Below are 113,786 nucleotides of genomic sequence, written 5' to 3'. Positions count from 1 at the left end.
GCCGCGAAGAATGGGACGCTGCGACCATCAAGCACCCACAAGGTGGCGAACCGGCACAGACGGTGACTCTCGATGAGGCACTCGACGAGCTCGGCGGGGAGGTCGTCATGGTTCCCGAGATCAAGCCCGGGGCCACTTCGGCGGAGGTCGATCAGGTTCTCGACGTCTTCGACGAACGCGGACTGGCCGACTCACTCATCGTCCAGTCCTTCGACTTCGAGGCGGCGAAGACCATCGCCGAACGCGGCTACACTTCCCTCTACCTCTCGGGAGCAACCCTGCCGCAGGAATCCTTCGATGAGATCGCCGCTGCTGGCATCGAATGGGTCGGCCCCAGCAAGAATCTGCCCACCAGGGACCTGCGCAAACTCGACAAGGCAGGCTTCCACGTCGCTCCCTATACTCTCGGGACGGCGAAGGACGGGCACCGTCTGCCCGGCTGGATCGACGGCTACTTCACGGACGATGCCTGGACGAACTAGCGGGCAATGCCGCCAGCCTCAGAGACGAAATGTGACTCCTGCCTGATGCCCAGCGGTGACGAGCCGATAGAATCGGCTCGTCACCTTTCTCTCGAGAAGTTGCAGTGACGTCCGACGCAGCGATGCCGCACACGCGACCATGACGGGCCTCAACAAGGAAGTGGATTCCTCGTCATGCCGCACCGGCATCCTCCTCACTGACGTGGCGTTGATGGAGTGTTCACCGACGAACACCGCCGTTGCGCACGAGAGGACAGCCTGCATCGCCTGCGGTAAACTCCCACCACAATTAAGGAGCACAATCTATGAACGCCCCTATCAAAGTCGCCGTCACCGGTGCGGCCGGTCAGATCGGCTACAGTCTCCTCTTCCGCATCGCCAGCGGCGCACTCTTCGGCCCCCACACTCCAGTTCAGCTGCGCTTGCTGGAGATCACACCCGCACTGACCGCACTCGAAGGCGTAGTCATGGAACTCGAGGACTGTGCCTTCCCCACCCTCGACTCGGTTGAAATCGGCGATTCGGCCGAGCACATCTTCGACGGCGTCAACCTCGCCCTGCTCGTGGGCGCTCGGCCCCGGTCTCAGGGCATGGAGCGCAGTGACCTCCTCGAAGCCAATGGTGCGATCTTCACCGCCCAGGGCAAGGCACTCAATGCAGTCGCCGCCGACGATGTCCGCATCGGCGTCACCGGGAATCCGGCCAACACCAATGCGCTGATCGCAATGCGCAATGCGCCCGACATCCCCGCCGAACGTTTCAGCGCGCTGACCCGCTTGGACCACAACCGCGCCCTGGCGCAACTGGCCAAAAAGGCCGCGGTAACGGTGGCCGACATATCCAAGATGACGATCTGGGGCAACCACTCAGCCACACAGTATCCCGACATCTACCACGCGGAAATCGGCGGAGTGAATGCAGCCGAGGTCATCGGCGACCAATCCTGGATCGAAAACGATCTCATCCCCACGGTTTCCGGGCGCGGTGCCGCAATCATCGAGGCGCGCGGGTCGTCCTCAGCGGCCTCTGCTGCCGCGGCGACGATCGACGCCGCCCGCGATTGGCTGCACGGCACACCCGAGGGCGACTGGGCCTCGATGGCTGTGGTCTCCGATGGCTCCTATGGGGTGCCTGAGGGACTGATCTCCTCCTATCCCGTGACAACTTCGGACGGGAACTGGGAGATCGTGCAGGGGCTGGAGATCAACGACTTCAGCCGCAGGATGATCGACGCCACCGTGGCTGAGCTGGCCGAGGAGCGTGAGTCCGTGACCGGTCTCGGACTGATCTGAGGTCGCGGGGTTGAGCGGATCTGCTGATATTCTCAAGATCTTATTGCCCCGTTGAGCGAAGGTTCCCGTGAGCGCTGAGAATGACGTGCCGACTATGGCTGATCCGAGTGTGGAGTACATGGGTGCCCTCATTCGCCGCCTGCGGGAATCGGCCGGGATGACTCTGGCTGACCTCGGCCGCGTGGCCGGGGTCAGTCAGGGACTGCTGAGCCAGATCGAACGTGGCCTGGGCAATCCCGCGTATCTCACGCTGCTCAAGATTGCCAAGGCCCTTGATGTACCCGTCGGACGTTTCTTCGACACTGATGAGGAGCCTACCGACAACCGTGTGGTCCGCGCCGATGGCCGCAGGCAGCTGCAGGTCACCGATCGTGGGCTCGTCTACGAACTGCTGACGCCGACCATGAACGGTCAGCTGTTGGTGCTCAAGGTGCGTGTCCCGGCGGGTTACTCCAACGAGTCGGTGCCCTTCGGCCATCATCGTGCCGAGGAATGCCTATTCGTCCTCGAAGGGGCCTGCTATTTCCAGATCGGCGAGGACGGCTACACCCTCGAGGCGGGTGACAGCATCACCTACCAGGGCGACCAGCCGCACTGGTTCCGTGTCATCGGAGACGCCGAGGCGGTCATCATCGCCACGATGACTCCCCCAGTGTTCTGAGGCCCGGTATTCGGAAGGCTCAGGCCTCGGTCAGACTTCAGGCGTTCTTCTTCGTCTGCTTATTGCTTTCACGCTCGAGGGCCTCGACGAGTTCGTTCTTGTTCATCGTCGAACGTCCCGGGATCTTCAGCGAAGTTGCCAGCTGGTACAGGTGATCCTTCGTAGCATTGGCGTCCACCCCGCCAGCGGTCGGGCGATCGGTGTTCTTCCCGCCCTTGGCCTGTGAGTCGGATGGCCCCGGCGAGGATTTCGGTTCCCACTTGTCACCGACCTTCTCGTGGGTGTGCTTCAACGCATCGTAGGCCACCTGGTGAGCACGCTCTTCGTCGTCGTATTCCTCCATTGCGGAGTCATAGGTCTTCGCGAAAGTGCGCTGGGCCTTGGCATCCGAATGTCGCAAGGTCGCTGGAAGCTCTGACTTCTTCGGCACTCCTGAGCTGCTCATCTTCGGCATGGTGACCACTTCTCCTCACGTACGCGGGTGTCACGGTTATTCCGACCGTAACGCAGATCACCTTCACATGTCAGGAGCCGTGCCGCACAGCCTCGGCGTCGATATCGCCTCGCCCCTCTATCGCGGGTGTGCTGGGAAGATGGCCAGTACTGCGCCGATTTCGACGAACATCCACTTCGTCCGCGGAGGTCTCCTATCGGGTGCGTGCGGCGGAGATGCCGTGGCCGAGTTGGATTCCGGTGGCGTGGCGCCGGGCCGACAACGGTGTTGGCCGAGAACGTTCTGTCACGGCGTGGGCTGGCCCCCATTGACGTTGAAGGTCTCACCCAGGACGTAACTCGACTCCGCCGAGGTGAGGAACACATAAGCTGGCGCGAGTTCCGTCGGCTGGCCGGCTCGGCCCAAGGGAGTGTTCTTCCCGAAATGGGGCAGTGCTTCCTTCGGCTGGCCGTCAGAGACCTGGAGTGGTGTCCAGATCGGGCCGGGTGCGACCGCGTTGACCCGGATGCCGCGTGGAGCCAGCTGAGTGGCCAGTCCTTTGGTGAAGTTGTTGATCGCAGCCTTAGTCGACGCGTAGTCCAGCAGGTGGGTCGACGGTGAATACGCTTGAACGGACGTTGAGTTCACAATCGTTGCGCCGGCGGGCAGATAACCCACTGCTGTCTTCGTCACGCGGAACATGGCCCGAATGTTGGTCTCGAAGGTAGTGCCCCACTGCTCATCGGAGAGATCTTCGATCTCTTCGACTGCAATCTGTCGCCCCGCGTTATTCACCAGGGCATCGAGTCCGCCCAGCCCGTCTGCCGCATCGTGGACGACCTGCTGGCAGTAGTCCGGGTCGGCGAGGTCACCAGGCAGCGGCACCGCTGTGCCGCCGGCCTCGCGGATGATGTCACAGACATGGCGTGCGTCGTCCTCCTCAGCAGGAAGGTACGACAGGGCGACATCTGCTCCTTCGCGAGCGAACGCGATAGCAACTGCCGAGCCGATGCCGGAATCGGCACCGGTGATCAGCGCCTTGCGCCCCTTGAGCCGACCGGTGCCGCGATAGCTCTGTTCGCCACGGTCAGTGCCTGGAATCAGTTCGACGTCGAGGCCAGGCTCAGGCTGGTCCTGTTTGGGCGGAGAGATGTCCGGAAATCGTTTCACCGGATCCTGGAAAGTCAGTTGGTCGCTCATGAGCTGTGGCCCCTTTCAACTGGTGGTCGATTCGCTTCGGCTGGCCAGGGTCTGTTGAGAGATAAACCGCCTGTTGAGAGATGAGCTGGTCAGTAATGCGCTGGCGGATCGCTTGCGGGAAAAGACTCGTCTTCCCACTCATCAACCAACTCATCATCATGTTCTTTGGTGGAGTGATCTGTTCCGGGCGTTTCAGCAACATCGTACGGCGCTTCATCGGGAACAGTGTTGAGGGCCTTCTCCATGCTCTCGGTTTCTCGATCATTCGTCATTGTCGCCTCTTCTCACTGATGCCGCATCCGCGATCATCAGACTCATTGCGATCTTGGTCAGCACGGTGCTCTCTGAAGCTTCCGTACTGTTCCGGTGCCGTCACGTTAACAGTCTCCTAGGAGTCTCGTAACCCCCGTTGTGACCGCGGTGGCCTGCGGGGAGAACATGCTCGACCCCTCCTGGTTCACGCGGTGACCTCCTCCGGGTCGATGTCGCCCCGGAGTCCGCGCCATACGGGATGACGCAGACGACCAGCCTCGGTGATACCTCCGTATCGGACCTCACCGACGAGGCTGGGCCGCACCCAGTTCGCGTCACGTGACTCGGCGGCAGGAACATCCAGAGAAGGTGTCTTCCGGCTCAGGCGATCGAGCTGTGCCCGCAGAGCCTGCAGCTGGTGGTCGTCGAAGCCGGTGCCCACTCGACCCAGATAGACCAGACCGTCCTTTTCGTGGGCTGCCAGCAGCAGCGAAGAGAAGGTCTCGGAACGCTCCCCTTTGCCGGTGCGCCACCCGACGATGATCACGTCGCGAGTGGAGGAGTGTTTGAGTTTGGCCCAGGTGTGGGTTCGTCTGCCCGGCAGATAGGTACTGTCGGTCTGCTTCGCCATGACTCCTTCGAGGTGGAGTTCACGACTGGCCTCCATCGCCTTGTCGACGGTTCCTTCGAAGGCCGCCGGCACATGGATGTGCTCACCCTCGGTGACTATGTCGAAGAGACGTTCGCGTCGTTCGAGATACGGGGTCTTCAGCAAGGAAGCACCAGCATCGTTTAACACATCGAAGACCATGAGATAAACCGGTGTGCGCTCACGTTCACGTTCGATGTCATTCTCACGCGTCAGCCCCATCCTGCGTTGCAGCCGCCCGAAGTCGGGGCGATTGCCCGGGCCCAGCGCAACGATCTCTGCGTCAAGGATGCAATCAGCGTCTACGCAGTCGGCGAGCTCGATGAGTTCGGGGTAGGCCTTCGTCATATCGTGACCATTGCGGCTGGTCAGCGCGATCGACCCGGACGAATCATCGGTGCCGGCGCGCACGGCGGCGAGCGCACGGATGCCGTCCCACTTCATTTCGAATGCCCAGTCCTCGGCCTGTCGGCGAACGGAGTGAAGGCTTCCGATACTGGCTAGCATCGGTGCCATGTCAGCGGGCTGCGCATCAGTGGAACCGGTGCGCTCGGGGCCCGTGGGTCCGTTTCGCTTGGAATCGGTGTGCTCAGTCGAAGGTTTGCCCCGCCTCGGCGAGTTCTTAGATGAGTTCGTGGATGAGTCTTTGGTCAGGTGGATCATCCAGTTCTTCTCGGGTTCCTTGTTCGGCCCGTGCTCGCCGGTGTTGAACAGTGCGAATCGTCGTTCTCCCCCTAGCCCGCCGTCTTCGGCCCCGTGGAGGACAGCGATGATCTCGCGACCCTCCTTCCACTTCTCGAGTTCGTAGGTCCCGGAGTCCCAGATCGTGACCTCGCCCGCACCGTACTGTCCCTTCTCGATCGTGCCTTCGAAGCTTCCGTATTCGAGCGGGTGGTCCTCGGTCTGGATGGCCAGATGGTTGTGCTTCGGATCGGTGGGCGGTCCTTTCGGCAGTGCCCACGAGACCAGCACGCCGTCGTGTTCGAGTCGGAAGTCCCAGTGCAGGGTGCTGGCGTGATGTTCCTGGATGACGAAGGAGAGCTCGTCCTCGCTGGTTCCGTGGCTGTCGGGCACCGGTTCGCTGGTGTGCTTCGGGTCACGCTTGGACCGGTAGATGTCCAGGCGGTCGCGCGGGGCCTTCGATGAACTCGACGTTCCTTTCGTCGAAGCGGGTGCGGCTCCCGCCGAGGTGGGGGCCGGATTTGCTGAATCGCCGGCAGTCTTCGCCAACGGTTCGAGCAGATCGCCGTGGTCGTCGATCCGCTCAAGGACCTCCTCGAAGCGCAGCTGCTCGACAGCGGGCGGGTCGTCGAGTTCGTCCCAGGTCCGCGGTGTCGCCACTGTGGGGGTGAACCGACCGCGCAGAGAATAGGGGGCCACTGTCGTCTTCGCCGCTGAATTCTGGGACCAGTCGATGAGCACCTTGTTCTCTCGCAGCGTCTTCTTCATGGCTGAGACGACGAGGTCTTTGTGATCGGATTCGAGGCTGCGCGCCAGCTCGTGGGCGACGTCGGAGATCTGTTGGCTTGAGGCTGATCCATCGAGCGGCGCATAGAGATGGATCCCCTTGGAGCCGCTGGTCACCGGGTAGGCGTCGAGACCCATCCCGGTCAGCAGCTCCCTGACCAGCTGTGCGACCTCGATACAGTCGGCCAGTTCGCGTCCTGGCCCAGGGCCGAGGTCGAAGACCATGCGGTCAGGATGCCGTGTCGTCGACTCGATGGTGCCGGGGTCAGATGCCCCCTTCGCGACCTGCCATTGCGGGATGTGGATTTCGAGTGAAGCCATCTGCGCTAGGTAGGTCAATGTCGCACGGTCCTGGACCAGCGGGTACCTTTTGGATCCGGTGGAATGACGGATGGAACGGGAAGTGATCCACGATGGTGCGGAGTCGGGGAGGTTCTTCTCAAAGAACTCGTCTCCTGGTTTCTGCGGTGTGCCGACACCGTCGACCCAACGTTTGCGGGTGGCAATGCGGTCATGGGCGTGCCGGATCAGGTGCTCGTGAATGCGAGCGTAGTAGTCGAGCACCTCGCTCTTGGTTGTGCCTGTCTCCGGATAGAAGACCTTGTCGAGATTGGTCAGCGTCAACCGATGCCCGTCGACGGTGACCTTCTGCTCCTGGCGTGGCATAGACACCTCCTGTGTTCTGTACGCTACCCGCTTGCACCGGCGGTAACGAGGGCCACGGAGGAACAGCCTCGGCGGTGGGGACCTACGGGGGTAGCCAAGGTGCTGAGACTGAGTTTCAATGGAGGGATGAGAGCCATTTGGACCGGACCGATTGCGTTTGGTCTCGTCAACGTTCCGGTGAAGCTGTATTCGGCCACCGAGAGCCACGACGTCAATATGCACCAGGTGCATGAGAAGGACGGCGGGCGCATCCGCAATCAGCACCGTTGTCAGGAGTGTGGGAAAGTCGTTGAGTTCGACGACATGGTCAAGGCCTACGACGACGGCGACAACCGCGTGATTCTCACGAAAGACGATTTCGAGGCCCTGCCCGCCGATGAGAATGACGATCTCGAGGTCCTCCAATTCGTGCCCAACGATCAGATCGATCCGATCATGTTGGAGAAATCGTACTTTCTGGAGCCGACGTCGAAGACTCCGAAGGCTTATCTGCTTCTGCGCCAGACCCTTGAGGACACCGACCGGACGGCCATTGTGAAGCTCACCCTGCGCACCCGCACCCGACTGGCGATCCTGCGAGTCAGTGGAAAGGTGCTCATGATCCAGACGCTGCGGTGGGCCGATGAGATCCGCGACGTCGACTTCAAGGGAGTGAACTCCCAGGCGAAGATCTCCAAAAAGGAATTGGAGATGTCAGCCAAACTCGTCGAATCGTATTCGGAAGACTTCACACCGGAGGAGTTCAACGACGACTACCAGGATGAACTGCGCAAGCTCATCGACGCGAAGATCGACAAGGGAGAGACCCTCGACCTGGAGAAGGCCTTCCCCGACGAGGAAGAGGATGAAGAGCCCGGTGGCGACGTGATCGACCTGATGGAGGCTCTGCAGAAGTCCGTGGACAGTTCACGTTCGAAGAAGAAAGGCTCAAATGGATCCGGAACGAAGAAGTCCGGATAACACGAAGCCACACGGGGGAACGCCCTGCGAAGCCTCTTTCTTCAGCTCGTTCAGCTCCCGCCACTGTCCCGCCAGGTCACTGCCCAGCCAGATCTCCCTGCGGTTCGTCGGCTTCGGCCAGTGCCGTGAGAAACCGGATAACGACCTCGCGCTCGTCGCTGCTCATGTTGGCTGCGGCGGCAAAGCGACGCGCATGTTGGCGGCCGACGGTCTCACGTGCCGCCTGCGCAGTCTGTGGTGTCACATCGATGCAGAGCGTCCGCTGATCCTTGGGATGCGGGGCACGAGTCAGGTGGCCTGCCGCGACGAGGCGGTCGATGAGCTTTGTCGTCGACGCACTGGAGATCCCCACTTCATGGGCAATGTCCCTGGGAGTGATGATCTGGCCCTGCTTCTGCGCTTGCATGAGCATCCGAATGGCGCGCATGTCACTCTCATTGAGGCGCATATACCGCCTGGATGCCTCCGCCAGCGCCCGATCGGCTTCCCGCCAGTGGCGCAGCGCCTCCATGACGGACATGCACTGCGTGATTTCGGGCTGCGTCAGCTGAGAACGATCGAAGAATTCGGGCTCGTTCGAAAAGTACTGCAATTCTGAATCCGGGTGGATTCTTCGCTCTACGCTCGACACGATGACAGCATACCGTTGCTACACTGGATTAAATCTCTCGCCTGGCTAACGAAAGTGGGTTTGAACAGTGGAAATGGTTGTTCTCGTCGACCGCACCGGAGATCCCATCGGTGTGCAGGACAAGGCCGAAGTCCATGGCCTGTCCACTCCACGACATCTGGCCTTCTCATGCCATGTCGTCGACGCGGATGGACGTCTGCTCGTCACGCGGCGCGCGCTCGGAAAGAGAACGTGGCCAGGAGTCTGGACGAATTCCTTCTGCGGCCACCCCGCACCCGGTGAGACGTTTGAGGATGCGATTCGCCGTCGTTCCGCCTTCGAGCTCGGCTTGGTCGTCGATCGCATCGGCTGCGCCATCCCCGATTTCGCCTACCACGCGCGTGATGCCTCTGGAATCGAAGAGAACGAACTCTGCCCCGTCTTCATCGCCCAGGCTGCATCGACACTGACACCGAACCCCGACGAGGTGGCCGAGACTCAGTGGACGACACCCGCAGAACTTGCAGCGGCGATCGGTGCGGCGCCCTGGGCATTCAGCCCGTGGCTGGTCGATCACTTTCCTGCGCTTGTGGACCCTATCGCCGTTCACATCGCCGAAGCGGGCGGCGATGACTGACTCCATCACTCCCATCGATGACATCGCCTACTCGTTCGACGACAGACTCACGCAGGTGCTTGCGGACGGAGGGCAACGTTCTCAGCGTTTCTCGGCACAGTACGGTCAGCTCTGGCAATCACTGACGCACATGGCAACGGGAGGAAAGATGATCCGACCGCGGCTGCTCATTGACGCCCACCATGCGCTGGGTGGCCGTGACACTGCGGCGGCCGTCGACGCGGCATGTGCCATGCAGCTATTGCACATCGCACTCGTCATCCACGACGATGTCATCGACAACGACACCGTCCGTCGTGGAGAGGCGAACATCTCCGGAGAGTTCACCTCCGCCGCGATGCACCGCGGCGCTGGCCCGCGTGAGGCTCAAGTCTGGGGAGACGCAACAGCACTGCTGGGCGGTGACCTCATGCTCACCCTCGCCCACTCTCTGCTGGCTCGGCTCGATGTCGACGACGCCAGACGCCGGGCCATCCTCGACATCTTCGATGACACGCTGTTCCAGAGTGCCGCTGGCGAACACTCAGATGTGTGGTTGAGCCTGCAGCTGGAAGAAGCGCAGGCCCAGGAGGTCCTCGAGATGGCCGGGCAGAAGACGGCCGTGTACTCGTTTCAGGCTCCCCTGCTGATCGCGGCTGTTCTGGCCGGGGCAAGCAGCACCCAGACCGCCGAACTGGCCACCATCGCTGCACAGATCGGTGTGGTCTACCAGCTGCGCGACGACGTCCTCGGACTGTTCGGCGATGAACGGAAGACCGGGAAATCCAATGTCAGTGACCTCCGTGAAGGCAAGGAGACCCTCTTGATCACGTTCGCTCGCTCCGACCCGTCCTGGCCCGAGGTGCGTCCCCTCTTCGGGGAGAGGATGCTGAGCACTGCCGATGGTCATCGGCTGCGGAACGTCATCGAGGAATCAGGAGCTCTCGTGTTCGTCGAATCCATCATCACTCAGCGCTGCGAGGACCTGTATCGACTCATCTCCGATGCAGCCCTGCCACCGACATTGAGCCGCCAGCTGATCCAGCTGACCTCCGACTGCAGCTCGCGCATCGCATGAACTCGGTGGGCATGCGAAAAGCAGTGGGAGCACGCGATGAGACCGAACCTCGCGTCGAACACGATGGAACCATGTGGAGGATCCGCTCCTACGAGGCAGCCACAACCGTGCTGCATGCGCGTCATCGGACCACTCAGGCAGGATTCACCGCAGAGAAGATCCCGCGCGGGTACTTTCGGAAACACCCCATACTGATCTCCGATGGTGACGATCACGATTCTCAGCGCAAAGAGGTCGCTCGCTATTTCGCCCCCGCGGTGGTGTCTGCGAAGTACGGAGAATTCATCAACGAGCGTGCTCAAGCCCTCGTCGACTGCGCCGTCGCAAACGGCGGTCTTCGCCTCGACGAGGCGGCTCTGAACTATTCGGTCGAAGTCACCGCCGAGATCGTGGGACTGACCGAGTCCTCCACCGATGCGATGGCCAAGCGTCTCGTCGGGTTCTTCCGACAGCCGCCTGTCGACCTCGCCGCTCCTGCGATGGGCCGAACCCGTCGCCAGTGGGCCCAGGCGGCCGTCAACGGCCTCTTGCCCATCGGACGGTTCTACGTTCACGATGTGCAACCGGCGATTCGCTCCCGGCGCATCCGACGCCGCGACGATGTGCTCTCGCATCTGCTCTCCGCCGGCTACAGCACCTCCGACATCCTCGTCGAGTGCGTAACCTACGGCACAGCCGGCATGGTGACGACTCGCGAATTCATCACCATGGCCTGTTGGCATCTGCTGACGGACGAAGAGCTGGGCCGTCGCTACACCGAATCCTCACAGCCCACCCGTCTGAAGATCCTCGAGGAGATCATCCGCCTCGACCCTGTCGTCGGCCACCTCTACCGCCGAGCGCAAGCCGATATCGAGGTCTCGGACAACGGATGCCCCCACACCATCTCCGCAGGCGACCTGATCGACGTGTGTGTAAGACAGACCAACACCGACCCCCACGCGATGGGGACCGCACCGGAGACGATCAACCCCGGGCGCGATCTCGGACGGGGGAAGGCCGCGACGGGGCTGAGCTTCAGCGACGGAGCCCACGCGTGCCCCGGCCAGCCACTGGCTCTCTACGAAACCGATGCCCTTGTCCACAAGCTCCTGGCCATCGGCCCACGCCTCCTCCGGAAGCCCGAAATCAGCTGGGACAACGTCATCGAGGGGTACCGCCTGCGCGGCATGGACCTGAGCCTGATGGAAAGGTCACGTCCAGCAGCAACTGTTCGGTCCGCCCCTCAGCACGAACGCGGCGGATCGCAGCCGCCGGCTTCGCCCCACACCGCTGCGAGAATGACCCTATGAGCGCCTACGAGTACCTGCTGCTGATGGGAGCCTGCCTGCTGATCACGCTTCCCCTCGAGCTGCTGTTCTCCGCCCGGGTCTATCGCCGCTGGAAGCTCCTCCTCGGGTCTCTCATCCCGGTCATCCTCGTCTTCTCCCTCTGGGACATCATCGCGATCGCTCGGGACCATTGGACGTACAACCAGCAGTTCGTCACCGGCCTCCACCTCGGCAACCTGCCGCTGGAGGAACTCGTCTTCTTCATCGTCATCCCCATCTGTGCCCTGCTCAGCTACGAGGCAGCGGGCACCGTGCTCAACTTCTTCACGAAGAGGGCCACCAGCCGGAAGGGTGGAGGCGATGATGCCTGAATACACGGTAATGACGGCGATCGGCATCGTTGTCGTCATCGGGCTCGAAGCCTTCGTCTTTCGCAGCGGGATCTTCCGACGGGCGAAGTACTGGGCCGCGCTCGCCATCTGTCTGGGATTCCAATGCCTGGTCGACGGCTGGCTGACCAAATTGAGCGATCCCATCGTCATCTACACCCCGTCACACCTCCTGAATGTGCGCTTCCCCTGGGACATTCCAATCGAAGACTTCGGATTCGGATTCGCCATGATCACCTCTGTGCTCATGGTGTGGCAATGGCAGCTCAATCGTTCGCAGAAAGGCACCGAATGACACCTGGACCACGGCCGAGAGACCGATGTGCGCAGAACATCCCGGCACCGCAGGGACGTTCGCGGCCGCTCAGGCCCAAACGGGTCACCGTCATCGGAGCCGGCATCGCTGGACTGGCAGCGGCTGCGATCCTCGCCGAACACGGTGCCAAGGTCACGGTGATCGAGAAGAACGACCACCTCGGCGGGCGTGTGAGTGCATGGCCGGTAGAGGACGATCGGACCATGAGCCGAGGATTCCACGCATTTTTTCGGCAGTACTACAACCTTCGCGATCTGCTCAGTCGGGCGGATCCCGAGCTTCAACGCCTGCAGCCCGTCGACGACTACCCCCTCCTCCATCGCCGAGGCTCCACGGACACCTTCGCCTCGATCCCGCGGACTCCACCGTTCAATCTCCTCGGGTTCGTCTGGCAGAGTCCGACGTTTCCTCTCCGCCGGCTCCTCGATGTCGACATCCCGGCTGCGGTTGAACTCATCGACGTCGAGTTTCCCGCCACCTATCGACGTTACGACGGTGAGTCCGCGGCCGACTTCCTCGACCGGCTGCGCTTCCCCGACGAAGCCCGACATCTGGCTCTTGAGGTGTTCGCACGCTCCTTCTTCGCCGATCCGCAAGATTTCTCCGCCGGTGAGCTCATCGCCATGTTCCACACCTACTTCGCCGGATCGGCAGAGGGCCTGCTCTTCGACGTCCCCGTCGATGACTACGACACCGCTCTCTGGGCCCCACTGGCCGAATATCTCACCGGAATCGGTGTGCAGATCCGCACCGGGGAGATGGTGACCTCGCTTGAATCCACCTCGTCGGGTTGGATGGTGTCGACCGACGGCCAGGAGGTCCACGGCGATGCAGTTGTCCTCGCGGCCGATCCCGCGCGAGCTCGTGAGCTGCTGAGGGTCAGCCGCGACTCGATCGTGCGCACCGCTCCAGCCGCGCTGGGCTGGCTGGAGAACATCGACTCGCTGACCAACGCACCCGCTTTCGCTGTGCTGCGTCTCTGGCTCGGTGCACCCGTGGCTGAGCATCGGCCGGAGTTTTTGGGCACCAGCGGTTATGACGTCCTCGACAATGTCTCGGTGCTCGAACGCTTCGAGGAAGGGGCCAAGCAGTGGGCGCAGTCCCACAACGGTTCGGTTCTGGAACTTCACGCCTACGCGCTCGACATCGACGCTGATCCTTCTGAGCGGGACAGGGCGAGCATCGTGGCCCGTCTGCTCTCTGACCTGCATCAGGTCTACCCCGAAACTGCGCATCTGCCCATCGTGGACCAAGAGCTGCTCATCGAAGCGGACTGCGCGTTGACGGACACCCGCCCCTGGGATGAGCGGCCCGAGGCTGCCACCCCGATTCCTGGATTGGTCGTCGCCGGTGACTATGTGCGCTGCGACTTACCTGTGGCACTTATGGAACGCGCCACGACGACCGGTTACATGGCGGCCAATCACCTCCTCGCCTCGTGGAGGGTCGAAGGAACCCCGCTGTGGTCACCACCGACTCGCGGACTGCTGAGACGCGGGGCCCTGGGACTGCTGAGACGTGGCGCACAAAGCCTCTCGAGGAGACACCGATGACCGCCTATTTCTCACGAACATCACTGCGAACCACAGAGAGGATCTCATGACCGCCGATTGGAAACGCTTCATCATTCCGTCCGCGGTGTGCGCGGGAGCGGCGACGCTTGGAGCACTCGGGACGAAAGTCGACTCCGCCTGGTACACGAATCTGAAGAAGCCCGCCTGGCAACCACCGGGCAAGGTCTTCGGACCCGCGTGGACAACTCTGTACTCATTGACAGCATTCGCCTCGGGGCGAGCGCTGAACCGCCTGCCGAACAGTCGCGACCGGCGGGCATATCTGGGTGAGTTGGGTGTCAACATGGCAGTCAATGTGGCATGGAGTTGGCTGTTCTTCTCCGCCCGTCGCCCGGACGCCTCTCTCCTTGCGTCGGCCGTGTTGGAAGCGTCGACGCTGAGGCTGCTGAAGAAGGCTGCCACGGTCGATCGGGTGTCGGCCGTCGCGCTCGCACCATACGCGGCCTGGGTAGGATTCGCGACTGTCCTCAACGCGGAGATCCTCCGTCTCAATCCGGGCGAGACGAACCGGTGCCTGGCACTCACCCGAACGAAGAGCGCCTGATGGCCGCTGCCGACGAGAGCCTCACCTTGGTGTGGTTTCGTGATGATCTGCGCGTGCGCGATCACGCCGCGCTGACGGCCGCGCGTGCCGATGGCCGCGTCATCGCCGTGTGGATCCGTGAGGCCCGCGATGATGAGGGCCTGGGGCCCAGACCGCTGGGCGGGGCAAGCCGGTGGTGGGCACACGAGTCACTGGCCGTCCTCCACCAGGAGCTCTCTGAGCTGAGCATTCCTCTGCTCTTCGCCGCGGGAGAGGCGGCTGGGATCATTCCGCAGCTGGCCAGTCGCCTCGGCGTAGATGCGGTTCGCTGGTCGCGTCGTTATGCTCCTGCGTCCCGAGCGCTCGACAGCCAGATCAAGACTGCGTTGAGCAATCAGGGCATCGCGGTCCATTCCCACATCGGGTCCCTCCTCGTCGAGCCTTGGACGGCCGCCCCTCAGGGTGGTGACCATTACAAAGTCTTCACCCCGTTCTGGAAGGCCGTGTCAGGACGCGAAGTCGGTGACGTGCTGCCGACGCCGGAACCACAAACACAACTAGACCCGGCTCTGCTGGAATCGGCACGAGCCTGCTCAGCCGTGACCGACCTCGACGGCCTGGGACTCCTCGACGGCACCGGGTCCGGTTCAGGAGATTTCGCTGCGGCCGGGGGCCCACGGTGGTGGCAGAACACCGTCGCCCGCCACTGGTCGCCGGGCCTCCGGGCCGCTGCCAGCCAGCTTGAGGATCTGGGCGCGGGCATCGATGGCTACAGCACCACCAGGGATGTGCCCTCGGACGCGACGAGCACATCTCGACTCTCGCCGAGGCTGCGGTTCGGAGAACTGTCACCGCGGCAACTTCTCCACGCCGCCCAGACGACAACATCCGTTTCCGCAGATGATCGCGCAGCCTGGATCCGTCAGCTCTATTGGCGCGAATTCTCCTGGCATCTGACCTACCACTACCCCGACATCGACTACACACCGATCAGAGACGAGTTCCGACACTTCCCCTACGAAGACGACGATGAGGCGCTGGCCCGCTGGAGGTCCGGAACCACCGGCTACCCACTCATCGATGCAGGAATGGCACAGCTGTGGGAGACCGGGTGGATGCACAACCGGGTCCGCATGGTCACAGCGAGCTTCCTCACCAAGAACCTCCTCCAACACTGGTGGTCCGGCGAGCAATGGTTCTGGGACACCCTCGTCGACGCCGATGAAGCCAACAACCCTGTCTCCTGGCAGTGGGTCGCCGGCAGCGGTGCCGACGCCGCTCCCTATTTCCGTGTCTTCAATCCCGAACGACAACGCGAACGTTTCGACCCTGACGGCGCCTATATCGACGACTGGCTCCCTTATTCGACTGACGCATCGCCGACTCACATCGTTGACCTTGCAGATTCACGTCACGCCGCGCTGGGTGCCTACGATCGGATGAAGAACATGTCTGCAGGAGCCGAGCCCGCAGGGCCAGAGTCTGCAGGGCCAGAGTCTGCAGGGCCAGAGCCCGCGGGGCAAAAGTCCGCAGAAGACTAAGACGCGAAGGCGGTTGAGAACATGAGGGTGCTTCTAGCAGGATGCGGTGACCTGGGAACCCGCTTGGGCCTGAGGCTCGTGGACAGCGGCCAGGAGGTCATCGGCTTGCGCCGACACCCAGAAGAGCTTCCCGACTCGTTCGAAAAGTTGTACGTCGACCTTGGCAACCCCGGCACCATCACCATCGAAGGCGTTGATGCAGTGGTGATCACGCTGACTCCCGATGACTATTCCGATGCAAGCTATGAGCAGACGTATCGCCGCGGAGTCGAAGGTCTGATCAGCATCCTGGGCTCTCGCCCCAAGCGGGTAATTCTCGTGTCCTCGACTCGGGTTCTCGGCGCCGCAGCACCCGGGGAGACCACGGATGAGGAGACCGTGCCCAAACCCGAGTCGGGCCCTGCCCGCACTCTCTGGGACACCGAAGAGCTCATTCGTGCCACATACCCATCCGCTGCGATCGTTCGGGCCGCCGGGATCTATGGTCGCGAGGATTCGCCGCTCATCAAGGGAGTTCGGTCGGGCCGAGCAGTCAACTACCGCCGATGGACGAATCGCGTTCACTACCGCGATCTCATCCGAGGCATGGAAGCCCTCCTGTTCACCCCAGACCCGCCGCAGCTGTTGCATGCTGCGGACTCGTGTCCGGTCCAGCTGGGTGAGGTCGTCGGATTTCTGGCCTCCGCTCTGGACATCTCGGCTCCACCGGATCTGGAGGACGAGCCTGAAGCAGGGCGGCGAATCAAGAACACTCGGTTCCAAGACCTCCTCGGATCGCTGGAGTTCCCCACGTTTCGCGAGGGATACTCGCATGAGCTGCGTTCCACGAAGTGAACGGACAAAGCTGATCTGGAGAACCGGCTCCACCGGTTAAGTCAGCTGGAGATCAGTGATGCAGGTTGCGCCCTCATCGGTTGTGGAGAAGTCGGCAGAACCGGACTTGCCGTCGTAGCCGACCTCGATGGTTCCCTTGATATCGCTTGGCACCCAGAACCCGACGAAACCGTTGTCGAAGGTCGTGGCTGTTTCATCGACCACGATGTCGCCGGCGGCCTTGTCGGCGATCTGGACATCGATCTTCTTTTTGTTGAGCTCTCCCAGGCAGGTGGTCAGGCTGTGATAGAAGCAGTCGTGAGTGGTGTTCACAAACGGGGCAATCGACACATACGTCTTATCTGCCGGTAAGTCGAGGGTCACTTCCTGCGCCTCTCCAGCCAATACGAGTTCATCAGGATAGACCGAGGCCATCAGATCGCCTGGTCGATCGGCTACGTCCAGCTGATCGAGATGATCGATTGCTTCAACAGCATCCATTCCTGACAGCCCATGGTCAGAGAGGAATTCCTCCGACGAGACCTGCTCGACATCGGGTCCCGAATCTGAGCCTCCGGTTGTACAGCCAGCCAACAGCAGCGTGAGGGCCGCGATGGCAATTCCACGTCGTTTCATTCCATCTCCTCGCATCGCATTCGTGTTGCCCACCACAAACAGCGGACAGGCTTGATTGCCATTGACAACTATACCCCCTATGGGTATATGCTCGGCGCCAGATACCTACCCCCGGTATTCAATTGTGGAGGAGCAACATGAGTGAGAACTGCGAGCCAAACGACGCCACCGCCGCTCAGACAAATGAAGCTGGCGCGGATCCCTCTTGCCCTGCTGCTGGTCACGAGCACGGATACATCCGTGACAAAGGCCGATATCAACGACGGCTGGCACGCATCGAGGGTCAGGTTCGGGGAATCGAGCGGATGGTCGATGAAGAGCAGTATTGCATCGACATCCTCACCCAGGTCTCAGCAATCCAATCAGCGCTGCGCAACGTAGCTCGAGGACTTCTCGACGACCACATGCGCAGCTGCGTCGTCGACGCAGTCAAGGACGGCGGAGCCGACGCCGATTCCAAGCTCGACGAAGTCTCTGAAGCCATCAGCCGACTGATGCGCAGCTAACCCACAGACAAGAAGCAGGAGGACATCATGAGCAGCCCACATCCCCATGTGTCGGACGAGCACCACGACCACAACTCGCTCAGCACCCAGGACCACGACTCACACAGCCAGCACAGCGGTCATGGCGACCACAACGGCCACAGCGGCCATGGCGGACACAGTGATCATGCCGGCCACGGCGGCCACGGTGATCACGCGGCCATGTTCAAGAACAAGTTCTGGCTGAGCCTGGCACTGTCGATCCCGGTCGTGTTCTTCAGCTCCATGTTTGCCAGCCTGCTCGGGTACACGACACCGGAGTTCCCGGGAGCCGACTGGATTGCCCCAATATTGGGCACCGTCATCTATTTCTATGGCGGCATGCCATTCCTCACCGGCGGATGGTCGGAACTGAAGTCGCGCCAACCGGGCATGATGCTGCTCATCGCCATGGCCATCACCGTCGCGTTCGTGGCTTCATGGATCACCAGCCTAGGTATCGGCGGGTTCATGCTCGATTTCTGGTGGGAACTGGGCCTGCTCGTTGTCATCATGCTGTTGGGCCATTGGATGGAGATGCGTGCCTTGGGCGCGGCATCTGGTGCACTCGATGCTCTTGCCGATCTGATCCCAGACGAGGCAGACAAGGTCACCGACGACGGAACCGTGACCGTGCCGATCAGTGAGCTCACGACCGGAGACATCGTTCTCGTGCGGTCCGGGGCACGAGTACCGGCCGATGGCAGCATCGTCGACGGTACGGCAGAGTTCGACGAATCCATGATCACCGGCGAATCGAAGACCGTCACCCGTGCAAGCGGGGATCATGTGGTCGCTGGCACCGTCGCAACAGACAACTCCGTGCAAGTCTCGGTCGAAGCCATCGGCGAGGACACCGCACTGGCCGGCATCCAACGCCTGGTCGCCGAAGCCCAGCAATCCTCATCCCGGGCACAAGCACTGGCTGACCGGGCCGCGGCCTGGCTGTTCTGGTTCGCGCTGGGCGCAGGCATCATCACCTTCCTTGTCTGGTTCCTCATCGGCCAGCCCGATGATGCAGTGATCCGTACTGTGACTGTCCTCGTCATCGCCTGCCCACATGCATTGGGCCTGGCAATTCCTCTCGTCATCGCGATCTCCACTGAGCGAGCCGCAAAGGCCGGAGTACTGATCAAGAACCGCATTGCTCTGGAGCGGATGCGCACGGTCAACGTCGTCCTCTTCGACAAGACAGGCACCCTCACCGAGGGCGCTCACGCAGTCACCGACATCGCAACCGCAGCGGACATCACAGACGGGAAGCTGCTGGCCATCGCCGCCGCGGCCGAAGCTGATAGTGAACACCCCGTGGCACGGGCAATCGTGACGGCTGCCAGTGAGCACGAGGAAGCTTCGGCGATGGCCTTGGTCGGCTCTGAGTTCAGGTCTGCCACCGGACGAGGGGTGCGCGCAGTCGTCGACGGTGCAGAGATCACTGTCGGAGGACCCAATATGCTGCGTGAGCTCAACCTCGACCCACCAGCTGATATTGCCGCCAGGACTCAGGAATGGGTCGATCGCGGAGCCAGCATCCTGCATGTGGTCTCCGACGGACAGATCATCGGGGCCCTGGCTCTGGAAGATCGGGTTCGGCCGGAATCACAGGCAGCAGTGGAGGCCCTGCACAGTCGAGGTGTAGCTGTTGCCATGATCACCGGCGACGCTCGTCAAGTCGCTGACGCAGTGGCCGCGGATCTGGGGATCGACGAGGTCTTTGCCGACGTCCTCCCGCAGGACAAGGACACCAAGGTCGCTGAGCTTCAGAGTCGTGGACAGGCTGTGGCTATGGTCGGAGATGGCGTCAATGATGCCCCGGCCCTGGCACGAGCTGAGGTCGGCATCGCCATCGGTGCCGGCACGGATGTGGCGATGGAATCAGCGGGAGTTGTCCTCGCTGGAAATGACCCCCGTGCCGTGCTGTCGATGATCGACCTCTCGCGGGCCAGCTATCGCAAGATGCTGCAGAACCTGGCCTGGGCTACCGGCTACAACGTTCTCGCCGTTCCTCTCGCAGCTGGTGTCCTCGCACCGATCGGGTTCGTCTTGTCCCCTGCAGTCGGGGCAATCCTGATGTCGCTGTCGACGATCGTCGTCGCACTCAACGCCCAGCTGCTGCGCCGAGTCGATCTCGACCCAGCCACACTCGCAGCCCTGCCCGTGGAAGATGCAACTGTCTGAAAGGTCGGCGGGATCGTCGCCCCATAAATCACCGATCCGAACGTCGGTGCACCGTAGGGCCTGTGGGTCCGGAAAAGAAGGAGAAACATGAAGAAGACCACACCGTTGACGACAATCGCTGCGATCGCAGCCGCGACAGCCCTGGCATTGTCCGGGTGTGCCAGTTCCGGAGAAGACGAAGCGGGTCAACCTTCTCAGGACCAGTCCGAGTCGTCATCCGGTGAGGGGCATGGCGACAGCCATGAGCACGCCGCTGATGGCGGCGATCCGCCAGCGGGCATCAAGAAGGCGTCCGATCCGAAGTACGCCGTCGGTGATGAGGTCAAACTCACGGCCGACCATATGCCAGGGATGAAGAGTGCAGAGGCGACGATTTCAGGCGCCTTCGACACCACGACCTATTCGGTCAGCTACACCCCAACCGATGGCGGCGACCCGGTGAAGGATCACAAGTGGGTTGTTCATGAGGAACTCGACAACCCCGGGAAAGCACCCCTGAAGGACGGCTCTGAGGTGAAGCTCGAAGCCGACCATATGCCAGGAATGAAGGGCGCAGAGGCAACGATCGCAAGCTCGACCGATGAAACTGTCTACATGGTCGATGTCGACACGGACGAGATGACGATGACAAACCATAAGTGGGTTGTCGAAGACGAAATCAAGCCAGCCGAGTAGACCCGTTGCCGACGGGCAGCGGCCCCGGACTCGAGTCACCTCGGATGCGTTTGAGCACCAGTTCGGCGCTGATCAGACACATCGGCACACCGACACCGGGAGCGGTCGTCGCACCTGCATAGTAGAGCCCCTCCACGTTTTTGGAGACATTCTGCTGGCGGAACATCGCACTCTGTCGCAGCGTATGGGCTGGCCCGAGCATCCCCCCGAGCCACGAATTGAAGTTGCTGGAGAAGTCCGTCGGCCCCTGAGTCTGTCGAAATCTGATCCGATCTCTCAAATCAGGGATATCGGCCCAACGGGCAATCTGCTCAATGGCTCGATCCGCTGCACGTTCGATGCGTGGATCTCCCTGCCCGTCGCGGCCCCCGGCGCCCATTCCGGCATCAGCCGGCACAGGGATGAGGATGAAGAGATTCTCGTGATCAGGTGGTGCCACACTGGGATCGGTGTGGCTGGGTTTGCACACATAGGCCGATGCCGGGGAGGAGATCTTCGGTCGAGGGCCGAAGATGTCGTCGAAGTTAGTCGACCAGTCGTCGGTGAAGAAGAGTGAGTGATGCGGAAGCTGCGGGACCTCACCCTCGATTCCGAGAAAGACCAGAATGGCGCCCGGCCCACTCGTCACCCTCTCCCACCAGCTTTCAGGGAAGCTCCGATCGACAGAGTCCAGGAGCTGAGTCTCCGTATGGTGAAGATCAGCGGCTGAGACGACGGTGTCACAACGGTGTTCGTGATTCCGGCCCTCGTGATCCGTCCAGACGAGGCCGGTGGCTTTTCGGCGTCCGCTGCCTTGTGGTGCGGCAGAGATGTGTGTGACGGTCGCATCGGTGTGCACGCGGACTCCGGATCTTTCGACGATGCGGGTCAATGCATCGGCGATGGTCCTGAATCCTCCCATCGGGTACTGGACCCCGTCGCACAGGTCCAAGGCACTCATCAGGTGGTAGATCGCCGGTGCCCTCCGTGGGTCTGTGCCGAGGAAGATCGCCGGGTATTGGAGGATCTGCCTCAGCACAGGATGCTTCACCGAGGTGGAGGAGAAGCGCTCAAGAGATGTGCCGAGCAGACGAACCAGAGTCGGAAGCGCGGTCATGACCTCTGGCCGAAGCATCGACATCGGTGAGGTGAAGAGATTATAGAGAAAGTAGTCGATCGCCATCTTCCTGGTGCGGTTGGCCGATGCCAGATATCGGCTCAGAGAACGACCGCTGCCCCGCTCGGTGCGCTCGAAGACCTCGAGGACCTGGGCTTTGCCCTGCGGAATCGTGATCGTCTGCGCTTGTGAGGATGTCGTGGCGGGGCTGAATACGGTGTAGGCCGGGTCGAGGGGGCGCAGATCCAGTTCGGCGCTCGCAGAGGTCCCGACAAGATTGAAGAAATGTTCGTAGACCTCCGGCATCAGGTACCAGGACGGTCCGGTGTCGAACCGATAACCGTCCCGCTCGATCGAACCGATACGGCCGCCGAGAGTCGAATTCTGCTCGAAGAGGTCGACCGTGTGCCCCTCACGGGCCAACAGTGCCGCAGTGGCCAATCCCGCTGCCCCTCCGCCGATGACGCCGATGCGCTGTGTCATGGTCGCCTCTCCCTCGCCGTGACGACGATGGCCTTCGAAGCCAGCCTTGCTTTCACCACGTTGGGGATGCGCACTCGTTCTTGATACAGACGTTCGACGGGAGTGACAGCAATCCTCTCGTTCAGAGCGGAGAAGAGGGCTGCGGCGCTTCTCACCGCTGTTCTGGCATCTTTCGGCAGAAGCGAGAAAGTGGCCTGAGCATGTGCGAGCTGTCGTCGAATCCTGATCACCCACACGGTTTTGTCGGCGTCCGTGAGTCGACTGTCGGCGGTGAGATAGCTGCGGCGCAGTCTCAGACTGTCGTCGGCGAGGTCGCGGAGGAAATTCACGTTCTGAAACGCCGCTCCGAGTTGTCGCGCACCGAATTCCAGCTGCTCGGTTTCAGCGGGCGTGCGATTCTGAGCACAGAGGAAGACTTTGAGGCACATGAGGCCCACCACCTCTGCGGAGCCGTAGACGTAGTCCCGATGTTCGTCCGGGCCGAAGCTGCGCACGGATGAGGGGGGTTCGCTGAGCGTACTCACATCTGCTCGCATCGAAGCGAAGAACGGTTCGATGAGATCACCAGCGATTCCGGTCGTCCTGGCGGTCTGAGCGAATGCGTGGATGATCAGGTTGTCGCTGATGCCGAATCTCAGGGCGCTGCGGGTTGCGTTCGCGAAGCCATCGAGCAGTTCGTACTGCTCTTTCGTTTCGAGTCCGGCGTCGGAGGCAAGCCCATCGACGATCTCATCGGCGATTCTGACGAGAGCGTAGATGTTGCGAATGTGGTGACGGTGGTTGGAACCGAGAAGTCTGGTGGCCAGTGCGAAAGACGTCGAATAGTTCGAGATGACGGCGTTGGCTGCCTGCTGAGCCGTCCGACTGAACACCTCGTGCGTCTGTGAGAACATATTCGTTAGCTTAGCTAACGATTATGTGGTTGGCCTCGCTTTCACCGAGATTTTTCCGCCGCTCCGGCGATATTCTTCGCCATGGCAGGAAAGATGAGCCGATGGAAAGGCGAGACGAACCCCCAATAGAGTCGCCCTCGGATGCCTTTCGGAATGAAGACCGCTCGCTGCCTGAAATCGCAGCCACGACCAGCCTCGGTGGTGGTGAATTCGAGCCATGCACTGCCTGACACCTGCATTTCGGCACGAAGGAGCAGACGATGCTCGGGGTCCAGCTCCTCGACCCGCCACCAATCGACAGGGTCACCGACACGCAGACGGTCCGGCAGGCGTCGCCCACGATTGAGTCCAACGCCACCGACGAGCTTGTCCCACACACCTCGCACCTTCCATGCGAGTGGCCATGAATACCAGCCATTTCGTCCGCCGATGCCTTCGATGACTGGCCACAGCTGCTCAGGCGTCAGCCCTGGAAAGCGCAGTGTCCGGTCATCGGTGAATACTCGCTCTCCTGCCCATTCGGGATCGTTGGGCAGAGGTTTCGCTGCCTGGGCAAGCTCCCCCGCATCGGCATCCCAATTAGTATCGACGGCCCCTTCAGCCTCGCGCTGCAGCGCTAAGCGCACGGACTGCTCATAGTTGAGCAGACCGTCCGGTGGTGGCGATATGACAGAGTCGACATCGCGGTCTTTGGTGACAGCATCCTCTTGCAGTGACTGGACGAGCGGCAGGGTCAGCGTGAACGGCAGCGGGGTAACGAGGCCAACCCAGATCCCGGACAGTGTGGGTGCGGGCAGAGGTAACGTGAGGACGTGCCGGGGCTTGAGTCCGGCGATCGCGGCGAACGTCTTCATGATCTCGGCATACTTGAGAACATCATGGGACCCGATGTCGAAGGCACGGTTGACGTCACCGTCGATGTCGACGGCCCTGAGGAGGTAGTAGAGCACATCACGGACCGCCAGTGGTTCAACGTGATTGGTGACCCACCTCGGCGCCGGCATCAACCGCAAAGTCAGGGCGAGGTGACGAACCATCTCGAAGGAGGCCGATCCAGATCCGATGATGATGCCTGCCTGGAACGCGACAGTGGGCACAGACGAGTCGATGAGAATCCGGCCGACCTCTGCTCGCGAGCGCATGTGCATGGACAGGTCCGCCTTGTCGGGGTGGAGTCCTCCGAGGTAGACGATGCGTCGGACGCCTGCGGCTTCTGCTGTTTCGGCTACCCGTCTGGCGGTTGCGGCTTCCCTGTCTTCGAAGTCGTGCCCCGATCCCATCGAGTGGACGAGGTGGTGGATGATCTCGGCTCCGGTGGCAGCCTCGACGAGGCCGTCCCCATCGTCGAGGTCGACGCGATGGATGTCGACGTCATCGGCCCAAGGCACCTGTTCGAGTTTGTGCGGTGATCTCACGGCGACGCGAACACGGTGGCCGGCCTGCAATAGGCGAGGGACGAGGCGTCCCCCGATGTAACCGGTGGCTCCGAGCACCAGGACCGTGCGGGGGTGGCGTGATGGCTCGATGGCTTCAGGGTGAGATTGTTCCACGCTGTCACCATAAGTATAATTCGCTAGCTTGGCTAGTGATCGACGAGACTCAGATAAACAGTCCGGATGCCACCCGCCATGCCTCATATATTTTTACCCGCGAAAGGGTGGACCCTCGGACACCATGGGGAGTGACCGGTCGATGGCGACTCGAACAGAGCCCACCACGAAATACGCCAGGCAGTACAAGAAAGCCTCGAAGAAGAACAAGAGCGCTGTTCTCAACGAGGTCATCGCGACAGGTCGCCAAACGCGACCGGAAGCCTCGTGCCAGTTAAATACACCGACGAGCTCAAGACTCGTGCCGTCGAACTCGTGATCCATGCTCAAGCCGACCCCGACACCGCGAACGGGCAACCGCCCGCGTCGCGAACGAGCTCGGACTGAGCAAAGAAACTCTCCGCGTCCGGCTTCTAGCTGTGGCGCATCGGGCAGGGGTTCTGGTTGCATCGGATGCTCCTGTGGCGAGTCCGAGGACGAGGAACAGACTGGCGAGGACCGTGGTGAGAGTACGCATTACTTGTCGCCTTCTTCCTGAGCTGCTTCTTCTTCTGGGTCGAGTGAGTAGATGATGGAGTTCGAGGCGACGATGATCCGGTTCTCCGGGGCCGCCCATGGAAGTGCCGTGTTGGTGACGAGTGGTTTGGTCTCGCCCGCGAGTGTGACGATGTCGCGGCCGCAATCGCCATAGGCAGTCTGGGCGGGAATTGCGAGGGGACTGAAATCGGGGGCTTCCTCGACTGGCTTGTCGTCTGCACCGAATCGGAAGATCAGTCGACCGAACCCGATCGCGTGGGGGTGAGGCGACGATGTCGGCGCCGGCCTTGATCTTGGCACCATCAATAGACTTCATGGCGAGGACAGAACCGTCGTTACCGTCATGGACAGCGACGACGTTCTTGCAGACATCGCGAGGCAGATACCAAACTGAGGCACCCCAGCATTGCTGGCGTAGGCATCGGCTGGGCCAGCGTGACTCTCAGCGCCTGGGTAACCGGCAACCGAGGAAAACGACGAGGGGACTGATGCAGGGTGTTGGGCAGTCAGATTCCAGCTATGAGCCCAGAAGCGCCAGAGGAACTACAGCTACTCCGTCCTGTCTGCGATAGGCGAATTTTCCGGATGTCACAATGATTTTGTCGACGAGCTCATCACCAATCTTCTGGTGCAGCCAGTTGAGGTGGCGAACGTCGGAATCATCGATTTCTGAGGCGAGCTTGATTTCTATTGCAACCACACGACCATCCGGCTTTTCAACAATCAAGTCGATTTCGTGGTCTCCGGAGTGCGTTCTCAGGTGACCTACCTGATGGCCGAATGCTGGGATATAACACCGAATGCATAAGGTGACGAGAGACTCGAAGAGGGATCCGAGGAGTGGGCCATTCTTCAAGCTCCGATAGTTGCGGCTGGTGTCGGCCCGTGTTCGGTTTCCGAGAAGCGACTCCGGCGTCGCGCGGAGGAGCCGAGCAGCAAGAGCTGGATCTGCGAGCTGATGTTTCGGCTTATTTCCCAGCTTGTTCAGTTCCCCTCCCTCAGGTATCCAAGCGGGTATTTCATCAAGCAGCCACAATTGGCTGAGCGCTTCTCTGAAATCTCCTATAGTCGCGCGGCTTGGGCGGCTCTCCTTTGAAACCGCTGCAGCGATGGATTCGAAACTTGCAGTCGTCGAGGTCGCTGCAGCGTATGCACGAAGCCATGCAAGCAGAGCCTGCGGCCGTCTGAATTGTGAACCGAGTGCAGGAACCTCTCTCTGTAACGCATAAGTGAGATAGGCATCCAGCTCGTCCGCAATTGTTGACGAGGAGCCGTTGCGGAGGGCAGGGAAGCCTGAAGACACGATCTCGCGCACGTACGAGTCGAGCGACACGCTAGTTGTTCCCTCGATATCGTCGCCGGTGTCAGCGAGGATGCGGCGGAGGCTGACTGATGGTTCGTCTAGGAGACGTTCCTCTAGAGACATCGGGTACATACGGAGCCGAACGATACGGCCCGCACCGGTATGGATCTGTGTTTCATTGGTATTCGCGCTGCCGGTCAACAGAAAGCGCCCCGGAGCACGGTCATGATCGACTTCTCGACGGACGTGGTCCCAAATCGGCGGGTCGTACTGCCACTCGTCTAAGAGAACTGGACGAGCAGCTGAGCTGGCTCGACCACGGTCAGCGCGAAGGATTGATAGTTCTTCCGGATTATCTAGCCTGAATACAGATCCGGCCAGCCGTGATGCGGTCGCAGATTTCCCCACAGCCTTCGGACCGTCCACAGCTATGGCAGGGAACCTCTTCAGAGCGTCTGAAATGACACCGTCAAGGATTCGTGGTTGATACTCCATGGACCAAGATTACAGTTTCGCCGTCACTTATTGAACAGTTTCGCCGAACTGAAGTGCACAGTTTCGCTGTCACTTATTGAACAGTTTCGCCGAACTGTCAAATCCGTCAAAGGACGGTTGATCAGATTTGCGCAAAGGGAAGCAGCGGACTCAGGGGATGGGAGTCGTCACTCGGGGATGGGCAACCGCATTTTCCGAGGGAGTCCCTCCAACAGCGGCAGCCACAGTTCCAAGGCCGCCGGTAAGCTCGGAACCGCATGCCGCAGAACATGAACAGGTACCTCGACGATCGCCACCGTCGCCGGGTGGATCAGTTCTGCGGCCTCCGGGCCGCCGAAGGCGGCTCCGAGGAGCCGGCCGGTACGAGCGTCGACGACACTCTGTGCGTTTCCCTCGGCATCATCGCGCAGCAATGAAGTGCTGGCGCTGCAGGTGAAGGGCAGTTGAGAGACCGCAACCTCGCAGCCGTCCTTGCGGGCCTCAGCTTCAGTCAGTCCCACCGAGGCGACTGCGGATCGCTGTAGACGACCTGGGGGCCGGCACATACTCCTGGATCTCCTCGGCTTCTTCGCCGAGAGCTCGGGCCCTGATCTGTGCGCCGAGGACGCGGGCACGATATTGGCCCCAGTGGGTCAGCGGCGCCTCTACGCTGGCATCCCCGACGGCACACAGCCAATCAGGTAAGCGTCCCGCTGCGATATCCTCGCTGGTCAGCCCAAGGCTCTCCAGTCCGAGACCGTCGAGGCGTGGTTGTCGCCCTGTCGCCACGAGGATCTCGTCAGCCTCGAACATGGATGCCCCGTCCGGACTGTTGGTCCGGATCGTGATTTCACCGCCATGGATACGACCGAGGCCAGTGTCTGCGGCCCGTTTCCGGCTGCGGTCGGTGACCTCGGCTCTCAGATCGACTCTGACCCCTGCTCTTTCAAGCGCCTCGGTGACATGCTGGCCCGCGAACGGTTCGTGACCGGCCAGAAGGCCACCACCGCGAACGAGCATTCGCACTCGTGCACCCAGTGCGGCCATCCAGGTCGCGGCCTCAACTGCGACGACTGTGTGTGATCAGCTTTAAGTAGGCCGTTCCAGGTCCGGAACTCATCCATTTCAGTGTCTGGATTCCAGCCGAAAGAGCACGAAAAATCTACGTGTTTCCCCTGCAGAACCTGATGAGCCGTCAGCGGTGTGAGTTCTGCGCGTCCCGCCCTGGATTCGCTGACAGTGATTGCGGCTACCGGAGCACAGAACGTGTTCGTGGGTCTTGGCGAGATGCCTTGATTGAGCGAAAACGATGTACTCGGCAACCGGCCCAAGCTGGGAGGCGTCTCTACGTCACCCCATCACCAGGGATTCGCCAGCTGCCACTGTTCGAACCAATACCGGTCGCCCTGGTAGTGCGATTTGGCGGGCCTGGATCCCTTGAGGTCCGAATGCGCGTCCAGCCAAGCGCGGACAAGGCCGGGCACGTGATCCATTCGATCGCGCCAATCGTCGAGTACCAGCAGAAGCACGGCGCCGTCCTCGGCAGTGAGCCGGCATGAGTAGTTCGGCAGCCCGTCTGTGTTCTGCGAATGCGTATAGCTGATCTGCTCGCAGCCAGTGGTGAGATAGAAGCGGATGTACTCCCCCGACACGTCGGAGCACAGCGACTTGAAGTCCTGATACCTGCTGAGCCACTCCGGCATCCTATATTCGGTCATACGTTCTATTATGCGCCCACCGTGAGTGATTGTGAACCGGATGGGCTCCTGCGCCCAATTGCCTCAGCCTCACTTCCAAAATAGTTCCCCCTCGAGCAATCCAGTCGCGACAGCCCTCCGAATCAGACGTGATTGCCCGTTGCAGACGACTTCTGCTTCCACCGCCAGGAAAGGAACACGAATGACGACCATGAAGCGCACACGCACCCGGACCATCATCGGTGCCACAATCGCTGCCCTGACCGTGACCGTCGGACTCTTCACCGCTCCGGGTGCAGCCTCGGCGGCTGAGAATCCACAGGTGACCTCGACCGAGACCTCCAGCTCACTGATCGAGGGACCACTCGTCGATCTGGGAGATCTGATGAACCTCATCGGCTCCATCAACATCGGACAGTTCCAGTAACGGCCAACGCAGTGCTGCGCACCCTTGAAGCACTGCCCGCCACCTTCGTCCCTGCAGCACTCCCCCACCCGATGTGAAAGACCTGATGACTGACGACTCTTCTCGAATCGAACTCACCTCCGCCCAACGAGGCATCTGGTACGCCCAGAAGATCGAGCCCGACAATCCGACATTCCAAATCGGGCTGTACGTCGACATTCGCGGACCGCTCGATGTCAACGTGATGCGCCGTGCCGTCGGCACCACCGTCTCAGAGGCCGATTCGCTCAACGTCGTGTTCCGTGAAGACGAACAGGGTGCCTACCAGCAGCACGGTCCCGCACGCAGTCATCTCCATGTCCACGATCTGCGCGGAGAGCCCGAGGGCGATCCAGCCGCGACTGCTCGCGCCATGATGGACGACGATCTCAGCACCGTCCACGATCTCGAAGACGGGGAACTGCTCAGGTCCGAACTGTTCCACCTCGACACCGACCACTGGATCTTCTACCAGCGCGCCCATCACCTCATCGTCGACGGGTACTCCGCGATACTCGTCCTGCGGCGTGAATCCCAGCTCTACAGTCAGCTGATCGGCCCGGCGACCGGGATTTCGGAGTCGCCCTTCGGCAGCCTGGAGGACTTGGTGGCGGAGGAAGCCGAGTACCGTTCATCCGATCGTTTCCACACCGACGCCGACTTCTGGACGCAGACGCTCTTGGAATCGGAGCCAGCCACCGGTCTGGCCGGGCACCCACCGGCAGCGGCGAAACAGCTGGTCACGGTCAATGCCGAAATACCCCAAGAACTGGCCCGACAACTGGCACGAACTCGTTCGGCTCCGACGATCATGCTCAGCGCCGCAGCAGCCTACCTGCACCGAATGACCGGCCGGCAGGCCATCTCTGTGGGGCTTCCGGTCACGGCCCGGCGCAGCGCCCTGGCCAAATCGGTCCCGTCGATGATGTCCAAGATTCTGCCTGTGCAGCTGATCACCACACCCGAGACCACGGTCGACGAACTCATCGAGAATGCGGGCTCCGCGCTCCGCCGGACCCTCATCCACCAACGCTTCCAATATCAGGAACTCGACACCGACACCGACTACATCGGGCCTTCGGTCAACATCTTCCCAATGGTCGACGACATCGACTTCGGTGCAGCATCTGCGTCTCTTCATCTCCTGTCAACGGGACCGGTCGATGACCTGTCGATCATCATCCACGGCTTGGGAGCGGACACGCCCTCCTCCAGCGGGAATGACCAAGCCGCTATCATCCGCTTCGAGGCGAACGCCGCGCTCTACAGTCACCAGAGCCTCACCGAGCACCTGCGGCAGTTCATCTCCGTGCTCTCCCAATTCAATCCTGCGCAAGCACAGCCCTTGGCCGAACTGTCGCTGATCGACGATACGGAATCTGCCGAGCTGATCGCCGGCGGGCAGGGCCGAACTCAGGATGTTCCCGGCCATACCGTGGTCGAGGAGTTCACCACGCATGCCCGAAAGTCTCCTCTCGCCACCGCTGTCGTGGCCGTAGACGGTCAGATGAGCTTCGCCGAACTCGATCGCCGTTCGACTCAGCTGGCCTGCCACCTCCGGGAGCTCGGTGCCCGTCCGGGCGCGCGCATCGCTGCGCGCCTGGGCCGGACGACGGCTCTGCCCGTCGCCGTGCTCGGGATTCTCAAGGCGGGTGCGGCATTCGTGCCGCTCGATCCCGACTACCCTGCGGCCCGGATAGAAGCGATGGTCGCTGACGCCGGTCCGGTTCTCGTGCTGAATTCCTCATCGGTGACCGGCCCCGGCGGAGAGACCACGGTGACCACCGGTGCTCCTGTGATCGATCTGGATTCCGACCAGCTCTGGGAGAGTCTGTCAGTCGATTCATCCCCGACATCGACTGGGAGCGTTCCTGCTGCAGACGACCTCGCCTATGTGATCTTCACCTCCGGGTCGACCGGTCGGCCCAAGGGCATCGGCGTCGAGCACCAGTCCCTCCTCAACCTCTTCCACAGTCACGTGGAGTCCATCTTCACCCCCGCGGTCGAGAGACTCGGGCGCGGATTGCGCGTCGCCCACACCGCGGGGATCTCGTTCGATGCTTCGTGGGATCCCCTGCTGTGGCTGTTCGCCGGTCATGAACTCCACCTCATCGACTCACTCACCCGCCGCGATCCGGAAGCACTGACCGAGTACTTCTCGACTCACCGCATCGACTCCATCGAGACGACGCCCTCGTTCGTCAAGGCCCTCCTGGCACACGGCACCTTCAGCGGCGACGAGCATCCCAGCGTCGTGGCGCTGGGTGGAGAAGCCGTCGAAGCCGCCTTGTGGCGTGAACTCGCCGCGTTGGACGATGTGACCTTCTACAATCTCTACGGTCCCGCAGAGACCACCGTCGACAGCCTCACCGCCCCCATCGTCTCCGGCTCTGTCCCGGTGCTGGGCCACTCCGTGGCGAACACCAGACACTACGTCCTCGATTCTCGGCTGAGTCCCGTGCCCGCGCAGGCACAGGGAGAGCTCTACATCGCCGGACTCAACCTGGCACGCGGCTACGTCGATCGTCCTGGAACAACGTCCGAACGATTCATCGCCGACCCCTTCGCCGACGACGGATCCAGGATGTATCGCACCGGAGACATCGTCCGCAGACCCCTGACCGGTGGCATCGAGTTCCTGGGGCGAGGCGATGAGCAGATCAAACTTCGTGGGTACCGCGTCGAGACCTCAGAGGTCGAGCTGGCTCTCCAGGCTGATGAGAGGATCCGTTCCGCGGCCGTCGTCCTGGGACAGAATCAGGCTGGCTACGATCAGCTTCTCGGGTACGTCACCGCGAACAGCGACATCGACATCGCCGAGGTGCGCCGGAGCATGAAGACCCGTGTGCCGGACTACATGGTGCCGTCGTTCATCATGCGCATCGAGCGCATTCCGCTCACGGTCAACGGCAAACTGGACCGACGGGCACTTCCAGAGCCCGAATCGTCGCAGGCCGAATCCGAGGCGCCAAGGGACGCAACAGAGCAAGCCGTCGCCGCGGCCTTCAGCCAGGTGCTGGGAGTGGACTCCATCGGCATCGATGACGACTTCTTCGAACTCGGAGGACACTCGTTGCTGGCGACTCAGCTCGTCGCCTCCCTGCGGACGAGCTTCGCGGCGGCTCCGGCACTCCATGAGGTGTTCCAGCACCCCACTGTCCGCGAACTCAGCGCCACCCTCGACCCGAACGCTGACTCGGCCGACCCCGGCCGTGAACTCGTCGCCGCGGACCGACCTTCCTCGGTCCCACTCTCATACGCCCAGTCCCGCCTCTGGTTTCTCAACCAGTTCGACACCGCTTCCGCTGCGTACAACATTCCGCTCACCCTGCGCATCCGAGGAGACCTGAACTCCACCGCTCTGCATGCCGCCATCAACGACCTCGTCGCACGGCATGAGAGCCTGCGCACCGTCTTCCCCTGGACGGCGGGACAACCCGAACAGGTCATCCTCACCACCGCCGAGGCGCAGATCGCCATGCCCATCATCGAAATCAGCGAAGAGCTCGTCGACCACACCGTGAATGCGGAAGCCACACGGGGATTCGACGTCTCGACCCAGCTTCCGATCAGAGCTCTCCTGATCAGACAGGGCGCCGAGGACCATCTCCTGCTCCTGACACTGCACCACATCGCCGCGGACGGCTGGTCACTGCGCCCCTTGGCCAACGACCTCTCGACGGCATACCGCGACCGTGACCGCGGACACGACCCTGTCTTCACGCAGCTGCCGGTCCAGTACGCCGACTACGCTCTCTGGCAGCGCGAAACACTGGGTGCCGAGGACGACCCGGACAGTGCGATCGCCGATCAGTTGGCCTTCTGGAAGAACACGCTCACCGGTGCACCTCTGGAACTCAGGCTTCCGGTCGATCGTCCCCGCAGCACACGCACGACCGGTCACGTCTCCCGTGCGATTCCGATCGAGATCAGTCCTGCGAGCCATGCCGGTCTGCGCCGACTCTCGGCGGACCGCAACGCCAGCTTGTTCATGGTGCTGCAGGCAGCATTCGCCGTCCTGCTGGACAAGCTCGGTGCCGGCAGCGACATCCCCATCGGCACACCCGTGGCCGGGCGAACTGAGACGAAACTCGACGAACTCATCGGCTTCTTCGTCAACACGCTGGTGCTGCGCACAGACACTTCGGGCAATCCGAGCCCCGTCGACGTCATCGATCGGGTGCGCGCATTCAACCTCCCTGCCTACGCCAATCAGGATGCGCCCTTCGAACGCGTCGTCGATGAGATCAGCCCACCTCGGTCGGAGAGCCTCCACCCCCTGTTCCAGGTGATGCTGACCCTGCAGAACACCGCGCCCGTCGATATCGACATGGGTCGCCTCGACGTCGAAGCCGCACCCGGCCCGGAAGTGTCTGCGGCGAAGTTCGACCTCCTCCTCGATCTGGCCGAACTCGATCCCCAAGACGGGGCGCGCAGTAACTCTGCGCACCGCGACGGCGAGGCCCCCGGCATCGTCGGTTCCCTGGAATTCGACTCCGCACTCTTCGATGAATCCACCTCCCAGGACATCGCTGCACGGTTCCTGCGCGTCATCGAGGCGTTCGTCACCGGCCCGCACCGTCTCCTCTCAGACCTCGACGTGCTCAGTCCGAGGGAGCGCGAGTCCCTCCGCAACGAGAGCCGCGGACCCGATCGAGACCCTGTCGAGTCGACGATCATCGACGCGTTCGAATCGACGATCAAGCGCCATCCTGACCGTCAGGCGCTGGTCTCCGACTGCACCGAACTGACCTTCTCAGAACTCGGCTCTCTCGTGAGAGGTCTCGGCCGCGGACTCGCCCGCCATGGGATCGCGCGGGGGGATACTGTCGCGATCGCGCTGCCCCGGTCCGCCGATGCCATCGCAGTGCCCCTGGCGGTGCTGCGCATCGGCGCAATCGCCGTACCCATCGACCTCAGCTATCCGCAGGAGCGAATCCGACTGATCCTCGACGAGAGCGACGCCGACGCCGTCATCGTCGACCCCTCCGATGTCTCTCTGCGTCCCGAGAACGCCATCAGCATCACCGACCTCTGTGACGGCCACGTCGATGCCCAAGGCGGCGAGACCCTGACGGGCCGACTCGACACGGCCCTCGACCACGGTCGTCCGGATCCTGACGACCGGGCCTACGAGATGTACACATCGGGTTCCACCGGCACTCCCAAGGGCGTTGCCGTGGCCCACCGGTCACTGATGAACCTCTTCGCTCACCATCGGGCCACGATTTTCGCCGAGGCCGGACTCGACGATGCACCGGTGAAGGCCGCGCACACCGCCGGGCTGGGCTTCGACGCCGCTTGGGACCCGATTCTCTGGCTCGTGGCCGGGGCGAACCTGCACATCGTCGGCGACGAAGTGCGCAGAGACGCCGAAGCACTGGTCCAGTACTGCCGCGCGCACCGAATCACAGTGCTCGAAACCACCCCGTCCTTTCTGCGACAGCTCATCACCTCGGGGCTCTTCGACGCAGAGGCCGACAGCGACACCACTCCGCTGTCGATTGCTCTCGGCGGAGAGGCTGTCCCCGACGAACTCTGGCGCGAACTGGCCGACACTGCTGCCGTCAATGCCTACAACTTCTACGGGCCCACCGAATTCACCATCGACTCCCTCACGGCACCAATCGAGGGAGCCCACAGCACGATCGGCCACCCGATCAGAAACGTTCAGGCCATGGTGCTCGACCGCCATCTGCGCGAAGTCCCTCACGGAGTCGTCGGCGACCTCTATCTCGCCGGTGACGGAATCACCTTGGGATATGTGAACCGGGCGAAGGAGACCGCGCAGCGGTTCCTCGCCAATCCGAACGCCTGCGGCGAGCGCATGTACCGGACCGGTGACCTGGTTCGTCGGACCGCGGGCGGAGGCCTCGACTTCATCGGCCGCGACGACGATCAGATCAAGCTGCGCGGGTACAGGATCGAACTCGGCGAGGTGGAGAATGCATTGGCGGGGGCCCTAGGTGTCGAGCAGGCGGCGGCTATCGTCGACAATCCTCACGACCCGCAATCTGCCCGACTCATCGGCTACTACACCGGAGACGCCGATGAGAGCACCATCCACGACCATCTGGTCGCCCGGCTCCCGACCCCGATGGTTCCACGACTGCTCATCGGCGTCGACACCATCCCCCTGACCGCCCACGGCAAACTCGACCGCGGCCGGCTGCCCGCACCCACCATGTCGGGGCAGCAGGAGTCTCGCCGCGCTGCCAGGACACCGGAGGAACGCACCATGTGCCGGCAGTTCTCTACAGTGCTCGGAGCAGAGGAGGTCGGACTCGATGACGACTTCTTCGAACTCGGCGGACACTCGCTGCTGGCGGTGTCGCTCATCGGTCGCATCCGTGAGGCCTTCGACACCGATCTGCCGCTGCGAGCCATCTTCGATGCACCCACTCCCGCGGCTCTGCTCCGCCGTCTCGACGCTCCCGAGCACACACCTCAGTTGTCCCTCGCCGAGGCGGCAGCCGCTCCCGCCCGTCCCGACGATGGCGCAGCATCAATGAGCCTCACCGAGTGGAGACGGTCCTCGCTCAGCACTCGACCGCACCTGATCCCACTGTCCTACGGGCAGGCGCGCATGCGCTTCCTCAACCAGCTCGACACCGGGGCCTCCGACTACAACATCTCGCTGGCGGTTCGCTTCGCTGGGGATCTGGACCCCGAAGCCCTCGGCCAAGCTCTGACGAACGTGATCGCACGACACGAGATCCTGCGCACCGTCTACCCGACGGTCGATGAGACACCGGTCCAGCACATTCTGCCGCCGACAGCGGGACAGAACATCATGGACCGCTTCGTCACGGACTCGCCTGCCGCAACCGCAGAGACCTTGGCAGAACAGGCGGCACTCGGCTTCGACCTGAGCACGGACCTGCCACTGCGCGCGTCCCTCTTCGACGAGGGCGAGGAATGGGTCCTCCACCTCGTCATGCACCACATCGCCACCGATGGGGCCTCGCTGCGACCGCTGACGCAGGACCTGTCCACCGCCTACGCCGCACTGCGGGGCTCCGCCCATCCCATGCAGCGCACACTCGACGTCCAATACTCCGACTTCGCTCTGTGGCAGCGCCACGTGCTCGAGGAGCAGCAGAACCCAAGTGAGCAGGACGGTCGGCAGGAAGGTGAACAGAACTCACTGCTGGAGCGCAAACTCCAGCTCTGGTGTGACCACCTCGCCGGAATACCGACCGAACTCCCCCTGCCCTCGGATCGGCCACGCCCACACGGTGCTCGCCAGCCCGGGCACCACCATCGCTTCAGCCTCGGCGACCGCACGACGCAGCGTTTGGCTGCGCTCGCCGCGGACAACGGCGCCAGCCTGTTCATGGCACTGCACTCCATGCTCGCCGGCTTCCTCGGCAGGCTCAGCGGCAGCGAGGATGTCGTCATCGGCACTCCCAGCGCCGGTCGTTCGGATCCCGAACTCGAAGACATCGTCGGGCTCTTCGTCAACACCGTTCCGATTCGCAGCGATATCTCTGCCCAGCCCGATCTGCGCACGCTTCTGGCACGCACCCGGACCGCGGTGATCGAGGCATTGGAACTCGACGACGTGCCGTTCGAACGCCTCGTCGAAGCCCTCAATCCGCCCCGCGAGCTGGGACGTCATCCGCTGTTCCAGACCATGTTGTCCCTGGAGAACTCGGCGACGCCGAACCTCGATCTCCCGGGAGTCGACACGAGCATCGAGCCGGAGGTCGAGACCGGAGATGCCAAGTTCGATCTCTCGTTCACCTTCCACCAGAGCGCCCCGGGCGCCGGTCTGGACGCCGTGCTCGACTTCAACTCCTCGATGTTCGACACCGAGACCATCGCCGAGCTGTGCGAGCGGTTCACCCGGTTCGTCGACGAGGCGGTGAGCGCTCCGGATCGCCCGATCCACGACATCTCCCTCCTGGGTACCGCCGAGGTGGAGCAGGCCATCGATGAACTCACCGGTCCCGTCCCCACCACCTCGGCGCCCCTGATCCTTGACGTCTTCGCAAGCACAGTGCGCAGGATGCCCGATGCCATTGCAGCCCAGGACGCCCAAGTCTCGCTGTCGTTCCGCGAAATCGACGAGGCCTCCGAGCTGCTGGCACACGAACTCATCGGCTGCGGTGCGGGACCTGGTGCCGTGATCTCGGTTCGCCTGGGCCGCGGGGTGGGTATCATCGTCGCCACCCTGGCCGTGCTCAAATCCGGGGCCGCCTTCAATCCGATCGACATCGACTATCCGGTCGGGCGCACCACTGCAATCCTGTCCGATGCGCAACCGGTCATCGTCGTGGCCGCAACCGGGACCGCTGAGGCTCTTGCCCCTGTTCTCGTCGATGCCGGGATCACTCCGACAGTCATCGAGGTCTCACCGGCCACCGGTGCGGTGAACACCGCTGCCCCGGCAACCGCAGCGCAGGTGGAGCACTCGCCTCGGACATCACAGTCCGACCCGACTGCCTATGTCACCTTCACCTCCGGTTCGACCGGTCGGCCGAAGGGCGTCCAAGTCGGCCATCGGGCCCTCGCGAACCTGCTCGCCTCCCATCGCGGAACGTATCTGCCGACTCCGAGGTCCGAAGACGAGCAGATCGCTGTGGCCCACACGACCGGAATCGGGTTCGATGCCGCGTGGGATCCCCTGCTGTGGATGGTCGTGGGACATCATATCCACATCGCTTCCGAGCAGGTCCAACGTGATCCACAGCAGCTCGCGCACGATCTGCTGCACCTGAGCATCCGATTCTGGGAGACGACTCCCAGCTACCTGCGCCAGCTCACGACCGAACCGGAATTCCTTCGCCTGCTCGAGAAGGCTGCAGCTGCCGGCACCACCGTCACTGTCGCCCTCGGGGGCGAGGCTATCGACGGGGGCCTCTGGGAGTGGCTGCGCGATCAGCCCGGCATCACCGCACACAATCTCTACGGCCCCACCGAGACCACGGTCGACGTCTTCGCCGGCCCGGTCTCCTCCTCGCCGACACCGGTGCTCGGCTCACCGCTCCCGAAGATGCGCGGGTATGTGCTCGATGAGCGACTGCACCATGTGCCCGCCGGAACGACCGGAGAGCTCTATCTCGCGGGGCCCCAGCTGGCTCACGGATACCGTGGTCGTCCGGGGTTGAGCGCCGAACGTTTCGTCGCCGACCCGTTCGGCTCCGCCGGCGAGCGCATGTACCGCACCGGAGACCTCGTCGTGCGTGAGCGGGGCGGGCAGCTGAGTTTCCTCGGTCGCAGCGACAGCCAGATCCAGCTGCGCGGATTCCGAGTCGAACTCGGGGAGGTCGAGCGCGCACTGCGCTCCACCACGGGCGTCAAAGACGCACTCGTTCGCCCTGTCGGCGATGATCCCGCGAGCATGCAGCTCATCGGCTACATCGTCGCCGACCGGGTCGAGACGACTGAAACGGTCGAGACCACTGACCCGACAGTGTCGACGGCAGAGCCTCAGGAGGTCCTCGCCGACGAGACTCGACGTCACGCGCGTTCGACCCTGCCCACCTATATGGTTCCGACGCGCATCGTCGTCATCGACGAGGTGCCTCTGACGACCCACGGCAAGGTCGACGAGGCGGCACTCCCCGACCCATCAGCGGCGGCGGTCGGCTCCCGGCTGGAACCCCGAACACCCCAGGAGGAGACCGTGGCGATGGTCTTCGCCCGGGTCCTGGCGCTGCCACGTGTCGGGGTCGACGAATCGTTCTTCGAACTCGGCGGGCATTCATTCCTCGCCCGGCCCCTCATCGCGGCTGTCAATGATGCCCTCGGTGCCGAGCTGTCGGTTCAGTCCCTCTTCCGCTCCCCGACCGTCGAACAGTTGGTGGTCGAAGCAGCCCAGGGCACCGCGAACTCCATCGACGACAGTCTGCAGCGTCTGCTTCCGCTGCGCACCTCGGGTTCGAAGTCGCCTCTGTTCGCTGTGCACCCGGCCACCGGCATCAGCTGGGGCTTCGCTTCGATGCTCCACGGTCTCGATGCGCAGCGCCCGCTGATCGGACTGCAGATGCCGGGGCTGGCCCCGGACGATCCAGACGAGATCACTGCGAGCACACTGACCGAGCTCGCCGATGACTACATCATCCAGATGCAGTCGGTGCAGCCGGCCGGCCCCTACCACCTGATCGGCTGGTCCTTCGGCGGCGTCCTGGCTCACCGTCTGGCCACCCGACTGCAGGAGAAGGGTGAGGACGTGGCATTCCTCGGCGTTCTCGACGCCTTCCCCATGGGGCAGGACACCAACGCCGATGTGGGCGAAGGGGCAGCGCTGTGGGCGAACTATCTCCAGACCCACTACCCGGGCACTCCCGAAGAGACCGAGGGCCTCGATGACGCCCAGGCACTGGAGTTCCTGCGCCGGCACGGTGATCCTCTCGGCAATGTGTCGCCGGGAACCATCTCCTCGATGACCCGAGGCTTCCTCACTGTGGCGCAGCTGATCCGAGAAACACCGCTTGAACGGTTCGACGGCGACCTCAGCCTCTTCGTTGCGACCGACGAGGTGCCACACGGAACCCCGGCACCGGAATCATGGGGCCCCTTCGTCACCGGCGACATCCACGTCACCGATGTCGCGGCCCGACACTCGGACATGCTGACCACAGCAGCGCTTGCAGAAATTCTTCCCGTGATGGCAATCCACTTGGATGAGGGCGCCGAATCACAGACGAGACCAATCAACTCCAAAAACAGAAGAACCCCGCCCCGGAAACACCAGTAGGAGCTGAAGACACATGAACAACCCCTTCGACGACACCACGGCAACCTTTCGCGTGCTCGTCAACGAGCTCCAGCAGCATTCACTATGGCCCTCGTTCGCCGATGTGCCCGCGGGCTGGGTCGTCGCCTGCGGGCCGGCCGACCGAGAGGAATGCCTCGACTTCGTCGAACAGAACTGGACGGACATCACCCCGCGTCGGCTCGCCGAGATCGCCTCCTAGTGATCAGCATTGACCAGCTGAGCAAGAACTACGGCACATTCAGAGCACTCGACAAAATCAACCTACAGGTCGACCAGGGACAGATCTTCGGCCTCCTCGGCCCCAACGGCGCCGGTAAGACCACGACCGTCAAAATCCTGTCCACGCTGGTGCGCCCCGACTCCGGAGAGGCCGTCATCGCGGGGAACTCGGTGACGGCCGATCCCACCGCCGTTCGCGCCAGCATCGGCCTGTCGGGACAGTACGCGGCGGTTGACGAGAAGCTCACCGGCCACGAGAACCTCGTCATGGTCGGCCGTCTCTACGGGATGAGCCGGCAGGAGTCACGAGCCAGGGCCCGTGAATTGCTGCACGAGTTCGCAATCGTCGACGTCAAAGATAAGCGTGCGGGAGCCTATTCGGGAGGTATGCGACGCCGTCTCGACCTGGCCTCGGCCTTGGTCTTTCGACCACCAGTGGTCATTCTCGACGAACCCACCACGGGACTCGACCCGCGCGGGCGACTCGACACCTGGGACGTCATCTCCACTTTGGTCGGAGAAGGAACGACGGTGCTGCTGACAACCCAATACCTGGAAGAGGCCGACCAGCTGGCAGATAGAATCGCCGTCATCGACTCCGGCAAGGTCATCGCTGAAGGGACCTCTGATGAACTCAAGGTCAGCCTCGGCGCCGAACGCATCACACTCACCCTTGCCCGCAGGGACTCGCTCGACGAGACCCTGCGGATTCTCGAACGGATCATCGGAGTCTCGAACCGCGCGCAGACCGACTCGACGGGAATGCGTCTCACTGTGCCGGCGCCACTCGGCCAGAAGACACTGCTGCAGGTTCTCGATGCTCTGAACAGCGGCGGAATCCTCGTCACCGAGGCGGCCCTGAGCCGACCGACACTCGACGACGTGTTCTTGGACCTGACGGGAAAACCCGCCTCACCGGAGACCTCGCCATCACAGTCTGCGGATGCCGAGGTGGACGTATGAGCACACTGACCTCCGCGGCACGTGACAGTTCCGTCATCGCCTGGCGCAACCTGCTCACTGTGCGTCGCACTCCCGGAGCTCTGGTCACCGGCATCGTGCAGCCGGTGATCTTCGTGTTCCTCCTCGCGTTCGTCTTCGGCGGCAGCCTGGGTGGGGCGCCCTATCGGGAGTTCCTCATCGGCGGGATCCTGGCCCAGACCCTGACATTCAATTCCTCATTCACCGCCGTCTACCTCGCCAAGGACCTCCAGCTCGGACTCATCGACCGGTTCCGATCACTGCCGATGTCACGCGTGGCCGTCATCCTGGGGAGGACGACGTCCGACTTGGCCACCGGCTCGATCTCGATCGTCGTGACCATGGTCTGCGGACTCATCATCGGCTGGCGCATCACCGAAGGTTTCGGTTCAGCACTTCTGGCTATCCTTCTGCTGCTGCTCTTCGGCTTCGCCATGTCGTGGATCGGGGCGTTCATCGCGCTGACCGCCCGAAGCGTCGAGGTGGCCCAGAGTCTCGGTCTGATCTGGCTCTTCCCCGTCACTTTCCTCTCCGGCGCCTTCGTCTCGGTCGACTCACTGCCCGGACCACTGCAGGCGATCGCCTCATGGAATCCGGTCACTGCGGTGGCCACCAGCGTCCGAGAACTCTTCGGCAATGTCTCTCCCGCTGGCTACACCTCGGGCACGGGCTGGGCGGCAGACAACCCGATTCTCTACGCGGTGATCAGCTGCGTGGCAGTCATTGCCCTCTTCTCCACCGTTGCCGTGTCCCAGTACCGGAGAATCAGCAGGAGATGACTCGGCAGCAGAGGATCGAGACCAGTATCGAGTATCTGATATGCGATGTCGGCACACTGAGCCAGGCTCGTGAGGACCATCGTTGGCTGGACTCTCTGTTGTCGCCCGCCGAAGCCGCCCACTCGAATCGGCTTCGACAAGCCGCAGACAGGGCTGCCTATCGGAGCGGACATCTCCTGTTTCGCCTCATGGCCGCTCGGCGTCTGGGCATCGAACCACGAGACGCTGGAGAGCTGACGTTCACTCGCACATGTCGCACCTGCGGCGGTCCCCACGGAAAGCCGCAGATCATGGGTGCAGAACTCAGCCTGTCCCGTTCGGGTGACATGGTGGCGGTCACCTCGGCGCCTTCGTCATCTCCCATCGGCATCGATATCGAACACATTCCGAACGAGGTCTTCTCGGGTTTCGACGAATACGTGCTGACATCGGGCGAATCCCTGTCCCCCGGCGCGAACACCACCCGCAGACGCATCGAGCTCTGGGTGGCCAAGGAAGCTGCGCTGAAGACAACCGGTGACGGGCTGAATGTGGAACCCAACGGTCTCGAGGTCGTTGGAACCGACCGTGAGGCGCCACTCGTTCCCGGGTCCGTGCACTGGGCGGCCTCGATCAGAGCTCCCGAGCATCCGGAGCTCAACCGGCTGAGCCTGGCGACCGTCCCCTGTCCTCCGTCTCATGCAGCCGCATTGAGTTGTGCCGACCGACTGCCTGTCACCTCAACGAGCCTGTCGGACGTTCTCATCGGCTGACGACGGTTTGCGCCATCAGCGGGCCGAGTATCCGGTGGCAACGAGCCAAGCGGGAAGGTCGAGGGTCTTCGGCGCGATGCTGCGCACTCCGTCCAGGTCGGCTTGGTATGCCGGGGTTTCGGCGAACCACCGGAACATCGCCTGCATGTCCGCGTCCCCTTCGAGTGCTTCGATCGGAAGTTCCTCGTATCGAGCGGAGAGTCCCGTGTGCTCACCGAAAGCGCGTGCGATCTCAGTACCGGTGCGTTCATCACCGGCGATCTCGATTGCGCCTCCACGAATGTCGGCAGTGCCCAGCAGTGCGGACGCGGCCACAATGCCGATATCGCGAACAGCGATCATCTGCAGTTTGATCCCGTCGGGCAGGGGCAGTCTGAGGACGAGTTCGCCCTTGTCGAGCTGGGGCCCCATCGCGGCGAGGTTGTCCATGAAGAACACCGGTCGGATCAGAGTCACCGCCATATCGAGGTCTTCCAAGTACGCCTCGACGCGACGCTTGGATTCGAAGTGCGGGACGCCCGAATTCCGCTCGGCCCCACCGACGGAGTTGAAGACGATGTGCGGCACACCTGCTGCTGCCGCAGCTTGGGCCAGGGCCAGACCCTGTTGCGTCTCGCCTTCGGTGTCTCCGCTGCCCATACCCCCGGGCGGGAGTGTCATGAAGAAGAATGCTGTGGCTCCCTCCAGAGCGGCAGCCAGGGATGTCGGTTCATCGGCATCGGCATACGCCAGCTCAACCCCGCGATCGGCGAGGGATCGAGCCCGTTCAGATTCGGGGCTGCGCACCAGCGCCCGAACGTGCGCCCCCTGATCCACCAGTGCATCGACGACGGCGCCACCCTGCTTTCCGGTTGCACCGAAAACTGCGATGGGTCCTTGTGTTTCTGCTGCCATGATTCACTCCTCACATTGTGCCTGCGTCTGTGTCATTGTCTGTGACGGCGTTCAATATGGAGTCCCGCTGAGCATACCGGCGACTAGGCCGAGCACCGCGATGACGGCCAGAACAATGACGAGTACACGTTTGCGCATACTCCCGATTCTACGGGGGACGTCTGGGCTGTGTCTTGGCCTCGGATCACCGGTCGGTCGACTCCAACTTGCCGCGACGATTGCGTTTGATGTGCCCCAATCGGATGGCTTCGCGCACCGCCGAGCGGAAACGTCCGGGCCCCCAGTGACGGGCACCGATAGCGCGGTGGAGCTCCGTCTCCGAGACCGGCTGCATGTCGCGAACGTAGTCGATGATGCCCTGCACCTCATTGGCCGAGACTTCGGGAGGGACATCACGGGAGGAGACTGACGGCCACGGGGCATATGCCCCGGCCGAACCCGGCCCCGGACGCAGCCGGTCGCGTTTCCTCATCTCCTGGCGCCCTGCCCCTGTCGTCGGCTCCACGGTGCCGTCAGCATCCGAGCCTTGGCCGGCACCCGCCTCTGCGGCCATCTTCTCCTCGACCTTCCCCTTGGCCCCATCGGCATCTTCGGCGGTGAGCGGGCGGGCGATATCCTCGAGGTTCGCCCCCTCGGCCTTGACTCCGAGGAAGATCTCCGCGATGCCACCCAATGCCATGACTCCGGCGCCGATGCAGAAGGCCATGGCAACCAGGGACCGGTTGCCGGATTCGATCATCCCGCCGAAGAGCAGCAGTCCGGCGATGCCGCCGGCGGCTGTGCCGATGGCGTAGAAGAATGCGATCGCCAGTGCCCGGGTCTCCATCGGGAAGATCTCGCTGACCGTGAGATATGCCGCGCTGGCACCGGACGAGGCGAGGAAGAAGCAGACGGCGAGGATGATGAGGAAGAACCAGGCATTGCCGATGTTCGCGTTGAAGACGAATGCCAGAATCACCGCTACGACTGCTGAGCCCAGATAGCTGAACGAGATCATCTGCTTGCGGCCGATCGTGTCGAAGAGCCTGCCGAGGACGACGGGGCCCGCGAAGTTGCTCAGCGACCACAGGATGATGAAGATCGGAACGGTCCCCGCAGCCACGCCGTAGAACCCGTGGAAAATCGTCCCGAGGTTGAAGGTGATTCCGTTGTAGAGAAACGCCTGCCCGACAAAGAGGACAAGGCAGAGGACAGCACGCTTCGGATAGAGCTTGAAGGCGACCTTCGCGAGCTCGGCGAAGGAGATCGTCTTGCGTTGGCGGATCGTAATAGTACGGTCTGGCTCGGGCAGACTCTGCTGCGTCGCCTCCTCGATGCCGGACTCGATGCCTTCGACGATCTTCTCGGCTTCGTCCTCCTGACCGTGGATGAAGAGCCACCGCGGACTTTCGGGCACATTCTTGCGGACGACAAAGACGAAGATCGACAGCAGCGCGCCGACGGCGAAGGCGAGTCGCCAGCCGATCATCTGCGGCAGGATGTCGGTGTTGAGGAAGAACAGGGTTGTTGCGGCACCGCCGGCAGCGCCGAGCCAGTAGGAGCCGTTGATGATGAGGTCGATGCGCCCGCGCACTCGGGCGGGGATGAGTTCATCGATGGCGGAGTTCACGGCCGCGTATTCGCCGCCGATCCCGGCTCCGGTGAGGAAGCGGACGAGGAAGAAGTACCAGGGTGAGAAGGAGAACGCGGTGGCGACGGTTGCCACCAGGTAGAGGATGAGGGTGATGAGGAAGAGTCTGCGGCGGCCGAACCTGTCGGTGAGCTGGCCGAAGACAATGGCGCCGACGCACGCTCCCAGCACGTAGATCGCACCCGCGGTGCCGATCTGCCCGGCGGTCATCGAGATGCCGCTGCCGTCCTCTGTCATTCGGGCGGCGACATTGCCGACCATGGTGACTTCGAGTCCATCGAGGATCCACACGCTGCCCAGACCGACGACAACCATCCAATGGAACCTGGCCCATGGGAGTCGGTCCATGCGGGCCGGCACATCGGTTGTGATGGTTCCGAGTTCAACATCCTTGCTCATCAGACACCTCGCTGCATCAGTTCGCACCGGCCAACTTTTCGCGCTATCTACCGGGGAGTCTAAGCAGACTCCCCGGCGCCGACAAGGGCTGGTTTTACGATCGTACGAGGAGTACTCTGCGCTGTTGATCGGAAGACGTGCTGAAGTTTATTCGCTTCGCCGAGCCGCACGGATGAGCACCACAGCGAGCACTGCACAGAGCAGGTAGATCACTCCGACGACCGCCCAGCCCAGCGAGAACCCAGCGGGCGAGCTCACCAACAACCCCATGGCCACCGGGCCGAGGGCGAAGCCGGTGAACATGCCGGCCGTGACCATCCCACTGGCCGAAGCCATCGACGTCGCTGGGATCGAGCGCATGAGAGCACTCATGAGAACCACAGAGACTCCGAGCGCCGAGGTGCCGTGCAGTGCCGCCGCAACCCACAGCATCCACGCCCAGCCGGATACCCCTGCACCGTAGAACATCACTGCGCCACCGACGGCGATGAAGGCAAGAAGCAGGAGCAGGCGGGGCCCCGATGCACCACGGGCCATCTGCCTGGCCCAACCCACGCGGGCGGCCACGCCGATCGCCCCGGCCACCGCCGCAGTGATACCGCCGAGGACGAGTGAGAATCCCAGTTCGCGCACTGAGAACAGCGGCATGTAGACATTGGTGGCCTGAACCCCTACCCCGTTGAGCAGGCCGAAAGCGGCGAGGGCCCACACCATGCCGGGGTAGCGCGACGGGGTGACGGGAACTGACTCGGCCGCCTCGGCGGTGGAGGTCTTGGGTTCGTCAGCCTCGGATTCGGCGGTGGAAGTGGTGGTGTCAACGGACCGCGAGGCTGCATCCGTGAGCAGCGGTGTCTTGCGCAGCGATCGCCACGACAGCACCATCAGAAAGAGAGGGACGAGTGCGATGAGCAGTGCCGCACCCCGCCATCCTGCAACCGCGGCCAACAGCGGAAAGGCCAGACTCGCCGTCAACTGGCTGACCTGGACTCCGGACTGTTTGATTCCCACCCAGCCGATGCGTTTGGACGTCGGGACGCGTTGGAGAAGGATCCGGTTGGTGACCCCGTTGGGGAAGGACTGGGCAATGCCCGAGGCGGCTGCGGCGATCAACAGCATCCAAAACCCCGCCGGGATCGCGACCAACATCAGTGCAGCTGCGGCGAGCACGAAGACCACGGTCATCAGAGAGTTGTCCGAGTGCTTGTCCGCAACTCGGCCCAAGGTCGCGTTGCCGATGGCCGCGCACGCGAAGCAGGCTGTGGCCAGCAGACCGAATTGGGCTTCCGAGATCCCGAGGTCGACGATGATCGAGTCGCTGACGGCGCTGAGCCCGTAGAGCATCAACGGCCCGGCACCGACGGCGCCCAAGAGCACCGTCAGCAGGCCCCGACTCGGCACTCGCTGCTCGTGTCTATCCACTCATCACTCCCCTCGTACCCTCATCCAGCATGGTAGGCGCCCGCGTGATTGGGGTGGCTTGAGTCCGAGTGGTGGCCACTTCACCGAGGTCGGTCAGGGCATGACGCAGCCGGCGACCAGCACCGTGGCGTAGGAGTAGAACACTGAGGAGAAGACGGTGACGAAGGCGGCGAGCACACTCACCAGAGCCACCACCGGCAGTACCCCGGATGTCATTTTGGCCGGTGAGACCAACTGCCGAATGCGGTCGGGTCCAGCGATATTGAGAGCATGGAGGCCGCCGAGGTGGTCGCTGAGGTTCGTGGGCTGCCCGATCTTGAGCAGCGCACTGGCCAGAGCCGGTGTGCCGGCGACCTGCTGTGCCCGGTCATCGGCAGCGATCTCGAGGTAGAGCGGGATGGAGGCGGCCACCTCGGCGAACAGGGGAATGAACGACAGCGGTCGCACGAAGGTGTCGACGATTGCCATGATCCGATGATGCCCACCCTCGACGTGGGCCTTTTCGTGCTCGAGCACGGCGGTGAGCTCGTTCTTCTCCAAGCTCGCGCACAGGGCTTCGGAGACGATTACGCCGCCGTATTTCTGCGGCAGGGAGAACGCGAAGGGGGTCCGGACGTCGAGGATGTTGAGTGAATGTCCGTTGATATCGGCGACCGCCGAGTCCCGGTGCAGACGCTGGGCGGCAGCCGAGTTCGCCTGCCTGCGACGAGTCCGCCGATGCAGCGCCCATACTACGGAGACAAGTGAGAGCACAAGCGGGAAGATGAGGAAGAGGACCACCGGAACCAAAGTGTCGACCTGCGCGAGCCCGGGGAACGGGCTGGCCGCGATGAGGCACCGCTGGCACACATCGGCGAGGGGAACGGGCAGAACATCCGGACCCTTGAACAGCGAGGCCGCCATGAGGCTCATCGCGGCCACGACCGCCCACCACATGAGGGGCACCAACAGGAGCCCGAGCACTGCCAGTCGCGGGACCCGCATGAGAACCGGCGCTGCAGCTCTCACCAGAAAGGGCCCGATCCAGGAGATGAGGGCGAACAGAGTGAGCGCGCCGACCCCGCTGAGCAGCAGACTCATCCGCGTTCATCCTTGGAGTTGAGGTAGCCGCGGAGAAGCTCGACATCCTCGGCACCGATGCCTTGAACGAAGTGCAGGATCGAGGCCGCCCGGTCTCCCCCGTTGACCAGCGCCTTCTGCATGAGCGTCGCCGCATGCTCTTCGCGGCTGATGATCGGAAGGTGCTGCACCGATCGGCCCTGTCGCTCACGCCGCACGAGGCTCTTGCGTTCCAGATTCGTCAGCACGGTCGCGATCGTCGTGTAGGCGGGAACATTGTCCAAGTCCTCGATGATCTGCCGGACTGTCAATGGGCCCTCATCCCACAGCAGGTCCATGACCTGCTGTTCGAGCGCACCGAGGCGGATCGGCGATGAATTTTCGGTCGAATCCGACACTGATGTCATGCCTGAGCGCTCCTTTCACGAATGGGTACTGGGCAGGAGAACTGCCCCTTGAGGCGGACGACCACCGCGACGAGCAACAGGATGATCGACAACACCGCCAGCACAGGCTGCAGCGGAGCAAAGTATGTGAGAGCCCCAGTGTAACCGAGCACCAGGAGCGCAATCTTGTTGCACACAGGGCAGCCGACGGCGAACCACCCGAGCATGCCGCCCACGGTGCCGAAGGTGCCCCCACCGGAGTCCGGAGCGGAAGTCCCGGGCTCGCGGACGTAGGTGGCGGTGAGCAGACCGATGAGGACCGAGGTGAGAATCCACATCGGATAGTCCCACCACACGGCCGGAATATCTCTGGCGAAGAACGAATTGGGGATGAGCACGGTGGACACACCGATGACGAACACAGAGACGACGGCCACCGCAATAGCCACGAGGATGCGGCGAGCGCCCCACATTCGAAGCGCCTGGGCCGCGTCGGAGAGATACGAGAACAGCACGAAGGTCCCTTCGTTGCGCAGTGCCGGACAATCTGATTACTATGGAAGCTAGTTTACTATGTACGGTAGTAAAGTTCCATGTCTGCCATGTCGCGGCGACTCGAATGCTCGCCGACCCGACTCTCCCGACCTTCCGACTCTTCCGCTTCGACTTCCTCAGGAGGATCCCATGATCCGATCCGCTCGCGGTCCCATGGTGTGGCTCGTCCCCTTGGCCGTAATCGTCCTCGCCGCGGTCCTCATCGGCGTGGTCATCGTCAATCAGGGCCCTTCCGAAGACGGCGCCAATGCCCAAGGTTCAGATTCGCAGAGCGAATCGGGATCCAGCGGAGACTCCGATTCCAGCGGCGAGTCCGGCCCGGGTGACGATATCGACCTGTCCTTCGTCGAGCACAGAGTCGAAGGCGATGACAGTGCAGCCGGCGACGTCGATGCGCCGGTGACCCTCGTCATGTTCTCCGACTACCAGTGCCACTACTGCGCCACCTGGAACGAGGAGACGTTGCCGACCATGATGGAATACGTCGAAAAGGGTGATCTGCGCATCGAGATGCGCGACCTCGCAGTCTTCGGCGGGGAGTCTGAGAGAGCCGCCCGCGCAGCCTATGCCGCCGGCCTCCAGGACAAATACTGGGAGTTCCACAACGCCATGTTCAAAGGCGGCAAACATCCCGCGAAATCCGAGCTCGATGATGACTCGCTGGTGTCCACAGCCAAGGATCTGGGTCTGGACCCGACCAAGTTCAAGGGAGACATGAACTCGGTGGAGGCCCACGACGAGTTCGATGCCGTCGCTCAGGAGGGCTCTTCCCTGGGAGTGGCCAGCACCCCGTCGTTCATCATCGGCGGCAAACCCCTCGTGGGGGCTCAGCCGACCAAGGAGTTCGTGAGCGCTGTCGATGATGCCCTCGCCGAGGCGGAAGGGTAAGGAAGCGTGCGACCACGGCCCATCGCCTCGGCGATTCTGCCACTCGCCCTCGCTGCTCTCCTCCCCCTCAGCGCCTGCTCTGCACTCGGCCAGGAGACCCAGTCCTCCGAGCCGAAGGCAGCTGGCTCACAGGCTCCGAGCTTCGAACCTTCGGGATCCGGAGCCGGCGCCGATACCGGGGCCGGCTCCGCTGCGCAGGGTGCAGGGAACGAGTCCGCAGCGGCGGCCACCGTCGACCCCGGCTGGGACGCCCCGGCCCAGGAAGCAGGAGGCACGTTCCTCTCCATGCATGAAAACGATGACAGCCTGGAATACCGCGCCGTTGACTCCAGCGGCGAGATCCTATGGACGGCGCAGCGTTCCCGCGCCTGCTCCGCCCACCTCGTCACCACCACCGCCGACGGCCCTATCGCAGTCCTCATGGACCAAGGCCCGACGACAGAAGACTCACTCACATCGACCGCGAGCGGCTATGACCTTCAGACCGGTCAGAAACGGTGGGGGCCGGTGGAAACGCCCGGCGCAATGCTGGGCAATGGCCTCGTCTTCGCGAGCGCACCGAAGGACTTCATCGGAACCGGCGGACCCCGTACCGCGCTCAATCCAGCCACCGGCGCTGTGGCCGCGGCTGAGGACGAGGACGAGGACGAAGTTCCGGGTGAGGGCGGGACTGAGAGTCCGGGTGAGAGTGACGACTCCAGGCCGCGGGTCATCGCTATGTTCGGTGAGCACCTGGTGCGCTCTCAGGGCAGCGACCTCGTCGGGGAGGACCTCGACGGGGACAGGCTCTGGACTCGGGCGGCCGTGGATTTCGGCATGTCCGCCGCCGAGGCTCGAGAGATTCCCTGGGAGCCGATCGGTACGTCTCATGCACTGCTGGGTGACGCCGGCAGCGAGGAACGAACCCTCGTCGATTTGGACTCGGGAGCAAGCGTCGATTCCGATATCTCCGGGGCCTGGTTCGACTCAGCGAGCAACACCCTGGTCACAGCAGGCTCTGATCTGCAGGGATTCAACAGTGACGGGACCGAACGGTGGAAGTCGCCCCTGCCCGAGAACATCGAGGTCGCCGGCGTGGGTGCTGGCCTCATCGTCTTCGACTCAGCGGGCGATGGCGCCACGGCCAGATCGGCTCGGGACGGAAGCCAGGCCGACAGCGACGCTCCCCTGCTCAGGACGATCAAGACTCTCGGGGCACCCCACCACATTGCCGAATCCGGGGCCGCGCTCGTCGGTGATCCGCAGACACCGCTGCTCATCACGAGTCGGAGCTGAACTTTGGGATCGCTGAACTGCCATGTTCTACAATTTACTAAGCGGAATAGTAATTCAGGAGTGCTGATATGCCGAGACACGAAGCAGCCAGGCCCCGATACCGGTGGTGGATACCCCTCACGGTCATCACCGCGGCACTGGTTCTCGTGCTCATGATCCTCTTCATGGATCGAGAGCAGGGTGTCGATTCTGCCCAGAGGGCCGCCGGCGAGCAGAAGGAGCCGGATGTCGTCGTCACCGAGGTCGAGGACCCTCAGCAGAAGGATGTCAGCGACTTCGACACCGACGCTGATGACCCCTTGGCCGAGGGCCCGGCGGATGCCCCGGTCACGCTCGTCGTCTTCTCCGACTACCAGTGCCCCTACTGTGCGGCCTGGTCCCAGGACACCCTGCCGACAATGCTCGACTACGTCGACTCCGGTGATCTGCGTATCGAATGGCGCGAGGTCAATGTCTTCGGCGCCGCATCCGAGCAGGCAGCCAAGGCAGCCTACGCCGCCGCGCTGCAGGACAAGCACTGGGAGTTCCACGACAAGCTCTTCGCCGGAGGCAAACCACGGCCACCAGCGCAGCTCTCCCCCGAGGCGCTGACATCCGTGGCCTCCGACATCGGCCTCGACATGGACCGGTTCACCAAGGACATGAATTCGGATGAGACGGCCAAGGCCGTGGACAAGAACGCCAAGATGGGCACCGAACTCGGTGCATTCTCTACGCCGACGTTCATCCTCGACGACGAGCCCTATGTCGGCGCCCAGCCCACCAGCGTCTTCGTCGACGCCATCGAAGCGAAACTGGAAGGAGCGAACTGATGGACATCGGATTGCTCAGTGCCTTCATCGGCGGCGTGCTCGCGCTGCTCAGCCCGTGTGCGGCCCTGCTGCTGCCGGCCTTCTTCGGCTCCACAGTCGGCGTCGGCTCACGACTCGTGCTCCACGCGGCCATCTTCTACGTGGGCATGCTGCTCGTCCTCATCCCGCTGGGGATGGGGGCCGGAACACTTGGTGCCCTCTTCACCGCATATCGCGGCCCCATCGTCCTCGTCGCCTCGGTGATCCTCATCATCCTCGGCATCGTCCAGTTCTTCGGATTCGGCTTCGACCCCGCCAAGGCACTGCCCGGCGCCGACGCCATGAGGTCCAAGTCCGCGACGGCGACCGGAGCGACGAAGACGTTCCTCCTCGGTGCCACGAGCGGGATCGCCGGTGTCTGCTCCGGGCCCATTCTCGGCGCGGTCCTCACCCTGGCGGCCACACGAGGCAGCGTGTTCCTGGGCGGTGTGATGCTCGCGATCTACGGTGCCGGCATGGTGGTCCCGCTGTTCATCATCGCGGCACTGTGGTCACGGATCGGCCCGCGAACCCGGTCGGTCATGCGCGGAGGCTCGGTCAATTTCTTCGGCCGGCGCCTGCCCGTCATCTCGATGATCACCGGAGCACTGATGATCGTCATCGGCATCGTCTTCTGGATGACGAACGGCCTGGTCTCGGCGCCGTCCCTGGTCTCGACATCCAGCCTCGCTCATGCTCAGGAATGGGCGAGCAGCTGGACATCGACGACGGTCGACATCATCGTCGTGTGCCTGCTGGCGGTCATGGCCATCGTCCTGTGGTTCCGTCATGAACGCCGTCGTGCTAAGGAAATTCGCGACAGGGGCGAGCAAGGCAGGGCCACTGACGCCGAGATCAACGAGAGCAGCGAGAGCCCTGCCAGAGACGAGCGTCCGGTCAGAGACGAGCCGAGGCACTGATGGCCCGACGAAGATTCTTCGCCCTGGGGGCCAGTCTGCCCCTGGCACTGGCACTTTTCGGCTGCACACCTGTCGAGGAACCAACTGAGCTCGATCGCGAACCGAAGCAGGTCGACAAGAAGCTCGAGGCGGTCGACGCCTCTGACCTGCAGCTGCCGCTGATAGTCGAACCGCTCGAACTCGTGGAGCCGGGCTGGGATCTCGACGTCAAACACCTCGGCGATGTATTCCTGTCTGCAAGCAGCGGTGATGACCGTCTGGACTTCAGCGCCGTCGACAGCAACGGCACCACCCTGTGGCAGGCCCAGCGGCCCACGGGCTGCACCGGATTCAGTGTCACCGCCGACAGTGAGGGGACTCCGCTGGCGGTGCTCACAGATTCGTCGTCCGATGAAACCTGCGACACCGAGGTGACGGCGAGCGCCTACGACCTGGAAACGGGCGAACAGAAGTGGGGACCAACCGAGGTCCCCGGTCCGATGCAGGGACCTGGCGCCGTCTTCTCCTCCGATGATGACTCGGAAACCGTGGCCCTTGAGCCTGACACCGGTGAAGTCGCAGGCCAGGCTTCGTCGGGAGCACGTGTCCTCGGCGAGTATCAGGGGACGATCCTCAGCGTCGACGAGGACACACTCACCGCCACAACCGGAGGAGATGTCGACTGGGAGGTACCGCTGACAGAACATGACTGGAACGCCGACAACCTCACCGCGTTCCCCGACCAGGTCGAGAGTCTCATACACCTTGATGCGAAGGACGGATCCGGGCCGGTCATCGATGCTGAATCGGGAGACGTTCTTGATGACTCCGCCAGCGAGATCGCCCACGATGCGAACTCGAAGATGACCATCACGCGGGATTCTCAAGGCCTGACTGTCATTGACGCGACTGGGGAGAACGAACTGCCTGTGTCTCTGCCGAAATCCGTGGTCTTGGAGGCCGCTGTGGGCGGTCTCATCTACCTGCGCGATGGCGAGAGCCTGCGGGTTCACAATGCAGCCACAGGCAGCATCGCCCGAGGGTACCCAGCCAAGGATTCGGGCATCGTGGCGGTTCCCGACGTCTTCACGTCGGAGGGCCTGGGGACCCTGCGGGCCGGCGACCGGACGCTGCTGGCCACGGACAGAGTGGTCGAGGAGTCCACGGAAGGTTAGCGTTGCAACACAGCCGCGGAAGGTCAGCCCCGCAGCTCAGCCTCCACCTCGGCGGCATTGGGGGTTGAGATGAGCGGTTCGTCGAATCCCCCGCTCTCCGGGATATCGGCCAAGCGGTTGCGCAGCACCGGTTCCCCGGCCTTCATCGCCACGAGTCGACGTGTTCCGTTCGGGTGCCGGTAGGTGCCGAGTCTCCGACGGCCGGGGATATTGAGACCGGTTCGCAGGCCGAGGAATTCCGAAGGCCACTCGGTGACCTCGGAGGCCACTCGGTGACCTCGGAGGCGCGAATCGCAGTGAGGGGAACAGAATGGAAACGGCGTCGTGCCATCATTCGCTACCTCTCGGGAGGGATTCTGGCCCAGCTGGCCACAGACAGGATGGTCAAGGAGTCAACAGAGGTCAGCGTTGCCGCAAAAGACGAAGGATTCGGGCAGACTGGTGCCATGGCATCATCTGGGCACATCGATTCGACCGGCAGCAACACCGGAGGCAGCAACAACTCTGGCCACCGAACGCTGTGGGCCAAAGTCAAAGCGGACCTTGAACAAAGGATCAAGCGGGGAGAGTTCGACAACACCTTCCCGGGAGAACTCGAACTCACAAAGCATTATGACGTGAGCCGCTCGACGATCCGTGCAGCGCTGACACCACTGCGCCAAGAAGGACTTGTCACGGCTCAGCCTGGGCGCCCCTCTGAGGTCGTCCATGTTGCCAGGGAACGTCGGTTCGGTCCGGTCTACAGCCTCTTCGCCGCGGTCCAGAAATCAGGGATGACACAACGCAGCACCATCGACGTTGCTGAATTGCGCAAGGATCCCGAGGTCGCGAAACGCCTCGGCGTCGGACCGGATGCTGATCTGGTCTACCTCGCGAGGATGAGGTATGCCGACGATGAGCCCCTGGCCATTGATCGCGTGTGGCTGACCCACGAAGCGCGCGGGGTACTCGAACTGGATCTGACCCACACCGCTCTCTACGATGCCCTGCAGCGGTGCTGCAATCTCACCCTGACTGCAGGTCAGGAGACCGTGCATTCGATCAACCTCACCGCTGAGCAGGCAAGTCGTCTCCACTCTGAGCCCGGCTCGGCGGCCTTCTTCATCGAACGCCTGGGCAAAATCGACGATCGGGCACTGGAATGGCGAGAAACTCTCATCCGCGGTGATCGCTTCACCGTCACAACCACCTACCCCTGAGTCCTGCTGCTCTCCTTCCCCTTCATGCGACACACCTGACGCTGCAAGTCCTGCCCCGTCGGACCTGACCTGCAGTCCTGCCCTGCCAGGCTTTGACGAGCCCTGCCTGGACGATCCCTGCCGACGCCCGGCGCCTCCGGACAGAATCTCCCCCGTCGACCCTACTGTGATCACATCAATGCTCCCCAGGGCTTCCCCTCAGCGATAAATGTACGTACATTAGATATGTACGAACATTTGAACGGACCATCTGCAGAAATTGCCTCTGTGCCGTCGGCCAACCGCGGCGGGCGCCAATTGGCCAAGGAGGGATCGACAGTGAGCATGCATCATAGGATCGTCGTCATCGGTGGAGGGAATGCGGGCCTCAGCGTGGCCGCACGTCTGCGCAACGCCGGCCAGGGCGATGTCGCCATCATCGAACCACGCACCGAGCACTACTATCAGCCGCTGTGGACACTCGTCGGCGGAGGCAGAGCCCCGCGCAGCGACAGTGTCCGCCCCCAAACACAGGTCATGCCGCAGGGAGTTGCCTGGGTCAAGGACTCAGTGTCTGAGATCGAGCCGGATGAACGCACCGTGAAACTCGCTTCCGGTGGCGAAGTCGGCTATGACTACCTTGTCGTCTCCCCCGGCCTGCAGATCGACTGGGACCGCGTGCCCGGCATGACCGAAGCTATCGCAGGGCCACAGGCATCGAGCAACTACGACTTCGAGCTGGCACCGAAGACGTGGAAGCTCATCAAGGGCATGAAACGGGGAACCGCCGTGTTCACCATGCCTTCCGGGCCGATCAAATGCGCCGGAGCTCCACAGAAGATCGCCTATCTGGCAGCCGATTACTGGAGGCAGCAGGGGGTACTGGACGACATCCGAGTGGTTCTCGTCCTTCCCACTCCCGGCATGTTCGGGGTCGAGGTCTTCGCCAAGGAGCTCGACAAGGTAGTGGAACGCTTCGGTATCGAGGTCCGTTTCAACAGCGAGGTCACCGATATCGATCCGACAGCTCAGTCCGTGACCATCACAGACAATTCGGCTCAGAACAGCGAACAGCTCGACTACGACATGCTCCACGTAGTCCCACCGCAGTCCGCGCCGGATTGGATCAAACAGAGTCCAGTAGCTAAGCCCGGCGACCCGAACGGCTACGTCGACATCGATGCCAACACTCTGCAGCACGTGCGCTGGCCCGAGATATTCTCCCTCGGCGACGCGGGCTCGTCACCGAATTCCAAAACCGGCGCTGCCATCAGGAAACAGGCTCCGGTGGTGGTGGAGAATCTGTTGGCGACAATGGAGCACCGCCCCATGAACGGCCGCTACGAGGGCTATGCCTCCTGCCCGCTGACAACATCGCGAACCACCATGCTCTTGGCCGAGTTCGACTACAGCATGCAGCCGGCTCCGAGCATCCCGGTCATCGACACCACGCACGAACGTCGCGACATGTGGTATCTCAAGCGCTATGGCCTGCCGGCCATGTACTGGAACCTCATCCTCAAGGGGCGTGCCTGACTTCTTAGCCCAGCACTGCGACACACGCAGCAGTGCCCCATCCATTGCACATCGCGAACAATTGCACATCACGAACATCGGAGAACCATCATGCTTCTCGAACGCATCTACGACGAAGACCTCTCGCAGGCCAGCTATTTCATCGGCTGCCAGCAGACGAATGAAGCCATCGTCATCGACCCTCAGCGGGACGTCTCCGTCTATCTTGACCTGGCGCGGTCCAAGGGCATACGCATCATGCATGTCACAGAGACCCACATCCATGCCGACTACCTCTCCGGAACACGCGAACTCGCCGAGGCCACCGACGCGACCATCTGGGTCTCGGGCGAAGGCGGAAAAGACTGGCAATACGGCTTCGCAGGTCAGCGCCTCCACGACGGCGACACCATCACCGTCGGCAACCTCGCCCTCACCGCAGATCACACGCCCGGGCACACTCCTGAGCACCTCTCCTTTCGGCTGACCGATGGGGCCGCGGCCGACAAGCCCGGCTACTTCTTCACCGGCGACTTCGTCTTCGTCGGTGACTTGGGCCGTCCCGATCTGCTCGACGAGGCCGCAGGCGGCGTCGACACTCGGTTCGAAGGCGCCAAACAGCTCTTCCACAGTCTGCGCGAGAAGCTGCTGACGCTGCCCGATTACGTTCAAATCTTCCCTGCCCACGGCTCAGGCAGCGCCTGCGGCAGGGCTCTCGGCGCAGTTCCTACGACCACGGTCGGATACGAACGCAACTTCTCCTGGTGGGGTCGCCACCTCGCAGCCGATGACGAACAGGGCTTCATCGACGAGCTCCTCGAGGGACAGCCCGATGCGCCCGCTTACTTCTCACGGATGAAGCGACAGAATCGTGACGGACCACAGATCCTCGGTCACCGGGACCCCCTTCCGGAGCTTGATCCCGAGGTGGTGAAGAAGGGCGTGGAGGAGGCCACAATCACCTTCGTCGACACTCGCAGCCAACGCGAGGTCCATCGGGGCACCGTCCCCGGCTCGATCAACGTCCCGGTCAGTGGCAAACCTGCCGCTCATGCTGGCTGGGCATTTGACCCTGAGGCCGATTCCCGACCACTCGTCTTACTCGCGCGGGATCAGAACCTTGCGCAGCTGATGTGGGATCACTTGATTCGAGTCGGCATCGACGACGTCACAGGGTATGTGAGCAGCCTCGAGGAGCTGCCTGTGGTGATACCCGAAATGGTCTCACCCTCCGATCTCAGCACCACCGATTACGATCTGCTCCTCGATGTCCGCAACGCCTCGGAATACGCGGCAGGGTCGATCCCTGGGGCCAAGCAGCTCAGTGCGGGTCGTGTCCTTTGGCACCAGGACGAGCTGCCGGAGAACGCGACGATCGTGACATTCTGTCAGAGCGGAGTACGCAACTCCGTGGCCTCCAGCGCTCTGCGCAGAGCCGGTCATCGTGTCGTTGAGCTCGAGGGCAGTTACCTCGGCTGGCAGGCCGCCCAGGAGTAGGACCGAGTGCATTCGCATCCGGTATGGACTTATCACTCGCTCTCACCTTCTCCCTCGCCCTGGTCATCGGACTCACCCTTGGGCTGCTTGGCGGCGGCGGTGCAATTCTCGCCGTCCCGATGCTCACATACATCACGGGCTTGGATCCCGTCCAGGCAATTCCGACTTCACTGTTCATCGTCGGTGTCACATCGCTGGTCAGCCTGACCCTGCATGCACTGAAGAAGCGTGTGGTGTGGCGAACCGGGTTCATCTTCGGGATAGCAGCGATGGTGGGGGCATTCGTCGGTGGCCGAGTCGGAGCCTACGTTCTGGCTCCGGTGCTGATGTTCTCCTTCGCTGCGGTGATGACGGCCGCTGCCATCGCGATGATCCGCGGACGCCGTCAGGCCGGTGACCAGGATGAGAGGCCACAAGAGCTGCCGATCGGCAAGGCCCTTGCCATCGGCGCAGTGGTCGGACTTGTCTCCGGCTTCGTCGGTGCTGGCGGGGGATTCCTCATCGTTCCCGCGCTGGTGCTCTTATCGCGGCTTCCGATGCCGCGCGCCGTGGCGACGTCCCTGCTCATCATCACCATGCAGTCGGCGTCCGGATTAGCTGGCTACACGGTCTCGACCTCACTGGATTGGTCGCTGGCCACAGTCATCGCAGGCTTGGCTGTCGCCGGATCCTTCATTGGTTTCTGGCTCAGCAACAGACTGCCCAGTCAGGGTCTGCGCAAAGGATTCGGATTCTTCGTGCTGGCCATTGCGGCAGTCGTCTTCATCAAGGAGACGCTACAGCTCATCGGGTGAGAGCTGGGCTCCGCTCATGTCAGTCCGCGCAGCGCCTCAACTGCTGCAGTGACATCGTCTGCGTCGTTGTAGATGTGGAAGCCGAAACGTGCCCGTCCGTCGGTCATGGAGAATCGGATCCCCGCCTCATCAAGTCGCGAGGGTGCCGCATCGGCGACCCCGATCGACACGATCGCAGAGTTTGACGCTTCCATGCCCACCCCCGCACGGAAGGTATTGGCCAAGGCCACATCGTGTGCATGGATCTGGTCGACGCCGACCTCGAGCAGAAGCTCGAGCGCCGGTGCCATCCCCACCCAGCTGTGCCAGGCCGGGGAGATATCGAAGGCGCGGGCGTTGTCTGCCAGACGCATCGGCATGCCGAAGCTGGCTCCGCTCCCGCCTGCGAACCATCCAGCGGAAAGCGGCTTCAATCGATCCGCGAATTCGACCTGCGCCCGAGTGCGCGTCTCATCCGCGCCACGTCTTGCCGGAGGGTGCATCGTGAGGAAGGCAGCACCGCGCGGGGCGCAGAGCCATTTGTAGGCGGCGACAGCGAGGAAGTCGACCTCGGCGGCATTCAGCGGCAGCCACCCGGCAGCCTGCGTGCCATCGAGGACGGTCAGTGCTCCCACCTCGCGCGCCCGTGCCGTGATCGCCGAGATATCGGCCACCTCCCCTGTTGCCGACTGTGCTGCCGAGAACGACACGAGCGCTGTTGACTCATCGATCGCCTCGGCGAGGGAGCGCAGCGGTGCGGTGCGAACGCGCACACCGCGGTCCGCGTGGACGGCGAACGGGTAGACCCCGGAGGTGAATTCGATGTCGGGGACGAGGACTTCAGCACCATCGGGAAGGGCCGCGGCGATCGGGGCGAGCAGCTGGGAGACGGCGGCACCGGTGGTCACCCAGTCCGCATCCGCACCGACCATCCGGGCAAAGAGTTCTCGCGACGTCTGGACGGATTCCGCCCAGGTCTGCCAGGGACGAGACCCGCGCCGCCATTGCTCAAGCGATGCCTGCATCGCGTCCCACCCGCGCCGAGGTGGTGGCCCGTACGAGCATGAGTCGAGGAAGGTTCGTTCGACATCCCATTCCGCTTGCGCCTCGGCGAGTGAGAGGGCGGACGTGTGCGCGCTGCGATCATCATTGATTCCCATCCCACCGAATCTAGCACCGAGGTAGGACCGCGGGGGCAGTACGTTCAGGCGATGCGCTCCGGATAGGAATACGCGTTGAAGCGGCCTCGGCGGTTGAAGCCGATGACGGAGACACCCACGCTCTTGCCGTGATCGACGGCCAGCGCGGAGGGTGCGCTCACGGCCGACATCATCGGGATGCCTGCCATCGCGGATTTCTGGACGAGCTCGAATGAGGCACGTGCTGAGACCTGGAGGACGGTGCGGCTCAGCGGCAGACCGGGTCCATGGTGTGACATCGCCCAGCCGATGACCTTGTCGACAGCATTGTGACGGCCCACATCCTCGCGTCCGATGAGGAGCTTCGGTTCAGCATTGGGGTCATCACCGACAGCGAAGAGTGCTGCGGCGTGGACTCCCCCGGTCTTGTCGAAGACGTCCTGCTGTGTGCGCAGCCGGTCGGGCAGCTCACCGATCCGTGCCGCCGAGAGCAGGGGCGGGAACCGGTACTCTTCATCGTCATCCTCGTCGAGGTGGAAGGAAGCCGGGATCAGAGGGTAGGCGGAGGTCTTCGTCACCGCGTCGATGGCCGCTGTTCCACAGATCCCACACGAGGACGAAGTGTAGACGGAGCGGGCGGGGGCCGCCTCGGCGCTCCAGATTCCGGGCCGCAGCCGCACTGCCGCGACGTTGTGGTTCCGGGTGCCGTCAGGGGCGAGCCCGGTGGAGAAGTCGATCTCCTCGATGTCGGCCATAGTCGCGATGACCGCCTCGGAGAGGAGGTAGCCAGCCACGAGGTCGATGTCGTTGCCGGGGGTGCGCATCGTGACGGAGAACTGCTCGCCGTTGAGCCGGATCTCCAGCGGCTCTTCCCCTGCTAGGGAATCGGGTCCCGCGGAGATCTCTCCGGAGGCGTCGAATTTGTGGACTCGGGCCCGAACGGCCCTGCGCTGTGCCATATGATCAGACCCTTGGTCCGTGGTCGGTGGTGTCCTCGACCGAGGTTTGGATGTGTTCGAGCAGGTCGTCGATGACGGTGATGCCGTCCTTGACGCCGCCCTTCGAGCCGGGGAAGTTGATGACGAAGCTGCGGCCGCGCACGCCGGCGACTCCGCGACTCATCACCGCCGAGGTGGTCGTCTCCAGTCCCTTGCGCCACATCGCGTACACGAGACCTGGGGACTGTCGTTCCAGAAGCTCGGCGGTGAATTCCGGGGTCCGGTCATCCGGTGCCAGTCCCGTACCGCCGCTGGTGACGATGATGCGCGGGCGATCGTCTTCCGGGGTATCGACGAGGAGTGTGCGCAGCGCTTGGCCGACGGGTTCGCCGTCACGGACGACAATGGCATCGGGTGTCTCGTAGCCGCGGGTGCGCAGCCAGTCGACGAGGATGGGGCCGGTGGTATCGGCCGCTTCGCCCCTGGCCGCCGAGGTGGAGGCGATGATGACGGCGGCAGTTCGTCCCGCACCGAGGCGGTCCTCGGTTTGGCGTTCTGCCTTGGCTTCGGTTGCTGCGTTCGTTGCGCTACTCACCATGCCATCGTACGTCGGGCGGGAGCGTAGAGGTCGACGACCAACATTTTCAGCAGCTCGCTTTGCTCTGGAGCCTTCTACGCGCTCAATCACGATGCGTTGGATGTCAGCATGTATCTTGGCTTCTACAATTCGGCAACCGGATCGGATAAGCCCGAAGAGTTCATTGGCCGAAGCCCGACGCCGACCACAGTATCTCCTGACGAAGAGATGCCGTGACAATAATGCGCACCTAGGTGAATGACTCTCTCTTTCAACTCTCTTCTGATTATTGGTTCCGAGCCAGCCAGACAGCTCCGCAGCTCAGGAAAACCAATATTGGATCTGTGTCCGCAACCATCTGGCAGACCGCATGCCCAATACGAGGGCATGCGCATGAATGCCGATTCTCTTGAAGACGCGATTGTTAGTGACTAACATTACATGTATGAAGCGATGGGACAGGACGCACGAGACGCTGAAGCAGTCGGCGTTGAAACTGTTCGTCGAATTCGGGTACGAAGCAACCGCAACGGCCCAAATCGCGGAGCGCGCAGGGGTAAGTGAAATGACGCTGTTCCGTCACTTCCCGACGAAGGAGGCATTGCTTCTCGCCGATCCCTTCGATCCGCTCATGGCTGATGCGGTGCGGACGCGCCCTGAGCACGAATCTGCGATGCAGGCACTCGTCGAAGGCATCCGGCAGGCGTGGAAGCAGATCGATTCCGAGAGCACACGGGCGCTGCGTGACCTGTTACGGATCGTCGCGCAGACGCCGACCCTGGACGGAGCTATCGAGCGCAATAGTCAGGAGACCGTCGTCGCCCTTGCGGGTGCGCTCACGGATCGCGGCGTGCATGCGACCCAGGCCCGCGTCGCCGCGACCGCAGCGATCGCCGGACTGGGTGCTGCCCTCCTTGACTGGGCGCAATCCGAGCAGACCCCACTCGGTGCCGTCCTCGCTTCCGCCTTCGACGTCCTGAGCGGTGAATGACGTGCTCACCTTCGATGCTGTTACCCGCGAGTTCCGTAGCGGTGCTTGCGTGACCGAACTGACATTTACCGTCGAGCCCGGCGAGATCGTCGCCCTGATCGGTTTGAACGGCGCAGGTAAGACCACACTGATGCGTCTCGCGCTCGGGATGCTCCGCCCACAACAGGGAACAATCCGCGCTCTCGGACAACCTTTGGATGCGCTGCCTGCAGACTCGTGGGCGCATGTGGGCGCGCTGATCGAGGTGCCCTTGGCCTACCCGGAACTGACTGTGCGGAAGAACCTGCACATCGCATGCTGTCTTCACCAAGCTGACCCTGAGTGTGTGCAGGATTCCATCGAGATGTGGCGGCTGGATCCGGTTGCTCATCGCCGGTTCCGTCACCTCTCATTGGGGAATCGGCAACGGGTCGGCCTCGCGGCCGCGCTGCAGCACGATCCTCGGCTTGTCGTGCTGGACGAGCCCAGCAATGGGCTCGACCCCGCTTCGGTGATCCTGCTGCGCGAACAGCTGATCCGGCGCGCGCGGGCAGGTGCAGCGGTGCTGATCAGCAGTCACCACCTCGACGAGGTGGTGCGCATCGCGGATCGTGTGCTTCTGATGAATGCGGGCCGACTGATCGGCGAACTCGATGCCGCCGGATACGATCTCGAGCGTGTGTTCTTCGAGCGCATCCGGCGCGACGATGAAAAGCGAGATGGCACTGAGGCTGTCCAATGAATGGCGCAATACGAGTCGAAGCCCTGAAGCTGACTCATTCTCTGGTCGGGGCGATCGCCACCGTCGCCGTGGTCGCCGGACTGCTCGCCCTCCTCGGCGGTATCACTGCCGGCGTGGCCGGCGGGAACCCGGACTTGATTGCAAAAGCCGGTCCTGCTGGCGTTATCGGCTGGGACGGTCTGCTCGCGGGGGCCACTCAAATCGCCTCTGTCGCATGCGTTCTCGGCTTCGGGTTCGTGTTGTCCTGGATGTTCGGCCGCGAGTTCGCCGAGGGCACCATCACCGGCCTGTTCGCATTGCCGATCAGCCGCAGTCGGATCGCGTTCGCGAAGCTCACCGTCTACGCACTCTGGGCGGTGCTGGTCTGCATCGCCCTCGTGATCGGCGTCGTGGTCCTGGGACTCGCGTTCGGCTATGGGTCTCCGGACCCCGGAACCTGGGCATCACTCGGACGACTTTTCCTTCTCGCGACGCTCTCTGCAGGTATCGCTATCCCGGTCGCCTGGGTCGCAACCGCGGCCCGCTCTCTGCTTGCCGCAGTCGGCGCCGTGATCGCACTCGTCGTCATTGCGCAGATCGGAGCCCTGGCAGGAGCTGGTGGCTGGTTGCCACTGGCGGCACCCGCACTGTGGGCTATGTCGAATGGTGCCGCAGTAGCTCCGGCACAGCTTGGCCTCACGCTCGCGGTTCCCCTCGTGTTCGCTGCCCTCACCTGTGGGGCCTGGTCGCGTCTTCAACTCGATCGCTGACTCCGAAACCGAAGGAAGGGCCCACAATGCCTCGCAGAACATCAGTGGCTACGATTCGCCTGCTCCATGGGCTCGCCCTGCTCAGCAGCGGTCTCGTGTTCGGCCTGACCCTCAGCCATGTGCTACAGGCTCCCGGAAGCCGGCGTCTCGACGGTGCCGAGTGGCTCAACGTCATGCACACTTTCTATGGCGGCTTCGCCGTTGTCGGCGGGATCGCAGAGGTGCTCGGTCTCATCGCCGCTGTTGCTTTGACAGTGGTGATGCTCGTGCAGCGCAAGACAGTGTCTGCGATCGCCACCATGGTCGCTGCGCTCAGCATGCTGGGAACCCTCGCCGCATACTGGTTCGGCAACCGTCCCGTGAACGCGTTGGTGACGAACTGGACCAGCACAACGCTACCTTCGGACTGGAGCGCTTTTCGCGATGTATGGGAAACCGCTCATGCTGTGTCTGCTGGGCTGAGCGCAGTTGCCTTCATCGCAATTTCTCTCGTGCTGCTCGCAACCGTGTATCCGACGAAGCATGAAGTGTAGGTCTCGTGACCGGATTGCAAGTCGCTCGATCATCACAGATGTCGGCCGGCTCTCCTCTGACCGCCGAGGTGGAGGCAATAGTGACTGCTGCAGTTCAGGAACCGAACCAGAACACCAGCGCTTCCTCGACTCCATGGTCGGAGCCCTGACCGACCCATGCCACGTAACCGTCCGGACGGATGAGCACGGCGGTGGGAGCCGACACCTCACCGATCACCGGCAGTTCCCAGACACCGTAGTAGCGGGCATCGACACGTTTGACTCGGTCCGTCCACGCGCTGGTGTCGATATCACTGGGATCGCCGAGGTTGAGCAGCACCGGATCGCCCCCGTGGAGAAGGGTGTATGTTCGAAGCGCTCCCTCTGCGGTGTGGAGGTCCAAGTCGGGTACGCGTCGTCCAACCAGTGGGTGTGCGTCGTCACTGGCGACATCGGCTCGAGCCTCGTATCGGATGTCGAGTCCGGACAGCGCCCCGGCGAGTGTTCTGCGCGGTTCGTCCATATGCAGCCACTCGTCGACGACTTCGGTCAGAGCCTGGATGCGATCCTCCATCCGCATCAGTGCCGTCTGTGCCAGGTTGTGGTGGATGACTCGCGCGCCGACTGCATGGCGCTCGGAATGATAGGTGTTGAGAAGGGCCTCAGGCGAGACTCCCCTGACGACCTGGGCGAGCTTCCACCCCAGGTTCACGGCATCCTGGACGCCGGTGTTGAGGCCCTGGCCACCGACCGGGGAATGCACATGCGCCGCGTCACCGGCCAGGAGCACCCGGGACGAACGGTAGGCTGAGACCTGGCGGGCCATGTCGGTGAAGCGAGTGATCGTGCTGGGATTGTGAGCCCCGAAGTCAGTGCCCCAGGCATCGTTCAGTGCAGAGCGCAGGTCCTCGAGGGTGGGCTCTGAGTTCTCCTGCGGCTCTCTCTCCGAGACCACGAGGCTGGCACGGCCGGACGTGAGCTGGCTGAACGCCTGCGTACCGTACGCGTGATGGTGGACACCCCATTCCGGTTCCGTGGAAAGTTCGACTTCAGCGATAAGACTGCTCATGGTCGGTTCCCACCCGGGAAAATCGATCCCGGCCATCTTCCGGATGACGCTGCGTCCGCCGTCGCAGCCGACGAGGTATTCGGCGCGCAGCTCGCGGCCGTCGGAGAGCCTGGCGTCGACTCCTTTGAGGTCCTGATCGAATCCGGTGACTTCGACGCCATAGTCGATTCTCACCCCGAGCTCGCTGACCCACTGCGCCAATAAGCGTTCGGTGTGCTGCTGCTGCAGCCCCAATCCGTAGGGATGCCGAGACGGAAAATCGATGATGCTCAGACGTGTGGTCCCGAAACCCAGAACCTGCGCGACTTGGCCCTCGGCGAGAAAACGATCAGCGATGCCACGCTGATCGAGCATTTCGATGGTCCGCGCCTGCAGGCCGAGCGCACGTGTTCCGATCAGCTCCTGATTCGGACGTCGTTCCAGCAGCGCAATGTCGACACCGGCCAGGGCCAGCTCCGCCGCCAGCATCAGCCCGGTGGGCCCTGCTCCTACGATGATCACTTCAGTCATGGCCGTTCCGTTCCTTCGAGGCAGAATATCATTGTGCGCAGCACATGGGGCCTTGCCGAAAGCCCCCATGTGCACTATAAGGTAAGGAGCGGCAGGGAGCATTCGAGGCGCTCGGCCCGAGATCGCAGGAGGCGCATTGGAAGATCTGTCGCTGGCCACGTTGATCTGGCTGCGCATGGCCCGCTTCGTCCAGAACAGCAATCAGCTCTCCAACGACCACCTGCGACAATTCGGTCTCACTGTTGCCCAGTTCGAGGCATTGGCACATATCCGCAATTTTCAGCCGATCACGCAGACCGACCTGGCTCGGGGACTGACCGTCACCGGCGGCGGCATCTCCAGGATGCTCTCCCGCCTCGAGTCCGAGGGGCTCATCGCCCGAACTCAGGACTGGAAGACCAAACACATCACCCTGACCGATAAGGGAGCCGAACTCCTCGAACGGGCTTTCCCCTCACAGCTTCAGCAGCAGTCCTCACTCTTCGACGAGGCCCTCGACGAGGAGGAGAAGACGCAACTGCATGCACTGATGAAGAAGCTCTACGACAACAGCCGCCGGCGGCAGGACGGCGAAGATCGGGCCTAGGGAATATCTCGTAGCCATTGTCAGTTGACGTGGCAAACGAGAAGTTTCTGAGGAGATAGATTTGAGCGAACCCGCCAACCAAACCGAGCCCACCGATCCGACTGCGTCCACCGACCAGACGAAGCCTACGAACATGATGGACCACCTGGGATTCGCCTCCGGTCAGGGACTGCAGTTCGGGATGTACAGCCTCGGCGATCATCTTCCCGACCCGGCCGACGGTTCTCGGGTGGGTGCTGGCGAGCGCATCCGCGAGTTCATCGGCTACGCACAGGCGGCCGAGGACGCGGGCTTCGATTTCTTCAGCGTCGGTGAGAGCCATCAGGAGTATTTCGCATCTCAAGCCCATGCCGTCATCCTCGGTGCGATCGCCCAGGCGACGAGCACGATTCGCATCGGCAGCACCTCGACGATTCTGAGCACCTCGGATCCGGTGCGTGTGTTCGAGAACTTCTCCACGATCGATCACATCTCCGGCGGTCGCGCCGAACTCGTCGCCGGCCGCGCCTCGCGGATCGGACTCTTCGAACTCCTGGGCTATGATCTGCGCGACTACGAGGAACTCTTCGAGGAGAAGTTCGATCTTCTCAATCGGATCAATCGGGAGGAGTCGGTCACCTGGAGCGGGCAATTCCGTGCACCTTTGAACAACGCCGAGGTGCTCCCCCGCCCCGAGCAGGACCCGCTGCCGATCTGGCGGGCTGTGGGCGGTGCCCCGACGAGTGCGATCAAGGCCGGGCTGGCCGGAGTGCCCATGGTCATGGCCCACCTCGGCGGGACCACCTCGTCGTTCATGCAGACGGTCGACTCCTACCGTGAGGCAGCTCGTCACCGGGGATTCGACCCTGCCACCTTGCCGATTGCGACCGCCGGGTTCCTCCACGTTGCCGAAACGTCACAGGATGCGCTGCGCGGGCTCTACCCTCATATCAACGAGGGAATGAAGCGCACGAATGGCCAGGGCATGCCCAAGCAGCTCTTCGCCCAGGCCGTTGATCCGCACAGCATCGTCAACCTCGGCAGCCCGCAGCAAATTGTGGAGAAGATCCTCCATCAGCACGAGGTCTTCGGTCATCAGCGCTATCTCGGTCAGATCGACTTCGGCGGAATGCCCTACGAGAAGGTGATGAAGCAGATCGAGACCCTCGGCTCGGAAGTCATCCCCGCAGTGAAGAAGTACACGGCCACGAACGAGAACTCGAATCAGCCCAGCGCCTCGACCCAGCACAGCGTCTCGGCCCAGCAGACCACAGAGGAGGTTTCCCGATGAAGCTCGTCGCCATCTCCGGCTCGAATGTCGGCACGAAGACACGCACCGTCATGGAACACGTCACCCAGACGGTGATGGCCCAAGACCCAGATGTCGAGGCCACCCTCATCGACCTCGCCGAGGTCGACATGGTCTTCAGCGACGGCCGCAACTACACCGAATACACCGGTGACACCGCTCGCGTCACCCAGGCACTCATGGGTGCCGATGCGATCATCATCGGCACCCCGATCTTCCAGGCTTCAATTCCGGCAACGCTGAAGAACATCTTCGACCTGCTGCCGACGGGCGCCTTCCGGGACAAGGTCGTGGCCATGGTCGCGACAGCAGGCTCGGCCAGGCACTACCTCGTCCCCCAACAGCAGCTGCAGCCGATTCTGACGTACATGAAGGCTCAGGTCGTCCACCCGTATGTGTTCGTCGAGGGCAAGGACCTGCTGCGCAATCAGATCGTCAACGACGAGGTCATCGCCCGCCTCGACAGGCTCGTCGAAGACACCCTCGTCCTCACGCAGACCTACGCTTCGATCCGAGAAGCCAAGGACGCCGCCTACGGGTTCTGAGCTGCGGACTGCCAGATCCCCCGCATCGGCTGCTGGCCGCGATGGCAGACAGCGCAGTCTGGGCGACGGCGAAGCCAATAGGCAAGTGTGGCCCCTGCGAGTGCAAAGCCCCACACGATCCACAGATTCATCGGCGACAGCAGCAGGTGAGCGAGTCCGCCTGCTGTCTCGCTGCCGGCTTCGATCGTCTTCTGCACATTGACTCGCACGAACATCAACGATGATCCTGGCCACAGCAGGGAGATGAAGCCAGCGGGAATGATCGCCACCAGCGGATTGATCGCTCGGCCCCGCAGCAACGGCACCAAGAACGGCCATCGTTCACCCCACCGCTGGACCAGCCCCAGAGTCAGAACTGCACCGAGGAGGCCGAAGGTGGACAGTCCGGCACCGAAGATCCAGATTCCGGGCGCATCGATGTTGCCCTGCTGGATCTGAGCCCGACTGATCCCATCGGCTGGGACACCGAAGAGCAGCAGATACCTGGTCACCGCGTACGGCAACGGGCAGATCACTGCGATGATCGTCGCGATGAGGCCCCACCGTCTCGCGCCCCTGCGAGTCGTCCACCACGACAATTCCGGCGACCGACCGCAGACCGGGCATCCGCCGCGGACCCGCCGCCAGAATTCGCCGAGGGCCATCAGCGCGAGCAGGATTCCGCCGAGCTGCCAGAACCCATGAATCGCGGGGATGCTGAACATGGCTGTCAAGAACTCACCGAATCCCACCTGGCCTTCAGCGGAGTGAAAGAAGATACGCGAGACCACGAACACCGGGACTCTCGCGACCACCATCAGCGGCCTGTAGTCTCCGACGAGCACGAGTCCGAAGCAATAGCTGAGAATCACGCCGGTGGCGACCCTTGCCGGCGCCGCACCTCGCGCGGAGTTCAACAGCCACAGTAGAGCAAGCAGGACCAGGGTCGTCGCACCGATGATGATTGAGAGACCCGTCGGTGCCGATACGGCGTCGAGCAGCGAGACCGGAACCGGACTCGAATCCCAATGACGGCCATAGGGATAGAGCGGCGCCCCTGCCGCCCAGGCGATTCCGAGACTCAAGTAGATCACCGACCAGCCCAGGGCCAGCACTGCCCACCTACGACCCGCCGGATCACGTCTGTGCGGATCCCCCCTACTTGGGGGCGGGCGGCTACCCGCGTTGAGTTTGACCATTTCTGTGTCTTCCAATCTTCTATGCGCCAGCGTATAGTTACACCAACAAAAGAAATATACGCACCCGTATATTTTGGTGTCAAGAGTATTCCCGACTGAACGGAGGAACCATGGCGAGAGCACGCACGCCAAGAGCGAGCTGGATCGACACCGGGCTGCAGGCACTTGCCACAGGTGGCCCTGAGGCGGTCCGAATCGAGGTCTTGGCCAAAGATCTCGGAGTCACCAAGGGCGGCTTCTATGGTTTCTTCGCCGACCGCAATGACCTTCTGCACGCCATGCTCGACACGTGGGAACAGCGCGCCGCCGCTGACGTTTTGGCCCAGCTGGAGTACGAAGCCGGAGATCCGATCTCACGAGCACTGCGCGCGCGAGACCTCACCTTCGCCAGCGATCTCTTTCCGATTGAACTGGCCATCCGCGAGTGGAGCCGCCGCGACCCGGACGTCGCCCAACGACTTCACCGCGTGGACCGTCAGCGGATCGACCTTCTGCGCGAGGCGATCGGAACCGTCTGCACGGATCCCATCGACGTTGAAGCCCGCAGCAGTCTCGCGTTCTACGCGGCAATCGGCGCACACTTCGCCACCGTTGATCACGGGCAGCTCAATTCGGCTCAGGTCGATGCTGCCTCCACTGCACTGCTCTTCGGCGGCGACGATGTCTCCTGATCTGAGCAGAGAGCGGGCCATTCTCATTCGCGGGGCCCAGGTGATCGGGGATGATGACTCTGGGCATGTCACCGATGTTCTCGTCGAAGGAGGACGAATCACCTCGACGATCACCGATCATGACGTGACCACCAATCCTCATGCCCCCTCCGAGGCGCAGGTTATCGACGCTGCAGGCAAGACTCTGATTCCCGGACTCATCGATGCTCATCTCCACATCGACTACCTCGGAGTCCGCAGCAACCTCGGCGCATATCTGCGTTCGCGCCGTCACACGCAGACGCTGCGGGATCTGCTGCACAACGGAGTGACCTCGGTGCGGATGATGGCCGATCCTCTGCCGCAGATCGCACGATTGCGGAAACGCAGCGGCAGCGCCAAGCGGCCCGGTCCGCGTATGGTCATCGCCGGCCCTGCACTGACGGCCCCCGGTGGACATCCAGAGGTCACGGTCTGCCGCGATAACCCGTGGCTGCAGAAGCACATGGTTCGCGGCGTCGACAATGCAGACCAAGCCAGATCGGCGGTCCGCTCTCTCCACGCCCAGGATGTCGACCTTATCAAGATCGTTGTCCAGGGTGGGGGCTATGCGGAATTCGGCGACCGCCTGAACAGGCTCAGCGACGAGGCCACCCGGGCTGTGCTCGATGAAGCCCACTCCCTGGGCCTGAAGATCAGTGCGCACACTCACTACCAGGACGATGTCGCCGCACTGCTGGCCCTGGGCATCGACAGCATCGAACACGGGGTCATCGAGGAGGACATCAGGGACGATGAGTTCCTTCGCCGCTGGGCTGAGTCCGGTGTGCCGTTGGTATCAACGCTGGTCATTGAGGATCTGGTCCGCAATGAGACCGGGGACGCGTACCTGGCCACCGCCAATGCCAATCTGCGGCGGGCCTACGAAGCTGGGGTCCAGGTCGTGGCTGGCACCGACAGCATGGCCGGAGCCATGTCGCCGGGTGCCCTGCATGAGGAGCTGCGACTCCTCGTCGATGCGGGCCTCCCACCCGCAGCAGCGATCCGTGCGGCCACACGTAACGGTGCGGACCTGCTCGGGCTCGACGACCGAGGACGCATCGACGTCGGAGCGGTCGCGGACCTTGTCCTACTCAATGCCGATCCGCTGGACAACATCGACGCGAGCACGGATATCGCCCTCGTCATTCAGAACGGACGGATCGTGCACAGTCCCGCAGGCAGACAACGCATCGAACTCTCCGAATTCGTCGTGCCGGCCCACCCTGCTACCCGTTTCCTCGACACCTCCGGAAGTGCCTTCGACGAGACGGTCGTCATCGAGGTCGATGCCACGACTTTCGCCACCGACGGCACACGCACCATCACCTACACCGACCCAGTATCGAGTGCCGTGCGGCGCGTCGAAACACTTCGCTCGGAACCAACGCTGTCCACCCTGGAGTGGACGTGCCAAATCCCCGAACAAGGCACGGACCTGATCGCACGTCGCTCCGGAGGCCAAATCGAACTCACAGGGAATTTTGACGGCTCCGAGGTCGCCCATACCTACCCACTGCGCGGCAGTCATTGGCTGCAAGGGATGTTCTTCGATCTGGCGACATCCATGTCCGCGGACGGCCAATCCCTGAATTTCATCGCCATCGGCACGACCGGTCGGGGCGCACTCAAAGCCAGCGAATTCGAGGTGACCAAGGCCGACCAAGCAGGTTCGGCCACGATGGTAATGCCACGGTGGCGGCGTTGGTGGTCGGCCCAGCTCAACTCGGACCTCGGCGATGGATCACTGATTGCGGCTCACCTCGACGAAGGCACAACGATCACTAGAATGTACAACTCCCCTCCCCCGCCCCAGGAAACGGAAGGAACTGGATCATGAGCACACGAGTTGGTCGGGGGCCACGAGTTGGTCGGGGGCCACGAGCTGGTCGGGGGCCACGTGTTGGTCGAATCCCCCGCGAGGAACATTTCGATCGCGATTGGCGGGTCCACGCGATCGCCCCCGATTTCCATGTCGAGGACGTTTGGGCTCTCCCCTTCACGGGCACAGCAGATGATTTCGACACTCTGATGTCATACGTCGGCGGATCCCACCATGGGAAAGACCACCCGTTGATGGTGCGCTTTCTGTGGACGGTTCGGCATAGGCTCGGCCGTGCCTTGGGCTGGGATACCGAGGACAGTGGGAGCGCTGATTGGACGGAGTCGCTGCGTGAGCGACTGCCTGGGGACCTGCGTGATGGGCCTCGCGGGCCGGTTTTTCCTCACGCCCCGTTCTCGCCGCTGTACCTCCTCGACAATGAGTTCGCAGCCGAGATAGCCAATCGGACCATGCACGGAGTCATGCATCTGAGCTGGGTCCGCGATGGCGAGGGATATCGCGGTCAGATGGCCGTTCTCGTCAAACCGAACGGGTGGCTAGGAACGGCCTATATGTCCGCCATCAAACCGTTTCGTCATCTGCTCGTCTATCCCGCAATGCTGCGACAGTGGAAGCACCGGCAATAGATCCGCTTCGCCCAGGGCTTTGCCAGTGGCCTCGTCCACGTCGACTCGCGATTGTCCCATGCGGCAAGTGAGGCTGTTGCCAGCTCCCTGCCAAACGCAGCGAATATTATGTAGTTGCACTTTCAATCAACTTTGGAGATCGCTGTGTACGCCACGACTGGATTCCCGACCTTCGCCCGCGACATCATCACCGTCATCGCCAGGATCGCCCTCGGCGTCATCTTCATCGCCCACGGTTGGCAGAAGTTCAATGAGTGGACCGTTGCCGGAACCACGCAGTCCTTCGCTCAGATGGGTGTGCCGCTGCCGGACATCGCTGCACCGTTCGCGACGTTCGTCGAACTCATCGGCGGAGCGCTGCTCATCCTCGGCGCTCTGACGCCGATCGTCGGGATCCTGCTGGCGGCCAACCTCATCGGAGCGCTGGTCCTCGTGCACCTGGTGCCCGTGCCATTCGTCGACCAGGGCGGCTGGGAACTCGTGGCAGCCCTGGCAGCAGGCGCCCTTCTGCTGGCCGCTATGGGACCGGGACGCCTCAGCGTCGACCGGTTCCTGCTCAAGCGGAAGAAGGGGTCGAAGGCCAAGGAGTCGACGGCCAGAGGGAAGCGCAATGCCGTGCCTCAGAGTTCGGCTACCGCGAATTCCGCCGACTAACGCGAATCCCGTCGACTGACTGGGAGTCGGGTCACCCGGCAAGGTCGCAGAGTCCTTCACACAGATCAAGAGAGCCGCTCGTCTACTAGGTCAGAGCCTGCAGAATTTGTGTGCACAGAACTTCGTGAGTGGTGATTGTGGGGTGGATCCCGTCCTCGCCGAAAGCATTCGGCGCAGCTTCGGATGCAGCCGCAGAGCCGTTGACGACCACATCACTGCCTGTCGGCAACCTCTTGGTCAGGTCGTCAAGGTCAGCGTTCGTCCAGGTGATCCCGGCAGCCGCGAAGTGAGGAAAGGACGCGATGCGAGATTCGTCGACGAGCGTCGGCGTGACCCACACCCACGTTCCTTTGCCATCAGGCAGTGACAGTCGGCGAATCTCTGCAAGATTGCGCAGGGTCTCACCCTGGCTCACCAGCATGGTCCCGGCAGGTCCCCCGAGGCGCTGAGAGTCGTTGGTACCGAGCTTGCAGAAGACCCAATCGGGTGCCTGCCGCTGAACCGCAGGCAAGGCAGAGAGAGCCTCTGTGGTGGTGGCACCGGGGACGGCAAAGTTCGTGAAACGCAATTGCAGATCGGGGCGATGCGCCTCGAGAAGGGAGCGGAGAATCTCGAACCAGGAGAGCCGATCCGCGGTGCTGCTTTCGCCGATCGCTGCCAGGTGGGCACCAGGCTGGAACGGAAGGGCGCCGAGGAGCGGAACCAGCAGCGGTTCGAGTCGCTGAACAGCTGCATTTCGCTGGCGATCGAGTTCCTCGCGGGCCCGGCGGTAGTCTCCTTCGTCGGTTCCGAAGATCGCTGCCACCGTTCTCGCACTCAGATCTCTGGCGTAGGGCAGCACTTTCTCTGGTTGCTGGAAGCGGACAAGTTTCTCAAGCAGTGCAGAGTTTGTCATGGTGTGTCCTTTCGTGCCACGGAATTGCGTTTGCTTGGCAGCTGGAAGGCTGTGATCACAAGCCAAGCCAGGGTCGGCAAGCGGACGATGGGCAATAGAATCGACAGCGCCGGGAATGCAATGGCAAGAAGCGCGATCATTGCCAGTCCGGCTATCACCAGGCCTGCCCAAGCCAACCAACGAGGGAGCAGGCCGGCGATCAGACCAGGTACGGCGATCCCCGCGATGAGGAGGCCACTGGGGACGATGAAACCGGGACCGCCGGTGATGAAAGCGAGGTCGTGGAGGACCCGGATGAGTTCTGCATGCTCAAGGATTTCGGGTCGAGTCAGAGTCCAGGTGAGCAAGGCCGACATTTGCAGCAAGGCGGCGGAAAGGATCCCACCCACGAGGCCGATGGTGGGTCCGGGCACGCGGACGCCAAGGTGATTGAGCCGTACCGATGCTGTGGCGGTGAAGATGACCAGCGGGATCGAAGCAGCGAATTGGAGTAGGGCCGTGATGAGAACAGGGGTTGGGTTGTTCTGGAAGTAGCCAACAACGATGTCGGCGTCACCGTACGGCGAGGGGAATGTAGCTCCCTTGGCGAGAACTGTCGGGAGGATCAGTGAGGCCATGAAGAGTGCGACCGTGGCGATCGCAATTGGAGGTAGCGGCGGGCCAACCTTCGGTCGCCGCCCACTTTCTGTCGCGGTGAGCATGATTTTCTCCTGTCAGATTCGAACCGTACCGGCGATCTCCAGCGATTGGTCGCTGCTCCGGTGGCGAGAACAGAGCGTCCAGATACACATTGCATCTTTGCCATGAACCATTCATAGCACAGAATGATTCATGTGCGCTAGTATTATTGCGTGACCAATGACTCGAAACAACCTCAGCAGCGTGACGCCTCACAGCGCGTCGCATTCCTCCTATCCCAGGTGGGCATCTATTCCGCCAACCGTTTCGCACTTCGGCTAGAGGAACTGGAGCTGCAGCCTGGAGACGTCGGAATTCTTCGCGTCATCGCCGCCGAAGAAGGATTGAGCCAGCAAGCTCTCGCCGACATACTCGGGGTGGTTCCCAGCCGGGTGGTCGTCCTGATCGATGACCTCCAAAAAAAGGAACTGGTCAGTCGCGAGCGCAGCGCACGTGACCGCCGCACCTATGAGCTTCGGCTTACCACTGAGGGAAAAAAGGTCATGCGCAGGATGCGAACGATCGGCGCAGCCCACGAGGCAGAGATCACGAGCGCACTGACCAACGCAGAACGGGAGCACCTGGCCGCCCTGCTTGGCAAGATCGCTAAAAGTCACGAGCTCACCCCCGACGTCCTTCCCGGGTATCGCCAATCGCATCGGTAGCAGCCCCGACAGACTCAATCGCGGAATCGGCTGCGCCTAAGTAGTCGCAGGTCGGGCCTCGAAGCGACGTCGATACTCCGTAGGAGTGGTCTGAAACGCCGCGGCAAAGTTCTGCCGCAAAGTCACCACACTGCCGAACCCACAGTTCACGGCGATCTGATCGATCGACAGACTCGTGGTCTCCAGTGCCCTTCTGGCCTCGTCGAGGCGGCGCATTCGCACCCACGATGCAGGCGTGGCACCCGTCGAGGACCGAAAGCTTCGGATGAATGTCCGCACACTCATGTGCGCGACCGCGGCGAGGCACTCAACAGACAGTGATTCGTCGAGGTGGTTCACGGCCCAGTCGAGAACCGCAGAGATCGGATCATCGTCGGGCTGTTCCGGCAGCGGCCGTTGGATGTACTGTGCCTGGCCCCCATCTCGGTGGGGCGCGATCACCAGACTGCGCGCCACCTGGTTGGCTGCCGCGGCCCCCAGACGTGTGCGCACCATATGAAGGCAGGCATCCAGCGCCGAGGCGGTGCCCGCCGAAGTGATGACATCGCCGTGATCGATGTAGAGGACGGAATCATCGATCTCCAGGTCCGGGTGTCTCCGGGTGAGCTGGTCGAAACCCTGCCAGTGCGTCACCGCCTTACGGCCGGCAAGCAGACCCGCGTCTGCGATGGGAAATGTGCCCAGGCAGAGGCCCGCAATGGTCGCACCCCGGTCATGCCTTGCCACAAGCAGCCGACGCAGGTCCTGCCCAGCCGGGCGACCATCGTCGTACCAGGATGGAACAACGACAACCTCGGCGTCGGATGCCACTTCGGGTCCACTCACACCGGTGATCTGGTACCCCTCCGCCGTCGCAATCGGACCGGAATCCTCGGAGAACAGGATGGTCTGCCAGGGGGCGAGCCCTTGCCGCGCGACCTCGTCAAAGACCATCTGCGGCACGGACAGGTGGAACATGGTGATGCCGGTGAAAGCGTAGATGGCGATGCGCACGGTGGAACTCCTCCAGATTGGCGTAATTCCATCGTAGATGAGCATTCGTGCTACTGGTGGTGCTCGGGTGAAGCTCGCACACTGGAGATGTGCCGCAGATACGCGCCACATCCTCACTCACGACACCCTTGGAGATCCGATATGTCTACGCCTCGCCGCGCCCTTGTCCTCGTCGATGTGCAGCAGCAGTACTTCGACGGCCTGCTGGAGATCCAGTACCCGAGCCATGAGCAGTCACTGCCCAAGATCACTGCGGCCATCGATGCTGCTGTTGCCGCCGACATCCCGGTCGCCGTCTTCCAGCACACCATGGGCACCGACGCACCGGTCTTCAACCCGAACGAGCCCGGATACGCACTCCACCCCGAGGTCGAACGCCGACGGTCCGAGTCCTGGAAGTCAGTGGTCAAAGAGTACGGCTCTGTCTATGCGGACACCGATCTGGAGGCGTGGCTGCGCGAGAAGGACGTCGACACTGTGACGCTGGTCGGCTATATGACCAATAACTGCATCCTCTCCTCTGCGGCGGGGGCTGAGGTTCTCGGATTCACCACGGAGGTGCTCTCGGATGCGACCGGTGCCATCAATATCGCCAACGATGCCGGCTTCGCCGATGCGAAGACCGTGCACACAACGCTGATGGCGCTCCTGCATTCGAACTGGGCCTCCGTCGCAACCACGGATGCTTGGACTAAGGCGCTGACGTCTCAGGTCGCACTGCCAAAGGGAGACCTGGGCAGTTCGGCAGCCACCGGTGCGCAGAAGGCTGGACAGAACTGAGCTGCTCAGGGGCAGAGCACGCGTATCCTGAGACGATACCGGGAACCAGGATCAGTCCGATGCCCGTCCGGCGGAGCGTCCATGTGCCAGTCCGGTCGAGATTCCGATAGTGACGGGCTGCGGCGAGGGTGCTGGCGCACAGCAGCCGGTGGTATCCGCGGTGTCGTCGCAGCCGGTGGTGTCGTCGGAGACGGGGGTGTCGCACGAGGAGCCGATGTCGGCCGAGCACACCCCGGTTTCGGGAAGCACAAGCTCGACTGAGTCGGCTGCTTCCTGATCGCCGGCGATGGCGGCGACGATCGAGCGAACTTGCTCGTAACCGGTGGCCATGAGGAACGTCGGCGCGCGACCGTAGGACTTCATGCCTGCGATGTAGAAGTCTTCCTCCGGGTGAGCCAGGAGACGGGCTCCGTGCGGTTCGACGGTTCCACAGCTATGGTGTTCCGGATCGATGAGTGGCCCCAAACCGGTGGGCGCCTCGACGATCGGGTCGAGGTCGAGCCGGATCTCGCGGAGGAAGCTGAGATCCGGACGAAAACCGGTCGTCGGAACCACGCGGTCAACATCGAGAGAGACCGCGCCGGCAGGAGTGGCACCGCTGACGGCGAGTTCAATCGCCGTGTCTGAACCTGTGGCCTCGTGCCTGATGGTGGGCGCCGAGGTGGCGCTCCGGTCCGTAGTGCCCAGCCCCGTGATGGTCACCGAGGTATGGACCTCGATGTGTCCGGTCTCGACGAGGTGGCGCAGGCGGGTACCCAGTGCTCCGCGTGCTGGGAGTCCGTCTTGGTCTCCACCGCCGTAGACGTCGGCAGGGTCGGACCCGCGCATTACCCAGCTGATGCGAGTGGAAGGTTCGGCTTCGCGGAGCTCGCCCAAAGCCAGCAGAGTGTTGGCCGCCGAGTGACCGGCCCCAACGACAAGCGTGTGCCGACCGGCGAACTGCGCACGGTCCCGGCCGAGGACATCGGGCAGCGGTGAGGTGACGAGCCCGGCCTCGCGGGCCTCATCTTCACCGAGTGCCGGCAGTCCTGCTTGGCCCAGCGGATTCGGGGTCTCCCAGGTGCCGGAGGCGTCGATGACGGCGCGAACGAAGTGGTCCTCGATCTCCCCACCCTCGTTCTGACTGCGAACGAGGAATGGGGTATCGCCGCGACCTGGGGTGCGGGTGCGGTCCTTGCCGACACGGCTGACTGCGATGACCCGCGAATGCGTGCGAATAGCGCCGCTCAGCTGTGGGGTCGCGGCCAGTGGAGCGAGGTAGTCGGTGACGAGTTCAGCTCCTGTCGGCAGAGAGTCGCCGTCGGGCTCCACCCATCCTGTCGGTTCGAGCAGTGCTCGGGCGGCCTGGTCGATGTTGTACTTCCACGGCGAGAAGAGACCGATGTGGCCCCACGCACTGACAGCTGCAGCAGGTGTCGCGCCTGCCTCGAAGACGAGCGGTTCCATTTCGCGAGCGATGACGTGCGCTGCGGCAGCGAGACCAACCGGCCCGGCACCGATGACGGCAACCGGGAGTTCGCCTGTGGTGGTGTCAGTCATGAGTCGTCCCCTCTGGAGGTGCGTCGTGCCCAGAAGCGCTGGAGATTGACAGGCTGGACAGCAGCGCTTCGATGCGGGCGCGGATATCGTCGCGGATGATCCGCACTGCCTCGATTCCCTGTCCTGCGGGGTCATCGAGGGCCCAGTCTTCGTACCGCTTGCCGGGGAAGATGGGACAGGCGTCGCCGCAGCCCATGGTGATCACCACATCCGAGGTCTTCACGGTGTCCGGGGTGAGCACCTTCGGTTGCTGGTCGGTGATGTCGATGCCCACCTCAGCCATCGCCTCGGCGGCGGTCGGGTTGAGCTGATTCGCCGGCTCACTGCCTGCCGAGCGGACCTCGACCTGGTCGCCTCCGAGCTCGCGGAGAAACCCGGCCGCCATCTGCGAGCGGCCCGCATTGTGGACGCAGACGAAGAGGACGGTGGGTTTCGGCGCTGTCGTTGTCATGGGCGCGGATCCTGTCGGTTCGAGGACAACTGGTTTGAGGTGGATTCTGGGAAGAATCGTTTGCGTGACCACAGGGCCACGTAGACGAGGGCGACGAGGATGGGGACTTCGATGAGTGGGCCGACGACTCCGGCCAGGGCCTGCCCCGAGGCGACCCCGTAGGTGCCGATGGCCACGGCGATGGCGAGTTCGAAGTTGTTGCCCGCGGCGGTGAAGGCCAAAGTTGTCGTCTTCTCGTATCCGAGCTTCAGGGCATGCCCGACGACCATTCCGGCGGCGAAGACGATGGTGAAGTAGATGAGCAGAGGCAGGGCGATGCGCGCGACGTCCAAGGGGTTCGAGGTGATCTCATCACCCTGGAAGGCGAAGAGTAGGACGATGGTGAACAGCAGTCCGTAGAGTGCAAACGGTCCGATCTTAGGCAGGAACCGGTCTTCGTACCAGGTTCGGCCTTTGGCCTTCTCGCCGATGGTGCGGGTCAGGAAGCCAGCCAGCAGTGGGATGCCGAGGAAGACGAGGACGCTGAGAGTGATTGCCCAGAAGGAGAATTCGCCGCTCGTCGTCGGCAGCCCGAGCAGGTTCGGCAGCCACTGCAGGTAGAACCAGCCGAGGATGCCGAAGGCGAGGACCTGGAACACGGAGTTGATGGCAACGAGGACAGCCGCGGCTTCACGGTCACCGCAGGCGAGGTCGTTCCAGATGAAGACCATGGCGATGCAGCGGGCGAGGCCGACGATGATCAGTCCCGTCCGATATTCGGGAAGATCGGGCAGGAAGAACCAGGCGAGGGCGAACATGAAGGCAGGTGCGGCCAACCAGTTGATGAGCAGAGACGTGATCATCAGCTTCTTATCGGTCAGCACCCGACCGGTCTCGTTGTAGCGGACCTTCGCCAGCACCGGGTACATCATCACCAACAGCCCCAGGGCGATCGGCAATGACACATCGGCGACTTTCACCGAATCGAGTGCGGCCGCGAGTCCGGGCACGAGGCGGCCGAGAAGCAGCCCGAGAATCATCGCGGCGATGATCCACACGGGCAGGAAACGGTCGAGTGTCGACAGTTTGACCTGGGCTGGTTCGCTGGTGGTGGCGGTCGCGGGGGTACTCATCGGACTCCTCGAGCGAATCTGCTCACGGCAGGGTTCGCTCTGTCATATACATCGAAGGTTATCGATATGAATCTAAACACTACATATCGACAACTGTCAATGTATAGGCATAATGGAGTAGTGACCACTGAACAGACATTGCCCGCACCCGCCTCGGCGGCCTGCTGCACGACGCTGACCGGCGAACCCTTGGACGAGGATCAGGCACGGGACTTCGCACGGATCCTCAAGGCCCTGGCCGATCCGACTCGCCTGCGCCTGGTCTCCCTAGTCGCCGCCCACGAGGGCAATGAGGCCTGCGCGTGCGATCTCATCGATCCGGTCGGTCTCGGCCAACCCACGGTCTCCCACCACCTGAAGATCCTCGTCGATGCCGGTGTCCTCCACCGCGAGAAGCGGGGAATCTGGTCGTATTACTCGCTGGCGGCCGAGACCCTCGAGCGCATCACAGCGTTTCTTACCCCTGCGTAAGACGATGGGCCGCGCTCCACCGGTTCGGGGTACGCTCCGAAAAGGGACTTAGATCGCTCTGAGCATCAGCGCGCTCGAAGCCCAGCACCACTCCCCCGACGAAAGCAGATAGGTCAATGACCAAGACTGTCCTTCAGGCCAGCCTGGACGTCTTCCGCAGCCACGGAATGACGACGATATTCGGAAATCCGGGATCGAACGAACTGCCATTCCTCGCGGGGCTCGGCGATGACTTCCGATTCGTCCTCGGCCTGCACGAGCAGGTCGTCGTCGGCATGGCCGAAGGCTTCGCGCGGGTGACAGGACGTCCGGTTCTGGTGAATCTGCATGCCGCATCCGGCTCCGGCAATGGAATGGGGGCACTGACCAATGCTCATTACGGCCACGTTCCGCTGGTCATCCTCGCAGGCCAGCAGGTCCGCCGCACCGTCGGCCAAGAAGCGATGCTGGCCAGCACGGATGCCGCCACACTGCCGACACCGCTGGTGAAGTATTCCCATGAGCCGCTCTCGGCCGCCGACGTCCCCCGAACCCTGTCCCAAGCTGCCTTCGAGGCAGTCACACAGCCCAGCGGACCCGTGTATGTGTCGGTCCCCTTAGACGATTGGGACGAAGAAGCACTCGAGGACGATGACCTGCTGCCGGCGCGATCGGTGTCAATCGGACGCGGCCTCGGTCCGCAGCTGCAGCGAGAGCTGCTCGCCTCGCTTGACGGAGCACAGCGGCCTGCCCTAGTGGTCGGGCCGCAAGTCGATGCCGCCGCTGTCGCCGATCCGAGCGTCATGGAGGACGTGACATTGCTGGCGGAGAAACTCGACGCCTCTGTCTACATTGCACCGTCTCCCACCCGGTGCCCCTTCCCGACGACCCACCCGAACTTCGAAGGCGTCCTGGTCCCCGGGATCCAGTCCGTGCGTGATCAGCTGGCCGACCATGACGTGGTCCTGGTGCTGGGTGCCGCCGTTTTCAGGTATCACCGGTGGGAGCCGTCGAACTATCTGACTCCCGGCACCGAGGTCATCCAGATCACTCAGGATCCGCGCGAGGCCACTCGGGCACCGTTCGGCAAGGCCGTCATCACCGATGTCGCCAGCACCACGGCCACGCTTGCGGCACAGATCGCCGATCGTGGCACCCGACGCGGTGAGCGCGGGTCACGCATCATGAACCCGGCCCCCACCTCGGCGGAGGGAATGACCGGTCAGGAGATTCTCGAGGTGCTCAACGAGTACGTCAACGATTCGGTGTCCTACGTCAACGAGACCACCACCCTGGACCTGGACTATCTTGAGCGGGTCGCCATCGACCGGCCCGGAATGTACAGCTTCCCAGCCTCTGGCGGCCTGGGATTCGGGCTGCCCGTGGCCGTGGGAATGTCGATCGCGGCACCGGAGAAGACCATTGTCGCCACCGTCGGCGACGGCTCGGCCAACTACGGCATCACCGCACTGCACACCGCCGCCCAACTGCAGACGCGAACGGTATTCGTCATCATCAACAACTCCGGATACGGCGCCCTGGCCGGCTTTGCCCAGCGCATGGGCGTACCCAAGGTTCCCGGTCTGGCGCTGGGCGGCATCGACTTCGTCTCCCTGGCACACGGCTACGGTGTCCCGGCAAAGCGCACGTCCACCCGCGCCGAGTTCGACGCTGCCTATCGGGAGGCACTCAAGGGATCGGGCCCGGTGCTCATCGACGCCTCGATCGTGTAGGGACTGCTTTGTCGCGAGACTGTGGGTGACGCGCCAGACCCAGGACGAGGCAGAGCAGGGCAGTGGGATCGCCAGCGAACTTTGTTTCCGCGCACCGGTCTCGATATCCTGAGAGTGAGCACCACCGGCAAGAAACGTTCGGGACGACCCGAACGCAATCAGTCACGATGAGGACGGCCTCGAAGAACAGGAATGCCCGTCATGACTGCCGCCATTCGCAGCATTCTCACTCCTACTGCCATCGTTCGCCTCGTCCTCGGCTGGGGTGCCTTCGCCGCACTCCTCTTCGCGGGCCCGCTGTTGGCTCCACCTGTTCCGGGACCACTTCTCGTCACCGCCTTGGCCATCATCGTCGGCGTCATCCTCATCTGCGCCTTCGGAGTCGTCCATGAGGCCGAGCACCTGGTTCGTCGCCTCGGCGATCCCTATGGCTCCCTCGTCCTCACACTCTCGATCGTGCTCATCGAGGTCGTCCTCATCGCCGCTGTCCTCCTGGGCCCTGGCGAGCATGCGACGATCGGCCGAGACTCGGTGATGGCCGTATCGATGATCATCCTCAATGCCGTCATCGGCCTGTGCCTGCTGGTGGCGGGTCTGCGACATGGCAGTCTCGCCCACAACCGCACGGGCGTCTCGACCTACCTATCGCTCATCATCGTCTTCGCCGCCCTCGCCTTCGCCCTGCCGGCCCTGATCGGCACGAACGGCAGCTACGAGGCGTGGCAGGAGATCCCGATCATCGTCATCACGATCGGCATCTACGCCTTCTTCCTGTTTCGTCAGATGGGCGCTCAGGCCGCGGACTTCTATGAGGTCGATCCGCGAGTGACCAAATCCGCCGAGGTGGCCAGTACGACGGGCGCCGAGGTGGCCCCTGAGTCCGTTTCGGCTGCCGTCGAGACTGCGCCGAAACAGGGCATCGTCGAGATCATCTCCACCCACCGCACCGAGATCATCGTGCGCTTGGCCCTGCTCATCGCCACGGTCACGCCGATCGTCCTGCTCAGCCACGATATGGCGTCACTGCTCGATGATGGGCTGGGCCGTCTCGGCGCTCCGGTGGCCCTGTCGGGGGTTGTCATCGCACTCATCGTCTTCCTCCCGGAGACGATCACCTCGCTGCGGGCAGCATGGAACGGCGAGATCCAGCGGGTGAGCAATCTGTGCCACGGGGCGCAGGTGTCAACGGTGGGGCTGACGATTCCGACGGTGCTGCTAATCGGGCTGATCACCGATCAGCCGATCGTGCTCGCGGAGTCGCCGGCAAACCTGTTGCTCTTCGCCGTCACTCTACTGGTATCGGTGACGGCATTCGCGGGGAAGAGGATCAACGCCGTCCATGGTGCGGCACACCTCGTCCTGTTCGCGATCTTCGGAATCACGCTCTTCTCCTGAGAGAGCATGAGCAGGCCGAGGACCGCGGCGAGGCCTTTTCAGCCGAGTGGCCCGCGTCGACGCACAGCGAGTTCGTCGGTGATGCGTTCGAGGCTGCCGTTCGAGGTCAGGGCGGCCCAGCCTCGAGCCAGAGTCTGAATGAGGGCAGGGTTGTCCAGTCGCTTCAGTCTCAGCCGGTCATGGGAGGGCTGGAGGAAACGACCCATGCCGAAGAGAACTGCTGCGTACCCGCAGGCGAGAAACAGCACCGGAATTATCCACATGCCCTCATCGTCTCTCTGAGCAACAATCAAGCACAAGCAACTGTTTTCATATGTCTGTCAGTAATTGCCATACAATCAGCCTTATAATCAATTGCATGCTCGACACCCACCGACTCGCGATCTGGAGAGCCGTGGTCGCCAGCGGCTCCGTCCAGCAGGCCGCGGCCAATCTCCGATACACTCCGGCGACGATCAGCCAGCACATCATCCGGCTGCAGAAGGACGTGGGCCTGCCCCTCTACGAGCGGAACGGGCGGGGAATCGCGCCGACTCCCGTCGGGGTGCGCCTGGCCGAGGAATCCGGTGAAGTCTTCTCCAGCCTGCAACGCCTCGAAGCCACGCTCGATGACCTGCGTCGAGGCCCGCGACCAAGACTCGAAATCGGTTGCTTCTCCTCGGCGGCGAAGGAATGGATACCCACCATCGTCTCCTCGGTCGTCTCCGAATTCCCCACGGTGCAGTTCGAGATCAGCCTCAGTCCCGCGACGGATGCCGAGGACTGGAGTCCGCACGATCTTGAGATCCATTCGGAAGAGCCTTCTCTGCCTCCAAGGACGATTCCAGGATTCCGCCGGCAGGTCCTGACCGAAGAGGGCTACCAACTCGTCGTCGCCTCCGATCATCGTCTGGCCGACGCCGAGGCGGTTTCGATGTCTCAGCTCAGCGACGAAGCGTGGGTCGACGCCGACATCAGCAACTCACCGGCAGCTCTCATCGTCTCACGGGCGTGCAATGCGGCCGGCTATGAACCCAGCTTTGCGGCGGGCTCCGATGACCACTACGCGGTCCTGGCCATGGTCGCCGCCGGGGTCGGGGTCTCAGCCCTGCCCTCGCTGGCGATTCGAGACCTACCGAACGGAGTCACAGCGGTGCCACTGGTCGATCCGACACCTCGGCGCCGGATCGTCCTGCAGACGCGGGAGGCGGTGCATCATTACCCCTACGTGCGCACTGCGGAGACTCTCATCCGCGCACGGGCACAGACCGCATAGTCGCCGCCGATGTGGGTGAAGCGAGAGCTTCCTTCGGCGAGGCAAGAGAGTGCCCGGCCGCGCATTCGACGACAGCTCGCACCGGTTCACCACAGTCTCGGTGGACCACTTCGAGCGGCGGCCCATCGGTGTCAGTGCAGTGCTCGTCACCCCAGCGCAGCAGCGAGATCATCACCGGATAGAGATCGAGCCCCTTGGACGTGAGCCGGTATTCGTTGCGTGCCCGCCTCCCAGGTTCGCGATAGGGCGTGGTCGCGAGGACTCCGGCTTTGACGAGCTTGCGCAACCTGTAGGAGAGCACCGGATCGGAGACACCGACATGGTCCCGGATCTGGTCGAACCGGCGCACTCCATTGAACGCTTCACGGAGGATGAGCACGGTCCACTTCTCCCCGATGACATCGAGTGTCTTCTGGATCGAGCATCCTGCGGTGTCGAAGTCCAGCCAGTCCATGGGTGCTCCCTTCCTCGCCTCTTCTGCAGTTGACCTGTCGCTCCAGCATAGGCTAACTTCAAATTACTTAGCCAGCTTTTCCTACGACCTCCCGGCCATTTCAATCAGCTCAAAGGAGAACGCATGAACGCACCATCAGGAACCGTCCCGGACGTCTCGCTCGAGACAGCCAGCCGCTTCGTCGCCACCTCGGGGCTCATCATCGATGAAGTCACGAACACAAGCGTCCACGGCCATGCCGACCTGGGGGCAGACCATCTCACGCCGTGGGGCGTCGTCCATGGCGGCGTCTACACAACGATGGTGGAGAGCGCCGGAAGCATCGGAGCCAGCCATGCCGTGTCCGAGCGCGGCGAGTTCGCCGTCGGCGTCCACAACGCCACCGATTTCCTGCGCCCGACCACCGGTGCCCGCGTCGCCGTCGCGGGCTCCGCACTGCACCAGGGCCGCTCTCAGCAGCTGTGGGAGGTCATCATCACCGACACCTCATCGGACAAGGTTCTGGCCCGAGGTCAGCTGCGCCTGCAGAACGTCCCGCTGCCGAAGGAGGCCAACTGAGATGAGCACCGATTCAAGCACTCGCGAAACCACAGTGACCTGGACAGATACCTCGCAGGGGCTGTCACTGTTGCCGACGATGGACGGCATCGATTTCCTGCGCAAGATGGCCAGCGGCGAGGTCCCCGGAGCCCCCATCGGCGCGCACATCGGAATGCAGATCGCCGAGGTGGATGAAGGCACAATCACCTTCCACTGTCATCCCGATGAATCCCATTACAATCCGATCGGCATGGTCCATGGCGGCCTGGTCTGCACCCTGCTCGACTCGGCACTCGGCTGCGCCGTTCACACGACCCTGCCCAAGGGCACCGGCTACACCTCGATCGAGATCAAGGTGAACTATCTGCGCCCGGTCTCCAAAGACAGCGGGCCTCTGGTCTGCACCGGCCACGTCACCAAGGGCGGTCGCCGCGTCGCTTTCGCCGAGGGTGAGGTCGTTGACAATAAAGGCAAGACCGTCGCCACTGCCTCCGGCAGCCTGCTCATCTTCCCACTCTCAGCCAAGTAGCGCCCGGATCTACGGGTGCGAGTCAGTCGGCGCGGGTGGGTGTCAGCCAGCGCCGGCAGTCCGATCCCTGGTGGAGGCGTCTGCGTCGTCATCGGCCGGATTTGCTGAGCGCTCCGTCGAGTCGGTTCCCGAGGGCGCACCGGAGGGCTGTGGCGATGACTGCTGCGTGGACTCCTCCGCGGTCGGTTCAGCCTTCACGCTCTCGCCCGGTTTCGGCCAACTCACTTCACTGGTGAAGGCAGGCTGATCTGCGCAGGTGTCGAGCACGGCTTCCATGGCACCCTTTTCAGCGGCGGCCACCCACAGTCCGTACTTGTGCTTGACCGCGATTTGGCGAGAGACGTATTCGCATTGGAAGGACTCATTCGGTGGCAGCCATGCGGCCGCGTCTCCGCCACCCTTCTGTCGAATAAGGTCTGCGCTCACGGTCAGCAGGTTGAGCGGGTCGTTTCCGAACTCCCGCAGCTGCTCGGTGGACATGGCTGCCGCCCCGGTCTGCCAGGCGTTGGAACCGGATACGATGTAGTCGATGTCGACATTGGTCGATCCGCGCTCGAAGCCGTATGCCTTGCCCAAGTATTTGTCCTCGAGGTCACCGGCGGTGGCAACGCACCCCTTCGTCCCGGCCTCGATCTGAAGGCTCCTGAGGTCGCGCCTGAGCGCATCGTTGCGTGTATCGCAGCCGTTGCCATCGACGTCTGCAGACCAGTCGAAGAGCTGCGGGTCGTAACCGGTTCGATGGTCCTTGCCCTTGACCTCCAGCTTATCGAGCATCGACCGTGCCGCGCCCATCTCTGCGGTGCCTGCACTCTGCCGGGGAGAATCGCTGTTGTCTTCATCGCCTGCTGTGGGCTTCGCCTCATTCTGTGCCGAGACATCAGGGCCCGAACTCGCGGGTACTTCTGAGTCGCCGCCGTGCGGTCGATGCCCAGGGGCTGGTGCCGCCGAGGCTGCAGGTCGTGAGGGCACCGGGTCGGAATCGGCGGCGGCGCCTCCTCCACCGGTCGACCATGCCACTTCGCCGCCGACGACCTGCCCCGTACTGCCGCCCGCGCACCCGGAAAGCAGCGCAAGAACAATGACGGCCACTATGGCCAGAAGGGATACTGCCCAAACTCGAGTGCTGCGAGTAGCGTCTGCGCAGGTCATCGAATTGGGCACGTTTGAAATGTTAGGGCAGGTTGTCACTATAGGGAACGGCACTCACCATTCGGTAACCGATTCGTTATAAGTTGAAAACGAAACTGTCATATAACGGAGTCGCTCGACCGCCTCGGCGACTACTCGCAGCCGACCCCATCACCGTCTCGATCCAGGTGGGACGCATACCCCGGCTCACCCCGGTGAACGGGTGCGGCTCCGGCGTCGCGGGCCGCCGTGCAGTTCTTGAAATAGACCGAGCCTGAGGAACCCGAACCTGAACGCGTCCCGGATGACCTCGAGCTCGATCCGGCCGAATTCGCTCCCGAACCAGAGCTCGACTTCCTCTTCGAACTCGGCTTCTTACTCGAACTCGCTTTCTTCTTCGAAGCGTCTTCTGCGGTCTTCACATTGTCGCCCTCACCTGGCTCTGGCCAGGCGACGTCCTTCGTGAACGCGGGCCGGTTGCTGCAGGTGCTGAGCACTCGTTTCATCGCGGATTTCTCGGCCTTGACGACCCACAGGTCGTACTTGTGCTTGATGGCGATCTGGCGGGCGACGTATTCGCAGCGGTAGCTCTTGGCCGGTGGCAGCCAGGTCGCGGCATCGCCATCGCCCTTCTGCCGGTTGAGGCTCGAGCTCACGGCCAAAAGGTTGAGCGGGTCATTGCCGAACTCCTTGAGCGTGTCCTCGTCGAACTTCGCCGCCCCGGTCTGCCACGCGTTGGAGCGGGCGATGATGTGGTCGACGTCGATGTTGTTCGGGTCGCGGTCGAAGGCGTAGGTCTCACCTTTGTATTTGTCGTTGAGCTCACCGGCGATGACGACGCAGCCCTTCGTTCCCACCTTGATCGTGATGTCGCGCAGGTCGCGGCGCAACACGTCATTGCGGGTGTCGCAGCCATTATGGTCTGCATCAGACCGCCACTTGAAGAGGTCCGCGTCGTACCCGGTCTTCGGGGCCCGGCCCTTGACCTTCAGCTCCTCGAGCATCGCCAGAGCTGTACCGGGTGTCGACCCACCGGCTCGGCCCTGCTCCGTCTCCTCGGCGTCGTCTCCGTCCTTGCCGTCTTCGCCCTTGCCGCGCTGGTTGTCTTGGCCCGGCGCCGTGGTCTCTGCCTCGGCCGCAGGCGCCGTCGTCTCATCAGCCGCTGGGCTCGATTCCGAACCCTGGGAGGCATCACTGGCTCCCGGTTCGACGTCTGAGTCCTCGGCGCAGGCCGAGAGCAGAGCGAGGCCGAGGACGGCGATGAGGGCGAAGACCAGGCCTGCCCGCAGACGTTTCGTGGCATGGTTGAGGAAGGCGAAGAAGGGCATGGGTTTCCAGTCGTGCAAAAAGTGATGAGAACGTGGTCGTGGACCGTGCGCGGCAAAGATGCCGCAGCGCGATCCACTACAGAAATGATATGACTGAATTGCGGCGACTGCCCTAGCTGCGGACGCAAAGTGACGAATTCGTTATGGAGGGGTGCGGACAATGGTGCGACACGATTCAGAGCGGCCCGAGACGGCGCACCTGATCACCGACGCCCCGGTTCCCGGGCACTGGATTCAGGTTCTGTCAACGATGCAGGCGAACCCCTTCACCCACCTGGACTGGGACGACGTCCGGAACGAGGCCGCCCATATCCTCATCGTCTCCCCCACCGCCGAGGTGGCCCGCACCTGCTTCGGCCAGCTCCTCACCAGCAACGCCGACTCCGGTTCTGGGAACCCAGACGGCTTCATTGAGATCGTGACCGCTGAGGAGCTTGCGCCCGAAGACGTCCCCGCGGGGACGTGGATCTTCCTCCCCCACCGACAAGACGGGTGGACGGAACTCGAAGCCACCTCGGCGCGGGTGCGATCGGCACTGGTCAAGGAGAATACGGCCCGTGACCGTGAGGGGAAGTTCACTCTCATCGAATACGGGATCAACCTGTGGCTGTGGGCCGAACCACCCTACGGCGGCGGCGACCCAGTCTGCCACGCCGGCGAACTCATCAGCTGGGAAAGCGCATGGGCGCTGGGTAGGGCGAGCGCCACAGGCTCGGATGGCGCAGGACCTGGTGGCAGAGGATCTTCCGCCCATGCGCCGGAAGCCTCCGCGCGGCCGCCCATCTATTTCGGATTGCCAAACGTGCTGCGCGAGCGCCGCCGGAACGGGTAGGACCTGGGTCCCGCAATCTGGAGATAGCCTGCCTCGCAGCCTTCCCAAAGGGCTCTTGGGCCCGCAGTCTCATCGAGCGGCCCACTTACCGTCGAGGGGAGAGGCTATAGAGTAGCCCGTCGATGATAAGTGGACCCCTCGGTGCCGCCGGGTCCAGGCCTCACGGCACCCCACCTCATGACACGGCGACGACGACTCCGGCGGTGATGAGCAGGATTACGTAGCCCCAGGCGTGGATGACCTCTGGAATCTTGGGCACTCGACGGCGCAGCAGCACGATCACCGGGATGGCACCGATGAGGAGGGCGAGCGCCGAGCGCAGGTCTACCGAACCGAGCATTCCCGGGATCTCGGTGGAGGCATGAGTGGTGATCGTGACAAGGACGGCGGGGAGCATGATGATCAAGGTCAGCGGGTTGGCCAGGGTGGTGGCCACGGTCATCGTCGCCCCCGAGCGGCGCATCATCGGCACTGTCATCACGCTGCCGCCGACGCCGAGGAATGAGGCCAAGCCGCCGATCGGGAATCCGAACAGGGCCGCGATGCCGCGTCCGCCCTCACCCAGATCTTCAACGCCCTCGCTCAGGCCGTCACTGCTTCTATCCGAGCCACCTCTGCCTCTGCCTGCGCCCCTGCCCTTCCCAGCTTTCGCACGCACCTTCGCCCCACCTCGGCGGAAGAAGCCAGGGCGGGCCAGCAGGTCGATCGCGGTTACGGCAATGTAGATGACGAAGCCCCACTTCAGGAGCGTCTCGGGTGCGAACTTTGCGCAGAAGGCCCCGAACGCTCCACCTGCCGCGAGGAGGATGAAGAGCCACCACTCCCCCTTGAGGTGGGCCAGGGTTTCGCGTTTGGTCGAGATCGTGGAGACGACGGCGTTGACGAGCATGACCAGCGCCGAGGTGGCTGCGGCCACCCGTGCCGTGTCACTGCCGAGGTCGGCGTGGACGAGGGTGATGATGGGGACGGTGACGAAGCCGCCGCCGAATCCGAACAGCACGGTGCTCAGTCCGACGAGAACGCCGACGAGCACCAATCCCAGAAAGTCCATTCGTCTATCTCACCCCACACCCGCCTCGGCGAGCAATCGATGGTTCGCCGTCTTCTTGTGAGATTTCGCCAGTATGCTCGACTCATGCGCAACGCTTCCATCGCCGACCTCGATTCCCACTCCTGGGAGGTGCTGCCGATCGGCACGCAGTACCCGCCGGACACCGTGCTTCCCTATCATCGGCACCGACGCGCCCAGCTGCTCTACGGATCCACGGGGGTGATGCAGGTCGACACCCAGGACGGCTCCTGGACTGTCCCCACTCACCAGGCCGTACTCATCCCCGCCGAGGTGGAGCACCTTGTTCGTTTCATTGACGTGACGACGTGGAGCCTCTACATCGAGCCGACGAGTGTCCCGTGGTGGCCGAACCGGTGCACGGTCATCACCGTCAGTCCGCTGCTGCGAGAACTGCTTCAGACCGCCGACACCTTCGAGATCACAGAGATGACCTCGCCGCACCAGCATCATGTCTTTGCGCTGCTTCTGCTTGAGCTCCAACATGCGTCGGCGGTGCCGCTGGAGGTTCCGCTCCCGCGCGATTCCAAGTTGCGCGCACTTTGCACGCACTACCTGGCCGCACCCGAGCTGAGCGTGAGCAACCAGGACTGGGCTCGAGACCTGATGCTCAGTCAGCGCAGCCTGGATCGCACATTCAAGGATCAGACCGGCATGAGTCCTGCTGCGTGGCGGACCCGTGCCCGAGTCCTCGTGGGCCTGCGCCTGCTGCGCACTCAGACGATCACGCAGATCTCCGAAGGCATGGGCTACGCGTCTCCGGCTGCCTTCACTGCCGCGTTCTCCAGGGAGATCGGACGCGTGCCTTCCTCGTTCCAGCAGCACTCGACAGCGAGGCGGACAGCGAGGCTCAGCCGTTCCGGCGCGCGAAGCTGAGCGCGAACTCCTTCTTGCTGTCTTCCAGTGCCTCACGCTCGAAGCTGTTCTTCCACGTCCGGTGCAGTCTCTTCTGCTGGGCAATGACCTCGCGTGAGGCCTTCATCGTGTCGTAGAGGTAGCCAAGGGCCCGGTCCTCGACCGCGGAATCGTCGACGATGGCATTGAGGAAGCCGCACTTGTCCATGTCCTCGGCGCTGAAGCGGTTGCCGGTGAGGATGAACTCTGTGGCCTTCGTCCACCCCATCAGGCGGTGGAGATTGACGGATTCGAGGACCGAGGGAATCCCGATTCGCACCTCGGGCATCGAATACCAGGACCCGGTGCTGCCGACCCTGAAGTCAGCGGCAGCGGCGATCTCTGCGGCTCCCCCGATGCAGTAGCCGCGGATAGCGACGGCCACGGGCAGTTCGCAGTCCTTGATCGCCTCACACACCTGCCCTAGCCGGCTGATCGTCTCAAATGCTCGTGTCGGATTCGAGTGGTCGAACTGAGTCGTGTCCATTCCGGCCGAGAACCCCTTGCTGCCCGCCGAGGTCAGCAGCACTCCACGCAGCTCGAAGTTCTTCGATGCGGCGTCGAAGGCGTCGATGAGTGATTCGAGCATGCCCGCCCGCAGCGCGTTCGCGCTGGTGGTGTTGTCGATCGTGATCGTGAGGATCCCGTCGTCACTGCGGGTGCGTCGGATCATCGGGGGCTCACTTTCGTCGGGTGCGGGTTGGCTGGCTTCACGTGCGGGTCGGCTCCAGTATCGTCCCACGAACAGAGCAATGACGGCTGACCCGTTCTCGGTCCACCTGCGGTCCTCGAACCCGGAGGATCTCACCATGGCCGCCTACCGGGTGTCATGGCCGCCTGCTGAGCACCAAGACCGCAGGGCTAAGATGTCGAGCAATGTCTGACGATCCCTCATCACCGGTCCCTGGGTCCCCGTCCTCCAGACCCGTGGCCGCTGGGATCGTTGCCATTGCCGCGGTCCTCCTCATCGGGTTGATCCTGCGGATCCCGACGATCTCTCTGGCACCACTTGTGCCGGCGATAAAGGAAGATACCGGGCATGGGGAGACATTCCTGTCGCTGCTCACGTCCATCCCTCTTGTCCTCACCTTGCTGGCTGCTCCCATCGCTCCGGCAGTGGCGAATCGATGGGGTCGCAGTCGGACAGTCAGCCTGGCGCTCGTGGCCATTGTCGCAAGCATGGCACTGAGGTCCGCTCCCGGGGACATTCCACTGCTCATCGGCACGGGCCTCTTGGGGTTCTCAATCGCCATCGTCACCGTGCTCGTGCCCTCGATCATCAATGCCGAGCGCGCCGAGGTCCGTTCGCGGCTGACCGGGACCTACTCGATGTCGCTGAGCCTCGGCCCGGCCCTCGCTCTGGGCCTGACGATTCCGATCCGGGAGATCACAGGACTCGGCTGGCGTGGCACTCTGCTCACCTGGGCGCTGTGCTCGGTGGCCGCTCTGGTCCTGTGGCTCGTCTATGTCCGCACTCCTCATGTCGCAGCGTCATCGGGACCACACAACCGGACAACAGTGACCGGCGGTGACCACCGCGCCAAAGCAGTGCTCTCCGACGTCAATGTGTGGCTCCTCGCCCTGTTCCTCGGCGTCACGTCGCTGACGTTCTACACCACCTCGGCGTGGTTGCCTGCGGTCTTCGTCATGAACGGGATGAGCGCGCAGGCGGCAGGAGGGTACACCTCTCTCATCAGCATCGTCGCGATCCCCTTCGGACTCATCGCGCCGATCGCCCTGCGCAGCAGGTTCTCACGATTCATCGCGCCTCTGGCCCCGGTGCTCGCGCTCCTCGGTCTGATCCTCCTGCTGACGCTGAGTTCGGCGGGAGCTCTGCCCATCACCATCCTGCTCGGGGTCGGGCAGGGGTTGTGCCTGGGCGCCTCCTACGACCAGATCGTGAAATTCGGGCGGTCACCAGCCCACACCGCTTCCGTGTCGGCAGTGACCTCGGCGGTCGGCGTGGCTCTGGCAGCGATCGGGCCATTGGCCTTCGGCTTCGGGCTGGAGACCGCCGCCTCACCGGTGGTCCCCGTGATCGGCTTGGCGATCATCGTCGTCGCCCAGTCCCTCGTCGGCCTGCGCACCTCTCGGATATAGCACGCCTGAGCACAACCACCTCGGCGAGCGTGAGATCATCTTGTATCCAAGATGGATCCAAGATACGTTGTGTGGGTATATTCCACAGATAACGGAAGGCGTCGTTGAAGACCCGCACGCGTGCACAGGCCAAACTGATCACCGCGCAGCTGCTGTCCGGAGCCGGAATCGCCTCCGGCTACGCGGTCGGCGGACTGCTCGCCGAGGAGATCACCGGCAAGACCTCCATGGCCGGCATCGCCCAGATGAGCGTCATCCTCGGCGCCGGAATCATCGCCTATCCCCTGGCCGTGTTGGCGGGCAAATCCGGTCGGCGAACCGCGCTGACTCTGGGATTCGGCATCGGCGCCCTGGGTGCCACGGTCGTCCTCCTCGGCGTCGCATTCCAGTTCCTGCCCCTGTTCATGCTGGGCATGATGATGTGCGGTTCCGCGACCGCCTCTGGTCTGCAAGCCCGTTATGCGGCCGTCGACCTCGTCGATCCGAAGTCCGCTGGGCGGGCCATGTCACTCGTGGTGTGGGCGACGACCGTCGGCTCCGTCCTCGGGCCCAGCTTCACCGAACCCGGCGCGCACCTCGGCGCGGCACTGGGTATGAATGAGTTGGCCGGTCCCTATCTGATCTCGATGACCGCCTTCGGGTTGGCGACCCTGGTCGCGTCGACGTTGACCAAGAAGATCAAACCGGGAGCCGCCGAGGCGGTGACTGAGTCCACCTCGTCCACGCCCGAACCAGCGACAATGAAGCTGGGTCCGGCGCTGCGCTTCGCCATCGCCCGCCCGGTGCCGCTGTTCGCGATGATCACGATCATCGCCGGTCAGATGATGATGACCAATGTCATGGTCATGACTCCAGTGCACATGGACCACCAGGAATTCTCCCTCGGCGCGATCGGCATCGTCGTCAGCGTGCACATCGCCGGCATGTACGCCCTCTCCCCCGTGTTCGGGTGGATGGCCGATCGCTTCGGGCCGGGAACAGTGATCGCCGGCGGCGTCCTCGTCTTCGCCACCGCCATCACCCTCGGCGTCGTCGATGCCGCGGCCGAGGTCTCGTCCATGGTCCTGCTGAGCACGGCACTCATCTTCCTCGGCATCGGCTGGTCGATGTTCCTCATCGGCGGGTCCGCGCTGCTCACGGCCTCGGTGCCGCGGCATGCGAAGGTCACCCTTCAGGGGGCATCGGATTCGGCGATGAATCTCGGCGGTGCGCTCATGGCCGGTATGGCCGGGACCGTGCTGGAGGCCGGAGGATTCCTATGGATCAACATGATGGCCACCATCGTGCTCCTCATCGCCCTGGCATTCTCGATCCGGGCGGTTCCGCTGATGCGCTGGCCGGGACGGGCCCAAAGATCCGACGCGGTGGAAGACATCGAAGAATCCTCGCGTGTAGGTTGAGGGGCGCAGGTAAGTTGAGGGAGAAGACGGACACGAAACGTGGAGGGAATCCGATCCGGAAAATGAGAAGATTGCGGTCATGACCAGCAGCGGCGAGACCCAGAGTGCGGCCGAGCGCGCCTATCAGCTCATCCGCGCCCAGATCCTCAATGGGACCCATCAGCCCGGAACCATGCTGGGCGAGACCGGCCTGGCAACCGATCTCGAGGTCAGCCGCACACCGGTCCGGGTGGCTCTCGCTCGCCTGCAAGACGAAGGGTGGATCATCATCTACCCCAGGCGCGGAGCTATCGTCCAGGGTGTCGATGAACGCACCGTCGCCGAACTCGCCGATGCCCGCTTCGTGCTCGAGACCACTGCCGTCGACCGGGCTCCGGATGCCCTGCGGCAGAGGCTCGCCGACGCCCTCGACACCTCGATCCAGGCACAGCGCGAGGCCTTCGACGCCGGCGACGTCGCAGCCTTCATCGACCTGACGCTGGAGTTCCATCGAGGTTTCGTCGAGGCCGGAGACAATGCAGTGATGTTGGAACTGTATTCCCAGCTCTCCGACCGGCACCGCTTCATCCTCTTCGCCTCCGGCGACCAACTCCTCGACCGATGCGAGGCAATCATCGCCGAGCACGTCTCTCTGGTCGACCACCTGCGCACAGGCGACTCCACCGGATTCGCGAACATCCTGCGCGGACACCTCGCGGAGAACGCTCCGCCCACGGCCACCTCGGCGAGGTCATCTTCAGCTTTCGATTCGACGATGCTTCGTCGGGGGTGAAGGGCTCTTTTCGGGGGCCGGCCGGATGCAGGCCTATTTGGTCTGGTCCGAGATCAATGCTGAAATCCACAGGAAGTGGATCTGTACTGTTGAAACATGAAACTCGGATGGCGGCGGATCCTGGCCTGGCTGATCGACTGGGCCTGTATCCTCCCCTGGATTGCTGTCACGGCTGCCATCGGCGTCCCTCTCTATCTCACTGGTGTCATCGAGCCGAACGGCATACTGATGGCGAATCTGATCGGCGCACTTGTGATGGTGGTGCCAGTCGTCATCGTTACCGCCTGGTGTGAGTCACGCAGCATTTCGGCCACTCCTGGCAAACGGGCGCTGAGGCTCCGAGTGTCTGCCGGATCCCAGCAAAGCCGCTTCCGAATCACTCTGGTGAGAAACCTGCTCAAGATCGGATTGCCCTGGATACTCGGGCATGCAGGTGTCTACGCGATCGTGGCCAGCAGCCAGGGCTCAACGAGCACGTCTACCGGAGCGTGGATTCTGATTGCCCTGGCCTATGTCATTGCGATCATCTATGTCGCATCACTATTCGTCGCCAGCGGACGTGCTCCGTATGACCGAATCACTGGGTTGAACGTCGAACTCGAGCCAAGGGACCTGTCACTGGACGCGGGTTCATGACGGTCGAATCATGCCGAGCAATGAAATTGGCACTGCCAGTCTCGCCAATACAGCAGTAGGCTTGATTCATGGAACACAGATATCTTGGAAACAGTGGCCTGAAGATCTCGGAGATCACCTACGGAAACTGGCTCACGCACGGTTCCCAGGTGGAGAACGACACCGCGACGAAGTGCGTTCATGCCGCTCTCGATGCAGGCATCTCAACCTTCGACACCGCCGACGTGTATGCGAATACCGTGGCCGAGCAGGTCCTCGGCTATGCGCTCAAGGGACAGCGTCGCGAATCCCTGGAGATCTTCACCAAGGTGTACTTCCCGACCGGCCCCAAGGGCCACAACGACACCGGGCTCTCCCGCAAGCACATGATGGAGTCCATCAACGGTTCCCTCTCCCGCCTGGGCACCGACTACGTCGACCTCTACCAGGCCCACCGCTACGACTACGAGACGCCGCTGGAAGAGACGATGCAGGCCTTCGCGGATATCATCCGCGCCGGCAAGGCCCTCTACATCGGTGTCAGCGAGTGGAACGCCGATCAGCTGCGTGCCGCTCACCATCTGGCCCGTGACCTCGGCATCCAGCTGGTGTCGAATCAGCCGCAGTACAACATGCTCTGGCGCGTCATCGAGGCCCAGGTGGTGCCGACCGCAAAGGAGCTCGGGATCTCACAGGTCGTATGGTCACCGATCGCCCAGGGCGTGCTCACCGGCAAGTACAAGCCAGGTCAGCCGGCACCTGCGGGTTCGCGTGCCACGGACGAGAAGGGTGGCAAGGACATGATCACCGGCCGCTACCTCGACGATGACACGCTCACCACGGTGGCCAAGCTCGAACCGATCGCCGCCGACCTAGGACTCACGATGGCTCAGCTCGCCATCGCCTGGGTACTGGCCAACGACAATGTTGCGACCGCGCTCGTCGGCGCATCCCGCCCCGAGCAGGTGGAGTCGAATGTTGCCGCTGCCGGTGTGAAGCTCGACGCCGAGGTGCTGACCCGCATCGATGATGCCCTCGGTGACCTGCCTGTCACGGATCCAGCGAACACCAAGTCACCACCGACCCGGATCGTGTGAGCTGGGTGGTGTGAGCAGGTCCCGTGAGCGGGTCGTCACCAGTACAACGATTCTGGCCACCCGACACAAGGCGGGTGGCCAGATCACTCTTGCTGAGCAGGCGGCCCTGTCGAACCACGCACTAGGAGTGTCACCGGTTCACGGTGGTTGCCCAGTCCGGGAACGGCAATCCGCAGATACGCCTGCCTTCCCATCTCGCGAAGGTTCACACTGATGGTGCTCAGCCCTGGCGAAAGAAGAGCGGAAGTCGGGAGATCGTCGTGGCCCACTACGGAGACATCGTGCCCCACCGATAATCCGAGTTGACGTGTCGCGTGGTAGACGAGGGCAGCAGTGTGATCAGAATTCGTGATGACGGCAGTGGGGCGCTCGGAGTTCGGCGCCGACAGCACCATCTTGAGATGTTTGATCAGGCCGTCACCGCGCAGAGATGCATAGATCGGAAATGCAGGCAGCTCGTGATGCGCACACAGAGACAGATATTCAGCCGTGCGATCACGGTCGGGCATCAGCTCCGGCGGAGCCGACAGCAGAGCGATGCGCCGATGACCCAGTCCATGCAGGTGGTTGAAGGCCAGACGCACCGCCGAGACATCGTCCGGAGTCACATGGGGGATCTCGGGAGCGGCCCCCAGAGTGGCGTTGACGACGACCAGCGGACTTTCCGGACAGAGCTGCTGCCAGAGCCTCACCGAGCTGGCATCACCGACGGGTACGAGTGCAAGGCCAGCCGGCCTTCGAGCAGCCAGCGATCGTAGGTGCGCTTCCTCACGAGCCGGATCGTATCGCGCGTCCATGGCCAAGATGGATACGCCGTCCCTCTCTGCCTGGTCCTGCATACCCATGAGAATTTCGTTGAAGAACGGGTTGGCGACATTTCTGACCACCAGCCCCATCGTGGTCGCCTTGCCCGTGCGCAGCTCGCGGGCGAGAGGGTCCGGTTGGTATCCGAGCTCCGCTGCTACCTTGAGCACATGTTCCCGCGTGGTCTCGGATACCCCGGGCCGTTCGTTGAAGACAAAGCTCACCAAGGACGGCGAGACGCCAGCGGCCTTTGCCACGGTGCTGACCGTAGGCCGTCGGCGGCTAAACTCCCCAGGAATTCTCTGGGCCATCAGTCTCCCTCGACTTGTCGTGATTAAGAGATGCAACGCGAGAGCAGCGACACCTGCTCCACCATGCCTGAATCGATGCTATCTCCCGAGGCGGAACACCGGGACTACTCATTCCTGTTCATCGCCGACAATGCCGCCAGCAGTTCTGAGGACACCGGGACTATGAGATCTTGATTGCGATCACAACGGGCACCCTCAGCGTTCAGCCCGCCCACCGAACCAGCATCGTTCGCACCGATTTCCCGATGCAGGGAAGCGAGGTCACGCAGATCCAAGGAACCATCGGGTGCCGCGGGAGCCTGCAGATCAACCATCGTCGTGCGCAGATGCAGGTTCTTCTCTTCAGCCAAGATTTCTATGCCACGGAATTGAACCGGCCACTCAGCGATGGATCCTGTTGAGATCTCCCAGAAACCGCCCAGGGAACCAGGACGAGGCGTGATTCTATTGATGTGAGTGTGCCCCGACAACCACAGGGCCACATTGCCAAAGCGATGCAGTAGTGCCTCAACGTCGGCCGCCAGATGCAATGTTCGGCCTTGCCCAGACTCTTCTGCGAGGAATTCGCCGTAGTTGTTGGTCATCGTGGACAGACCGTGGTGGGAGGAGATGACAACGACCCGGTCATCACCGCCTCCTCTCACAGTGCTCCCATTGTCCGAAACAAAATGGCTATGCACCTCGATCAGTCGTTGTTCCAGCCACTCGAACTGTTGCGCATCAACGCATCCATCCACGTGACCAGCCAGATTGGTGGTGTCCAAGACAATGATCCGCAAATTCGGCAGGCCGTCATAGACGAAATAGGCAGTACCGCCGTTGCTGTTGTCCTCTGTGAAGCCGTGGCCAACCGGCATTCCGGGCGCCGCCAGATGCCGCTTCACATATTCGCTCTTTGTCACCATGCGACGTTCCGAATCAGCGTCGATCTGATGCTTTGTGCCCTCTCCTGCCCAGATAGGATCGGACACGTAGGCTGACAGTTTGTCGCCCGGCGGTGCAGCATCGACGGAAATGGCAACAGGCTTAGAGGCACCAGTAAGAAATGTGTCGTAATCGCTGGGTGCGGCCGCACGTCCTTGCACCAGGCAATCATGATTGCCGAAACAACTCAGCCACGGGAGCCCGAGCCCCTCTCCGTCGAACGGCCGGGCCGCAGCAGCAAGCGCCCCAGGGTGGGTGGGCAGTCCATGATGGATCTTCCACACATCGTGCGAGGCAGTTTCAGGGTTGTAATAGTGCTCGTCTCCCAGGCCGACCGGGGCATCAGCAAAGTCCCGAGTGCCTGCGGCCGGTTCGACGCGGCCGCCTTCCATATAGGTCAGGAAAGCCGTGAGTTCATTGGACTGTGCCGAATCAGTGTTGTCTCCGGTCGTGAGGGCGAGGTTCCAGCGCTCCGGGCTGGAAGCCGCGAAAGCGTTGACACTGCGAACAGTTACCTCAATGGCCTGAGCCAGGAGGAATTCCTGAGGCCGGTACGCGGGAAGCATACGTTCCCATTCGGGCTCCCCCGCCAAGCGCTGAAGGTACTCCACACGGCTTGGAGAGGCAAGATCAGCGATCTGGAAATCGGTGAAATGAATCAGGCCGGCCACGTGCGATTCAGCATTCCACTGAGAAATGTCAGTTTCAGATTCGAGCCCGGCGGATTTGCGCTGAGGTTCCCGACTGTCGGCGCCGTCCTGCATGAGATCGTACCTGGGCGTCTGGGGTTCTCCGGGGCCGACATGCAAACGCCGATACGGGCGCTCCGGTCCGGGTACCAAGGTCTCTTCAACCGAGGTCACCCCTGCGTTTTCGCTGTCCTCATACATGCGCGACCCCCTCTTCTGCGTTGATGTCTTCCAGGCTGCGGTTTTTGGTCTCCGGTGCCATGAACAGGCAGATCACCAATCCTGAGGCTCCCACCGCGGCAAAGACCCACAGAGCGGCATTGTTGCCCCATGCGGCCACGAGGTTGGGAAACGCGAGAACACCCAAGATTGAACCGATGCGGCTGACTGACGTTGCCAAACCGGACCCTGTGGCACGCAAGGCTGTCGGAAACAGCTCCGTTGGATAGACGAAGTTCAAGATGCCGCCGCCGGAGTTGGCGAAGAGCACGGCAACGCTGAAGAGAACAATCAGGAACCCGAAGCTCGGACCGACCACGGATGCCAGGACGATCAGAGCCAGAGTGAGCCCAGCGAAGGACGTGATGATCAGGGGCCGACGACCCCAGCTGTCCACCAGATTCATGCCGATCAAGGAGCCTGCCAAGCCGAGCAGTGCTACGATGCCGGAGCCAACGATGACGCTGACCTGTGAGCCGTCGGTGAACGGGGCCAGAATGGTCGGCGTGTACATCGAGATTCCGTAGTAGGCGGTGGAGTAACAGAACCAAAATCCGCAGACGAAAAGCGTGCGATTGCGTTGCCTGCCCACGAAAAGCGTTGACAGCGGCATCTTCTTCGGACCAGTGTCTTCGGCTATCTCAGCGGCTGTCGGTCGCACGCCAGTGATTTTCTCGACGACGTTCGCCGCGTCATCGACACGACCATGGGCGATCAGCCATCTCGGCGATTCAGGAAGTTGCACACGCAGGATGAAGACGATGAGCGCGAACACGGCTCCGACCAACAGCAACGCACGCCAAGCGAAGTCGCCCATCGGAGCGACCGCGAGACCGACGAGGTACGCGGCGGCCGCGCCCACGAACCACATCGCGCCGAGAGAGGTGGACAGTTTCCCCCTCCCCTTCTTTGAAGCGAATTCGGACACAAGGGTTGCCGAGATGGGATAGTCCGCGCCGATGCCGATGCCTAATAGGAATCGGAAGATGATTAGCTGCCAGACGTCTTGAGAGAAGGCGGTCAGGGCAGCGAATATGACAAATGCGAGCAGATCGACGACATACATAGCTTTGCGGCCGAAGCGGTCTGTGAGGTTCCCGAGCAGTGCGGCACCGATGAAGGATCCGATGATCGCGGAGCTGGTCACCAGAGACTTCTCCCCGAGCCCGATGTCCCACTCATGGGTGATCAGTGGCAGGGCCACGGCGATCACGGTGAGGTCGAAGCCATCCAAGAAGGTACCGCCCGCTGACAGCAACGTGACCTTGCGTTGAAACCGTTTCGTTTGAGGGTTTTCGAAAGCATCAAAGTTCATATCTTGTCACCTCGTCGTGATACAGCGCAGCCGCTGGCTGGACCGTCGTATGTAGTGAATTCTAGAGATTTAAATCGATTTAGACACTACACTTATGAATGTTGGCGGCACAAGCCTTCCGCCCTGATTCGAATCGCTGAAACAGGCTCCGACAATCGGCTCGCCAACACATTAACGATGTGCTCAACCGAAAGAGAGTCAGCCGATGTCCGTGTACCATGACGAGCGCGGAAGACGGCTGTGGGCCCTGCGCCATGGCGAGAGCAGAGCCAATCGTGACGGGGTGGTCGTCAGCCAGCCTGGACCATTGGCATTCACCTGGGCGAGGCTGACCGAGCGTGGGCGAATGCAGGCAACACGATCAGCCCAGGCCACACTCCTTGCGTCAAACACACTCTTAGTCACGAGCGACTTTGCTCGTGCGCACGAGACTGCCCAGATAGCCGCAAACGTGTGGGGAACGGACACTCCTCGTGTCGACATTCGTTTGAGAGAGCGAGACTTCGGATCGCTGGAAGGAGGGCCCTCGGATCGCTACAACGAGGTCTGGGACGCCGACTCGAGCGTGCAAGTGGTGCCTGAAGGAGTCGAAACTGCGGAACAGGTGGCACGTAGGACGAAGGAACTCGTCACCGATCTTCTTGCCCTGCCCGGCTCTCAGGACATCGTCCTCGTGGCCCACGGCGACGTCCTGCAGATCATCCAAGCCTGGATGCGCGGGATGAGTCCGTCGGCTCACCGTGCACTTCCTCACCTACACAACGCCGAGCTGCGGCAGTTGTCCGGATTCGGAAACGTCCCCGGTGGAGCAATAGTCGAGTCCCACCCATCACAGGTCAGGCGATGAGCGGCTCAGCTTCACTTCTGATTCGCCGTCTAATGCCTGATCATCGTCTACTCAGCCACCTCATGGGCGAGCGCAAAGCTCAGCCGATGCGATGACCTCGATTTGGTCGGCGAACTGCAGGAGCTGCCTGACTTCGCCGATCTCTGAGTAGCCGACAGCGATCCTCGCCCTGACTCCATCCTCTGTGGCCCCTGGAGTTCTCTTCGCCCTCTTGAGCGGAGGCGCGCAGTCCCTGGCCGACAATCCGCCCCGCACCTCGGAGGTGGGACTGATGATCCCCGGCACAGCCTCGGCGGTGGACAGCCTCTTTGAGAAGTGGATGGGCAAGGGAGTCACCGTCATCAACGAGCCCTATGACGAGGTGTTCGGGCGCACCTTCGTCGTCGCCGATCCCGACGGCAATCTCATCCGAGTCTCGCCTGTCGACTGAAGCCAGCGGTCGCCTACGAGACATCTCCAGGCCATCTCCGTATTGACCTCTGCCGATACCCTGTCAATAGGGTCGGCTCCGACGGGGAGTAGACTCGCACGGCGCGGTTTGAGCCAGACGCGGTGCGAACGGACGGATCCGCACTGCCGCCGACCGTGCCGGTGAGGTCAGATATTGAGGAGAAAGAAGGAATTTCAGTGACAGATGCGGACAAGAGCCAGGGCGCGACGGCTGACGGCAAGCCGATCAATCGGAATGTGGTCCTTGCAGTCCTCGTCTCCGGTGCCTTCGTCATCATCCTCAACCAGACTCTGCTCAATACTGCGCTGCCCGCATTCATGCAGTCCTTCGACATCACTGCCAGCGCCGCGCAGTGGGTGACGACGAGCTTCATGCTGGTCAACGGCATCATGATTCCGATCACGGCCTTCCTGATCCAGAAATTCACCACCCGCGGGCTCTTCCTCACCGCGATGCTGCTGTTCATCCTCGGCACACTCGTCTGCGCGTTCGCGCCGGCCTATCCGGTCCTCCTGCTCGGTCGTGTCATTCAGGCCTCGAGCGGCGGCATCATCATGCCACTGATGCAGACCATCCTCTTCGCCATCTTCCCCGTGGAGAAGCGGGGTACAGCGATGGGCACGTTCGGCCTCGTCATCGCCTTCGCCCCGGCGATCGGGCCCAGCCTCTCGGGCTGGATCGTTGATCACCTGCCCTGGGAAGTTCTCTTCTACATGATGCTGCCGATCGCGATCATCGACATCATCGTGGCCTACTTCATCCTCAAGAACGTCACCGAACGCACCTTCCCCCGGATCGACGTCACCTCGATCATCCTCTCGACATTCGGCTTCGGCGGCCTGCTCTTCGGCTTCGGAACCGCCGGCGATGCAGGCTGGCTGAGCCTCGAGGTCCTCATCCCTCTGGTCATCGGCGTGGTCTCGCTGGCCATCTTCGTTCCGCGCCAGCTCAAGCTGGATCAGCCGATGCTCGAGTTCCGGGTGCTCCGCTACCGCATGTTCACGCTCAACACCGCCCTGGGCATGTGCGTCTTCATCGTCATGATCGGCGGCATGATGGTTCTGCCGTTGTACATGCAGAATATGAACGACTTCACAGCCATGGAGTCCGGCCTGGTGCTTCTGCCCGGTGCAGCAGTCATGGGGCTGATGTCGCCTGTCACCGGACGCATCTTCGACGCCATCGGCGCCAAGTGGTTGGCCGTTGCCGGGTTCACCCTGCTCACAGTCACCACATTCCTGTTCGCCGGGCTGAAGTCCGACACCACGTTCCTCTACCTTGCGATCATCAATACGATCCGCATGTTCGGCGTGGCCATGGTGATGATGCCGGTGACGACGGCAGCGCTCAACCAGCTGCCGCAGCGCCTCATCCCCCACGGCACGGCGCTCAACAACACGTTCCGTCAGATCGCCGCCTCGGTGGGCACCGCGGTGCTGGTCACCATCATGGTCTCCACAACACGTGACCCCGAAGTCTACGGAGTCGCCGGCCTCGTCCACGGAGCCAATGTTGCCTTCTTCGTTGCCGCAGTCATCGGCATCTTCGGTGTCATCGGATCCTTCTTCATCAAGAACTCGCACGGCCAGAACACGCCCGGCTGACTCGGCCTGCGTCCGGTCGAAATCGCCTCTCATCTGGGGCCTCTGGCCGGACCGAGCAGTCGAAGACGATTCCTCCTATTTCTTCGCCAGCGAATCACGAGCTTCCGGCAATTGAAGCGAAGTGACTCGCAACGATCCGAGCGTGCGCAACCGGATCCGGCTCATTGATGGCTCCGCTGAGGACAAGCGTCGCGTATCCGTGGACGAGCGACCATGCGGCAAGCCGTGCATCCGTGTTCGACTCGCCTCCGGCATCTTCGACCGACTGAGCAACGCCCTCGGTGAGTGCGGTCCGCAACCTGACTTGCGCACGGTTGAGTTCGGCGTCGTCCGCGCGGAGCATGTGCGGCTGGAACATAACGGAGAAATGCGCCGGATTATTGAGCGCAGAAGTCACGTAGGCGACTCCCATCTCAACGAGGCTCAGGCGCTGCCCTGCTTCCGACATCGCGTCGGCCATGAGGTCATATCCTTCGACGGCCAGAGCCGTGAGCAGCCCCGCCTTATCCCCAAAGTGATGCGTCGGTGCCGCATTGGAGACCCCTGCCCGCTTGGCCAGAGCACGCAGGCTCAGCTTCGCAACGCCTTCTTCATCGATCGCCGAGGCGGTTGCTGAGAGCATAGTTCGACGCAGGTCTCCATGGTGATAAGCCATAGCCCAATCCTAACCCAAGAATCTTTTCATTGACAAGATCAGATCACCATGAGAATCTTGTCAACGTAAAGTTCATCCAAACCGCCTCAAGGACACCACCCATGACACCCCTGGCATTCCTCCTGATGACCGCGATCGTCGTTCACCTCGCTGGCCGTACGCTCAAACCTTCGTGGCGGCCCCGGAAGATCGCTGTCCGCGCAGGCGTCGCCCTCATGTTCATCGTCACCGGATCTTCGCATTTCATCGGCATGCGTGCCGAGCTCATCTCCATGGTTCCCCCGGCCTTGCCTGCCCCAGAACTCCTTGTCACAATCACGGGAGTCCTCGAGCTCGCCGGAGCACTCGGACTGCTCTGGGCGCCGACTCGCGCATGGGCTGCGGCTGGGCTCTCGCTGATGCTCATCGCGATGTTTCCAGCCAACATCTACAAGGCATTGTCCGGATCTGGCGCCACTGGAACAGATCTGGCCTGGGATGACACCCTGCTTCCCAGGACCGTGCTGCAGTTGGTCTTCCTGGCATCCACCTCGGCGCTTCTCCTCTGGGATCTGCGGGCTCGACGTCGAGCAAGGCCAAGCAACACCAAGTCCCAGCTGTACAAGACCATAGGTCCCGAATAGCCTTGGGCAGACCAATTGCAGAAGCCCTCGCGCAGGTCGATGCCCTATTCTTCCCGGACCTTCATGGCCGCGAGCAATGCGGTCCAACCCATGCAGCTGCCGAAGGCGCCCTCGGCTCCGCCGACTGTTGTCTTCCGCGACTCTTCAGTCACCGTCACCACGATTCGCGCACTGTCATCGACGGGCTGCGCGAGGATCCTGAACGACATCGGCGTCTGGAAGGAGTGGCGCAGATACCTAGCGCGAGCGACGTAGGGCTCGCACAATCGAGGACACGACGCCGGTAAGAAGCAACAACAGGGCGCAGACGAGGAACGTCGCAGAGTCGCCGAGATAAGTGAAACCAAGCCCGCCGAGAACTCCGGCGATAGCCAATCCGATATCGAAGTTCATGTTCCACGCAACGCTCGCCTTCGCCGGCGTGCTGACATTGGAGAATGCCATCACGAGACTCGCCGACTGCAGTGTGCCCAACCCCAAGCCGATGATCATCATGGCAAGGAAGAGCATCGCACCGGACACGAAGACTGTGACGACCAGTCCGATGACGGCAAGGCCGAGACCTAAGAGATTGAGGGCGAACGGGGAGAAACGGTCAGCGATGGCACCGGCTGCGAACCGGCCGATCACAGCCGACACCTGCATCGCGCCGATGTACAGTGCAGCTCCGGCGACGTCCTCACCCGGACCGAACCCGACAATCAGGCCGAAGACGACCATGCCGACGAGGAAGGGGGAGAGCATGATGACCAAGGACAGAGCCTCACCGAGGCTGCGCCCAGTCGAGCGTCGGGACGTGCCTCCCCGCGCTCCGCTGCGTACCGTGACCTCGGAGTCGCTCGTCGAAGCATTCGCGGTTGAACGTTCTCGGCCAGGAAGGAATTTCACGACGGTCGGCACCGCGAGGAGCAGCGAAAAGCACACGATCATCCTGAAGGTCCACACGGGAACCGTACCGACCAGCCACAGTCCGAGCGGTGCCCCGACGGCAGAGGCCAATGAGGTGATCCCGCCGAAGATGCCAAGCGCCTTGCCGATACGGCCGGGGGACGTCGTCGACGGTACAGCGGCATTGGCCAGGACGACGAAGAGGCCGAACCCCACTCCCCCGCACAATCCGGCCAGCACCAACCCGAGCAGCGGTGCCGGCACGGTCAGACCCAGGATCTGTCCCAGCAGCTGCAGACCGAGAGCGAAGAACAGTGCACCCTTGAGTCCGAGCACTCTGCCCACCCAGGGCGCGAAGGGCTGCGCGACGATGACGCCGATCATCATCGTCGTCAGGACCGAACCACCGGTGACAGTCGGGAGTCCCTTGACGGCAGCGATCGAGACCATCGTCGAATAGCTGAAGAAGAACGCCGAAAACCCGAACATCGCGGTCCACACAAGGCCCAGCAGTGCTGGGGTGAAAGTCGAAGCGTCAGACCGGTCGGAACTCATGATGTGACCATACGATATAGGGTGGCCCAGGCCGAAGTCTTGGCGTCTCAGTCGGAAGCCTGATGACTCAGACCGAAGCGTTGGACCTTTCGATCTCAGCGTCGAGTTCCGCGCCGAAGATCAGAGCCAGGTTCACCATCCACAGCCAGGCGAACCCGACGATCACACCGCCGATGGCACCGTAGGTGACGTTGAAGTTGTTGAAGTTGTTGATATAGAGGACAAATCCCAGTGAGACGACAATCAGGGCCATCAGCGCGACGAATGCTCCGATGCTCGACCAGCGGAACTTCGATTTGTTCACGTTCGGAGTCGCGTAGTAGAGGAGCGCGATCAGCAGCATGACGAAGAAGATCACCACCGGCCACCTGGCGATGCTCCAGATCATCACGGCCGCCGGGCCCAACCCGACAAGCTTGCCGATAGATTCCGCGATGGGCCCCGAGACCACGAGCAGCAGTCCCAGTCCGGCCATGAGCAGCAACAGCACCACGGTGATGAGCAGCATCGTCGGTTTGAGCTTCCACAGCGGTCGAGTCTCCTCCACCGCATAGGCCTTGTTCGCCGCACGGCCGAAGGCACTCACGTATTTCGACGAGGACCAGATCGCAACGGCGACGCTGACGATGAGGGTGAGGCCGGCGGCAGGCGTCGACACCAGCTCGGTGACGATCGGGCGGATCGCCTCGGCGGCCTCGGCCGAAAGATCAGAGGCCAGACCCAGCACCGCCTCGGTGGTGGACTTCGCTTCCCCGACGACGCCGAGCATCGACACGAGAGCCAGAGTTGCCGGTGCCATCGACAGCAGCGCGTAGAACGCCAAACCTGCCGCCAGATCCAGTCCCTGATCACTGATCACGTGCCGAATCGTGTTGGTGAGGATTCCCTTCTTGCCCCGCTCCGGTGTCCTCGCCCGAAGTCTGACTCGGTCCCTCAACGCGTGTTCCTGGCCGGATGAGCCGTCCGCTTCAGTCAACGGTTCGGCGTGAGTGGGGAACTTTTCGGCCATGACATTCTCCTGGCCGCGGAGACGACCTGCTGGGGACTCTGCACTACGTTGAACATCGTAGTCGTTCACAGCCTTCACTCAGGCCCGCCATGCCGCCCCAGAGTACTCCCAATTCAAGGCCCCTCCACGGCGGTCGTGCGGAGGTACTGTTGGACTATGGTCACGAAAGTGGACGTCATCCTGACGAGCTGCATCTAGGTTCGATGACTGTGCACAATCCTCATCGCAACGCCATCGACCGTGTGGTCATCACCTACCTCGTGGCTCTGGTCATCGGCACCGGACTGCTGATGACACCGGCGGCCACCACGGCCCCCGGCGGCATTTCACTTCTGTCCTCACTCTTCACCTCCACCTCGGCGATCAGTGTGACCGGGCTGGAAGTGCTTTCAGCCGGCAGCGACTTCACCTTCTTCGGCCAAGCGGTGATCCTCGGACTCATCCAAGCCGGCGGGCTGGGAATCCTTCTGCTCACGACACTGCTGGCCATGCTCGTGGCCGGGAAGGTCGGACTTCGCCTCCGAGAGTCGGTCGCGGCAGAGGCGAAAAGCTCGCACATCGGCGGAATCCGACCGATGGTGCTGCGGATCATCGGCCTCACTGTGGCCACGGAACTCGCGATCACCTCGGCGCTGTTCCTGCGCTTCTGGCTCCACTACGACCAGCCCGCGGGCGCAGCACTGTGGGACGCGGCGTTCCACGCCGTCTCCGCATTCAACAATGCCGGCTTCGGCCTGAACTCGGACAGCCTCATCTCCTACGCCACCGATCCCTTCGTGTGGAGTCCGATCGCGGCGGGGATCATCCTCGGCGGCCTTGGCTATCCGGTGCTCATCGAACTCTTCCGGCACTACAGAACCCCGCTGCGATGGTCCATGACGACACGGGCCGTCATCGTCGTCACCCCTGTACTGCTGATCGGCGGCGCAGCGTTCATCGCCGCCGTCGAGTGGAACAATCCCGGTACTCTTGGTCACCTGGATTGGTGGGGCAAGCTGCAGACTGCGGCGTTCCAATCGACGACGGCGCGCACAGCAGGTTTCAGCTCCGTCGACATCTCACAGCTGCATTCGGCCACCTGGTTCAGCATGGACATTCTCATGTTCATCGGCGGTGGACCCGCGGGCACAGCCGGCGGTGTGAAGATCACGACAGTGATGGTGCTGTTGGCAATGACCTGGGCAGAAGTCACCGGCGGGACGAGAGCGAACCTCCTCGGAAGGCGCGTGGCAGGGTCGGCGCATCGGCAGGCGGTGACCGTGATCGTCCTGGCTCTGAGCTTGGTGGCTTTGTCGACGACACTGTTGATGCTTGAGGCCCCTGACCTCGGCCTGGACCGGATTCTCTTCGAAGTCATCTCCGCCTTCGCGAACGTTGGCCTGACGACCGGCATCACCTCTGGCCTTCCGGGACTGAGCCAAGTGGTGCTCATTGCAGCCATGATCCTCGGGCGGCTCGGCCCCGTCACAGTCGCCTCGGCGCTGGCACTGCGGGCCAGGACCATTCGCTACGAACTTCCCGTCGAACGGCCCCTGATCGGTTGAGGCATGCCATCGACGATGGCCCACCTGAATCCACGAATAAGAGGAAGGACACTGATATGAATACGAAATCCTGGCGGACGAGGCCGGCTGCGTTCTTCCTGGGTGATCCCACCCCGATGGCACACCATGACGCCGTCGCCGTCATCGGGCTAGGACGCTTCGGCGGATCGCTGGCCGCTGAACTCGCCGCTCACGATGTCGACGTCATCGGTGTCGATATCGACGAAGCCGTCGTGGCTCAGTACTCCGAGACTCTGGCCTTCGTATCGCGGGCCGACTCCACCGATGAGACTGTTCTGCGTCAGTTGGGAATCGTCGACGTGGTGATCTCGATCAGCCTTTTCTGCCATCTGCTGATGTCTGCCGCGAGCTTCGCCGGGTCGAGGCTGTTGCGGTATGTGATGAGTTCGGCTTCCTGAACGGGCGACATCACGCCGGCCTCACTCAGGCGGCGCAACGGCGTGGCCGGATCGTCGTAGATCCGTTTGCGATGACCGGTCGCGTCCCTGACCCAGGCGACCGGCTTCCTGATCGGGGTGAAGAAGTTCAGTCGATCATTGACCGCCCTCCACAGATGGTTGAGCACCCATCGCTCTTCCTCGGTGTCATAGTGATTGACAAACCCGTACTCGTGGACCAGGTGCTGATGTTCTGAGGCCCCTGGCAGTCGATCTCGCCGATGATCCTTGGGTACGGGACTGTAGTGGATATCGAGCGCTTGCGCCCATAAGGCAACCGCCTGATGGACTCCATCGCAAGCATTGCTCAACTCAACAGCATTGACCCAGAAGGGAATGCCTGTGATCTCGTCAAGAGACCACTGCAGAATGTCGGCGACGCGGTCCGGAGCATTGTCCGAAAGGCTCCGAGTGAACACCCACCCAGTGTGCAGGCAATTCGCGTTGAGAGTGAACACGCAGTCCCCGCGCGCGGTTGCCCCCGTGTGGGCGACCGTATCGACCATGAAGAAGCCCGGTTCAGCCTCGTTGTCTCCGCCGGCGAATTTGAGGAACTCCGCACTGGGCACATGCGAGCGCCTCGTCGACACATTGCGGGACGCGAAATCACACGACCGGGCGCATCGCAGATACCTGTCGATCGAAGCGGGGCTGACTGACAGCAGCTCTTCCCGCACTCCCCGACCATATCCGCCTTCCCCAGTGGGCAGGGAATCGTGACGCTCCAAAGCATCGAGCAGCACAGGCATGGCAGCAGCAAGGTACTTTCCACTCTGCCTGCCCGACCAGTCCCAGACCTGTTCCAACGCGACCTTGGCCTCGTCGGAGTATTTTCCCTCTCTGCGGCGCGGCCGGCCAGCTCGAGTCTGGGGCGACTCCTGCCCTCGTGCCGATTGGGCCAAGAGTCGACGGACGTGGTCGCGTGACCATCCTGTCTTCACGACGATCTCGTCGAGAATCCCGCTCTTGTCCTGCTTTCGGGCTGAAGTGTAACGATCACGATAATCGTTGACGATCATCCCGCGTTGTCTCCTCGAATCACGATGGGGAGCTAATTGCGTGTGCATGAATTCCTCAATTCCTCCATTTTCCTCACGGCCCCATTGCCGCATGCAGCGCATTACGAATTCAGAACACTGATGCTATTGTTTGATTAGGCAGGAGGTCTTCCTAAAGCAAGGAAGACAACAGAAAATGTCACAAACAGCAGCGCGGCTACTCGGTCTACTGTCATTGCTGACGGTCCCCCGAACATGGTCAGGCACGGAATTGGCCGACCGTCTCAACGTCAGCTCACGCACGGTGCGCAACGATATCGGCACTCTGCGTGACCTCGGCTATCCCGTTGAGGGGACCCGTGGAGGCGAGGGTGGATACCGGATGGGATCCGGTGGCTCGGCTGTGCCACCGTTGCTGCTCAACCCCGACGAAGCCGTTGCCGTGGCCGTAGGATTGCACTCCGGACTGAGCTGCATCATCGGTGGAATGGAAGAGACCTCTGCACAGGCGCTGGCGAAGCTCGAGCAGATATTGCCCGCTAGTGTGCGCAATCGGGTGAAGAACCTGGCCCATTTCATTGTCCCGCTTGCCAGCAACCATCCGATGCCGCTCGTCGACCCGAATCTGCTGACACTGATCATCGAATACTGTCACGGACACCAGCGGTTCAGATTCACCTACCGACCCGAGGCCGGGGCCTCTGCAGATCAAGGCGAGACCAGCACCTCGGCGGATCAAAGAGACACGCTCTCAAGTCAGGGACACCGCAGTGAGTTCGAGGTGGAACCCTACCGGCTGGTCAACCATCAGCATCGCTGGTTTCTCCTCACTTTTGACCCTACGGAAGAAGCCTGGGCCATCTTCCGGGTCGAGCACATCGTCCCTAAAATCCCTGGGGGTCGACGCTTCGAACCTCGTGATCTGCCGGCACAGGAGATCGCGCTTACGTCGAGCGCAATGTGACGGCCAGCAGGTGGAAACACGAAGCCACCGTCACCGTGCACGCCGCAGCAGCCGAGGTCATGAAGATGCTGATGCCTGCCGAGGGCACTGTCGAAGCTCTCGATGAGCAGCGCTCGACGGTGATGATCGGAGCAGAGACAGTCAGCACCATGGCTTTGACACTGGCCAGGTTGGACGCCGAGTTCGTCGTCGAAGACTCGCCGGAGCTCAACGCGGAACTCCGTGCACTGTCGAATCGGCTGCAGCGAGCGACCACGCAGGCAGAGTCGGCTGCGACTGGGTCTCCGGCCTCCAAGTAGCCCGCCGATTTGGTCGCGTCCGCCACCGGAGAGTCCTCACCAGACACGCCCTCTAAAACCATATTGTCGTGTGGTTCTTCGCGGGCATCACTCGTGAGTCTTGTCCTTTCTTTGTCTCCTGCAATCGTCGAACTGTAGTTTTCTGGCTCTTCGCAAACGAGAGTGTAGGCCGATGAATTTCAAACAAGGCGAGTCGC

Annotated in this window: 110 protein-coding genes and 1 pseudogene (1 of these 111 running past the window's edge); 65 read left to right on the top strand and 46 right to left on the bottom strand. The window is 62.6% G+C overall.

The window, feature by feature from the left end; all coding sequences use genetic code 11:
- The 3 genes from INT29_RS12945 to INT29_RS12935 all read left to right on the top strand — a co-directional run.
- Positions 1-482: the 3' portion of a glycerophosphodiester phosphodiesterase gene (locus tag INT29_RS12945; protein WP_193071892.1), read on the top strand. The gene continues 373 nt to the left of window position 1, outside the view; 482 of the gene's 855 nt are visible here — the last part of the coding sequence; the start codon falls outside the window, past its left edge; its stop codon occupies positions 480-482.
- 305 nt (positions 483-787) lie between these two features.
- A complete protein-coding gene (locus tag INT29_RS12940) occupies positions 788-1,774 on the top strand; it encodes a malate dehydrogenase (protein WP_193071891.1) in 987 nt (328 codons plus the stop codon).
- A 67-nt stretch (positions 1,775-1,841) separates the two neighbouring features.
- A complete protein-coding gene (locus INT29_RS12935) occupies positions 1,842-2,435 on the top strand; it encodes a helix-turn-helix domain-containing protein (RefSeq protein WP_193071890.1) in 594 nt (197 codons plus the stop codon).
- Between the two features lie 37 nt (positions 2,436-2,472).
- On the opposite strand, the gene INT29_RS12930 is transcribed toward INT29_RS12935, so the two are convergent.
- From INT29_RS12930 to INT29_RS12915, 4 genes are all read right to left on the bottom strand, one after another.
- A complete protein-coding gene (locus INT29_RS12930) occupies positions 2,473-2,889 on the bottom strand; it encodes a ChaB family protein (RefSeq protein WP_101574704.1) in 417 nt (138 codons plus the stop codon).
- A gap of 285 nt (positions 2,890-3,174) precedes the next feature.
- The gene (locus tag INT29_RS12925) at positions 3,175-4,068 is read right to left on the bottom strand and encodes an SDR family oxidoreductase (RefSeq protein ID WP_193071889.1); all 894 of its coding nucleotides are present in this window, start codon (positions 4,066-4,068) and stop codon (positions 3,175-3,177) included.
- Between the two features lie 89 nt (positions 4,069-4,157).
- Positions 4,158-4,340 carry a hypothetical protein gene (locus INT29_RS12920; RefSeq protein WP_193071921.1) on the bottom strand — a complete coding sequence of 61 codons (183 nt, stop codon included), beginning with the start codon at positions 4,338-4,340 and terminating at the stop codon, positions 4,158-4,160.
- 185 nt (positions 4,341-4,525) lie between these two features.
- Positions 4,526-7,102: an ATP-dependent DNA ligase gene (locus INT29_RS12915; protein WP_193071888.1), complete on the bottom strand. Its 2,577-nt coding sequence runs from the start codon at positions 7,100-7,102 to the stop codon at positions 4,526-4,528.
- A 126-nt stretch (positions 7,103-7,228) separates the two neighbouring features.
- On the opposite strand from INT29_RS12915, the gene INT29_RS12910 reads away from it, so the two are divergent.
- Positions 7,229-8,062, top strand: a complete 834-nt coding sequence (locus tag INT29_RS12910; protein WP_193071887.1) for a Ku protein — start codon at positions 7,229-7,231, stop codon at positions 8,060-8,062.
- A gap of 76 nt (positions 8,063-8,138) precedes the next feature.
- Here INT29_RS12910 and INT29_RS12905 read toward each other — a convergent pair whose 3' ends face one another.
- Positions 8,139-8,693 carry a MarR family winged helix-turn-helix transcriptional regulator gene (locus INT29_RS12905; protein ID WP_319020901.1) on the bottom strand — a complete coding sequence of 185 codons (555 nt, stop codon included), beginning with the start codon at positions 8,691-8,693 and terminating at the stop codon, positions 8,139-8,141.
- Between the two features lie 73 nt (positions 8,694-8,766).
- On the opposite strand from INT29_RS12905, the gene idi reads away from it, so the two are divergent.
- Genes idi through INT29_RS12860 form a run of 9 tightly spaced genes read left to right on the top strand, consistent with a single transcriptional unit; the run spans position 8,767 to position 16,814 of the window.
- Positions 8,767-9,309 (top strand): isopentenyl-diphosphate Delta-isomerase, encoded by a 543-nt coding sequence (gene idi / locus INT29_RS12900; protein WP_193071886.1) that lies wholly within the window; start codon positions 8,767-8,769, stop codon positions 9,307-9,309.
- A complete protein-coding gene (locus tag INT29_RS12895) occupies positions 9,302-10,366 on the top strand; it encodes a polyprenyl synthetase family protein (protein WP_193071885.1) in 1,065 nt (354 codons plus the stop codon). Before idi ends, INT29_RS12895 begins: the two co-directional genes overlap by 8 nt.
- Before the next feature lie 11 nt (positions 10,367-10,377).
- A complete protein-coding gene (locus INT29_RS12890) occupies positions 10,378-11,658 on the top strand; it encodes a cytochrome P450 (RefSeq protein WP_226841978.1) in 1,281 nt (426 codons plus the stop codon).
- Positions 11,655-12,008 (top strand): lycopene cyclase domain-containing protein, encoded by a 354-nt coding sequence (locus INT29_RS12885; RefSeq protein WP_193071884.1) that lies wholly within the window; start codon positions 11,655-11,657, stop codon positions 12,006-12,008. The genes INT29_RS12890 and INT29_RS12885 overlap by 4 nt, the downstream gene beginning before the upstream one ends.
- Entirely contained in the window at positions 11,998-12,321 is a 324-nt protein-coding gene (locus INT29_RS12880) for a lycopene cyclase domain-containing protein (RefSeq protein ID WP_193071883.1), read from the top strand. Before INT29_RS12885 ends, INT29_RS12880 begins: the two co-directional genes overlap by 11 nt.
- Positions 12,318-13,895, top strand: coding sequence for an FAD-dependent oxidoreductase (locus INT29_RS12875; protein WP_193071882.1), 1,578 nt, complete (start codon positions 12,318-12,320; stop codon positions 13,893-13,895). The genes INT29_RS12880 and INT29_RS12875 overlap by 4 nt, the downstream gene beginning before the upstream one ends.
- A 46-nt stretch (positions 13,896-13,941) precedes the next feature.
- Positions 13,942-14,460: a TspO/MBR family protein gene (locus INT29_RS12870; protein WP_193071881.1), complete on the top strand. Its 519-nt coding sequence runs from the start codon at positions 13,942-13,944 to the stop codon at positions 14,458-14,460.
- Complete coding sequence (locus INT29_RS12865; protein WP_193071880.1) at positions 14,460-15,980, top strand: cryptochrome/photolyase family protein; 1,521 nt, start codon at positions 14,460-14,462, stop codon at positions 15,978-15,980. The genes INT29_RS12870 and INT29_RS12865 overlap by 1 nt, the downstream gene beginning before the upstream one ends.
- A 21-nt stretch (positions 15,981-16,001) precedes the next feature.
- The gene (locus tag INT29_RS12860; protein ID WP_193071879.1) at positions 16,002-16,814 is read left to right on the top strand and encodes an NAD(P)-binding domain-containing protein; all 813 of its coding nucleotides are present in this window, start codon (positions 16,002-16,004) and stop codon (positions 16,812-16,814) included.
- Between the two features lie 36 nt (positions 16,815-16,850).
- On the opposite strand, the gene INT29_RS12855 is transcribed toward INT29_RS12860, so the two are convergent.
- Positions 16,851-17,429, bottom strand: a complete 579-nt coding sequence (locus INT29_RS12855; protein ID WP_193071878.1) for a CueP family metal-binding protein — start codon at positions 17,427-17,429, stop codon at positions 16,851-16,853.
- A 137-nt stretch (positions 17,430-17,566) separates the two neighbouring features.
- Between INT29_RS12855 and INT29_RS12850 the strand changes: the two genes are divergently transcribed.
- The 3 genes from INT29_RS12850 to INT29_RS12840 all read left to right on the top strand — a co-directional run bounded on the left by INT29_RS12850 (position 17,567) and on the right by INT29_RS12840 (position 20,806).
- Positions 17,567-17,935, top strand: a complete 369-nt coding sequence (locus INT29_RS12850) for a metal-sensitive transcriptional regulator (RefSeq protein ID WP_193071877.1) — start codon at positions 17,567-17,569, stop codon at positions 17,933-17,935.
- 27 nt (positions 17,936-17,962) lie between these two features.
- Positions 17,963-20,131 (top strand): heavy metal translocating P-type ATPase, encoded by a 2,169-nt coding sequence (locus tag INT29_RS12845; RefSeq protein WP_193071876.1) that lies wholly within the window; start codon positions 17,963-17,965, stop codon positions 20,129-20,131.
- Between the two features lie 87 nt (positions 20,132-20,218).
- A complete protein-coding gene (locus tag INT29_RS12840) occupies positions 20,219-20,806 on the top strand; it encodes a YdhK family protein (protein WP_193071875.1) in 588 nt (195 codons plus the stop codon).
- Here INT29_RS12840 and crtI read toward each other — a convergent pair.
- The 8 genes from crtI to INT29_RS12805 all read right to left on the bottom strand — a co-directional run bounded on the left by crtI (position 20,790) and on the right by INT29_RS12805 (position 28,860).
- Complete coding sequence (crtI, locus tag INT29_RS12835; protein ID WP_193071874.1) at positions 20,790-22,385, bottom strand: phytoene desaturase family protein; 1,596 nt, start codon at positions 22,383-22,385, stop codon at positions 20,790-20,792. The genes INT29_RS12840 and crtI overlap by 17 nt on opposite strands.
- The gene (locus tag INT29_RS12830) at positions 22,382-23,278 is read right to left on the bottom strand and encodes a phytoene/squalene synthase family protein (protein ID WP_101573762.1); all 897 of its coding nucleotides are present in this window, start codon (positions 23,276-23,278) and stop codon (positions 22,382-22,384) included. Before INT29_RS12830 ends, crtI begins: the two co-directional genes overlap by 4 nt.
- Before the next feature lie 41 nt (positions 23,279-23,319).
- Positions 23,320-24,828: an SDR family oxidoreductase gene (locus INT29_RS12825; protein WP_193071873.1), complete on the bottom strand. Its 1,509-nt coding sequence runs from the start codon at positions 24,826-24,828 to the stop codon at positions 23,320-23,322.
- A gap of 516 nt (positions 24,829-25,344) precedes the next feature.
- Complete coding sequence (locus INT29_RS12820) at positions 25,345-25,665, bottom strand: hypothetical protein (RefSeq protein ID WP_145997455.1); 321 nt, start codon at positions 25,663-25,665, stop codon at positions 25,345-25,347.
- A 217-nt stretch (positions 25,666-25,882) separates the two neighbouring features.
- Positions 25,883-27,163, bottom strand: coding sequence for an ATP-binding protein (locus tag INT29_RS12815; protein WP_101573755.1), 1,281 nt, complete (start codon positions 27,161-27,163; stop codon positions 25,883-25,885).
- A 167-nt stretch (positions 27,164-27,330) separates the two neighbouring features.
- Entirely contained in the window at positions 27,331-27,663 is a 333-nt protein-coding gene (locus INT29_RS20170; protein WP_257930207.1) for a hypothetical protein, read from the bottom strand.
- Entirely contained in the window at positions 27,650-28,189 is a 540-nt protein-coding gene (locus tag INT29_RS20165) for an FAD-dependent oxidoreductase (RefSeq protein WP_226841972.1), read from the bottom strand. Before INT29_RS20165 ends, INT29_RS20170 begins: the two co-directional genes overlap by 14 nt.
- Positions 28,190-28,500: 311 nt before the next feature.
- Positions 28,501-28,860 carry a hypothetical protein gene (locus INT29_RS12805; RefSeq protein WP_193071872.1) on the bottom strand — a complete coding sequence of 120 codons (360 nt, stop codon included), beginning with the start codon at positions 28,858-28,860 and terminating at the stop codon, positions 28,501-28,503.
- 181 nt (positions 28,861-29,041) lie between these two features.
- Here INT29_RS12805 and INT29_RS12800 point away from each other — a divergent pair, with 181 nt between their 5' ends.
- The 6 genes from INT29_RS12800 (at position 29,042) to INT29_RS12775 (ending at position 42,741) form a co-directional block, all read left to right on the top strand.
- The gene (locus INT29_RS12800; protein ID WP_193071871.1) at positions 29,042-29,266 is read left to right on the top strand and encodes a hypothetical protein; all 225 of its coding nucleotides are present in this window, start codon (positions 29,042-29,044) and stop codon (positions 29,264-29,266) included.
- Positions 29,267-29,351: 85 nt separating this feature from the next.
- A complete protein-coding gene (locus INT29_RS12795; protein ID WP_193071870.1) occupies positions 29,352-39,989 on the top strand; it encodes a non-ribosomal peptide synthetase in 10,638 nt (3,545 codons plus the stop codon).
- A 13-nt stretch (positions 39,990-40,002) separates the two neighbouring features.
- On the top strand, positions 40,003-40,209 hold the full coding sequence (locus INT29_RS12790; protein WP_193071869.1) for an MbtH family protein: 207 nt from the start codon (positions 40,003-40,005) through the stop codon (positions 40,207-40,209).
- Entirely contained in the window at positions 40,209-41,192 is a 984-nt protein-coding gene (locus tag INT29_RS12785) for an ATP-binding cassette domain-containing protein (protein WP_219618904.1), read from the top strand. The genes INT29_RS12790 and INT29_RS12785 overlap by 1 nt, the downstream gene beginning before the upstream one ends.
- Positions 41,189-41,989 (top strand): ABC transporter permease, encoded by an 801-nt coding sequence (locus tag INT29_RS12780; protein ID WP_101573743.1) that lies wholly within the window; start codon positions 41,189-41,191, stop codon positions 41,987-41,989. The genes INT29_RS12785 and INT29_RS12780 overlap by 4 nt, the downstream gene beginning before the upstream one ends.
- Positions 41,986-42,741 (top strand): 4'-phosphopantetheinyl transferase family protein, encoded by a 756-nt coding sequence (locus INT29_RS12775; protein ID WP_101573741.1) that lies wholly within the window; start codon positions 41,986-41,988, stop codon positions 42,739-42,741. The genes INT29_RS12780 and INT29_RS12775 overlap by 4 nt, the downstream gene beginning before the upstream one ends.
- Before the next feature lie 15 nt (positions 42,742-42,756).
- Here INT29_RS12775 and INT29_RS12770 read toward each other — a convergent pair whose 3' ends face one another.
- From INT29_RS12770 to INT29_RS12745, 6 genes are all read right to left on the bottom strand, one after another.
- Positions 42,757-43,635 (bottom strand): NmrA/HSCARG family protein, encoded by an 879-nt coding sequence (locus tag INT29_RS12770; protein ID WP_193071868.1) that lies wholly within the window; start codon positions 43,633-43,635, stop codon positions 42,757-42,759.
- Between the two features lie 184 nt (positions 43,636-43,819).
- Positions 43,820-45,664 (bottom strand): MFS transporter, encoded by a 1,845-nt coding sequence (locus INT29_RS12765; protein ID WP_193071867.1) that lies wholly within the window; start codon positions 45,662-45,664, stop codon positions 43,820-43,822.
- A gap of 147 nt (positions 45,665-45,811) precedes the next feature.
- The gene (locus tag INT29_RS12760) at positions 45,812-47,083 is read right to left on the bottom strand and encodes an MFS transporter (protein WP_193071866.1); all 1,272 of its coding nucleotides are present in this window, start codon (positions 47,081-47,083) and stop codon (positions 45,812-45,814) included.
- 93 nt (positions 47,084-47,176) lie between these two features.
- Positions 47,177-48,163 (bottom strand): M56 family metallopeptidase, encoded by a 987-nt coding sequence (locus tag INT29_RS12755; RefSeq protein WP_193071865.1) that lies wholly within the window; start codon positions 48,161-48,163, stop codon positions 47,177-47,179.
- Complete coding sequence (locus INT29_RS12750) at positions 48,160-48,549, bottom strand: BlaI/MecI/CopY family transcriptional regulator (RefSeq protein ID WP_101573731.1); 390 nt, start codon at positions 48,547-48,549, stop codon at positions 48,160-48,162. Before INT29_RS12750 ends, INT29_RS12755 begins: the two co-directional genes overlap by 4 nt.
- Positions 48,546-49,043 (bottom strand): hypothetical protein, encoded by a 498-nt coding sequence (locus INT29_RS12745; protein ID WP_193071864.1) that lies wholly within the window; start codon positions 49,041-49,043, stop codon positions 48,546-48,548. Before INT29_RS12745 ends, INT29_RS12750 begins: the two co-directional genes overlap by 4 nt.
- 169 nt (positions 49,044-49,212) lie before the next feature.
- Between INT29_RS12745 and INT29_RS12740 the strand changes: the two genes are divergently transcribed.
- The 5 genes from INT29_RS12740 (at position 49,213) to INT29_RS12720 (ending at position 54,150) form a co-directional block, all read left to right on the top strand.
- Positions 49,213-49,971 (top strand): DsbA family protein, encoded by a 759-nt coding sequence (locus INT29_RS12740; RefSeq protein WP_193071863.1) that lies wholly within the window; start codon positions 49,213-49,215, stop codon positions 49,969-49,971.
- Positions 49,972-49,977: 6 nt separating this feature from the next.
- Positions 49,978-51,246 carry a hypothetical protein gene (locus tag INT29_RS12735; protein WP_193071862.1) on the top strand — a complete coding sequence of 423 codons (1,269 nt, stop codon included), beginning with the start codon at positions 49,978-49,980 and terminating at the stop codon, positions 51,244-51,246.
- Between the two features lie 68 nt (positions 51,247-51,314).
- Entirely contained in the window at positions 51,315-52,058 is a 744-nt protein-coding gene (locus INT29_RS12730) for a DsbA family protein (protein ID WP_193071861.1), read from the top strand.
- Positions 52,058-52,996, top strand: coding sequence for a cytochrome c biogenesis CcdA family protein (locus INT29_RS12725; RefSeq protein WP_226841969.1), 939 nt, complete (start codon positions 52,058-52,060; stop codon positions 52,994-52,996). Before INT29_RS12730 ends, INT29_RS12725 begins: the two co-directional genes overlap by 1 nt.
- Complete coding sequence (locus tag INT29_RS12720; protein WP_193071860.1) at positions 52,996-54,150, top strand: hypothetical protein; 1,155 nt, start codon at positions 52,996-52,998, stop codon at positions 54,148-54,150. The genes INT29_RS12725 and INT29_RS12720 overlap by 1 nt, the downstream gene beginning before the upstream one ends.
- A gap of 23 nt (positions 54,151-54,173) precedes the next feature.
- Here the strand turns inward: INT29_RS12720 and INT29_RS12715 are convergent, their stop codons facing one another.
- Positions 54,174-54,419 (bottom strand): hypothetical protein, encoded by a 246-nt coding sequence (locus INT29_RS12715; RefSeq protein WP_193071859.1) that lies wholly within the window; start codon positions 54,417-54,419, stop codon positions 54,174-54,176.
- Between the two features lie 27 nt (positions 54,420-54,446).
- Between INT29_RS12715 and INT29_RS12710 the strand changes: the two genes are divergently transcribed.
- The 4 genes from INT29_RS12710 to INT29_RS12695 all read left to right on the top strand — a co-directional run bounded on the left by INT29_RS12710 (position 54,447) and on the right by INT29_RS12695 (position 59,134).
- Complete coding sequence (locus INT29_RS12710) at positions 54,447-55,349, top strand: GntR family transcriptional regulator (protein ID WP_319020900.1); 903 nt, start codon at positions 54,447-54,449, stop codon at positions 55,347-55,349.
- 318 nt (positions 55,350-55,667) lie between these two features.
- On the top strand, positions 55,668-56,864 hold the full coding sequence (locus tag INT29_RS12705) for an FAD/NAD(P)-binding oxidoreductase (RefSeq protein ID WP_319020899.1): 1,197 nt from the start codon (positions 55,668-55,670) through the stop codon (positions 56,862-56,864).
- Between the two features lie 90 nt (positions 56,865-56,954).
- Complete coding sequence (locus tag INT29_RS12700) at positions 56,955-58,340, top strand: MBL fold metallo-hydrolase (RefSeq protein WP_193071858.1); 1,386 nt, start codon at positions 56,955-56,957, stop codon at positions 58,338-58,340.
- A gap of 23 nt (positions 58,341-58,363) precedes the next feature.
- Complete coding sequence (locus tag INT29_RS12695) at positions 58,364-59,134, top strand: sulfite exporter TauE/SafE family protein (RefSeq protein WP_193071857.1); 771 nt, start codon at positions 58,364-58,366, stop codon at positions 59,132-59,134.
- A gap of 14 nt (positions 59,135-59,148) precedes the next feature.
- Here the strand turns inward: INT29_RS12695 and INT29_RS12690 are convergent, their stop codons facing one another.
- Genes INT29_RS12690 through INT29_RS12680 form a run of 3 tightly spaced genes read right to left on the bottom strand, consistent with a single transcriptional unit; the run spans position 59,149 to position 61,785 of the window.
- Positions 59,149-60,273: an aminotransferase class V-fold PLP-dependent enzyme gene (locus INT29_RS12690; RefSeq protein WP_193071856.1), complete on the bottom strand. Its 1,125-nt coding sequence runs from the start codon at positions 60,271-60,273 to the stop codon at positions 59,149-59,151.
- A gap of 44 nt (positions 60,274-60,317) precedes the next feature.
- A complete protein-coding gene (gene fdhD / locus INT29_RS12685; RefSeq protein WP_101573717.1) occupies positions 60,318-61,211 on the bottom strand; it encodes a formate dehydrogenase accessory sulfurtransferase FdhD in 894 nt (297 codons plus the stop codon).
- 4 nt (positions 61,212-61,215) lie between these two features.
- On the bottom strand, positions 61,216-61,785 hold the full coding sequence (locus INT29_RS12680) for a MogA/MoaB family molybdenum cofactor biosynthesis protein (RefSeq protein ID WP_319020898.1): 570 nt from the start codon (positions 61,783-61,785) through the stop codon (positions 61,216-61,218).
- A 427-nt stretch (positions 61,786-62,212) separates the two neighbouring features.
- Here INT29_RS12680 and INT29_RS12675 point away from each other — a divergent pair, with 427 nt between their 5' ends.
- Genes INT29_RS12675 through INT29_RS12660 form a run of 4 tightly spaced genes read left to right on the top strand, consistent with a single transcriptional unit; the run spans position 62,213 to position 64,761 of the window.
- Positions 62,213-62,758 (top strand): TetR/AcrR family transcriptional regulator, encoded by a 546-nt coding sequence (locus INT29_RS12675; protein WP_193071854.1) that lies wholly within the window; start codon positions 62,213-62,215, stop codon positions 62,756-62,758.
- A 1-nt stretch (position 62,759) separates the two neighbouring features.
- Positions 62,760-63,479, top strand: a complete 720-nt coding sequence (locus INT29_RS12670) for an ABC transporter ATP-binding protein (RefSeq protein ID WP_319020897.1) — start codon at positions 62,760-62,762, stop codon at positions 63,477-63,479.
- Positions 63,476-64,228, top strand: a complete 753-nt coding sequence (locus INT29_RS12665) for an ABC transporter permease (RefSeq protein ID WP_193071852.1) — start codon at positions 63,476-63,478, stop codon at positions 64,226-64,228. Before INT29_RS12670 ends, INT29_RS12665 begins: the two co-directional genes overlap by 4 nt.
- A gap of 26 nt (positions 64,229-64,254) precedes the next feature.
- The gene (locus tag INT29_RS12660; RefSeq protein WP_193071851.1) at positions 64,255-64,761 is read left to right on the top strand and encodes a hypothetical protein; all 507 of its coding nucleotides are present in this window, start codon (positions 64,255-64,257) and stop codon (positions 64,759-64,761) included.
- Positions 64,762-64,855: 94 nt separating this feature from the next.
- Here the strand turns inward: INT29_RS12660 and INT29_RS12655 are convergent, their stop codons facing one another.
- Positions 64,856-66,319 (bottom strand): FAD-dependent monooxygenase, encoded by a 1,464-nt coding sequence (locus INT29_RS12655; RefSeq protein ID WP_193071850.1) that lies wholly within the window; start codon positions 66,317-66,319, stop codon positions 64,856-64,858.
- A gap of 136 nt (positions 66,320-66,455) precedes the next feature.
- Here INT29_RS12655 and INT29_RS12650 point away from each other — a divergent pair, with 136 nt between their 5' ends.
- The 3 genes from INT29_RS12650 (at position 66,456) to INT29_RS12640 (ending at position 68,738) form a co-directional block, all read left to right on the top strand.
- Positions 66,456-66,905, top strand: coding sequence for a MarR family winged helix-turn-helix transcriptional regulator (locus tag INT29_RS12650; RefSeq protein ID WP_193071849.1), 450 nt, complete (start codon positions 66,456-66,458; stop codon positions 66,903-66,905).
- A 61-nt stretch (positions 66,906-66,966) separates the two neighbouring features.
- Positions 66,967-68,175, top strand: a complete 1,209-nt coding sequence (locus tag INT29_RS12645) for an LLM class flavin-dependent oxidoreductase (protein WP_226841966.1) — start codon at positions 66,967-66,969, stop codon at positions 68,173-68,175.
- Positions 68,172-68,738 (top strand): NADPH-dependent FMN reductase, encoded by a 567-nt coding sequence (locus INT29_RS12640; protein WP_193071848.1) that lies wholly within the window; start codon positions 68,172-68,174, stop codon positions 68,736-68,738. The genes INT29_RS12645 and INT29_RS12640 overlap by 4 nt, the downstream gene beginning before the upstream one ends.
- Here INT29_RS12640 and INT29_RS12635 read toward each other — a convergent pair.
- Complete coding sequence (locus INT29_RS12635; RefSeq protein WP_193071847.1) at positions 68,726-69,832, bottom strand: hypothetical protein; 1,107 nt, start codon at positions 69,830-69,832, stop codon at positions 68,726-68,728. The two genes, INT29_RS12640 and INT29_RS12635, sit on opposite strands and share 13 nt — an antisense overlap.
- A 194-nt stretch (positions 69,833-70,026) precedes the next feature.
- On the opposite strand from INT29_RS12635, the gene INT29_RS12630 reads away from it, so the two are divergent.
- The 4 genes from INT29_RS12630 (at position 70,027) to INT29_RS12615 (ending at position 73,728) form a co-directional block, all read left to right on the top strand.
- Positions 70,027-70,587 carry a TetR/AcrR family transcriptional regulator gene (locus INT29_RS12630; protein ID WP_193071846.1) on the top strand — a complete coding sequence of 187 codons (561 nt, stop codon included), beginning with the start codon at positions 70,027-70,029 and terminating at the stop codon, positions 70,585-70,587.
- Positions 70,577-72,445: an amidohydrolase family protein gene (locus INT29_RS12625; RefSeq protein ID WP_180959034.1), complete on the top strand. Its 1,869-nt coding sequence runs from the start codon at positions 70,577-70,579 to the stop codon at positions 72,443-72,445. The genes INT29_RS12630 and INT29_RS12625 overlap by 11 nt, the downstream gene beginning before the upstream one ends.
- Positions 72,442-73,074 carry a DUF2867 domain-containing protein gene (locus tag INT29_RS12620; protein ID WP_193071845.1) on the top strand — a complete coding sequence of 211 codons (633 nt, stop codon included), beginning with the start codon at positions 72,442-72,444 and terminating at the stop codon, positions 73,072-73,074. The genes INT29_RS12625 and INT29_RS12620 overlap by 4 nt, the downstream gene beginning before the upstream one ends.
- 144 nt (positions 73,075-73,218) lie before the next feature.
- Entirely contained in the window at positions 73,219-73,728 is a 510-nt protein-coding gene (locus INT29_RS12615; RefSeq protein WP_101573704.1) for a DoxX family protein, read from the top strand.
- 85 nt (positions 73,729-73,813) lie between these two features.
- Here INT29_RS12615 and INT29_RS12610 read toward each other — a convergent pair whose 3' ends face one another.
- A complete protein-coding gene (locus INT29_RS12610) occupies positions 73,814-74,623 on the bottom strand; it encodes an SGNH/GDSL hydrolase family protein (RefSeq protein ID WP_193071844.1) in 810 nt (269 codons plus the stop codon).
- Positions 74,620-75,324, bottom strand: a complete 705-nt coding sequence (locus INT29_RS12605; RefSeq protein ID WP_226841962.1) for a hypothetical protein — start codon at positions 75,322-75,324, stop codon at positions 74,620-74,622. Before INT29_RS12605 ends, INT29_RS12610 begins: the two co-directional genes overlap by 4 nt.
- Before the next feature lie 150 nt (positions 75,325-75,474).
- Between INT29_RS12605 and INT29_RS12600 the strand changes: the two genes are divergently transcribed.
- Positions 75,475-75,966 carry a MarR family winged helix-turn-helix transcriptional regulator gene (locus tag INT29_RS12600; RefSeq protein ID WP_193071843.1) on the top strand — a complete coding sequence of 164 codons (492 nt, stop codon included), beginning with the start codon at positions 75,475-75,477 and terminating at the stop codon, positions 75,964-75,966.
- A 36-nt stretch (positions 75,967-76,002) separates the two neighbouring features.
- Here INT29_RS12600 and INT29_RS12595 read toward each other — a convergent pair whose 3' ends face one another.
- A complete protein-coding gene (locus INT29_RS12595; RefSeq protein ID WP_193071842.1) occupies positions 76,003-76,959 on the bottom strand; it encodes a GlxA family transcriptional regulator in 957 nt (318 codons plus the stop codon).
- A gap of 141 nt (positions 76,960-77,100) precedes the next feature.
- Here INT29_RS12595 and INT29_RS12590 point away from each other — a divergent pair, with 141 nt between their 5' ends.
- Positions 77,101-77,739, top strand: a complete 639-nt coding sequence (locus tag INT29_RS12590) for an isochorismatase family protein (protein ID WP_101573694.1) — start codon at positions 77,101-77,103, stop codon at positions 77,737-77,739.
- A gap of 51 nt (positions 77,740-77,790) precedes the next feature.
- Here INT29_RS12590 and INT29_RS12585 read toward each other — a convergent pair whose 3' ends face one another.
- The 3 genes from INT29_RS12585 to arsB are packed head-to-tail and all read right to left on the bottom strand — an operon-like array spanning position 77,791 to position 80,841.
- Positions 77,791-79,278, bottom strand: a complete 1,488-nt coding sequence (locus INT29_RS12585) for a flavoprotein (protein ID WP_193071841.1) — start codon at positions 79,276-79,278, stop codon at positions 77,791-77,793.
- Positions 79,271-79,729, bottom strand: a complete 459-nt coding sequence (locus INT29_RS12580; protein WP_101573690.1) for an arsenate reductase ArsC — start codon at positions 79,727-79,729, stop codon at positions 79,271-79,273. Before INT29_RS12580 ends, INT29_RS12585 begins: the two co-directional genes overlap by 8 nt.
- The gene (gene arsB / locus INT29_RS12575; protein ID WP_193071840.1) at positions 79,726-80,841 is read right to left on the bottom strand and encodes an ACR3 family arsenite efflux transporter; all 1,116 of its coding nucleotides are present in this window, start codon (positions 80,839-80,841) and stop codon (positions 79,726-79,728) included. Before arsB ends, INT29_RS12580 begins: the two co-directional genes overlap by 4 nt.
- A gap of 120 nt (positions 80,842-80,961) precedes the next feature.
- Between arsB and INT29_RS12570 the strand changes: the two genes are divergently transcribed.
- From INT29_RS12570 to INT29_RS12560, 3 genes are all read left to right on the top strand, one after another.
- A complete protein-coding gene (locus INT29_RS12570; RefSeq protein ID WP_413463162.1) occupies positions 80,962-81,312 on the top strand; it encodes an ArsR/SmtB family transcription factor in 351 nt (116 codons plus the stop codon).
- Positions 81,313-81,428: 116 nt separating this feature from the next.
- A complete protein-coding gene (gene mdlC, locus INT29_RS12565) occupies positions 81,429-83,024 on the top strand; it encodes a benzoylformate decarboxylase (RefSeq protein WP_193071838.1) in 1,596 nt (531 codons plus the stop codon).
- Between the two features lie 201 nt (positions 83,025-83,225).
- Positions 83,226-84,419, top strand: coding sequence for a calcium:proton antiporter (locus INT29_RS12560; RefSeq protein ID WP_193071837.1), 1,194 nt, complete (start codon positions 83,226-83,228; stop codon positions 84,417-84,419).
- A gap of 38 nt (positions 84,420-84,457) precedes the next feature.
- On the opposite strand, the gene INT29_RS12555 is transcribed toward INT29_RS12560, so the two are convergent.
- Positions 84,458-84,682: a hypothetical protein gene (locus INT29_RS12555; protein ID WP_101573680.1), complete on the bottom strand. Its 225-nt coding sequence runs from the start codon at positions 84,680-84,682 to the stop codon at positions 84,458-84,460.
- Positions 84,683-84,777: 95 nt separating this feature from the next.
- Here INT29_RS12555 and INT29_RS12550 point away from each other — a divergent pair, with 95 nt between their 5' ends.
- Positions 84,778-85,674, top strand: a complete 897-nt coding sequence (locus INT29_RS12550) for a LysR family transcriptional regulator (protein ID WP_193071836.1) — start codon at positions 84,778-84,780, stop codon at positions 85,672-85,674.
- Here INT29_RS12550 and INT29_RS12545 read toward each other — a convergent pair.
- Positions 85,646-86,128, bottom strand: a complete 483-nt coding sequence (locus tag INT29_RS12545) for a winged helix-turn-helix transcriptional regulator (protein WP_193071835.1) — start codon at positions 86,126-86,128, stop codon at positions 85,646-85,648. The two genes, INT29_RS12550 and INT29_RS12545, sit on opposite strands and share 29 nt — an antisense overlap.
- Positions 86,129-86,251: 123 nt before the next feature.
- Between INT29_RS12545 and INT29_RS12540 the strand changes: the two genes are divergently transcribed.
- Together INT29_RS12540 and INT29_RS12535 are read left to right on the top strand one after the other, a co-directional pair.
- Positions 86,252-86,686 carry a PaaI family thioesterase gene (locus INT29_RS12540; RefSeq protein ID WP_193071834.1) on the top strand — a complete coding sequence of 145 codons (435 nt, stop codon included), beginning with the start codon at positions 86,252-86,254 and terminating at the stop codon, positions 86,684-86,686.
- A gap of 1 nt (position 86,687) precedes the next feature.
- Positions 86,688-87,197 (top strand): PaaI family thioesterase, encoded by a 510-nt coding sequence (locus INT29_RS12535; RefSeq protein ID WP_193071833.1) that lies wholly within the window; start codon positions 86,688-86,690, stop codon positions 87,195-87,197.
- Between the two features lie 42 nt (positions 87,198-87,239).
- Here the strand turns inward: INT29_RS12535 and INT29_RS12530 are convergent, their stop codons facing one another.
- Positions 87,240-88,286 carry an HNH endonuclease family protein gene (locus INT29_RS12530; protein ID WP_193071832.1) on the bottom strand — a complete coding sequence of 349 codons (1,047 nt, stop codon included), beginning with the start codon at positions 88,284-88,286 and terminating at the stop codon, positions 87,240-87,242.
- Between the two features lie 191 nt (positions 88,287-88,477).
- A complete protein-coding gene (locus INT29_RS20160; protein WP_226841959.1) occupies positions 88,478-89,653 on the bottom strand; it encodes a DUF1524 domain-containing protein in 1,176 nt (391 codons plus the stop codon).
- Positions 89,654-89,813: 160 nt separating this feature from the next.
- Here INT29_RS20160 and INT29_RS12520 point away from each other — a divergent pair, with 160 nt between their 5' ends.
- Positions 89,814-90,485: a hypothetical protein gene (locus INT29_RS12520; RefSeq protein ID WP_193071831.1), complete on the top strand. Its 672-nt coding sequence runs from the start codon at positions 89,814-89,816 to the stop codon at positions 90,483-90,485.
- Positions 90,486-90,660: 175 nt separating this feature from the next.
- On the opposite strand, the gene INT29_RS12515 is transcribed toward INT29_RS12520, so the two are convergent.
- The gene (locus tag INT29_RS12515; protein WP_193071830.1) at positions 90,661-91,536 is read right to left on the bottom strand and encodes a sulfite exporter TauE/SafE family protein; all 876 of its coding nucleotides are present in this window, start codon (positions 91,534-91,536) and stop codon (positions 90,661-90,663) included.
- Between the two features lie 84 nt (positions 91,537-91,620).
- Between INT29_RS12515 and INT29_RS12510 the strand changes: the two genes are divergently transcribed.
- Positions 91,621-92,430, top strand: coding sequence for an AraC family transcriptional regulator (locus INT29_RS12510; RefSeq protein WP_193071829.1), 810 nt, complete (start codon positions 91,621-91,623; stop codon positions 92,428-92,430).
- On the opposite strand, the gene INT29_RS12505 is transcribed toward INT29_RS12510, so the two are convergent.
- On the bottom strand, positions 92,405-93,259 hold the full coding sequence (locus INT29_RS12505) for an enoyl-CoA hydratase/isomerase family protein (RefSeq protein WP_226841956.1): 855 nt from the start codon (positions 93,257-93,259) through the stop codon (positions 92,405-92,407). The two genes, INT29_RS12510 and INT29_RS12505, sit on opposite strands and share 26 nt — an antisense overlap.
- Positions 93,260-93,324: 65 nt before the next feature.
- On the opposite strand from INT29_RS12505, the gene INT29_RS12500 reads away from it, so the two are divergent.
- From INT29_RS12500 to INT29_RS12480, 5 genes are all read left to right on the top strand, one after another.
- Complete coding sequence (locus INT29_RS12500; RefSeq protein ID WP_193071828.1) at positions 93,325-94,548, top strand: MFS transporter; 1,224 nt, start codon at positions 93,325-93,327, stop codon at positions 94,546-94,548.
- Positions 94,549-94,652: 104 nt separating this feature from the next.
- Complete coding sequence (locus INT29_RS12495; protein ID WP_193071827.1) at positions 94,653-95,948, top strand: MFS transporter; 1,296 nt, start codon at positions 94,653-94,655, stop codon at positions 95,946-95,948.
- Between the two features lie 79 nt (positions 95,949-96,027).
- A complete protein-coding gene (locus INT29_RS12490; RefSeq protein WP_193071826.1) occupies positions 96,028-96,720 on the top strand; it encodes a GntR family transcriptional regulator in 693 nt (230 codons plus the stop codon).
- Between the two features lie 96 nt (positions 96,721-96,816).
- Positions 96,817-97,356, top strand: a complete 540-nt coding sequence (locus INT29_RS12485) for an RDD family protein (RefSeq protein WP_193071825.1) — start codon at positions 96,817-96,819, stop codon at positions 97,354-97,356.
- Positions 97,357-97,424: 68 nt separating this feature from the next.
- Entirely contained in the window at positions 97,425-98,432 is a 1,008-nt protein-coding gene (locus tag INT29_RS12480) for an aldo/keto reductase family protein (protein ID WP_193071824.1), read from the top strand.
- An 83-nt stretch (positions 98,433-98,515) separates the two neighbouring features.
- Here the strand turns inward: INT29_RS12480 and INT29_RS12475 are convergent, their stop codons facing one another.
- The 3 genes from INT29_RS12475 to INT29_RS12465 all read right to left on the bottom strand — a co-directional run bounded on the left by INT29_RS12475 (position 98,516) and on the right by INT29_RS12465 (position 102,694).
- A complete protein-coding gene (locus INT29_RS12475; protein WP_193071823.1) occupies positions 98,516-99,493 on the bottom strand; it encodes a LacI family DNA-binding transcriptional regulator in 978 nt (325 codons plus the stop codon).
- 158 nt (positions 99,494-99,651) lie between these two features.
- Positions 99,652-101,361, bottom strand: coding sequence for a metallophosphoesterase (locus INT29_RS12470; RefSeq protein ID WP_193071822.1), 1,710 nt, complete (start codon positions 101,359-101,361; stop codon positions 99,652-99,654).
- Positions 101,354-102,694 (bottom strand): MFS transporter, encoded by a 1,341-nt coding sequence (locus tag INT29_RS12465; RefSeq protein ID WP_193071821.1) that lies wholly within the window; start codon positions 102,692-102,694, stop codon positions 101,354-101,356. The genes INT29_RS12470 and INT29_RS12465 overlap by 8 nt, the downstream gene beginning before the upstream one ends.
- 205 nt (positions 102,695-102,899) lie before the next feature.
- Here INT29_RS12465 and INT29_RS12460 point away from each other — a divergent pair, with 205 nt between their 5' ends.
- The gene (locus INT29_RS12460) at positions 102,900-103,541 is read left to right on the top strand and encodes a histidine phosphatase family protein (protein WP_193071820.1); all 642 of its coding nucleotides are present in this window, start codon (positions 102,900-102,902) and stop codon (positions 103,539-103,541) included.
- Between the two features lie 79 nt (positions 103,542-103,620).
- Here the strand turns inward: INT29_RS12460 and INT29_RS20770 are convergent.
- Positions 103,621-103,899 (bottom strand): annotated as a pseudogene (locus INT29_RS20770) (hypothetical protein); the annotation flags it as partial.
- On the opposite strand from INT29_RS20770, the gene INT29_RS20765 reads away from it, so the two are divergent.
- Both INT29_RS20765 and INT29_RS12450 read left to right on the top strand, forming a co-directional pair.
- Complete coding sequence (locus INT29_RS20765) at positions 103,837-103,971, top strand: VOC family protein (protein ID WP_413463163.1); 135 nt, start codon at positions 103,837-103,839, stop codon at positions 103,969-103,971. The pseudogene INT29_RS20770 and the gene INT29_RS20765 sit on opposite strands and share 63 nt — an antisense overlap.
- 197 nt (positions 103,972-104,168) lie before the next feature.
- Positions 104,169-105,596: an MDR family MFS transporter gene (locus INT29_RS12450; protein ID WP_193071818.1), complete on the top strand. Its 1,428-nt coding sequence runs from the start codon at positions 104,169-104,171 to the stop codon at positions 105,594-105,596.
- 94 nt (positions 105,597-105,690) lie between these two features.
- On the opposite strand, the gene INT29_RS12445 is transcribed toward INT29_RS12450, so the two are convergent.
- Positions 105,691-106,251: a TetR/AcrR family transcriptional regulator gene (locus INT29_RS12445; protein WP_101573620.1), complete on the bottom strand. Its 561-nt coding sequence runs from the start codon at positions 106,249-106,251 to the stop codon at positions 105,691-105,693.
- A 101-nt stretch (positions 106,252-106,352) separates the two neighbouring features.
- Here INT29_RS12445 and INT29_RS12440 point away from each other — a divergent pair, with 101 nt between their 5' ends.
- Positions 106,353-106,874 (top strand): DoxX family protein, encoded by a 522-nt coding sequence (locus tag INT29_RS12440; protein ID WP_101573618.1) that lies wholly within the window; start codon positions 106,353-106,355, stop codon positions 106,872-106,874.
- Between the two features lie 237 nt (positions 106,875-107,111).
- On the opposite strand, the gene INT29_RS12435 is transcribed toward INT29_RS12440, so the two are convergent.
- Together INT29_RS12435 and INT29_RS12430 are read right to left on the bottom strand one after the other, a co-directional pair.
- Positions 107,112-108,317: an MFS transporter gene (locus tag INT29_RS12435; protein ID WP_193071817.1), complete on the bottom strand. Its 1,206-nt coding sequence runs from the start codon at positions 108,315-108,317 to the stop codon at positions 107,112-107,114.
- Between the two features lie 67 nt (positions 108,318-108,384).
- Positions 108,385-109,326 (bottom strand): YihY/virulence factor BrkB family protein, encoded by a 942-nt coding sequence (locus tag INT29_RS12430; protein WP_101573614.1) that lies wholly within the window; start codon positions 109,324-109,326, stop codon positions 108,385-108,387.
- A 203-nt stretch (positions 109,327-109,529) separates the two neighbouring features.
- On the opposite strand from INT29_RS12430, the gene INT29_RS12425 reads away from it, so the two are divergent.
- Entirely contained in the window at positions 109,530-110,870 is a 1,341-nt protein-coding gene (locus tag INT29_RS12425) for a TrkH family potassium uptake protein (RefSeq protein ID WP_180959025.1), read from the top strand.
- Between the two features lie 56 nt (positions 110,871-110,926).
- The gene (locus INT29_RS12420; protein WP_193071816.1) at positions 110,927-111,289 is read left to right on the top strand and encodes an NAD-binding protein; all 363 of its coding nucleotides are present in this window, start codon (positions 110,927-110,929) and stop codon (positions 111,287-111,289) included.
- On the opposite strand, the gene INT29_RS12415 is transcribed toward INT29_RS12420, so the two are convergent.
- Positions 111,172-112,347: an integrase gene (locus tag INT29_RS12415; RefSeq protein WP_193071815.1), complete on the bottom strand. Its 1,176-nt coding sequence runs from the start codon at positions 112,345-112,347 to the stop codon at positions 111,172-111,174. The genes INT29_RS12420 and INT29_RS12415 overlap by 118 nt on opposite strands.
- Before the next feature lie 175 nt (positions 112,348-112,522).
- Between INT29_RS12415 and INT29_RS12410 the strand changes: the two genes are divergently transcribed.
- Together INT29_RS12410 and INT29_RS12405 are read left to right on the top strand one after the other, a co-directional pair.
- Positions 112,523-113,290: a helix-turn-helix transcriptional regulator gene (locus tag INT29_RS12410; protein ID WP_193071814.1), complete on the top strand. Its 768-nt coding sequence runs from the start codon at positions 112,523-112,525 to the stop codon at positions 113,288-113,290.
- Positions 113,287-113,589 carry a hypothetical protein gene (locus INT29_RS12405; protein WP_193071813.1) on the top strand — a complete coding sequence of 101 codons (303 nt, stop codon included), beginning with the start codon at positions 113,287-113,289 and terminating at the stop codon, positions 113,587-113,589. Before INT29_RS12410 ends, INT29_RS12405 begins: the two co-directional genes overlap by 4 nt.
- Positions 113,590-113,786: the final 197 nt, after the last annotated feature.

Origin of the sequence: Brevibacterium sp. FME37, assembly GCF_014897485.1 — a bacterium.
GTDB lineage: Bacteria > Actinomycetota > Actinomycetes > Actinomycetales > Brevibacteriaceae > Brevibacterium.
Note: the sequence above shows the minus strand (reverse complement) of the source record. Positions and strands in the feature narration are given on the sequence as shown.

Excerpts from the sequence above, each read along its gene's own strand:
- INT29_RS12535 (WP_193071833.1), top strand. The coding sequence starts at position 86,688 with ATGAGCACCGATTCAAGCACTCGCGAAACCACAGTGACCTGGACAGAT.
- INT29_RS12560 (WP_193071837.1), top strand. The coding sequence starts at position 83,226 with ATGACTGCCGCCATTCGCAGCATTCTCACTCCTACTGCCATCGTTCGC.
- INT29_RS12505 (WP_226841956.1), bottom strand. The coding sequence starts at position 93,259 with ATGGTGAGATCCTCCGGGTTCGAGGACCGCAGGTGGACCGAGAACGGG.
- INT29_RS12910 (WP_193071887.1), top strand. The coding sequence starts at position 7,229 with ATGAGAGCCATTTGGACCGGACCGATTGCGTTTGGTCTCGTCAACGTT.
- INT29_RS12730 (WP_193071861.1), top strand. The coding sequence starts at position 51,315 with ATGCCGAGACACGAAGCAGCCAGGCCCCGATACCGGTGGTGGATACCC.
- INT29_RS12415 (WP_193071815.1), bottom strand. The coding sequence starts at position 112,347 with ATGATCGTCAACGATTATCGTGATCGTTACACTTCAGCCCGAAAGCAG.
- INT29_RS12930 (WP_101574704.1), bottom strand. The coding sequence starts at position 2,889 with ATGCCGAAGATGAGCAGCTCAGGAGTGCCGAAGAAGTCAGAGCTTCCA.
- INT29_RS12885 (WP_193071884.1), top strand. The coding sequence starts at position 11,655 with ATGAGCGCCTACGAGTACCTGCTGCTGATGGGAGCCTGCCTGCTGATC.
- INT29_RS12630 (WP_193071846.1), top strand. The coding sequence starts at position 70,027 with ATGGCGAGAGCACGCACGCCAAGAGCGAGCTGGATCGACACCGGGCTG.
- INT29_RS12690 (WP_193071856.1), bottom strand. The coding sequence starts at position 60,273 with ATGGGAATCAATGATGATCGCAGCGCGCACACGTCCGCCCTCTCACTC.
- INT29_RS12660 (WP_193071851.1), top strand. The coding sequence starts at position 64,255 with ATGCCTCGCAGAACATCAGTGGCTACGATTCGCCTGCTCCATGGGCTC.
- INT29_RS12695 (WP_193071857.1), top strand. The coding sequence starts at position 58,364 with ATGGACTTATCACTCGCTCTCACCTTCTCCCTCGCCCTGGTCATCGGA.
- INT29_RS12480 (WP_193071824.1), top strand. The coding sequence starts at position 97,425 with ATGGAACACAGATATCTTGGAAACAGTGGCCTGAAGATCTCGGAGATC.
- INT29_RS12840 (WP_193071875.1), top strand. The coding sequence starts at position 20,219 with ATGAAGAAGACCACACCGTTGACGACAATCGCTGCGATCGCAGCCGCG.
- INT29_RS12580 (WP_101573690.1), bottom strand. The coding sequence starts at position 79,729 with ATGACAACGACAGCGCCGAAACCCACCGTCCTCTTCGTCTGCGTCCAC.
- INT29_RS12860 (WP_193071879.1), top strand. The coding sequence starts at position 16,002 with ATGAGGGTGCTTCTAGCAGGATGCGGTGACCTGGGAACCCGCTTGGGC.
- INT29_RS12655 (WP_193071850.1), bottom strand. The coding sequence starts at position 66,319 with ATGACTGAAGTGATCATCGTAGGAGCAGGGCCCACCGGGCTGATGCTG.
- INT29_RS12845 (WP_193071876.1), top strand. The coding sequence starts at position 17,963 with ATGAGCAGCCCACATCCCCATGTGTCGGACGAGCACCACGACCACAAC.
- INT29_RS12700 (WP_193071858.1), top strand. The coding sequence starts at position 56,955 with ATGCTTCTCGAACGCATCTACGACGAAGACCTCTCGCAGGCCAGCTAT.
- INT29_RS12515 (WP_193071830.1), bottom strand. The coding sequence starts at position 91,536 with ATGGACTTTCTGGGATTGGTGCTCGTCGGCGTTCTCGTCGGACTGAGC.
- INT29_RS12555 (WP_101573680.1), bottom strand. The coding sequence starts at position 84,682 with ATGTGGATAATTCCGGTGCTGTTTCTCGCCTGCGGGTACGCAGCAGTT.
- INT29_RS12485 (WP_193071825.1), top strand. The coding sequence starts at position 96,817 with ATGAAACTCGGATGGCGGCGGATCCTGGCCTGGCTGATCGACTGGGCC.
- INT29_RS12665 (WP_193071852.1), top strand. The coding sequence starts at position 63,476 with ATGAATGGCGCAATACGAGTCGAAGCCCTGAAGCTGACTCATTCTCTG.
- INT29_RS12915 (WP_193071888.1), bottom strand. The coding sequence starts at position 7,102 with ATGCCACGCCAGGAGCAGAAGGTCACCGTCGACGGGCATCGGTTGACG.
- INT29_RS12875 (WP_193071882.1), top strand. The coding sequence starts at position 12,318 with ATGACACCTGGACCACGGCCGAGAGACCGATGTGCGCAGAACATCCCG.
- INT29_RS12720 (WP_193071860.1), top strand. The coding sequence starts at position 52,996 with ATGGCCCGACGAAGATTCTTCGCCCTGGGGGCCAGTCTGCCCCTGGCA.
- INT29_RS12585 (WP_193071841.1), bottom strand. The coding sequence starts at position 79,278 with ATGACTGACACCACCACAGGCGAACTCCCGGTTGCCGTCATCGGTGCC.
- INT29_RS12865 (WP_193071880.1), top strand. The coding sequence starts at position 14,460 with ATGGCCGCTGCCGACGAGAGCCTCACCTTGGTGTGGTTTCGTGATGAT.
- INT29_RS12795 (WP_193071870.1), top strand. The coding sequence starts at position 29,352 with ATGACTGACGACTCTTCTCGAATCGAACTCACCTCCGCCCAACGAGGC.
- INT29_RS12765 (WP_193071867.1), bottom strand. The coding sequence starts at position 45,664 with ATGAGCAAGGATGTTGAACTCGGAACCATCACAACCGATGTGCCGGCC.
- INT29_RS12550 (WP_193071836.1), top strand. The coding sequence starts at position 84,778 with ATGCTCGACACCCACCGACTCGCGATCTGGAGAGCCGTGGTCGCCAGC.
- INT29_RS12740 (WP_193071863.1), top strand. The coding sequence starts at position 49,213 with ATGATCCGATCCGCTCGCGGTCCCATGGTGTGGCTCGTCCCCTTGGCC.
- INT29_RS12800 (WP_193071871.1), top strand. The coding sequence starts at position 29,042 with ATGACGACCATGAAGCGCACACGCACCCGGACCATCATCGGTGCCACA.
- INT29_RS12770 (WP_193071868.1), bottom strand. The coding sequence starts at position 43,635 with ATGGCAGCAGAAACACAAGGACCCATCGCAGTTTTCGGTGCAACCGGA.
- INT29_RS12610 (WP_193071844.1), bottom strand. The coding sequence starts at position 74,623 with ATGACAAACTCTGCACTGCTTGAGAAACTTGTCCGCTTCCAGCAACCA.
- INT29_RS12850 (WP_193071877.1), top strand. The coding sequence starts at position 17,567 with ATGAGTGAGAACTGCGAGCCAAACGACGCCACCGCCGCTCAGACAAAT.
- INT29_RS12895 (WP_193071885.1), top strand. The coding sequence starts at position 9,302 with ATGACTGACTCCATCACTCCCATCGATGACATCGCCTACTCGTTCGAC.
- INT29_RS12890 (WP_226841978.1), top strand. The coding sequence starts at position 10,378 with ATGCGAAAAGCAGTGGGAGCACGCGATGAGACCGAACCTCGCGTCGAA.
- mdlC (WP_193071838.1), top strand. The coding sequence starts at position 81,429 with ATGACCAAGACTGTCCTTCAGGCCAGCCTGGACGTCTTCCGCAGCCAC.
- INT29_RS12675 (WP_193071854.1), top strand. The coding sequence starts at position 62,213 with ATGAAGCGATGGGACAGGACGCACGAGACGCTGAAGCAGTCGGCGTTG.
- INT29_RS12520 (WP_193071831.1), top strand. The coding sequence starts at position 89,814 with ATGGTGCGACACGATTCAGAGCGGCCCGAGACGGCGCACCTGATCACC.
- INT29_RS12440 (WP_101573618.1), top strand. The coding sequence starts at position 106,353 with ATGACACCCCTGGCATTCCTCCTGATGACCGCGATCGTCGTTCACCTC.
- INT29_RS12805 (WP_193071872.1), bottom strand. The coding sequence starts at position 28,860 with ATGACCGAATATAGGATGCCGGAGTGGCTCAGCAGGTATCAGGACTTC.
- INT29_RS12855 (WP_193071878.1), bottom strand. The coding sequence starts at position 17,429 with ATGAAACGACGTGGAATTGCCATCGCGGCCCTCACGCTGCTGTTGGCT.
- INT29_RS12870 (WP_193071881.1), top strand. The coding sequence starts at position 13,942 with ATGACCGCCGATTGGAAACGCTTCATCATTCCGTCCGCGGTGTGCGCG.
- INT29_RS12790 (WP_193071869.1), top strand. The coding sequence starts at position 40,003 with ATGAACAACCCCTTCGACGACACCACGGCAACCTTTCGCGTGCTCGTC.
- fdhD (WP_101573717.1), bottom strand. The coding sequence starts at position 61,211 with ATGGCACAGCGCAGGGCCGTTCGGGCCCGAGTCCACAAATTCGACGCC.
- INT29_RS12780 (WP_101573743.1), top strand. The coding sequence starts at position 41,189 with ATGAGCACACTGACCTCCGCGGCACGTGACAGTTCCGTCATCGCCTGG.
- INT29_RS12490 (WP_193071826.1), top strand. The coding sequence starts at position 96,028 with ATGACCAGCAGCGGCGAGACCCAGAGTGCGGCCGAGCGCGCCTATCAG.
- INT29_RS12725 (WP_226841969.1), top strand. The coding sequence starts at position 52,058 with ATGGACATCGGATTGCTCAGTGCCTTCATCGGCGGCGTGCTCGCGCTG.
- INT29_RS12830 (WP_101573762.1), bottom strand. The coding sequence starts at position 23,278 with ATGTTCTCACAGACGCACGAGGTGTTCAGTCGGACGGCTCAGCAGGCA.
- INT29_RS12545 (WP_193071835.1), bottom strand. The coding sequence starts at position 86,128 with ATGGACTGGCTGGACTTCGACACCGCAGGATGCTCGATCCAGAAGACA.
- INT29_RS12510 (WP_193071829.1), top strand. The coding sequence starts at position 91,621 with ATGCGCAACGCTTCCATCGCCGACCTCGATTCCCACTCCTGGGAGGTG.
- INT29_RS12420 (WP_193071816.1), top strand. The coding sequence starts at position 110,927 with ATGAATACGAAATCCTGGCGGACGAGGCCGGCTGCGTTCTTCCTGGGT.
- INT29_RS12470 (WP_193071822.1), bottom strand. The coding sequence starts at position 101,361 with ATGTATGAGGACAGCGAAAACGCAGGGGTGACCTCGGTTGAAGAGACC.
- INT29_RS12435 (WP_193071817.1), bottom strand. The coding sequence starts at position 108,317 with ATGAGTTCCGACCGGTCTGACGCTTCGACTTTCACCCCAGCACTGCTG.
- INT29_RS12605 (WP_226841962.1), bottom strand. The coding sequence starts at position 75,324 with ATGCTCACCGCGACAGAAAGTGGGCGGCGACCGAAGGTTGGCCCGCCG.
- INT29_RS12445 (WP_101573620.1), bottom strand. The coding sequence starts at position 106,251 with ATGGCTTATCACCATGGAGACCTGCGTCGAACTATGCTCTCAGCAACC.
- crtI (WP_193071874.1), bottom strand. The coding sequence starts at position 22,385 with ATGACACAGCGCATCGGCGTCATCGGCGGAGGGGCAGCGGGATTGGCC.
- INT29_RS12625 (WP_180959034.1), top strand. The coding sequence starts at position 70,577 with ATGTCTCCTGATCTGAGCAGAGAGCGGGCCATTCTCATTCGCGGGGCC.
- INT29_RS12430 (WP_101573614.1), bottom strand. The coding sequence starts at position 109,326 with ATGGCCGAAAAGTTCCCCACTCACGCCGAACCGTTGACTGAAGCGGAC.
- INT29_RS20160 (WP_226841959.1), bottom strand. The coding sequence starts at position 89,653 with ATGCCCTTCTTCGCCTTCCTCAACCATGCCACGAAACGTCTGCGGGCA.
- arsB (WP_193071840.1), bottom strand. The coding sequence starts at position 80,841 with ATGAGTACCCCCGCGACCGCCACCACCAGCGAACCAGCCCAGGTCAAA.
- INT29_RS12465 (WP_193071821.1), bottom strand. The coding sequence starts at position 102,694 with ATGAACTTTGATGCTTTCGAAAACCCTCAAACGAAACGGTTTCAACGC.
- INT29_RS12410 (WP_193071814.1), top strand. The coding sequence starts at position 112,523 with ATGTCACAAACAGCAGCGCGGCTACTCGGTCTACTGTCATTGCTGACG.
- INT29_RS12425 (WP_180959025.1), top strand. The coding sequence starts at position 109,530 with ATGACTGTGCACAATCCTCATCGCAACGCCATCGACCGTGTGGTCATC.
- INT29_RS12920 (WP_193071921.1), bottom strand. The coding sequence starts at position 4,340 with ATGACGAATGATCGAGAAACCGAGAGCATGGAGAAGGCCCTCAACACT.
- INT29_RS12755 (WP_193071865.1), bottom strand. The coding sequence starts at position 48,163 with ATGAGTCTGCTGCTCAGCGGGGTCGGCGCGCTCACTCTGTTCGCCCTC.
- INT29_RS12815 (WP_101573755.1), bottom strand. The coding sequence starts at position 27,163 with ATGGAGTATCAACCACGAATCCTTGACGGTGTCATTTCAGACGCTCTG.
- INT29_RS12500 (WP_193071828.1), top strand. The coding sequence starts at position 93,325 with ATGTCTGACGATCCCTCATCACCGGTCCCTGGGTCCCCGTCCTCCAGA.
- INT29_RS12460 (WP_193071820.1), top strand. The coding sequence starts at position 102,900 with ATGTCCGTGTACCATGACGAGCGCGGAAGACGGCTGTGGGCCCTGCGC.
- INT29_RS12750 (WP_101573731.1), bottom strand. The coding sequence starts at position 48,549 with ATGACATCAGTGTCGGATTCGACCGAAAATTCATCGCCGATCCGCCTC.
- INT29_RS12925 (WP_193071889.1), bottom strand. The coding sequence starts at position 4,068 with ATGAGCGACCAACTGACTTTCCAGGATCCGGTGAAACGATTTCCGGAC.
- INT29_RS12590 (WP_101573694.1), top strand. The coding sequence starts at position 77,101 with ATGTCTACGCCTCGCCGCGCCCTTGTCCTCGTCGATGTGCAGCAGCAG.
- INT29_RS12775 (WP_101573741.1), top strand. The coding sequence starts at position 41,986 with ATGACTCGGCAGCAGAGGATCGAGACCAGTATCGAGTATCTGATATGC.
- INT29_RS12880 (WP_193071883.1), top strand. The coding sequence starts at position 11,998 with ATGATGCCTGAATACACGGTAATGACGGCGATCGGCATCGTTGTCGTC.
- INT29_RS20165 (WP_226841972.1), bottom strand. The coding sequence starts at position 28,189 with ATGGCCGCACTGGGTGCACGAGTGCGAATGCTCGTTCGCGGTGGTGGC.
- idi (WP_193071886.1), top strand. The coding sequence starts at position 8,767 with ATGGTTGTTCTCGTCGACCGCACCGGAGATCCCATCGGTGTGCAGGAC.
- INT29_RS12640 (WP_193071848.1), top strand. The coding sequence starts at position 68,172 with ATGAAGCTCGTCGCCATCTCCGGCTCGAATGTCGGCACGAAGACACGC.
- INT29_RS12620 (WP_193071845.1), top strand. The coding sequence starts at position 72,442 with ATGAGCACACGAGTTGGTCGGGGGCCACGAGTTGGTCGGGGGCCACGA.
- INT29_RS12940 (WP_193071891.1), top strand. The coding sequence starts at position 788 with ATGAACGCCCCTATCAAAGTCGCCGTCACCGGTGCGGCCGGTCAGATC.
- INT29_RS12540 (WP_193071834.1), top strand. The coding sequence starts at position 86,252 with ATGAACGCACCATCAGGAACCGTCCCGGACGTCTCGCTCGAGACAGCC.